We start from the raw sequence: 115,343 nt of genomic DNA on the forward strand, positions 1-115,343 counted from the left end.
GGTTGATAGGCCAGGTGTGGAAGACCGGTAACGGTTGGAGCTGACTGGTACTAATAGGCCGAGGGCTTGTCCTCAGTTGCTCGCGTCCACTGTGTAGGTTCTGAAGTAACGACCTGTGTACATGCCGGGTTGTATATCTTCATAGTGTTTCGGTGGTCATAGCGTTAGGGAAACGCCCGGTTACATTCCGAACCCGGAAGCTAAGCCTTTCAGCGCCGATGGTACTGCAGGGGGGACCCTGTGGGAGAGTAGGACGCCGCCGAACAATTATTCAAAAAAGCTCTGATGTGTGGACTTCGGTTCACGCGTCAGAGCTTTTTTGTTTTCACGATGAGCTGTGCGGCGTCATGTCGCGTTAACGTCGTGTGGGCAGCATCCGCGGCATGGGGACAGCAGAGCAGCTGGCGGCCGCCGGCGTGGGGTTCGGGGACGAGGTCGTCGTGCCGTCGTATGCGACTGCCGAGGCCGCCGAGGCCGTACGGAGCATCGGTGCGCTACCGCTTTTCGCGGACATCGATCCCGGCAGTTTCTGCCTCGACCCGGCCGCGGTGGCCCGCGCGGTGACGCCCCGTACCGCCGCCATCGTGCCCGTACATCTCTTCGGTCACCCGGCCGACCTGATGGCCCTGCGGCTTGTCGCCGCAGAACGTGGCCTGCTTCTCGTCGAGCATGTCGACCATACGGAGGAGCGCGGCGGTTCCTCCCCGCGGCAGGCCAACGCCGCGTACCTCACCTCCCGTCTCACCGGCGTCGTCACGCCCGTCACCGCACCCGGCGTCGTGCATCGCTACGACTCCTACGTCGTCCGCGTTCCCGGCAACGGCCGGCCCGACCGGGACGCCTTCGCCCGTGCCCTGCGTGCTCGCGGTGTGCGGTGCCGGGTGCCCGTTCAGACGCCCGTCCACCGAATGCCGTCGTTCCGGCGGGAGTTGTGGCTGCCCGAGACCGAGCGTGCCGCCGACGAATGCCTTGCTCTGCCCGTCGAAGAGGAAATGACGCGGCGGGAGCTGCAGCGGCTGGTGTCGGTGTGCAACGGGCTCGGCGGTCTGGTTCCGCTGGCCGCCGCCTAGCGGTCAAAAGCCCGTACGAACATGGGGTATGCTTTATCTCGTTGCCGGCCCCAATAGCTCAGTCGGCAGAGCGTCTCCATGGTAAGGAGAAGGTCAACGGTTCGATTCCGTTTTGGGGCTCCATAAAAAGAAGGCCCCCGCCATTCGGCGGGGGCCTTCTTGCTGTCGTCGCTCCTGCCGCTACTCCTGACGCTCCGGCACCCGCATCGCGAGGATGGCCATGTCGTCCGAGGCCGGCTCGGCGGCGAAACGTTCGACCGCGCGCAGGATCCTGGCTGCGACCGCGCCCGCCGTGAGGCCCGTACAGGTGGTCAGGACGTCCGTCAGGCCGTCGTCGCCGAGCATGCGGGTGCCCTCGCGGCGTTCGGTGACGCCGTCCGTGACGCACAGCAGCACATCACCCGGGTCGAGGGTGACCGTCTGCTCGTACAGCTCGAGGTCCTCCATGACACCCAGCAGCGGCTGGGGGTCGGCCGCCGGCTTCACCGTCCCGTCCTGGCGCAGGCGCAGGGGCAGGGGGTGGCCCGCGCAGACGACCTTCAGCTGTGCGCTGCCGTCGTGCTGCGGCCACAGCTCGCCGTAGAGGAGGGTGAGGAAGCGGCTGCGGGCGCCCTCGTCGAGGATGGCCGCGTTGAGCCGCTGCAGCACCGCGGGGCCGCCGAAGCCCTCGCGGGCCAGCAGGCGCAGGGCGTGCCGGGCGAGGCCGGTGACGGCGGCGGCTTCCGGGCCCGTGCCGCAGACGTCGCCGATGGCGAAGCCGTACGCGCCGTCGCGGATGGGGAAGAGGTCGTAGAAGTCGCCGCCGACCTCGTTGCCCTCGCCCGCCGCGCGGTAGATGACCTCGACCTCCACGCCGGGGACGTCCGGCAGCTCGGGCGGGAGGAGGCTGCGCTGGAGGCTCTGGCTGATGGCCGTGCGTTCGCTGTAGAGGCGCGCGTTGTCCAGTGCCAGCGCCGCCCGACGGGAGAGGTCCTCCGCGAGCTCGAGGATCTCCTGGCGGAAGTGGTCGTCGGTGGGCTTGCCGAGGGTGAGCATGCCGATGACGCGGTTGCGGGCGACGAGCGGCAGGACGACCGTCTCTCCGCCGACGGCCGCCGCCGTGGCCAGTGAGGTGCCGAGGCCCGGCAGGTGTCCGGTGGTGTCGGCGAGGCCGAGGCTGCGCAGGGAGGTGCGCAGGGCGGCGGAGTGGGCGGCTTCGGTGGGTGCGGACCAGACGCGTGCGCCGGGGGTGGGGACCGGGTCGGGCGGGGACACCTTGGACAGCAGGGCCTTGAGGCCGTCGATGCGGTCCTCGTCCTCGTGGAGGACGTAGGAGAGCTCGGGTTCGGAGGACTGGTCGGCGATGGTGTAGACGGCGCACCAGGCGGCGAGGGTGGGGACGGTCATCTGGGCCATCAGGGCCAGCGTCTGGTCGCGGTCGAGGGTGCCGGCGAGCAGGTCGGAGGCCTCGACCAGGAAGGAGAGGGAGCCGCGGCGCAGCCGTTCCAGTTCGCCGAGGCGGGCGGATTCGACGGCCAGGGCGATGCGGTCGGCGGCGAACTGCAGGCGCAGTGCCTCCTCGTTGCCGTAGCGCCGGGGGGCTTCGGCCGCGACGCCGAGGGAGCCGGTGAGGCGGCCCTCTACCTTGAGGGGGACGGTGACGACCGAGCGCATGCCGGTGTCGGTGAGGAGGGGGACGGCGCCGGGGACGGCGGCGAGGTCGTCGTGGACGGCCGGCATGCGGGCGGAACCGTAGCGGCCGGTGCCCGCCTCGACGGGCACGCGCGCGAAGCGCTGGCGGGTGGAGGGCAGGCCGGTGGAGGCGCGGACCTCCAGTTCGGTCTCGTCGTCGGTGGCGAGCAGCAGGTAGGCGGAATCGCCGTCCAGCATGTCGCGGGCGCGTTCGACGGTGCGCTGGAGCAGTCCGTCGAGGTCGTCGGGGGCGGGGGAACCGATGAAGACCTCGAAGGGGTCGGTGGCGGTGCCCCGCTCGCCGGTGGCCGTGTCGCCGGCCGCGGAGCGCGGCGGGCTCTGCAGGACGGCGCGCTCCTCGTCGCGCACCAGCAGGCAGACGGTCGAGGGGGCGCCGGCGTTGTCGCGGACGCGCAGGTGGGAGGCGTAGACGGGGAGGACGCGGCCGTCGGCGCCCCTTATGCCGTAGGAGCCCTCCCAGCGGGACAGGCGCAGGGCCTCGGCGATGCCGGTGGAGGTGCCGGGGGTGTGGGGCCAGGCGGCGAGGTCGGTGAGCGGCTTGCCGAGGATCTTGTCGGCGGTGAAGCCGAAGAGTTCGTGGGCGTCGTCGTTCCAGGCGGTGATGGCGCCGGTGCGGTCGATCTGGACGACGGCGACGCGGACGCGGGCGTCGGCGACCGGCAGGGCCTCGGCGGGCAGGGCGGGGCCCGCGGAGCGGGTGCCGGCGGGGCGGTCGGGCAGGTCGAGGCGGAACCACACGGTCTTGGCGGTGGCGCTGTACTCGACGCCCCAGCGGGAGGCGATCGCGGCGCACAGCAGCAGGCCGCGGCCGCCCTCGCGGTCGAGGCCGCCGAACTGGCGGGCGGGGTCCTGGAGCGGAACTTCACGCTCGGGGTAGCGGTCCGCAACCTCCACGCGTACGCCGGTGTTCATACGTACGCACAGCACGTCTGCATGAGTGCCCGCGTGGACGACGGCATTGGTGACGAGCTCGCTGGTCAGGACGACGGCATCGTCGATGATGTCGGGGAAGCCCCAGCCCTGGAGGGTGTCCCGGACGAAGGTCCGGGCGGCGGCGACCGAGCGTCCGACCGGCTCGAAGGTGGCGGCTGCCCGCGCGGTGATCACAGGTCTCCTCGTGTACGTCTCGGCGATCTGCTCACCCATGTGCAGCGCCCCTCCATTGCCCCGGACGGATGCCAGGTTACTTACCTCCGCCGTGAACGCGGATGGCGGTGCACAGGGATTCCACCTTGCGGGGTGCCGGTGGACCGTGTGCGATGCTGCCGACTGTTATGGCCTGGTTGGGCCGGGGTGAAACACTGGGAAAGCTCGAAGCGGAAGCCCGACGAGGATGATCGACCCAGCGGGAGGGACACGGTGGAGTCTGGCGCAGCGGCGCGGGGCGCAAGCACGCGCGCGAAGGGCGGACGGTCCCGGCCCAACGGCACGACCGAGGTGGACACGGCGGCCCTGCACCGGTTGCTGTCGGCCCTCGAGGCGATGCGGGACGGGAACTTCCGCAAGCGGCTGACGGTCTCCGGTGACGGGGTGATGGCCGAGGTCGCCGCCGTCTTCAACGAGGTGGCGGACCGCAATCTGCAGCTCACCGGTGAGCTGGCCAGGGTGCGGCGGGTCGTGGGCCGTGAGGGCAAGCTCACGGAGCGCCTGGAGCTCGGGGCCTGCGAGGGTGCCTGGGCGGCGGCGATCGACGCGTCGAACGCGCTGGTGGACGACCTGGTGCGGCCCGTCTCCGAGGTGGGCCGGGTGCTGTCGGCGGTGGCCGAGGGCGACCTGGAGCAGCGGATGGACCTGCGCTCGCAGGGCGCGGACGGCGCGGCGCATCCGCTGCGGGGCGAGTTCCTGAAGGTCGGGCGGACCGTCAACGGTCTGGTGGACCAGCTGTCGGCGTTCACCGACGAGGTGACGCGGGTGGCCAGCGAGGTGGGTACCGAGGGCAAGCTCGGCGGCCAGGCCCGGGTGCGCGGAATGTCCGGTTCCTGGAAGGACCTCACGGACTCCGTCAACACGATGGCGTCCCGGCTGACCGCCCAGGTGCGTGATATCGCCCTGGTGACGACGGCAGTCGCCAAGGGCGACCTCTCCCGCAAGGTCACCGTTCATGTGGCCGGGGAGATGCTGGAGCTGAAGAACACCGTCAATACGATGGTGGACCAGCTCTCCTCCTTCGCCTCCGAGGTCACCCGGGTGGCGCGTGAGGTGGGTACGGAGGGCGAGCTGGGCGGCCAGGCGCAGGTGCCGGGGGTCGCCGGGGTCTGGAAGGACCTCACCGATTCGGTGAACCTGATGGCCGGCAACCTGACGGCCCAGGTGCGCGGCATCGCGCAGGTGACGACGGCCGTCGCGAACGGTGACCTGTCGCAGAAGGTGACGGTGACCGCGCGCGGCGAGGTCGCGCAGCTCGCCGAAACCATCAACCAGATGACGGAGACGCTGCGTACCTTCGCCGACGAGGTCACCAGGGTGGCCAATGAGGTGGGTGCCGAGGGGCTGCTGGGCGGTCAGGCGGCGGTGCCGGGTGCGGCGGGTACGTGGAAGGACCTCACCGATTCGGTGAACACCGCCTTCCGCAACCTCACCGGTCAGGTGCGGGACATCGCTCAGGTGACGACGGCCGTCGCGAACGGCGATCTGGGCCAGAAGGTCACGGTCGATGTGTCCGGCGAGATGCTGGAGTTGAAGAACACCGTCAACGGGATGGTGGACCAGCTCCAGTCCTTCGGCGCCGAAGTGACGCGTGTGGCACGGGAGATCGGTGTCGAGGGTGAGCTCGGCGGTCAGGCGGCGGTGCCGGGTGCGGCGGGTACGTGGAAGGACCTCACCGATTCGGTGAACACCGCCTTCCGCAACCTCACCGGCCAGGTCCGCAACATCGCCCAGGTGACGACGGCGGTCGCCAACGGCGACCTCTCGCAGAAGGTCACGGTCGATGTGTCCGGCGAGATGCTGCAGTTGAAGAACACCGTCAACACGATGGTGGACCAGCTGTCCTCGTTCGCCGACCAGGTGACGCGGATGGCGCGGGACGTGGGCACGGAGGGCCGGCTCGGCGGCCAGGCCCGGGTGGACGGCGTCAGCGGCACCTGGAAGGAGCTGACCGACTCCGTCAACTTCATGGCCGGCAACCTCACGTCGCAGGTGCGGCAGATCGCCCAGGTGACCACGGCGGTGGCTCGTGGTGACCTCTCGCAGAAGATCGACGTCGACGCGCGGGGCGAGATCCTGGAGCTGAAGAACACCATCAACACGATGGTCGACCAGCTGTCCGCCTTCGCCGAGCAGGTCACCCGCGTGGCCCGCGAGGTCGGCACCGACGGCCGGCTCGGCGGCCAGGCCCAGGTGCCGGGTGTGGCGGGCGTGTGGCGTGACCTCACCGACTCGGTCAACGGCATGGCGGGCAACCTGACCGCTCAGGTCCGCAACATCGCCCAGGTCGCCACGGCGGTGGCGCGCGGTGACCTCTCGCAGAAGATCGACGTCGATGCGCGGGGCGAGATCCTGGAGCTGAAGAACACCATCAACACGATGGTCGACCAGCTGTCGTCGTTCGCCGACCAGGTCACGCGGGTGGCCCGTGAGGTGGGCACGGAGGGCCAGCTGGGCGGCCAGGCGGAGGTCCAGGGCGTCTCCGGCACCTGGAAGGACCTCACCCAGTCGGTCAACTTCATGGCCAACAACCTGACGTCGCAGGTGCGCAACATTGCCGAGGTGACGACGGCGGTCGCCAAGGGCGACCTCTCCAAGAAGATCACCGTCGATGCCAAGGGCGAGATCCTCGAGCTCGTCACCACGGTGAACACGATGGTCGACCAGCTGTCGGACTTCGCCGAGCAGGTCACCCGGGTCGCCCGTGAGGTGGGCACCGAGGGCCAGCTGGGCGGCCAGGCGCGGGTACGGGACGTCACCGGCATCTGGAAGGACCTCAGCGACAACGTCAACCTGATGGCCAACAACCTGACCAGTCAGGTCCGTAACATCTCGCAGGTGGCGGGCGCGGTGGCCAACGGCGACCTGACCAAGAAGGTCACCGTCGAGGCGCGCGGCGAGGTCGCGCAGCTCGCCGACACCGTCAACACCATGGTGACGACGCTGTCCTCCTTCGCCGACGAGGTCACGCGCGTGGCCCGCGAGGTGGGCACCGACGGCATCCTGGGCGGCCAGGCGCGGGTGCCGGGCGTGAGCGGCACCTGGAAGGACCTCACCGAGTCGGTGAACTCGATGGCGTCCAACCTGACGGGCCAGGTGCGCAACATCGCGATGGTGACCACCGCCATCGCGCAGGGCGACCTCACCAAGAAGATCGACATCGATGCCCGCGGCGAGATCCTGCAGCTGAAGACCACCATCAACACGATGGTCGACCAGCTGTCCTCCTTCGCCGACCAGGTCACCCGCGTCGCCCGCGAGGTGGGCACCGAGGGCCAGCTCGGCGGCCAGGCGCGCGTGCGCGACGTGGACGGCACCTGGCGCGACCTGACCGAGTCCGTCAACGAGATGGCGGGCAATCTGACCCGCCAGGTGCGGGCCATTGCCGAGGTCGCCACGGCCGTGACCCGCGGCGACCTCAACCTCAAGATCGATGTGGACGCGGCCGGCGAGATCCTGGAGCTCCAGGACAACATCAACACGATGATCGCCAACCTGCGCGAGACCACGCTGGCCAACAAGGAGCAGGACTGGCTCAAGGGCAATCTCGCCCGCATCTCCGGCCTGATGCAGGGCCGCCGCGACCTGCAGGACGTCGCCGGGCTCATCATGAGCGAGCTCACTCCGGTCGTCTCCGCCCAGCACGGCGCGTTCTTCCTGGCGATGCCGGTGGGCCCGCAGGAGGGCGAGAGCGACGAGGACGCGTACGAGCTGCGGATGCTCGGCTCCTACGGCTACTCCATGGGCGCGATGCCCACCTCGTTCCGTCCCGGTGAGTCACTCATCGGCACGGCGGCCAAGGAGAAGCGCACGATCCTGGTGGAGAACGTCCCACCGGGCTATCTGAAGATCGCCTCCGGGCTCGGGGAGGCCCCGCCGGCCCATGTCATCGTGCTGCCCGTGCTGTTCGAGGGGCAGGTGCTGGGCGTGATCGAGCTGGCGTCCTTCCAGCCGTTCGCGCAGATCCAGAAGGACTTCCTCAGCCAGATCGCCGAGATGATCGGCACCAGCGTCAACACCATCAGCGTCAACACCAAGACCGAGGTCCTGCTCAAGCAGTCGCAGGAGCTGACCGAGCAACTGCGCGAGCGCTCCGCCGAGTTGGAGAACCGGCAGAAGGCGCTGGAGATCTCCAACGCGGAGCTGGAGGAGAAGTCCGACCGGCTGGCCCGGCAGAACCGCGACATCGAGGTCAAGAACACCGAGATCGAGGAGGCGCGGCAGGTCCTGGAGGAGCGCGCCGAGCAGCTCGCGGTCTCGATGCGCTACAAGTCCGAGTTCCTGGCGAACATGTCGCACGAGCTGCGCACCCCGCTCAACTCGCTGCTGATCCTGGCCAAGCTGCTCGCCGACAACGCGGAGGGCAACCTCTCCCCGAAGCAGGTGGAGTTCGCCGACACGATCCACGGCGCGGGTTCGGACCTGCTGCAGCTGATCAACGACATCCTGGACCTGTCGAAGGTCGAGGCGGGCAAGATGGACGTCAGCCCCAGCAGGATCGCGCTCGTCCAGCTCGTCGACTACGTCGAGGCCACCTTCCGTCCGCTGACCGCGGAGAAGGGCCTGGACTTCTCGGTACGGGTCTCGCCGGAGCTGCCGGCCACCCTGCACACCGACGAGCAGCGGCTGCTGCAGGTGCTGCGCAACCTGCTGTCGAACGCGGTGAAGTTCACCGACACCGGAGCCGTCGAGCTGGTCATCCGTCCGGCGGGCGCCGATGTGCCCGACAGCATCCGGGAGCAGCTGCTGGAGGCCGGCTCGCTGCGTGACGCGGACGGCGACATGATCGCCTTCTCCGTCACGGACACCGGCATCGGCATCGCGGCCAGCAAGATGCGGGTCATCTTCGAGGCCTTCAAGCAGGCCGACGGCACCACCAGCCGCAAGTACGGCGGCACGGGCCTGGGGCTGTCCATCAGCCGGGAGATCGCCCGGCTGCTGGGCGGCGAGATCGACGCGGCGAGCGAGCCCGGCCGCGGCTCGACGTTCACCCTCTATCTGCCGCTCAACCCCGGTGAGCTGCCGCCTCAGGGGTACCCGCAGCCGGAGTCGGAGGGCGCGGGGAGCCTGCCGCACGGGGCGGGCGCGCCGGAGGGCGAGAGCTCGCCGGCGCGGCAGGCGGCCGGGCTGTTCCTGCGGCGCCGCCGGGCCGCCCAGGCGGCCGGGCAGGCGGCGGCTCAGGCGTCGTCCGCCGTGCCGGGGTCCGCGCACGGGGAGACGGGGGTGCCGGGCGCGCGGACGGCCCGTCCGGCCGCCGCGCCGCACGAGCCCTGGCTCACCGGTGCGCACACCGGTGCGGGGGAGGCCGCAGGGGTCGGCTTCAGCGGTGGGTTCCACGGTGAGAAGGTGCTGATCGTCGACGACGACATCCGCAACGTCTTCGCCCTCACCAGCGTCCTGGAGCAGCACGGCCTCTCGGTGCTCTACGCGGAGAACGGGCGCGAGGGGATCGAGGTGCTGGAGCAGCACGACGACGTGGTGGTGGTCCTGATGGACATCATGATGCCGGAGATGGACGGCTACGCCACGACGGCCGCGATCCGCAGGATGCCGCAGTTCGCGGGGCTGCCGATCATCGCGCTGACGGCGAAGGCGATGAAGGGCGACAGGGAGAAGAGCATCGATGCGGGCGCTTCCGACTATGTCACCAAACCAGTCGATACAGACCATCTTCTGACGGTGATGGAGCAGTGGATGCGCGCAGAGTGACGGAATCTCGTTCACTATTTGACGGTCTGCTGACTGAGTGTGGCCGTCGACGTGTGGGAGCGCGGTATTCGGGGAACCTTCTGGTCCCCCACCGCGTTTCTGCTACGTGCACAGTGACATCGCGGTGACAGGGTGTGGCGACGGGCGGGGTGCGGCTACCATGACCGGCACAAGGACGGGCGGCGCAAGGGAGTCGTCCCCTGGGGCGGCGCCCGGTACTTCCCCCGGCTCTTCGAGCTGGGGAGACCCCAAGCCGGGACGAGGAGGACGGGGCATGGTGCAGAAGGCCAAGATCCTCCTGGTCGATGACCGGCCGGAAAATCTGCTGGCGCTGGAGGCCATCCTCTCGGCGCTCGATCAGACACTGGTGCGGGCATCGTCAGGGGAGGAAGCGCTCAAGGCGCTGCTGACGGACGACTTCGCGGTGATCCTGCTGGACGTTCAGATGCCCGGCATGGACGGCTTCGAGACCGCCGCGCACATCAAGCGGCGGGAGCGGACCCGGGACATCCCGATCATCTTCCTCACCGCCATCAACCACGGTCCGCACCACACCTTCCGCGGCTACGCGGCGGGCGCGGTGGACTACATCTCCAAGCCCTTCGACCCGTGGGTGCTGCGCGCCAAGGTCTCGGTCTTCGTCGAGCTGTACATGAAGAACTGCCAGCTGCGCGAGCAGGCCTCCCTGTTGCGGCTGCAGCTGGAGAGCGGCCAGACCGGCCGGAGCGGGGCGATAGAACCGCAGGAGCCCGCGAGCCTGCTCGCGGAGCTCTCGGCACGGCTCGCCGCCGTCGAGGAACAGGCCGAGGCGCTCTCCAAGCAGCTCGACGAGTCCGCCGACGCCGCCGCGGTCGCCACCGCCGCCCATCTGGAGCGCAAGCTCACCGGGCTGCGGCGCGCCCTGGACGCCCTGGAGCCCGGCACCGGCAGCGCCGCCGGCCCGCTCCCCGCGCCGAACTGACCGGCCGTTCCGGCCGCGCGCTTTGACGTCGTGTCACCCTTGCCACCACGGCATCACGACACGAACGGGTGAACGCCCGGCCGCACGTGTACCGCACGACCGACACCGGTAACCTCGGCATCATGGCCTCACGTACGTCCGGCAAGGGTTCCCAGAGCACGGCGGGCAACTCGAAGCAGCGCGCCGGACGTCCCGGGGGCGCTGCCAAGAAGGCGTCGCCCGCCCGGGTGCCCGCCAAGAAGGCGGCCGCCAAGCCCGCGGGCCGCCCGCCCGCGCGCAAGGCACCCGCCAGGAAGCCCGCCGCGAAGGCGGCGCCCCAGCGCGCCCCCGGCGGCGCGCGCCGCGTGGGAGCGGGCCTGGCACACGGTGCCGGGGCGTTGTTCCGCGGCGTCGGCCGCGGGGCCAAGGGCCTGGACCCGGCGCACCGCAAGGACGGACTCGCCCTGCTGCTGCTCGGCGCCGCGCTCGTCGTCGCCGCCGGCACCTGGTCCACCCTCGACGGCCCCGTGGGCGACCTCATAAGACTGCTGGTCACCGGCGCCTTCGGCCGCCTCGACCTGGTCGTGCCGATACTGCTCGGCATCATCGCGATCCGGCTGTTCCGCCATCCCGAGCGGCCCGAGGCCAACGGACGCATCGTCATCGGCCTGTCGGCGCTGGTCATCGGCGTCCTCGGACAGGTCCACGTGGCCTGCGGATCGCCCGGCCGCGACGACGGATCCCAGGCACTGCAGGACGCGGGCGGGCTGATCGGCTGGGCCGCCTCCAAGCCGCTGCTGTACGCGGTCGGCGAGGTGCTGGCCGTACCGCTGCTGGCGCTGCTCACCGTCTTCGGGCTGCTGGTGGTCACCGCCACGCCCGTCAACGCCATCCCCCGGCGGCTCCGGCAGGCCGGTGAGCGACTGGGCGTCATCGAACCGCGCCCCGAGGAGTACGACCCGCGGGCCGAGGAGGCCTACGCCGACTACGACGACGAGTGGCGCGACGCGGCACCCGCCCGGCGTCCCCGGCGGGCCTCCGCGTCGGCCGGTCCCGAGCAGGCCGAGGAGCAGGAGCTCGGCAGGCGGCGCGCGCCCCGCCGTGCGCCCGTGGAGCCGCCGGCCGCCCGGGAGCCCGACGCGGTGGACCTGGCGGCCGCCGCCGCGGCCTCGCTGGACGGCGCCGTGCTGCACGGCGTCCAGCCCTCGCCGCTCGTGGCCGACCTCAGCAGCGGCGTCTCCGCGGACAGCGGGCGCACGACCGTCCCGGCGGGCGCCCGGGGCGCCGGCCGGAAGTCCCCGGCCGCGGCGGAGCGTACCCCCGGGGCCGTTCCCGACCTCACCAAGCCCGCGCCCGAACCGCCCGCCGGGCTGCCCGCGCGGGCCGAGCAGCTCCAGCTCTCCGGCGACATCACCTACGCGCTGCCCTCGCTCGACCTGCTCGAGCGCGGCGGTCCGGGCAAGGCCCGCAGCGCCGCCAACGACGCCATAGTGGCCGCGCTGACCAACGTCTTCGCGGAGTTCAAGGTCGACGCGGCCGTCACCGGCTTCACCCGGGGCCCGACCGTCACGCGCTACGAGGTCGAGCTGGGCCCGGCCGTCAAGGTCGAGCGGATCACCGCGCTCACCAAGAACATCGCCTACGCCGTCGCCAGCCCGGACGTACGCATCATCAGCCCCATCCCGGGCAAGTCGGCCGTCGGCATCGAGATCCCCAACACCGACCGGGAGATGGTCAACCTCGGCGACGTGCTGCGACTGGCGGACGCCGCCGGTGACGAGCACCCCATGCTCGTCGCGCTCGGCAAGGACGTCGAGGGCGGCTATGTGATGGCCAACCTGACGAAGATGCCGCACATCCTGGTGGCCGGCGCCACCGGTTCCGGCAAGTCGTCGTGCATCAACTGCCTGATCACCTCGCTGATGGTGCGTGCCACCCCCGAGGACGTGCGGATGGTGCTGGTCGACCCCAAGCGCGTCGAGCTGACCGCCTACGAGGGCATCCCGCACCTGATCACGCCGATCATCACCAACCCCAAGCGGGCCGCCGAGGCCCTGCAGTGGGTCGTGCGCGAGATGGACCTGCGCTACGACGACCTGGCCGCCTACGGCTTCCGGCACATCGACGACTTCAACGCCGCCGTGCGCGCCGGGAAGGTCACGCCGCCTGAGGGCAGCGGGCGCGAGCTGACGCCGTACCCGTACCTGCTGGTCATCGTGGACGAGCTCGCCGACCTGATGATGGTGGCGCCGCGCGACGTCGAGGACTCGATCGTGCGCATCACCCAGCTCGCCCGTGCCGCCGGCATCCACCTGGTGCTCGCCACCCAGCGGCCGTCCGTCGACGTCGTCACCGGTCTCATCAAGGCGAACGTGCCCTCCCGGCTCGCCTTCGCCACCTCCTCGCTCGCCGACAGCCGGGTCATCCTCGACCAGCCGGGCGCCGAGAAGCTCATCGGCAAGGGCGACGGGCTCTTCCTGCCGATGGGGGCGAACAAGCCCGTCCGGATGCAGGGCGCGTTCGTCACGGAGGCCGAGGTCGCGGCCGTCGTCCAGCACTGCAAGGACCAGATGGCGCCGGTCTTCCGCGACGACGTCACCGTGGGCACGGCGAAGAAGAAGGAGATCGACGAGGACATCGGGGACGACCTCGACCTGCTGTGCCAGGCCGCCGAGCTGGTCGTCTCCACGCAGTTCGGCTCCACCTCGATGTTGCAGCGGAAATTGCGTGTGGGATTCGCCAAGGCGGGCAGGCTCATGGATCTGATGGAGTCGCGCGGCATCGTGGGGCCCAGCGAGGGCTCCAAGGCTCGTGACGTGCTGGTCAAGCCCGACGAACTGGACGGGGTTCTGGCGGTCATCCGTGGGGACGCTTCGTAGCCACCGCAAAAGATCCCTGACCAACCGTTTCTCTCGGGCATGAGCAGAGTTGAAGCGAGGGGGGAGGGGCGATGTGCCACTGCCGTTACGCCAGAGCATTCTGATGGCCTACAAAGTCCGGCTTCCCGCTTGCCCGACCGTTTCGCATCCCCCCTAGACTGAATCTCCAGCAGGTGGCTGCACGCTCGAAAGGCGCCCACGTGTCCATCGGCAACTCTCCAGAGCCAGAGGATGTCGGCAGCTCTTCGGAACTCCCTTCGGAAGAGGATGACCGGGCCTCCGTCGGACGATCCCTCCAGCAAGCCCGTATCAATGCCGGACTGACCGTGGACGAGGTCAGTTCGACCACTCGTGTACGCGTTCCGATCGTTCACGCGATCGAACAGGACGATTTCACCCGCTGCGGTGGACGCGTCTACGCCAGAGGACATATCCGTACGCTGGCGCGGGCCGTCGGCGTCGATCCCGCCCCGCTCGTCGCGCAGTACGACGCCGAGCACGGAGGCCGCCCCTCGCCCACCCCGGCGGCGCCGATCTTCGAGGCCGAACGGATCCGCCCCGAGCCCCGGCGGCCCAACTGGACGGCCGCGATGGTCGCCGCCATCGTCGCCGTCGTCGGGTTCGTGGGGTTCACGCTCTTCAACGGCGGGGCCCAGAGCGGATCCGTCTCGGCCGACCCGGCCTCCAGCAAGCCGTCCGCGGCGCCCAGCGCCAAGAGCGGCTCGGGGAAGGGGAAGGCCGACCCCAAGGCGGAGCCCAAGGCCGACCCCAAGGCGGAGGCGTCCGCCAGCGCCATCGCCGGCGTCCCGGCCAACAAGGTCACTGTCAAGCTCACCGCCGAGAACGGCCAGACCTGGATGTCGGCCAAGGACCACAACGGCAAGCTGATCGAGGAGGGGGTGCTCAAGCGGGGCGCCTCCAAGACCTTCACCGACAGCAAGCGGATCGACCTGGTGCTGGGCAACGCCGGGGCCGTACAGCTGTTCGTGAACGGCAAGGAGGTCAAGAACCTGGGCGACGACGGGCAGGTTCAGCGGCTGAGCTACACCCGGGGCGACCCCTCGGCGGGCTGACCGCGGGCGGACCGCGGGCCGGTGGCGGGCCGGTCGCGGCACATACCGGGGCGCCGACGGGCGCGGAGAGCCAGTGGGTGATCAGGCTCTCCGCGCCCGTCGGCCACTCGGCAGCGGATGCGGCGCCGGGACAAAGTAGGCTGAGCCCTATGCCCGAACGCCGTACCGTCGCTCTTGTCACACTTGGCTGCGCCCGTAACGAGGTGGACTCGGAGGAGCTGGCAGGCCGCTTGGCGGCGGACGGCTGGGACCTCGTCGAGGACGCCGCCGACGCCGATGTGGCCGTCGTCAACACCTGTGGCTTCGTCGAAGCCGCGAAGAAGGACTCCGTCGACGCCCTCCTCGAGGCCAACGACCTCAAGGACCATGGCCGCACCCAGGCCGTCGTGGCCGTCGGCTGCATGGCCGAGCGCTACGGCAAGGAGCTCGCCGAGGCGCTGCCCGAGGCCGACGGCGTGCTCGGCTTCGACGACTACGCGAACATCTCCGACCGCCTGCAGACCATCCTCTCCGGCGGCGTCCACGCCTCCCACACCCCGCGCGACCGGCGCAAGCTGCTGCCGATCAGCCCCGCCGAGCGGCAGGGCGCGGGGGACGCCGGCACGGTCGCCCTGCCCGGCCACGCGCAGACCGCCCCCGAGGAGCCCGCGGCCCCTCCGGCGGACCTGCCCGAGGGTGTGGCCCCGGCCTCCGGGCCGCGGGCGCCGCTGCGCCGCAGGCTCGAGTCCAGCCCCGTCGCCTCCGTGAAGCTCGCCTCCGGCTGCGACCGGCGCTGCTCCTTCTGCGCCATCCCCTCCTTCCGCGGCTCCTTCATCTCCCGCCGCCCCTCCGACGTGCTGGGCGAGACGCGCTGGCTCGCCGAGCAGGGCGTCAAGGAGATCATGCTGGTCTCCGAGAACAACACCTCCTACGGCAAGGACCTCGGCGACATCCGGCTGCTGGAGACGCTGCTGCCGGAGCTGGCGGCGGTCGACGGCCTGGAGCGCATCCGGGTCAGCTACCTGCAGCCCGCCGAGATGCGGCCCGGCCTCATCGACGTCCTGACCTCGACGGACAAGGTCGCCCCCTACTTCGACCTGTCCTTCCAGCACTCCGCGCCCGGCGTGCTGCGGGCGATGCGCCGCTTCGGTGACACCGACCGGTTCCTGGAGCTCCTGGAGACCATCCGCGGCAAGGCGCCGCAGGCCGGCGCCCGCTCCAACTTCATCGTCGGCTTCCCCGGAGAGACCGAGGAGGACCTCGCCGAGCTGGAGCGATTCCTGGTGGGAGCGCGCCTGGACGCCATCGGCGTCTTCGGCTACTCCGACGAGGACGGCACCGAGGCGGCTACCTACGAGGACAAGCTCGCCCCCGAGGTCGTCGCCGAGCGGCTGGCGCACATCTCCCGGCTGGCCGAGGAGCTCACCGCGCAGCGCGCGGAGGAGCGGATCGGTGAGACGATCGAAGTACTCGTCGACCGGGTGGACGACGAGGACGGAGTCATCGGCCGCGCGGCACACCAGGCGCCCGAGACCGACGGCCAGGTGCTGCTCACCATGGACGACGAGCCCGCTCCCGGCCGCATGGTCGTGGCCAAGGTGGTGGCGAGCGAGGGCGTGGACCTCATCGCCGAGCCGCTCGGGATCGAGGGCGGGTGTACCGAGGAGGCGGGCAGATGAGCGGACTCCCGGCCTCCGCCGCAGGAGGCCCGGCACCCACGACGGGCGTGCGGCCGGCCGGGTTGTGGAACATCGCCAACATCCTCACCATGGTGCGCCTGCTCCTTGTGCCCGGGTTCGTCTTGTTGATGATGCACAACGGCGGCGACGACCCGGCCTGGCGCTCCTTCGCCTGGGCCGCCTTCGCCGTCGCCATGATCACCGATCTCTTCGACGGTCATCTGGCGCGGGCGTACAACCTGGTCACGGACTTCGGCAAGATCGCCGACCCGATCGCGGACAAGGCGATCATGGGGGCGGCGCTGATCTGCCTCTCCGTCCTGGACGACCTCCCGTGGTGGGTCACCGGCGTGATCCTGCTGCGCGAGATCGGCATCACGCTGATGCGGTTCTGGGTCATCCGGCACGGCGTCATCCCGGCCAGCCGGGGCGGCAAGATGAAGACGCTCGCCCAGGGCGTCGGCGTGGGCATGTACATCCTCGCGCTGACCGGGCCGCTGGCCACGCTGCGCTTCTGGGTGATGGCCGTGGCTGTCGCGTTGACGGTCGTCACTGGCCTCGACTACATCAAGCAGGCCGTCGTGCTGCGCCGGGCCGGGCGCAGGACCGGAGGGCCGGCACGGTGAGTGCGGCGGACGGCGGCGGTGCCGCGGAGGTGCTCGCGGTGCTGGTGGCGCACGGCCAGACCGTGGCGGCCGCGGAATCGCTGACGGGCGGCCTGGTGGCCGCGGAACTGACCGCGGTGCCGGGAGCCTCCCGCAGCGTGCGCGGATCGGTCACGGCCTACGCCGGCGAGGTCAAGCGCGATGTGCTGGGCGTGGACGGGACGCTGCTCGCCGAGCGCGGGGCCGTCGACGCCGAGGTGGCCCGGCAGATGGCGCGGGGCGTACGGGCCCTGCTGGGCGCGGACTGGGGCGTCGCGACGACCGGGGTCGCCGGGCCGGAACCCCAGGACGGCAAGGACGTCGGCACGGTCTTCGTCGCGGTGGCGGGCCCGCAAGGGCCCGGCGCGGTACGGCAGCTGTCGCTGGACGGCGGCCGCGCGGAGATCCGGGCGGAGAGCGTACGCGCGGTCCTCGTGCTGCTGCTGCGGGAACTCGCAGGGGGACGCGTGGGGAACGCGGGGGCAAAGGATACGGAACACAACGGGGGGAATTGATGTTTGCAGCCCTGAGTGAACACGACATAGCTCCCCGCACGGCCGCACCCCGAGGCGGTACGGTGGGGCTTGAAGGAACCGGATTCGCGGTCCAAGGAGGGAGCCACCGATGATTCTGCTCCGTCGCCTGCTGGGTGACGTGCTGCGTCGGCAGCGCCAACGCCAGGGCCGCACTCTGCGCGAGGTCTCCTCGTCCGCCCGGGTCTCGCTCGGATATCTCTCCGAGGTCGAGCGCGGGCAGAAAGAGGCGTCCTCCGAGCTTCTCTCCGCAATCTGCGACGCTCTGGACGTACGGATGTCCGAGGTCATGCGCGAGGTGAGTGACGAGCTGTCGCTCGCCGAGCTGGCGCAGTCGGCGGCGGCGAGCGAGCCGGTACCCGCGCCGATGCGGCCGATGTTCAATTCGGTGTCCGTGACGTCCGTGACGGGCGTTCCGGGGGAGCGCGTGACCATCAAGGCCCCCGCGGAGGCCGTGGACGTGGTCGCGGCCTGATCCGGGCGAGAGCCTGGACGGCATCTGTTTCACGTGTGAGGCCCCGGCCGGAGGATTCCGGCCGGGGCTTTCGCGTATCCGGCCACTCGCCGGTCCAGTCGGCAGCCTTCGTCTGTCCGGCCATCAGCCTTCGGGCGTTCGTCGTTCGCCGTGCCGCGCGGCGAACGTCGCTGTGCCGTGCGGCGAAAACTGGGTCATGGTGAAAGAACCGGGTCTCCACACGCCTGGCCGGCCGAAAAGGAGGAAGCGATGTCCGTCGTCAAGAGCCCCCTGTCCGATCAGGACCGCAAGGTCGTCGGCGATGCCCTGCAGGGCGCGCTCGTCGACCTCGTCGACCTCGCGCTCGTGGCCAAACAGGTCCACTGGAACATCGTGGGCCCCCGCTTCCGCTCGGTGCACCTGCAGCTCGACGAGGTCGTCGCGAGTGCGCGCCTGCACGGGGACACCGTCGCCGAGCGGGCCTCGGCCCTGGGCATCGCCCCGGACGGGCGGGCCGAGACCGTGGCGAAGACCAGCGGCATCGACCCCGTCGGGGGCGGGTGGATCAAGGACACCGAGGCGGTGCGGACCCTCGTGGCGGCACTGGGTGCCGTGATCACGCGGATGCGCGAGCGGATCCAGGCCACCGCCGAGCCGGACCCCGTCACCCAGGACATCCTCATCGGCCTCACCGGCGACCTCGAGAAACACCACTGGATGTTCCAGGCCGAGAACGCCTGAGCGGCACACTCATGAGCGAGCACCCGGTGATCCGCTTCACGCGTGAGCTGATGGTGGTCTCCGAACTCGACCAGGCGACCGCGGGAGCCTTCGTGCGGACGGTCTACCAGGAGGGCGTGCGGGACGGTGAGCAGCGCGTGGTCGTCGAGCTGCACCGGCGCGACCGTGCCATCGACGAGCTGGAGCGGGAACTGGTCCGGCTGCGCGGGGAACCGGGCGGCTGAGGAGGCGACGTCATGGTCCGGCGGAACGTCCGGCGTCACCGAAGGCCCTCCCGCGGGCCGGGCTTCTGGCTGCTCGGGGTCGCTCTGGGCGGCCTGTGGTGCTGGGCCGTCTTCCGGCTGCTGACGCAGCCGGGACGGACAGGGCTGGCCGAGGCTCTGATCGCGACCGGAGGGTGGGGGCTGAGCCTGCTGCCGGTGCACTGCACACCCCGCAGGGAGCGCCGGCGGCCGGGCCCGCGCGGCGGGGGGCCGGGGGCCGGGGAGCCCTGAGGGGCCAGGCGGCGCGCGGGCGGACGTCCGGACGGGCGCGCGCCTGGGCGGGCGCTCACCTGTTCGGCCCAGCGGAGGCGGGCCGGTCAGGTGGCGGGCGGCGTGGGGCCCGTCTGGCAGTGGGGGCACCAGTAGGTCGTGCGCTCCTGCCCGGCCGGACCCTGGTCGGCGACGAGGACGGGGGTGCCGCAGCGGCGGCAGGGGCGCTCGGCGCGCCCGTACACCCACAGCCTGCGGTCGGGACGGACGTCGGCGGTGGTGATCCGGGCCGGGCGTGACTTGTTGACCTCCAGGAGCTTCTTGGCGAGGGTCACCAGGCGCGCGGGATCGGGGAGCGAGGCGACCGGCAGCCAGGGGGTGACGCGCAGCAGGAAGCACAGCTCGGACTTGTAGACATTGCCGATCCCGGCGAGGTTGCGCTGGTCCAGGACGGCCTCGCCGATGGTGCGGCCGGGGTCGGCGAGCAGACGGCGCACGGCCTTGTGCGCGTCCCAGTCGGGGCCCAGCAGGTCGGGGCCGAGGTGGCCGACGACGGTGGCCTCGTCGGTGGTGCGCAGCAGGTCCAGGGCCAGGAGGCGGTAGCCGACGGCGGTGTGGCCGGTGTTGGCGAGGACGGCACGGACCTGGTGGTCCGGGCCCTGGCCGCCCCGCCGTAGCCCGCCGGGGGCGTCGATGCGCCAGGAACCGTCCATACCGAGATGGGAGTGGAGGGTCAGGCCGCCCTCGACGCGGGTGAGCAGGTGCTTGCCGCGCGGGATCACCTCGGTCACCGTGCGGCCGCTGAGGTCGGCGGTGGCGAGCTTGGGAACGCGCAGGTCGCAGCGGGTCAGCGGCTCGCCTGCCAGGGCCTGGTGCAGATCCCGCGCGGTGCGCCAGACGGTGTCTCCTTCGGGCATGGGGTCTTCTCCTTCGGCCTGAGACCCGATTCGGCCTGTGACCCATGATGCGCTTCCGCTCAGGCGGCGCGCAGGCGCAGGCCCCGGGGAGTGGCGTGGAAGCCCACGGACTCCAGCAGGGCGCCCAGGGGGGACGTCAGGGCCGCCGCGCCGTTGACGCGCTCGACGGTGACGGTGCCCAGGGCGCCCGCGCGGGCCGCCTCCGCCAGGGCCGCCGCCGCTTCGCGCAGGCCGGGGTCGTCGCCGTCGGGCCCGTCGCCCGGCTGTTGGGGCCAGGCCAGCAGGGTCTTGCCGCCGCGCTCCACGTAGAGCGCCAGGGCGCCGTCGAGGAGGACGACCAGGGAGCCCGCCTTGCGCCCCGGCTTGTGGCCGGCGCCCTCGGGGGGCTCCGGCCAGGGCAGTGCCGCGCCGTAGGCGTTGGCCGGGTCGGCGGCGGCGAGCACGACCGCGCGGGACCGGGCGGGCCGGTCGGCCGGCGGCCGGGCGCCCCAGGGGGCCTCGGGGGCGCCGGCGGACCGTTCGCGGGCGGTTCCCGCTGCGCGCAGCCGGTCGATGGCGCCGTCCATGGCGAACTGGGCGGCGCCCAGGCCCTCGACGACGTAGCCGCGGCGGGCCTGTCCGCTCTCCTCGAAGGCGGACAGCACCCGGTAGGCGGCGGAGAAGCCGCCCTCGACGCCCTCGGCGGCGACCGCGCCGCGCGTCACCACGCCGTGCCGGTCCAGGAGCGTACGGGCCAGGGCGTGCGCCCGGTGGGTGGCGTCCGGCTCGCGGTCGGGCAGCAGCGACCAGCGGCCCGCGACCGTCGGCGGCCCGCCGCGGGAGGCGGTGGCCCGGCCCGCCGGGGCGAGCGTGCCGGTGCGGCCGACCAGGGCGCCGTAGCGGCCGCGCGGGACCGCGCGCCGGGCGCGGTGGGCGGTGGAGCCCGCGGTGCGGCCGGAGCCGAGGAGCGAACGCAGCGGCGCGAGGGTGTCGTTGGTGAGCCGGCCGGACCAGGCCAGATCCCAGACGGCCTCGGCGATCCGGGCGTCCGTGCCGGCCGAGTCGCCGAAATCGGGGGCGGCGGCGCGTACCTGGTCGGCGATCTGACGGAAGAACAGGCCGTAGCCGCCGGACAGCGCGTCGAGCACCGCCTGGTGCACCGGCGAGAGCTCCAGCGGGTGCGGGGCGGGCAGCAGCAGCGGGGCGGCGTCGGCGAGCAGCAGGGAGACCCAGCCGTCCTTACCGGGCAGCGCGCCGGAGCCGGCCCAGACGATCTCGCCCGCCGCCGTGAGCTCGTCGAGCATGGCCGGGGAGTAGTCCGTCACCCGCGAGGGCAGGACCAGCTTCTCCAGGGCGGAGGCGGGCACCGGCGCGCCCTGCAACTGCTCGACGGCGCGCACCAGTCCGTCGATGCCGCGCAGGCCGTGGGAGCCGATGTGCTGCCACTGGGGGAGGAACGCGGCGAGCGTGGTGGGCGGCACCGGCTCCAGCTCGTGCCGCAGCGCCGCCAGGGAGCGGCGGCGCAGTCTGCGCAGGACGGCCGCGTCGCACCACTCCTGGCCGATGCCGGATGGGTGGAACTCGCCCTGGACGATGCGTCCGTCGGCCGCCAGACGGTGCAGCGCGCCGTCGGTGACGGCCGTGCCCAGCCCGAAGCGGCCGGCGGCCTCGGCCGAGGTGAACGGGCCGTGGGTGCGGGCGAAGCGGGCGAGGAGGTCGCCGAGCGGATCCCTGACGGGCTCGGTGAAGGCCTCCGGCACGCCCACGGGCAGGGCCGTGCCCAGGGCGTCGCGGAGCCGTCCGGCGTCCTCGACGGCCGCCCAGTGCTCCCGCCCGGCGATGCGCACACGCAGGGCGCGCCGGGCGTCCGAGAGCTCCCTGGCCCAGCCCGGCTCAGCGCCGCGCTCGGCCAGCTCGGCGTCGGTGAGCGGCCCCAGCAGACGCATCAGGTCGGCCACGCTCTCGCGGTCCTTCGCGCGGCGGTCCTCGGTCAGCCACTGCAGCTCGCGCTCCAGTTCGGTGAGCACCTCGGGGTCCAGCAGCTCGCGCAGCTCGGCCTGGCCCAGCAGCTCGGCCAGCAGCCGGGAGTCGAGGGAGAGGGCCGCCGCGCGGCGCTCGGCGAGCGGGGAATCGCCCTCGTAGAGGAACTGGGCGACATAGCCGAAGAGCAGCGAGCGGGCGAACGGGGAGGGCTCGGTGGTGGTCACCTCGACCAGCCGGACCCGGCGGGCCTCGATGTCGCCCATCAGCTCGGTCAGGCCGGGGACGTCGAAGACGTCCTGGAGGCACTCGCGGACGGCCTCCAGGATGATCGGGAACGAGCCGAACTCGCTCGCCACCTGCAGCAGCTGGGAGGCGCGCTGGCGCTGCTGCCACAGCGGGGTGCGCTTGGTCGGATCGCGCCGCGGCAGCAGCAGGGCGCGGGCGGCACACTCGCGGAAGCGGGCGGCGAACAGGGCCGAGGAGCCGACCTGGTCGGTGACGATCCGGTCGACCTCGGCCCGGTCGAAGGTGACGTCGGCCGCCCCCACGGGGGACTGCTCGCTGTCGTACTCGGTGCCCTGCCGCGCGGGGTCGGCGTCGAGCAGGTCCAAGCCCATGACGTCCGCGTCGGGCAGGCGCAGCACGATGCCGTCGTCGGCGTGCATCACCTGGGTGTCCATGCCGTAGCGCTCGGCGAGCCGGGCGCCGAGGGCCAGCGCCCAGGGGGCGTGCACCTGTGCGCCGAAGGGGGAGTGGACGACGACCCGCCAGTCGCCCAGCTCGTCGCGGAACCGCTCGACGACGATCGTCCGGTCGTCGGGTACGTGCCCGCAGGCGCGGTGCTGTTCGTCCAGGTAGGACAGGACGTTGTCCGCCGCCCACCGGTCGAGGCCGGCGGCGGTCAGCCGCTCGCGGGCCGCGTCGGGCGCCAGGCCGCGGATCTCCCGCAGAAAGGCGCCGAGGGCGCGGCCGAGCTCGAGCGGGCGGCCCAGCTGGTCGCCCTTCCAGAACGGCAGTCGGCCGGGCGTGCCGGGGGCGGGGGTGACCAGGACGCGGTCGCGGGTGATGTCCTCGATCCGCCAGGACGTGGTGCCGAGGGTGAACACGTCGCCGACCCGCGACTCGTAGACCATCTCCTCGTCCAGCTCGCCGACCCGTCCGCCGCCCTTCTTGGGGTCCGCGCCGGCCAGGAAGACCCCGAAGAGGCCGCGGTCGGGGATGGTGCCCCCGGAGGTGACGGCCAGCCGCTGCGCTCCAGGGCGGCCCGTGACCGTGCCGGCCACGCGGTCCCAGACCAGGCGGGGCCGCAGTTCGGCGAAGGCGTCGGACGGATAGCGCCCGGCGAGCATGTCGAGCACCCCGGAGTAGGCGGACTCCGGCAGCGACGCGAAGGGCGCCGCCCGCCGCACCACGGCCAGCAGCTCCTCCACGTCCCAGGTGTCCATGGAGACCATGGCGACGATCTGCTGGGCCAGCACGTCCAGAGGGTTGGCGGGCACACGCAGCGACTCGATGGCCCCCTGCCGCATCCGCTCCGTCACCACGGCCGCCTGCACCAGGTCGCCGCGGTACTTGGGGAAGACGACGCCGGTGGAGACCGCGCCTACCTGGTGCCCGGCGCGGCCGACGCGCTGCAGGCCGGAGGCGACGGACGGAGGCGACTCGACCTGGACGACCAGGTCGACCGCGCCCATGTCGATGCCCAGCTCGAGGCTGGAGGTGGCGACGACCGCGGGCAGCCGGCCCGCCTTGAGGTCCTCCTCGACCAAGGCGCGCTGCTCCTTGGAGACCGAGCCGTGGTGCGCGCGGGCGAGGACCGGCGGCGCGCCCTTGGCCGCGCCCGATTCGGCCATCAGCTCGGCGGGCGAGTGATGCTCGGGCAGTGGCTCGCCGGTGGCCCGCTCGTAGGCGATCTCGTTGAGCCGGTTGCACAGCCGCTCCGCCAGACGGCGCGAGTTGGCGAAGACGATCGTGGAGCGGTGGGACTGGACGAGGTCGGCGATGCGCTCCTCCACATGGGGCCAGATCGACGGCCTCTCCTTGCCGTCGCCGCCCTCCTGGACGGGCGAGCCGCCCAGCTCGCCCAGGTCCTCGACCGGCACGACCACCGACAGGTCGAACTCCTTGCCGGACGGCGGCTGGACGATCTCCACCCTGCGCCGCGGCGACAGGTAGCGCGCCACCTCGTCCACGGGCCGGACCGTCGCGGACAGGCCGATGCGCCGGGCGGGGCGGGCGAGCAGGGTGTCGAGGCGCTCCAGGGACAGCGCCAGATGGGCGCCGCGCTTGGTGCCGGCGACGGCGTGCACCTCGTCGAGGATCACCGTCTCCACGCCCGTGAGCGCCTCCCGGGCGGCGGAGGTGAGCATCAGGAACAGCGACTCGGGCGTGGTGATCAGGATGTCCGGCGGCCGGGTGACCAGCGCCCGGCGCTCGGTGGCCGGGGTGTCGCCGGAACGGATGCCGACGCGGATCTCCGGCTCGGGCAGCCCCAGGCGCACCGACTCCTGGCGGATGCCGGTGAGCGGGCTGCGCAGGTTGCGTTCGACGTCGACGGCGAGGGCCTTGAGCGGCGAGACGTACAGCACCCGGCAGCGCTTGGCCCGCTCGGCCGGGGGCGGGGTGCTCGCCAGCCGGTCCAGGGAGGCGAGGAAGGCGGCCAGCGTCTTGCCGGAGCCCGTGGGGGCGACGACCAGGACGTCCGATCCCTCGTCGATCGCCCGCCACGCCCCGGCCTGGGCGGCCGTGGGCGCGGTGAAGGCCCCCGTGAACCAGGCGCGGGTCGCGGGGGAGAACGCGGCGAGGGCCGCGGCCGGGTCCACCGCCGGAACTGCCTTGTCGTTCACCATGCCCCCCATCGTGCACCGCACCACTGACAATGCCCCGGACACGCAGGTCGGGGGCCGGAAGGGGCGGGGAAGGGGCGCGGGGAGCCCGCTACACCGGGCGGCCGTAGGCGCGCAGGGTCAGCAGCGCGTCGATGGTCACCATCGGCCGGCACTCGAGCAGCGTGCCCGGTGCCCAGGCCCGCCACCGGACCGGCCAGCCGCCGTCGGCCTCCTGCCCGGCGGCGAGGAAGTCCAGCGAGCGCGCCAGCTCCGCGTCGGTGAACCAGGAGCGGGCCGACGAGGCGGGCGTCCGCGCGAAGTCGTGCGGGAAGTGGTACTCGCCGGGCGCGTACCCCTCGGGCAGCGGGTGGCCGTCCGTGTGCTCCGGCTCCAGGACGACCAGACGCTGCTCCCGCACGGTCCGGCCCAGCCGCTCGGCCGCCGCCTCGGCGCGGGCCCGGTCCGGTGCCCCGTCGAGGAAGGCGACGGCCGCCTGCACCTCGTACGGATGGGTCCTCGCCCCCTTGCCCAGGGCGTCGACCGCGGCCCAGCAGAAGTCCGTGGCCCGGAACAGCCAGGCGTGCCACACCTCGTTGCGGTGCAGCAGCCCCACCACGGGCCCGGTGGCGAGCAGATCGCTCGGCGGGTTGTCCACCACCGGGATCCAGGGAGCCGACGGGTAGCCGCGCAGCGAGGGGTGCAGGGCGGGCAGCGCGCCGTCCGCCGTGGAGACCGCCGTCAGGTAGCGGCACACGCGCTCGACCCGCCGGTCGCGGCAGCGGCCGATCTCGTCCAGCACGCGCAGCGCGTGCGCGGTGTGCAGCGGCTGGCTCACCGGGCCGCGCAGATCGGGCTCCAGAGCGTGCCCGAAGCCCCCGTCGTCGCCCGCGTAGGCGGTCAGGGCGGCCTCGACGGCGTCGGGGCCCCCGCCCAGGAAGTGGTACGCGAATCTGCGCTGTTCCAGGACGCGGGCGGTGAGCCAGACGAAGTGTTCTGCACGGGCGACGGCGGATGCTCCGGATGGGGCCATGGACAAGACCGTAGGGTGCCCGGCGCCCCCGGTCACCGGCTCGTGCGCGGCTGCACTCTCAGGAGCGGGATACTTGGCCCATGCGGTTGACGGTCTTCTGGCAGCGAATGGCGGACTATTTCGGCGCGGCGTACGCCGACTCCTTCGCGCGCGATCACGTGATGTCCGAGCTCGGCGGAAGGACCGTGCACCAGGCGCTGGAGGCGGGCTGGAACGCCAAGGACGTCTGGCGCGGGGTGTGCAGGGCGATGGAGATCCCGGAGGACAAGCGCTGATCCGGTAGGCCGGACGCGTCGAGTGCGTCCGGACGCGCGGAACGGCGTCCGGGCGACGTACCGGCCGATCGTTTCGTCTGATAGTCCACACTTGCTGCGTGGCAGCGACAGACGACACCTCCCCGGACGACCACTCCCCGCGGCCCCGGCCCGCCGACGGCACGCGACTGCCGCGCTGGCTGCCCCGCGCGGTGGTGGTCACCCTCGCCCTGTTCGCCTGCTTCCAGCTCGCGAGCTGGGCCTTCCATCAGCTCATCGGCCTTCTCATCAACATCCTGATCGCGTTCTTCCTCGCGCTGGCCATCGAGCCCGCCGTGGACCGGATGGCCGCGCGCGGCATGCGCCGCGGACTGGCGACGGGCCTGGTCTTCCTCGGCGTGACCGTCGCCGTCCTGGGCTTCTTCACGATCCTGGGCTCGATGCTCGCCGGGCAGATCCAGACCATGGTGGAGAACTTCCCCTCCTACCTGGACTCGGTGATCCGGTGGACCAACCGGACCTTCCGCACCACCCTGTCCCGGGTGGAGATACAGGAGAGCGTGCTGCACTCCGACTGGCTGCAGAAGTACGTGCGCAACAGTGCCAGCGGGGTGCTGGACATCTCGGCCACCGTCCTCGGCGGGCTCTTCCAGCTGCTGACCGTGCTGCTGTTCTCGTTCTACTTCGCGGCCGACGGGCCCCGGCTGCGCCGTGCCCTGTGCTCGGTGCTGCCGCCCCAGCGGCAGGCGGAGGTGCTGCGCGCCTGGGAGATCGCGGTCGCCAAGACCGGCGGGTACATCTACTCGCGCGCCCTGATGGCGCTGATCTCCGGTCTCGCGCACTACGTGCTGCTGGAGGTGCTGGGCGTGCCCTACGCCCCGGCGCTGGCGGTCTGGGTCGGCCTGGTCTCGCAGTTCATCCCGACCATCGGCACCTACCTCGCCGGGGCGCTGCCGGTCCTGCTCGCCTTCTCGGTGAACCCCTGGTACGCGGTGTGGGTGCTGTGCTTCGTCGTGGTCTACCAGCAGTTCGAGAACTACCTGCTGCAGCCGCGCATCACCGCCAGGACCGTGGACATCCACCCGGCCGTGGCGTTCGGCTCGGTGATCGCGGGCGCCGCGCTGCTGGGCCCGGTGGGAGCGCTGGTCGCCATCCCGGCGACGGCGACGCTGCAGGCGTTCCTGGGGGCGTACGTCAAGCGCTACGAGGTGACGGCGGACGCCCCCGGCCCGGACGTGCCCGGACGGCGGCGCGCGGGTGCGCGCCCCTCGGTCCTCGCCCGGCTGGTCAGGGCGCTGCGGAGGCGTTGACCGGGCGCCGGCCGGGTATCGGCCGGGCGCTGTCCGAGGCCCGTCCCGTCCCCGTTCGGGCGCCGTCGGGCCCCCAACCGGGCACGTCCTTACGGGGCTCGGGCGGCCGGAGTGGCGCGCTTGACAGCAAAATCGAACATCCATTCTTATGGGGCTTCCCGGGGTCGGCGGAGGCGAGGAATCCGCCGGGTTATCCACAGGCCGGGGCGACGTCGGGGCGCATTGTCAGTGGCAGGCGTTAGCGTCGTGGACGTGAAGCGATCGACTCAAGCAAACCGGGTGGAACCCATGGCAGGCACCGACCGCGAGAAGGCGCTGGACGCCGCGCTCGCACAGATTGAACGGCAATTCGGCAAGGGCGCCGTGATGCGCCTGGGCGACCGGGCGAACGAGCCGATCGAGGTCATCCCCACCGGGTCGACCGCTCTCGACGTCGCCCTCGGCGTCGGCGGCCTTCCCCGCGGCCGTGTGGTGGAGATCTACGGACCGGAGTCCTCCGGTAAGACCACCCTCACCCTGCACGCGGTGGCCAACGCGCAGAAGGCGGGCGGCACGGTCGCCTTCGTCGACGCCGAGCACGCCCTCGACCCCGAGTACGCACGGGCGCTGGGCGTCGACACCGACAACCTCATCCTCTCCCAGCCGGACACCGGCGAGCAGGCGCTGGAGATCGTGGACATGCTGGTCCGCTCCGGCGCCCTGGACCTGATCGTCATCGACTCCGTCGCCGCCCTGGTGCCGCGCGCGGAGATCGAGGGCGAGATGGGCGACTCGCACGTCGGCCTCCAGGCCCGCCTGATGAGCCAGGCGCTGCGCAAGATCACCAGCGCGCTCAACCAGTCCAAGACCACCGCGATCTTCATCAACCAGCTCCGCGAGAAGATCGGCGTCATGTTCGGCTCCCCGGAGACGACGACCGGTGGCCGGGCGCTGAAGTTCTACGCCTCGGTGCGTCTGGACATCCGCCGCATCGAGACCCTCAAGGACGGCACGGAGGCGGTCGGTAACCGCACCCGCGTCAAGGTCGTCAAGAACAAGGTCTCGCCGCCGTTCAAGCAGGCCGAGTTCGACATCCTCTACGGCCAGGGCATCAGCCGTGAGGGCGGCCTGATCGACATGGGCGTGGAGCACGGCTTCATCCGCAAGGCCGGTGCCTGGTACACGTACGAGGGCGACCAGCTCGGCCAGGGCAAGGAGAACGCCCGCAACTTCCTCAAGGACAACCCCGACCTCGCCAACGAGATCGAGAAGAAGATCAAGGAGAAGCTGGGCGTGGGCGGCAAGCCCGAGTCCCCGGCGGCCGAGGCCACCGCGGACGCCGCGGGATCCGCCGCGGGAGAGCCGGCCAAGTCCGTGCCCGCCCCGGCCGCCAAGTCCGCGGGGAAGGCCGCCAAGGCCGCCGCCAAGAGCTAGCGGGCGGCAGTGACTCAGCGAAGCGAGTGGCCCGAGCCCGGCGAGCCGCGCGTGGACGACCGTACGGGCGGTGGCGCCCGCAACCCGTCGAGGGCCGGGGGAGGAGCGCCACCGTCGCCGGAGGAGCAGGCGCGGGCGATCTGCCTGCGCCTGCTCACCGGATCGCCGCGGACGCGCAAACAGCTCGCGGACGCGCTGGCCAAGCGGGGCATACCGGGCGAGGCGGCGGAAGCGGTGCTGTCCCGGTTCGAGGACGTGGGCCTGATCGACGACGCCGCGTTCGCCGGCGCGTGGGTGGAGTCCCGGCACCACGGCCGGGGCCTGGCCCGCCGCGCCCTGGCGCGCGAACTGCGCACCAAGGGCGTGGACTCCGCGGTGATCGACGAGGCCGTCGGTCAGCTCGACGCCGATCAGGAGGAGCGCACGGCCCGCGAGCTGGTCGAGCGCAAGCTGCGCTCGACCCGTGGCCTGGACCGCGAGAAGCGGCTGCGCCGCCTCGCCGGAATGCTGGCCCGCAAGGGCTACCCCGAAGGCCTCGCCCTGCGCGTGGTGCGCCGGGCCCTGGAGGAGGAGGGCGACGACCCCGAGCTGCTGGAGGCCTACCTTCCGCAGGGCTGAGGCGTGCCCGGCGGGCACGTGCCCCTAAGGCGTGCCCGCGTGGTCCCGGCGGGCCGGGGCCACCGGAAGTCCCGCCGCGCGCCAGGCCTGGAAGCCGCCCACCACATCGGTGGCCCGGCGCAGGCCCAGCCGGTGCAGGGAGACGGCCGCCAGCGACGAGGCGTAGCCCTCGTCGCAGATCACCACCACCCGCAGGCCGTGACCGGTCGCCTCCATCGCGCGGTGGTCGCAGAGCGGGTCCAGCCGCCACTCCAGTTCGTTGCGCTCCACCACCAGCGCCCCGGGAATCGTCCCGTCGCGTTCCCGCAGCGCGGCATAGCGGATGTCGACCAGCAGCCCTCCGGCGGCCTGGGCGGCGGCGGCCTCGGCCGGGCCGAGGCGGTCGAGCCGCCTGCGCGCCGCGGCCAGCAGTTCCTCGACCCTCATGCCCACTCCTCGGCCCACTCCACCTGCTCGAGCCGCAGCACCTGGCCGCTGCGGCTGTAGCGCCGCATCATCGGCAGCGGTGGGTAGTAGGCGTGCACGGACACCGCGTGCAGCTCGCTGGAGGCATTGAACACCTGGTGCACATGGTGCGGGCCGAAGGCCCGGCCGGTGCCGCCGGAGAGCAGGCGCTCACGGTCGACGCCGTCCGCCAGCTCCAGCGACTTCCAGCCCTCGGTGGGCAGCTGAGCGGCCAGCGACTGCTCGGTCAGCCGCCCGGCCGCCGTGGCGAAGGCACCGTGCGAGCCGCCGTGGTCGTGCCAGCCGGTGCCGCTGCCCGGCGGCCAGCCGATGAGCCAGGCCTCACTGCCACCAGGCCCCTCCAGCCGGATCCACGTCCGGCCCTCGGGGTCGAGCGGAAGCGAGGTCACGAGGCCGGCGTCGGCCGCCGTCCGGCGCACGAAGGCGAGCAGATCGGCCTCGGTGGGCCTGCCCGGGGAGGCGGCAGCGGGCGGCGAGGCGGACACGCGGGAAGCGGGAGAGGCAGGGGAAGCAGCGGAAGCCACGGGTGAACCGTCCTGAGTGATCACGAAGGAAGCGCGCGGCGTCGCTCGGCGCACGCCCGCGCGGGAAAGGAAGCGGATCAACAGGACGGACGACAGACACAGCCCGCGTAGCGGACCAGGTCCAGATGGACCCTCCGCCAGAAACGCGCGCCGTCGTCAGTCACGCCGCGGAGTCAACCACGGTGGTTCGGAGCCGGTCAACGATTGGCCGTAGCCTCACTGGCGGCCTCGTCCTGCTTCCCCTCGCCGCCCTCCGCCGCCCGTGCCGGGCCCGTCGCCCCGCCCCGGGCCGCGTCGGCGCACGCGTACAGCTCCGCCGGCCGCACCCCCGCCAGGGCCGCCACCAGGTGCCCGTCCGGCCGTACCACCAGGACCGTGTGGGCCGCCGCCCCGGGATAGCCCTCGGCGACCAGCAGTTCGGCCCGCATCGGCAGCGCCGAGACGGCCGCCGCCAGCCGGGGCATCAGGCCCGCGCCCAGCCAGTGCCGCCGCTCCCACACCCCCGTTCCGGGGGCGACGAGCACCACCAGCAGGTCACCGCCCAGCCGGTCCCGCAGCCAGATCTCCGAGCCGTCCGGCGCGGTCACCGGTACGTCCGCCACCGGCGCGCCCACCGCCGTCCCGACCACCACCGAGCTCGCCGGCGGCGCGGCGGGCACCAGGGGCGTACGGGCGTACACGGGCGCCGCGGCCGTCGGCCCGCGCCCCAGATGGCCATCGGTGAGCAGCGCGTCGTGCGCGCGGACGGCGCCCGGCACGACCGTGCGCCGTACGGTGCGCCAGCCGCCCTCGCCGCGCACCGCGGGCAGCGTCCGGTCGGCAGTCCGCAGCCGGGCGGCCACCGCCGTGCGGCGCTCCGTCTGGTAGCTGTCGAGCAGCGCGTCCGAGGCGCCGTGGTGCCAGGCGTGGGCGAGCTTCCAGGCGAGGTTCCCGGCGTCCCGCAGACCCTCGTCCAGGCCCTGTGCGCCGAGCGCCCCCAGCAGGTGCGCGGCGTCCCCGGCCAGGAAGGCGCGCCCGCTGCGCCAGCGGCGCGCGAGGCGGTGGTGCACGGCGTGCACACCGGTGTCCAGCAGGTCGTACGCCGGTACCTCGCCGCACCAGACGGACAGCGCGTCGCCGACATGGGCGAGCAGGCTGTCAGGGGTGACCAGTTCGCCGTCCGGTGGCAGCAGCCAGTCGAGCCGCCAGACACCGTCCGGCAGCGGACGGGCCGTCACCTCGCGGCCGCGCGGCGGCGACCGGTGCAGGACGGCCTCGCCCGGCCAGGGCAGCTCCACCCGCAGCGCCGCCACCGCGTGCCGCTCGACGGCCGTGCGCCCGGCGAAGCGCGCGCCCAGCAGCTTGCGCACGACCGAGCGGGCACCGTCGCAGCCGACGAGGTAGCCGGCCCGCCAGACGGTGCCGTTGTCACCGCTGGTGTGCACGGTGACGCCGGAGGAGTCCTGCTTGAGGATGGTCAGCCGGCTGTCGCGGACGATCCGCACGTCCGCCTCCTTGCCGAGCGCGGCACACAGCTCGCGTGTCAGCGCGTGCTGGGGCAGGTGCAGCGGAGACGGTTCTGCTGCGCCACCCGTGTCCTCGTGGCCCTCGGCCGCCCCGGCGTCACCGGGTTCCCCGAAGGGCTCCCCGAACGCGTCGAGGTCTTCACGCTCCTCGGTCTTCGCCGTCGCCCCCGGTGCCGCGAACGGCACCCGTGTGACCAGCGACCGCCGGCGCATCGTGCGCCAGGCCGACCAGCGGGCGCCCTCCGTCGTGGCGCACCCCAGGCGCTCCAGCATCGCCGCGGTCTCCGGCCGCAGCACGGCCGTACGGGCCAGGCGCCGGTCCTCCTGCCCCAGGGCCTCGGCCGGGGCCTCGTCCAGGACGGTGACGGGCACCTCGTACCGGGCCAGGGACAGGGCCAGCGTGAGCCCGACCGGCCCGGCCCCGACGACGATCACCGGATCCACGGCACGGCCCCCCGGCCCCTGGTGCGGACGACGCCCTCACCGTGCGCGTGGTGCGTACGGGACGTACGGGGACTGGCAGGGGGAAATCGGTGCGCGATCACAGAACGTATGCAACCCATTGCCGCTGCTTGCGTCAAGCGATCAGCGGCCCCGCCACGGCGCGCCGGACGCGTGCGCCCCGTCGGCCCGAAGGGGCCGACGGGGCGTCATCCGCGCGCGGGCGGACCGTACTCGGTGCCGGCTGCGCCGGAGCCGCCGGGGCTCAGGCCCCGCCCTGCCCGCCCTCGCCGGTGAGCGCGGCGACGCGAGCAGCCGGCGCCGGCGGCTTGCCCTTGCGCGAGCGCTGTGTGCGCCGTTCGACCCAGGTGGCGACGGACGACAGCGCCAGGCACAGCAGGATGTAGATCGAACCGAAGACGATCACCATCGGGATGAAGGCGTAGACGCCGTTCACCGGCGGGGTCTGCTGGGCGAAGGCCTTGCCGACGAACAGCAGTTCCTCGTACAGGATGATGAATCCGAGGGAGGTGTCCTTCAGGGTCACCACCAGCTGGCTGATGATCGACGGCAGCATCGAGCGGACGGCCTGCGGGACGAGGACGCTCGTCATCACCTGCGTCTTGCGCAGCCCGATCGCGTACGCGGCCTCGCTCTGCCCCCGGGGCACCGCGTTGATGCCGGACCGGAAGATCTCCGCCTGCACCGAGCCGTTGTACAGCACCAGCCCGATGACCAGTGCCCACATCGGGTCCGCCGTGAACACCGCCGCGTACAGCAGGAAGATCATGATGAGCAGCGGCATGGCCCGGAAGAACTCCACGACCACGGTGGCCGCCCAGCGCACGGGCTTGTGGTCGGAGAGCCGGGCGACGGCCAGCACCGCGCCCAGCACCAGGGAGAGCACCGCGGCGATCGCGAAGGTCTTGACCGTGGTCAGCAGGCCGTCGAGGATGCGCTGCTGGGTCTCGGCGTACTCGTAGTCGTCCCACAGCCCGGCCTGGAACTGCCCGGTGTCGTCCAGCCGGTACAGGACGAAGCCGAGCAGGGCGACGATGGCGACCGTGGAGAGCGCGCCGTAGAGGCGGTTGCGGACCCGGGCCTTGGGGCCGGGGACGTCGTACAGGACGCTGCCGCTCATCGGGCCACCGCCAGCCGGTTCTCCAGCAGCCGGAAGAGGCCGCTGATCGTGAATGTGATGATGATGTAGCAGACCGCGATCCACAGGAAGATCACGTAAATGTTGTAGCCCGAGGCCGCGTTGAGCGTCTTCTGCACCGAGCCGAGCTCGGTGACGTTGAAGCCCGACGCGATCGCCGTGTTCTTGGCGAGGGCGATCAGCAGGCTGCCGATGGGCGGGATCGCCGTCCGGGCGGCCTGCGGCAGCACGATCTGGCCGAGCGTCTGGGTGAAGGTCATCCCGAGCGAACGGGCGGCCTCCGCCTGGCCCACCGGCACCGTGTTGATGCCGGACCTGATGGCCTCGCAGATGAACGCCGAGGTGTAGCACCCCAGGGCCATCACCGCGAGCCAGAAGGAGTCCCACCCCTTCAGGCCCAGCGCGGGCAGGCCCAGGGTCACGGCCAGGAAGAGCAGCACCAGGGGGGTGTTGCGCAGCAGCGTCACCCAGGCGGTGCCGAATATTCGCAGCGCGGGCACCGGAGAGACGCGGAACGCCGCGATCAGGGTGCCCAGCACCAGCGCGAGCAGTGCGCTGAGCGCCGTCAGCTCGACGGTGCCGACGAAGCCTTCGCGGAACATCGCGAAGTTGTCCGACAGAACGTTCACGTCACTTCTCCGGGTATCGCGTGGCGGTCATCCGGCACCGGTCCGCCGGATCAGTAACGCTCGACGGCGGGCGGGTTCGGGGCGGCGGCCCCGGACCTGCCCAGCGTGGCGTCGTACGCCTTCTTCCAGTCGCCGTTCTTGACGTGGGCCTCGATCGCCTTGTTCACCGCCTCGCGCAGCGCGGTGTCCTCCTTCTTCAGGCCGACGCCGTACGGCTCCTTGGAGAAGGTGTTGCCGACGACCTTCAGCGCGCCCTTGTTCTCGGCCGCGTAGCCCTTGAGGATCGAGTCGTCCGTGGTGACCGCGTCGACCGAGCCGTTGACCAGGTCCTGCACACAGAGCTGGTAGCCCTGCTGCGCCTTGGCCTCGGCGACGCCGTACTTCTCCTCCTTGATCCGCTTGAGCGGGGTGGAGCCGGTCGCCGAGCAGACCTTCTTGCCCTTGAGGTCGTCCGGCCCCTTGATGCTGCTGTCCGCCTTGACCAGCAGGTCCTGGCCGGCGATGTAGTAGGGACCGCCGAAGCCGACCTGCTTCTTGCGCTCGTCGTTGATCGTGTACGTGCCGACGTACAGATCGACGCCACCGCTGGCGATCTGCGTCTCGCGCGCCTCGGAGGGGACCGTCACGAACTTGATGTGGTCCTGGTCGAAGCCGAGGTCGGCCGCGATCATGCGGGCGATCTCGACGTCGAAGCCGGAGCGCTTCTTGGTGCCGGGGTTCTCGTAGCCGAGTCCGGGCTGGTCGGCCTTGGTGCCGATCGTGATCGTCTTGCCCTTGATCTTGGAGAAGACGGGCGAGTCCTGGACGTCGGCCGAGGTGTTGACCTTGTACGTCAGGTCCGCCGGCGCGGAGGCGCCGCCGGAGGCCTTGTCCTCGTTGTCCTGGGGGCTGCCCGACTTGCCGCAGGCGGTCGCGGTCGCGGTGAGTGCCAGCACCACGGCGGCCGCTGCGGCGGTGTTGCGGAGCTTCATGGAGAACATCCTTTGCGTCTGCCGGTGTTGGCGTTGGTGACGAGGGAAAATGCGGCGGGGAAAAGGTTTGGGACGAACCCGCCCGCAAAGGGTGCGCGGGGCCGGGAAGAGCCGGAGAGCGCCCGCGGGGACGGGCACGGCGCGACCCCGCGTGTGCCGGTTGTCAGTGATGCAGGATCTTCGACAGGAAGTCCTTCGCCCGGTCGCTGCGCGGGTTGCTGAAGAACTGGTCCGGCCGCGCCTCCTCGACGATGCGGCCGTCGGCCATGAAGACCACGCGGTTGGCCGCCGAGCGGGCGAAGCCCATCTCGTGCGTGACGACGACCATCGTCATGCCGTCCCGGGCGAGCTGCTGCATGACCTCCAGCACCTCATTGATCATCTCCGGGTCCAGCGCCGACGTCGGCTCGTCGAACAGCATCACCTTCGGGTCCATGGCCAGCGCGCGGGCGATCGCCACGCGCTGCTGCTGACCGCCGGAGAGCTGCGCGGGGTACTTGTCCGCCTGCGCGCCCACCCCGACCCGGTCCAGCAGCGTCCGGGCCTTCTCCTCGGCCGCCCTGCGGTCCTTCCTGCGGACCTTGACCTGCCCCAGCGTCACGTTCTCCAGCACCGTCTTGTGCGCGAAGAGGTTGAACGACTGGAAGACCATGCCCACGTCCGCGCGCAGCCGCGCCAGCTCCCTGCCCTCCTGGGGCAGCGGTTTGCCGTCGATGCTGATCGAACCGGAATCCGTCGTCTCCAGCCGGTTGATCGTGCGGCACAGCGTGGACTTACCGGACCCCGACGGCCCGATGACGACCACGACCTCGCCACGCGCGATGGTCAGGTCGATGTCCTGGAGCACATGCAGCGCGCCGAAGTGCTTGTTGACCTTGTTCAGGACGACCAGTGCGTCCGCGGCGGGTGCCGCGTCCTTGGTCACCGATACCTCGCTCATCGGCGTTCCTCGCTCCGTCCTCCTCGATTGGGGAGGACCCTAATGAGCCGCAACGACCAGCGTCATTACATCTGAGCTGAAATTGAGCATAACGATCCGGCCTCAAACGGACACTGTGCGTCAACGTGACGCCTCGGGCGCACGTGCGTACCGGCTGCATAACGGAAGCCCTCGTGAGGGCAGGAACCCCTTGACGCACCGGCCATCCATCGGAGTGGATGCGGTGTTGCCCGCACCACACCCGCCGGAGGAGGCCGATGAGACTGCTGCTCGTGGAGGACGACGACCACGTCGCCGCCGCACTGTCGGCCGTCCTGGCGCGGCACGGCTTCGACGTGACCCACGTGCGCAGTGGTGAGGAGGCCCTGCGGGCGCTGCTGCCGGGCGGGGGAGTGCCCTTCGGCGTCGTGCTGCTCGACCTCGGGCTGCCCGACCAGGACGGGTTCGAGGTCTGTGGCAAGATCCGCAAGCGCACCAGCACGCCCGTGATCATGGTGACCGCCCGCTCCGACACCCGCTCGAAGATCCACGGGCTCAATCTCGGCGCCGACGACTACGTGGTCAAGCCCTACGACACCGGCGAACTGCTGGCCCGCATCCACGCCGTCGCCCGGCGCACCCCGCCCGCCGAGGGCACGCAGCCGCCCGACCCCGCGGGGCCGGACGCCCTGCGCCTGGGCCCCCTGACCATCGAACTGCCCAACCGCCGCGTCAGCGTGGACGGCGAGCCCGTCCCCCTGACCCGCAAGGAGTTCGACCTGCTGGCGCTGCTCGCCCAGCGCCCCGGAGTCGTCTTCCGCCGCGAACAGATCATCAGCGAGGTGTGGCGGACCAGTTGGGAGGGCACCGGCCGCACCCTCGAGGTGCACATCGCCTCGCTCCGCTCCAAGCTGCGCATGCCCGCCCTGATCGAGACGGTCCGGGGCGTCGGCTACAAGATCGTCACTCCGGCGCAGGGACTGTAACGACCCCGTGCGCACCCGACTCCTCCCTCTGCTCATCGTCCTCATGGCCGGCGTCTTACTGGCCCTCGGCTTCCCGCTCGCCGCCGGCATGGCCGCCGTCCAGCAGCAGGACGTCGTCGTCGACCGCATCGACGACACCGCCCGCTTCGCCGCACTCGCCCAGTACGTCGCCGCCGAACCGTCCCAGCCGTCCCGGCGCCCCGGCGACGACGCCGAACGGCTCGCCCTGCTGCGCTCCGAACTCGAGCGCTACGAGGAGCTGTACGACATCTGGGTCGGGGTCTTCCACCGCGACGGCACCCCCATGGCCGTCGCCCCCGCCCAGTGGGCCCTGCCCCCCGAGGGCGAGGCCCGCCGGGCCTTCCAGGAGGCCCTGGCGGGCCGGCGCAGCCGCGACCCCGGACAGATCTGGCCCTGGCGCCAGGGCCGCCTCACCGTCGCCTCGCCCGTCATCCGCGACGGCGACGTCGTCGCGGTCGTCGTCACGCACTCGCCCACCGGACAGCTGCGCTCGCGGATCCTGCACGACTGGCTGGTGCTCGCGGCCGGCGAGACGGCCGCCATGCTGCTCGCGGTGGCGGCCGCCTTCCGGCTCACCGGGTGGGTGCTCAAGCCCGTACGGACCCTCGACGCCGCCGCCCACGGCATAGCGACGGGCCGGATGAACTCCCGGGTCGCGGCCGACAGCGGACCGCCGGAGCTGCGCCGCCTGGCCCGCTCGTTCAACGAGATGGCCGACAACGTCGAGGACGTCCTGGAACAGCAGCGCGCCTTCGTCGCCGACGCCTCGCACCAGCTGCGCAACCCCCTCTCGGCCCTCCTGCTGCGCATCGACCTGGTGGCCCTGGACCTCCCCGAGGGCCACGAGGAGATCCTCTCGGTGCGCGCCGAGGGCAAGCGGCTCGCCCGGGTCCTGGACGACCTGCTGGACCTGGCGCTGGCCGAGCACGCCGCCAGCGACCCCCAGCTCACCGACATCGCCGAGATCGTCACCGACCGGGTGGGCGCCTGGTCGCCCGTCGCGGACCGCGAGCGGGTGGCCCTGGCCTACAGCGGCCCGGCCGCCGTGACCGGCTGGGCCGATCCGATCGCCCTCTCCAGCGCCCTCGACGCGGTCGTGGACAACGCGCTCAAGTTCACGCCCGCCCACGCGCGCGTGGACGTCGGCGTCGAGGTCGTCGGCGAACGCGTCCACATCACGATCACCGACGGCGGGCCGGGCCTCACCGAGGAGGAGCTCACCCGCATCGGCGACCGCTTCTGGCGCAGCGGGCGCCACCAGAACGTCTCCGGCTCGGGCCTCGGCCTGTCCATATCCCGCGCCCTGCTCGCCGCGGGCGGGGCCACGCTCTCCTACGAACCGAACGAGCCGCAGGGGCTGCGCGCGACGATCGCGGTGCCGCGCGACGGCCACGACCACTGACCCCGCCGACGGCGGACGCGCTCAGGGCTTGACCGAGACGTAGTACCGGCGGGCACCCTCGTGCAGCGGCAGCGGGTTGGTGTAGATCGCCGTGCGGAGGTCCACCTTCTGCGCGGCGTGCACCCGGGTGCCGATCCGGTCCCGGCTCCTGATCACCGAGCGGGTGATGCTCTCGGTGAGCCCGGGATCCTCTTCCTCCGTCGTGATCAGCAGGTTCGCCACCGCGATCGTCTTCACCCCCTGCGTGGCGTCGAGCTCCGGATAGGCGTCCTGCGGCATCACCGCCGCCCGGTAGAAGCGCGTCTGCCGCCCCTGGGCGTGCAGCGCCCCGATCAGGTCGCCGAGCTGCACCAGCCGTATCGGCAGCCGTCCGCCCAGGGTCTCGACGGCATTGGTGGGCAGCCCCCCGGACCAGAAGAACGCGTCCAGCTCGCCCTTCTCCAGCAGCCCCGGCATCCGGTCGATGCCCACCCGCACCGGCGTGATGTCCTCTGTGAAACGGAGGCCCGCCGCCTTCAGCAGACGGCGGGTGATCAGCTGCACGCCGGACGCGTCGGTGCCCACGCCCACCCGCAGCCCCTTGAGGTCCCGCGTGGAGCGCACGGGGGAGTCCTTGCGCACCACCAGCTGCATGTAGTCGTCGTACAGCCGGGCACAGGCCCGCAGCCGTCCGGCGCCAGGCCGCCGCTCGTCCCGGTAGGTGGCCACCGCGTCCGCGGTGGCCAGAGTGAAATCGGCCTGTCCGCTCGTGAGCCGGCGCAGATTGTCCAGCGACCCCTCGCTGGACCGCAGCCGCACGTCCAGGGCGGGCAGGTCGTGCGCCAGATCCTCCTTGAGGAGATCGCCGTACTTGGCGTACACCCCGGTCGGCACCCCGGTCGCCACCGAGATCCGTCCGCTCGGCCTGGGGTCCGCGTCCGGCGGCAGCAGCCACCACATCAGCAGCGCGAGCACGGCGGCGGCCACGACGCCCGTGTGGACGGCGCGGCGCCTGCCCGGCAGCGGGAGTCGTGGGGCCATGGGCGGATCCTGCCAGCCCTTCCCGCCGTGGACCAGGCTTCGGGACGTGAGCTTCGCCGGGCACCGCCTACCCTTGTTCCATGACCAGCAGCGACCGGAGCCAGACAGTGGACGTCAAGGGAACATACGAGGTACGCACCTACGGGTGCCAGATGAACGTCCACGACTCCGAAAGGTTGTCCGGCCTGCTGGAGGACGCGGGCTATGTGCGCGCCCCCGAGGGCACCGCCGAGGGCGACGCGGACGTCGTCGTCTTCAACACCTGCGCGGTGCGCGAGAACGCCGACAACAAGCTGTACGGCAACCTCGGCCGGCTCGCCCCGATGAAGACCAAGCGCCCCGGCATGCGGATCGCCGTCGGCGGCTGCCTCGCGCAGAAGGACCGCGACACCATCGTCAAGCGCGCCCCCTGGGTCGACGTCGTCTTCGGCACGCACAACATCGGCAAGCTGCCCGTGCTGCTCGAGCGCGCCCGCGTCCAGGAGGAGGCGCAGGTCGAGATCGCCGAGTCGCTGGAGGCCTTCCCCTCGACCCTGCCGACGCGCCGCGAGAGCGCGTACGCGGCCTGGGTCTCCATCTCCGTCGGCTGCAACAACACCTGTACGTTCTGCATCGTCCCGGCGCTGCGCGGCAAGGAGAAGGACCGCCGCCCCGGTGACATCCTCGCCGAGGTCGAGGCGCTCGTCGCCGAGGGCGTCAGCGAGATCACCCTGCTCGGCCAGAACGTCAACGCCTATGGCTCCGACATCGGCGACCGCGAGGCCTTCTCCAAGCTGCTGCGCGCCTGCGGAAGGATCGAGGGCCTGGAGCGCGTCCGCTTCACCTCCCCGCACCCGCGCGACTTCACCGACGACGTGATCGCCGCGATGGCCGAGACCCCGAACGTGATGCACCAGCTGCACATGCCGCTGCAGTCCGGCTCGGACACCGTCCTGAAGGCCATGCGCCGCTCGTACCGCCAGGAGCGCTTCCTGGGCATCATCGAGAAGGTGCGCGCCGCCATGCCGGACGCCGCCATCTCCACCGACATCATCGTGGGCTTCCCCGGCGAGACCGAGGAGGACTTCGAGCAGACCATGCACGTGGTGCGCGAGGCGCGCTTCGCGCAGGCCTTCACCTTCCAGTACTCCAAGCGCCCCGGCACCCCGGCCGCCGAGATGGAGGGGCAGATCCCCAAGGAGGTCGTCCAGGCCCGCTACGAGCGCCTGGTGGCCCTCCAGGAGGAGATCTCCTGGGAGGAGAACAAGAAGCAGGTCGGCCGGACGCTCGAGGTCATGGTGGCCGAGGGCGAAGGCCGTAAGGACGACGCGACGCAGCGCCTGTCCGGCCGCGCCCCCGACAACCGCCTGGTCCACTTCACCAAGCCGGACGAGCCGGTCCGGCCGGGCGACATGGTGACCGTCGAGATCACCTACGCCGCCCCGCACCACCTGCTGGCCGAGGGCCCCGCCAAGGGCGTGCGCCGCACGCGCTCGGGCGACGCCTGGGAGAAGCGCACCGCCGCCGCGGCCGAGAAGCCCAAGGGCGTGATGCTGGGCATCCCGACCATCGGCGCGCCCGCGCCGACGCCCGCCCCGGCCGCCGCGGGCTGCGGTTTCACCGGCTGATTTCCGCCGCGTGCCGCGGGCCTGCCCGAGCGGCGGGCCCGCGGTGGGGCTATCGTTCCGGCCATGCTCGTCGCCGCCGCCGTATGCCCCTGCCCGCCGCTTCTCGTCCCCGAGGTGGCCGCCGGGGCCGCACCCGAACTGGACACCCTGCGGGCCGCCTGCCTGGACGCCGTGGCCGTGCTGGCGGCCGCCCGGCCGGACCGGCTGGTCGTCGTCGGGCCCGCCCCCGAGGACGGCCGCGGAACGCACCCGCAGGGCACCGCCGGCTCCTTCCGGAGCCTGGGCGTGGACCTCGACGTGCGGCTGGGCCAGGACGGCTCCCGGGACCGCGAGGAAGGTCGCCGGCTGCCGCAGTCCCTCGCCGTCGCGGCCTGGCTGCTGGAACGGACGCGCTGGGCGACCTCCCCGGTCGAGGGCCTGGGCGTCGGCGAGCCGCTGGAGGCCGCGCGCTGCCTGGAGGACGGCCGGCGACTGGCGGACGGAGCCGACCGGGTCGCGCTGCTGGTGATGGGCGACGGCAGTGCCTGCCGGACGGTGAAGGCGCCCGGCTACCTGGACGAGCGCGCCGAACCCTTCGACGCTGCAGTGGCCGAGGCCCTGGGGGCCGCCGACACCGGGGCCCTGGCGGCGCTGGACGCGGAACTGGCGGCGGAGCTGAAGGCCGCCGGACGCGCGCCCTGGCAGGTGCTGGCGGGCGCGGGGGAGAGCGCCGGACTGAGCGGGCAGCTGCTGTACGGGGAGGCGCCGTACGGCGTCGGGTACTTCGTGGCGAGCTGGTCCTAGCCGGAGCGGTCCGGCCCCAAGCGGGCTCGTTCTGACCGGGCTGTGGTCACCACACGGGTCTCGTCCTGGCCGGAGGGCCGGCTTCCGGCCGGAAGGCCGAGGGGGGCGGGCCCGGCACGGCGACGGCCGCGGAGCGCGCTCCACGGCCGGCCGCCGACGAGGGGTCAGGGGTTCCGGGAGTCCGTACCGCCGCCCTTGCGCTCCTTCTCGGCGAGATGGCCGAGGGCGTCCTTGGCCTTGCTCGTGCCGGTCCGGATCTGGCTGCTGTACTTGCCCTTGGTCTTCTCGTCGACCACCTGCGCGGCCTTCTCCAGCCCTCGTTCGATCTTGTCCTCGTGCTGCTGCGCGAGGTCGCCGACCTTGCCCTTCAGCGGGCCGAGCTTGGCCTTGAGATTGTCCATCAGGCCCATGGTGACCGCCCCTCGTCTTTCCTTGCCAAAACTACTTGCGGGCGCCCTCACCGGCCTCGCTGTCGGCCGCCTTCTCCGCGGACTGCTGCTTGGGGATCTCCACTCCCTCCGCCGCCTCGTCCGCGGTGTCCTCGGTCTTGGCCTCGGCGGCCGCCTCCTCCGGCTTCGCCTCGGCCGTCTCCGCGGCTTCGGCGGATTCCGCCGTCCGGGTGGCAGCCTCGGCCTCTTCCGTTGACGCCGAGGACTTCCTGCCGAGAAGCCTTGCAAACACGCCCATATCTACTCCATTACCTTACTGGTGTGAGCGAAATCCCGTGTCGTCCGGGGCGTCCCACGGCCCCCTCCGGGGGCACCGGACCGCGAACCGGCTCTCGGAACCTCGCAACAGGCAACGAACCCGTCGGCGTCGCGTCACGTCGCTCGTTCGTGGGGCGGCCGTGAGGTTTGGGACACTGATGCGGTGAGAAACGCAGTCCCCGCACCCCGGGTCATCGCCGTCGTCGGTCCCACGGCGGCCGGCAAGTCCGATCTCGGCGTCGCCCTCGCCCAGCACCTGGGCGGGGAGGTCGTCAACGCCGACTCCATGCAGCTCTACCGCGGCATGGACATCGGCACAGCCAAGCTGACCATGGAGGAACGCCAGGGCGTGCCGCACCATCTCCTCGACATCTGGGACGTCAAGGAGGCCGCCAGCGTCGCCGAGTACCAGCGGCTGGCCCGCGCGGAGATCGACCGGCTGCTCGCGGCGGGCCGCACCCCGGTGCTCGTCGGGGGCTCCGGGCTCTACATCAAGGGGGCCATCGACGCCATGGACTTCCCCGGCACCGACCCCGCCGTGCGGGCCCGGCTGGAGGCGGAGCTCGCCGAGCAGGGCCCCGGCGCCCTGCACGCCCGCCTGGCCGCCGCCGACCCCGACGCCGCCCGCGCGATCCTGCCGGGCAACGGCCGGCGCATCGTGCGCGCCCTGGAGGTCATCGAGCTCACCGGCCGGCCCTTCACGGCGAACCTGCCGGGCGAGGAGCCCGTGTACGACGCCCTGCAGATCGGCGTCGACGTCGAGCGCCCCGAGCTGGACGAGCGGATCACCGTGCGCGTGGACCGCATGTGGGAGGCGGGGCTCGTCGACGAGGTGCGCGCCTTGGAGCGTGAGGGACTGCGCGAGGGGCGTACGGCGTCCCGCGCGCTCGGCTACCAGCAGGTGCTCGACTTCCTCGCCGGGGAGTGCACGGAGGAGGCCGCGCGCGCCGAGACCGTGCGCGCCACCAAGCGGTTCGCCCGTCGGCAGGACTCGTGGTTCCGGCGCGATTCCCGCGTCCACTGGCTGAGCGGCGCGGCCGACCGGCGCGCGGAACTCCCCGAGCGAGCGCTGGCGTTGGTCGAACGGGCGGTTACAGCCTGATCACGTGATGGCATCGGGACGCTCCGCACGCCGTGCGGGCGTCGCCGGGCGTGCCATCATCGAGGCTCGATCGAGCCGTGAAGTCCGAGTTGGGAGGGCGCGTGGCGATGGAGGCCGGCCCTCGTGACAGACCGCAACAGCCGCCGCGCGGCGGGCATCTCCCGGCCGTGGCCGGGGGAGAAGCGGAAGCACTGACTCCGGACGGTCCGGACGACGCCGAAGGCGGCGACGGGTCGCAGAGCACGGCGCCCGCGGCGTTCCGCGAGCTGCGTCCGCCGCGCAAACTGCGCGTCTGGCAGCTCGCGCCCATCGTGATGCTCGCGGCGACCGGCTCGCTGATGTTCGCCTTCCCGCTCGCCTTCGAGTTCGGCGACGGCGGCCCCGTCGTCGCCATGCTCGGCCTGCTCATCAGCTGCTGCGCCGCGGGCTGGGGCGTCATGGCGGCCCGCCGGGTCGGTTACACCTGGCCCGGCCTGCCGCCGCGCGGCTCCGGGCGCCGCCCGGACTGGCGCTATGTGGGTTCGTACACGGCCGTGGTGATCGTGGTGGTCGTGCTCGCCGTCTGGCGCGTGGCGCGGCTGCGCTGAGCGCCCGCGCCGCCTGCCCGAGGGGCCAGCGGAAGGCGTTGTCACAGGTCACCCGTACCATCGAAGGGTGAGCACCGCGCAGATCGCCTTCCTCAAGGGTCACGGCACCGAGAACGACTTCGTGATCATCCCCGACTACGACGGCCTGATCGAGCTGTCCCCGGCTGCGGTTGCGCGGCTGTGCGACCGGCGGGCCGGGATCGGCGCGGACGGCGTGCTGCGGGTCGTGCGCTCCACCGCCCACCCCGAGGCGCGGGCGATGGCCGGCGAGGCCGAGTGGTTCATGGACTACCGCAACAGCGACGGCAGCATCGCCGAGATGTGCGGCAACGGCCTCCGCGTCTTCGCCCGCTACCTCCAGTGGTCCGGTCTCGTCGAGGCGGGCGACCTGGCGATCGCCACGCGCGCGGGGATCCGCGGCGCGCACATCGCCAAGGCGGGCCCCGACGGCGAGCCGGGCGACATCACCACCAGCATGGGCCGGGCCGTGCTCCCCGAGGGCGAGGTCACCGTCACCGTCGACGGCCGCACCCGCCCCGCCCGCAACGTGAACATGGGCAACCCCCACGCCGTCACCTTCGTGGACGACCTGGCCGACGCCGGCCACCTGCTCACGGCGCCGGTCGTCGCCCCGGCCGCCGCCTACCCCGACGGCACCAACGTCGAGTTCGTCGTCGACCGGGGGCCGCGCCACGTCGCCCTGCGCGTCCACGAGCGCGGCTCCGGCGAGACCCGCTCCTGCGGCACGGGCGCCTGCGCGGTGATGGTCGCCACCGCCCGCCGGGACGGCGCCGACCCGGCCGTCCTCGGCCACCCGGTTACCTACACCGTGGACGTCCCCGGCGGCCGGCTGCTCATCAGCGAGCACCCCGACGGCACCGTCGAGATGACCGGCCCCGCCGTGATCGTCGCGGAAGGCGTCCTGGACGCCGACTGGTTCGCCCCGGTCGCCGCCTGACGCTCCGGGGGCGAGCGCCCGGCCGTTCACGGCCGAGGGTCGGAATCATCGATTCCGAGGGGGCGGGCTCCCTCGAATGGGTGATCCGGTTCACTCTGGGCGAGAGCGGGTGAGCGGTGCGTGATGGGCTCGGTAGCATCAAGCACCGGTCTGGAGGCGTGAGCCGACCGCCGGTCGACGCTGCCGGAGGTGCCCATGAGCGCAGAGGCCACGAACGAAGGTCCTCCCGGCCGCAAGCGCGGCCGCCGCATCGACCTGAGACGGCTCGGGCGTGCGGCCCTCAGCGGCTCGGGCGCCCGCGGCCGGCTCCCTGATGCCATCGACCACGTCGCCAAGGTCCACCGCACCCACCACCCCGGCGCCGACCTGAGCACCCTCGGCCGCGCCTACGCCCTCGCCGAGTCCTCCCACCGCGGCCAGATGCGCAAGAGCGGCGAGCCGTACATCACCCACCCCCTGGCCGTCACCCTGATCCTCGCCGAACTGGGCGCCGAGACCACCACCTTGACCGCCTCCCTCCTCCACGACACCGTCGAGGACACCGAGGTGACGCTCGATCAGGTGCGGGAGCAGTTCGGTGAGGAGGTGCGCTTCCTGGTCGACGGCGTCACCAAACTGGAGAAGGTCGACTACGGCGCCGCCGCCGAGCCCGAGACCTTCCGCAAGATGCTCGTGGCCACCGGCAATGACGTGCGCGTGATGTCCATCAAACTCGCCGACCGGCTGCACAACATGCGCACCCTCGGGGTGATGCGCCCCGAGAAACAGGCCCGCATCGCCAAGGTCACCCGCGACGTGCTGATCCCGCTCGCCGAACGGCTCGGCGTGCAGGCCCTCAAGACCGAGCTGGAGGACCTGGTCTTCGCCGTCCTCCACCCCGACGAGTACGCCCGCACCCGCGACCTCGTCCTCGCCCACGCCGCCCGCCCCGACCCGCTGGAGGCCACCGCCACGCGCGTACGGGCCGTCCTGCGCGAGGCGGGCATCGCCGGTGAAGTCCTCGTGCGCCGCCGCCACTTCGTCTCCGTCCACCGGGTGCGCCTCAAGCGCGGCGAGCTCACCGGATCCGACCTGGGCCGCTTGCTGGTGCTCGTCGCGGAGGACGCCGACTGCTACGCGGTGCTCGGCGAGCTGCACACCTGCTTCACCCCGTTCATCTCGGAGTTCAAGGACTTCATCGCCGTACCGAAGTTCAACCTCTACCAGTCGCTGCACACCGCCGTCGCCGGCGAGGACGGTCACGCGGCCGAAGTGCTCATCCGCACGCACCAGATGCACCGGGTCGCCGAGGCCGGCGTCGTCGCCCTGGGCAATCCCTACGCCGCCCCCGAGACCCCCGACACGGCCGACGGCGAACGCGCCGACCCCACCCGCCCCGGCTGGCTGTCCCGGCTGCTGGAGTGGCAGCGCGCCACCCCCGACCCCGACACCTTCTGGACCTCCCTGCGCGACGAGCTCGCCCAGGACCGCGAGGTCACCGTCTTCCGCGCCGACGGCGGAACGATCGGGCTGCCGGCCGGCTCCAGCTGTGTCGACGCCGCGTACGCGCAGCACGGCGACGGCGCGCACCACTGCATCGGCGCCCGCGTCAACGGCCGGCTGGCCACGCTCAGCACGGTGCTGCGCGACGGCGACACCCTGCAGCTGCTGATGTCCCCCGACACCGCCTCCGGGCCGTCCCCCGACTGGCTCGAGCACGCGCGCACCCCGGCCGCCCGGATCGCCATCGACCGCTGGCTGGCCACCCACCCCGTGCCGGACCCCGTCGCCCCTGCGGCGCCGCCCGCGCCGCCTGCCCCGGGGCCGCCCCGGGCGGCCCAGCGGTCCGCCGTGCCCGCCGGCCGCGGCCCCGTCGCCGTCGTCGACGAAGGCGAGGGGCCGCCGGCCGGCAGCGTGCGGCTCGCGGGCTGCTGCACCCCCGTTCCGCCGGACGAGGTCACCGGGTTCGCCGTGCGCGGCGGGGCGGTGACCGTCCACCGGGCGCACTGCCCCGTGGTGGACCGGATGGTCGCCTCCGGGCGGCGGCCGGTACGCGTGCGCTGGAGCAGCCCCGAGGTGGCGGGCACCGGCGACTACCGCGTCACCCTGCGTGCCGAATCGTTCAGCAGACCGCATCTGCTCGCCGATCTGACGGAGGTCATCGCGGCGGAGGGCGCGGCCGTCATCTCGGCCGCCGTGGAGCCGCCGCACGAACAGCGCGTGCGGCACACCTACACCCTCCAGCTGCCGGACGCCGCACAGCTGCCGGAGCTGATGCGCGCGATGCGGCGCGTGCCGGGCGTCTACGACGTCGAGCGTGCCGGACGGGCGGTGGCCGCGGCGCCGCTGTAGCCGGGCAGCGGGCCCGCCGCCGGGCAACCGGCGTCCCCTGCCCAGGGAAGGGCGGTACGACACTCGTACCACCATCCGAAACGCTCGTACGGGTGGGCCGGCGTCGCGCCGCCGCCTGCGGGCCGCCGCGCGCTGGTAGCGGTGGACGCATGCAGCACTCACCCGGGGGCCGCGCCCCTCAGCGCCGACAGTCCCTGCGCCGCCGTGCCGCCCTGGTGGCCGCCGCGGCCACCCTGGTCCTGGGAGCCGCAGCGCCGCCCGCCCCGGTCGCCGTGGGAATCGGCGACCGGCTCTTCCCGCACCTGGGCAATCCCGGCTTCGACATCGCCTCCTACGACATCTCCTTCACCTACCGGGCCAACAACCAGCCGCTCGACGCGGTGACCAGATTCGCCGCCCGCGCCACCAGCCGGCTCGAGCGCTTCAACCTGGACTTCACCCACGGCACCATCGGCTCGGTCGAGGTCAACGGGGCGCGCGCCGAATTCGCGGCCGCCGGCGAGGACGTGGTCGTCACCCCCGCGCAGGCGCTGCCCGCCGGCGGATCGTTCTCCGTGACCGTCCACCACACCAGCGACCCGCGCGGCGAGGGCGAGGGCGGCTGGGTGCCCACCACCGACGGCCTGGTCATGGCCAACCAGGCGGACGCCGGCCACCGGGTATTCCCCGGCAACGACCACCCCTCCGACAAGGCGCTGTTCACCTTCCGCGTCACCGCGCCCAAGGAGCTGACCGTCGTCGCCAACGGACGGCCCGCCGGACGCAGCACCGAGGGGGCCAACACCACCTGGGTCTACCGCACGCTCCACCCCATGGCCACCGAGCTCGCCCAGGTCGCCATCGGCCGGTCCACCGTGCCCCAGCGCTCCGGGCCGCACGGCCTGCAGCTGCGCGACGTCGTGCCCGCCGACGACCACAAGGCGCTGGACCCCTGGACGGCCAAGACGCCCTCCCACATCTCCTGGATGGAGGGAAAGGTGGGCCAGTACCCGTTCGAGAACTACGGGGTGCTCATCGCCGGCGCCTCCACGGGCTTCGAGCTGGAGACCCAGACCCTCTCCCTCTTCGAACGCGACCTGTTCGTCAAGCCCGGCTTCCCTGCCTGGTACATCGAGTCGGTCATGGTCCACGAACTCGCCCACCAGTGGTTCGGCGACAGCGTCAGCCCCCGTGTGTGGTCCGACCTCTGGCTCAACGAGGGCCACGCCACCTGGTACGAGGCGCTGTACGCGGACGAGAAGGCCGGCCGCAAGCTGGCCGACCGGATGCGTGCCGCCTACGGCCTCTCCGACCAGTGGCGCGCCGACGGCGGGCCGCCCGCCGCCCCCAAGGGCCCCGTCCCGGGCAAGAAGATCAGCATCTTCCGTCCGATCGTCTACGACGGCAGCGCGCTGGTCCTCTACGCGCTGCGCCAGCGGATCGGCACCGCGGCCTTCGAGCGCCTGGAGCGCGCCTGGGTCGAGCGCCACCGCGACTCCGTCGCCACCACCGCCGACTTCGTCGCCCTGGCCTCCGAGGTGTCCGGCCGGGACCAGTCGGCCTTCCTGCGGCCCTGGCTCTACGGCCAGAAGACGCCGCCCATGCCCGGCCACCCCGACTGGAAGACCACCGCGAAGGGCGCCGGGAAACCCGCGTGACGGCCCGGCGGCGGCGTGGGACCATCGACGGGTCGGCGAGGCGATGGGCCCCGGGAATCTCCGGGGGCCTCCGGGCGTTGCCGACGATGGAAGCCCCCACGACGCGGGGGCGGCACGCACCGACGACGTAAGGATCAAATGACCTCCTCTTCTTCCCTTCCGCAGGACCGGCAGAACCTCCCGGAGAGCCTTCGGGCCGACGCCCTGATGGAAGAGGACGTCGCCTGGAGCCACGAGATCGACGGGGAGCGCGACGGCGACCAGTACGACCGTTCCGAGCGCGCGGCCCTGCGCCGCGTGGCGGGCCTCTCCACCGAGCTGGAGGACGTCACCGAGGTCGAGTACCGGCAGCTGCGCCTGGAGCGCGTGGTGCTGGTCGGCGTCTGGACGTCCGGCACGGTCCAGGACGCCGAGAACTCCCTCGCGGAGCTGGCCGCGCTGGCCGAGACCGCGGGCGCGCTCGTCCTCGACGGCGTCGTCCAGCGCCGCGACAAGCCGGACCCGGCCACCTACATCGGCTCCGGCAAGGCCCAGGAGCTGCGGGACATCGTCCTGGAGACCGGCGCCGACACCGTGGTGTGCGACGGTGAGCTCAGCCCCGGCCAGCTCATCCACCTCGAGGACGTCGTCAAGGTCAAGGTGGTCGACCGCACCGCCCTGATCCTCGACATCTTCGCCCAGCACGCCAAGTCCCGAGAGGGCAAGGCCCAGGTCTCCCTGGCCCAGATGCAGTACATGCTGCCCAGGCTGCGCGGCTGGGGTCAGTCGCTGTCCCGGCAGATGGGTGGTGGTGGCTCCGGTTCGTCCGGTGGCGGCATGGCCACCCGTGGTCCCGGTGAGACCAAGATCGAGACGGACCGGCGGCGGATCCGCGAGAAGATGGCGAAGATGCGCCGGGAGATCGCGGAGATGAAGACCGGCCGCGACATCAAGCGCCAGGAGCGCCGGCGGAACAAGGTCCCCTCGGTCGCCATCGCCGGGTACACCAACGCCGGCAAGTCCTCGCTGCTCAACCGCCTCACCGGCGCGGGCGTGCTGGTGGAGAACGCCCTGTTCGCCACCCTCGACCCGACCGTGCGCCGGGCCGAGACGCCCTCCGGGCGGCTCTACACCCTCGCCGACACGGTCGGATTCGTCCGGCACCTGCCGCACCACCTGGTCGAGGCGTTCCGCTCCACCATGGAGGAGGTCGGCGACTCCGACCTGATCCTCCACGTGGTCGACGGCTCGCACCCCGCCCCGGAGGAGCAGCTGGCCGCCGTCCGCGAGGTGATCCGCGACGTCGGCGCGGTGGACGTGCCCGAGATCGTCGTGATCAACAAGGCGGATGCCGCCGACCCGCTCGTCCTGCAGCGGCTGCTGCGCATCGAGAAGCACTCGATCGCGGTGTCGGCGCGCACCGGCCAGGGCATCCCGGAGCTGCTCGCGCTGATCGACTCCGAGCTGCCGCGGCCCGCCGTGGAGATCGAGGCGCTCGTGCCGTACACGCACGGTTCGCTGATCGCGCGGGCCCACGCCGACGGTGAGGTGATCTCCGAGGAGCACACCCCGGAGGGCACCCTGATCAAGGCCCGGGTGCACGCGGAGCTCGCCGCCGAGTTCCAGCGGTACGTACCGGCCGCGCGCGCCTGACCGTACGACGGCGAACGGCGGAAGGCCCGCCCCGGCGACTGCCGGGGCGGGCCTTCCGTCTGTCAGCCGCTACCGCTTGTTCGCGAACTTCCGGCTCAGGGCGTCGTAGACGCCCTTCGCCTCGGTGCCCAGGCGAGGCCCGGCGAGCCAGGTGCTGTTGGACGGGCCGATCGAGGTGTTGGAGACCAGCACCGCCTTGCCGTCCGGGCCCGGGGCGAACCAGCCGCCGCCGGAGGAACCACCGGTCATCGTGCAGCCGATGCGGTACATCGTCGGCTGCGAGGAGTCGATGGTCAGACGGCCCGGCTTGTCGATGCAGTCGTACATCTTCTGGCCGTCGAAGGGCCGGGCGGCCGGGTAGCCCCAGGCGCCCATGCTGCGGATGGACTTCACCTGCGGGGTGCTGAAGTCAACGGTCAGGGCGTTGCCGACCGTCTCCTCCAGGGACTTGCCGTTGCCCTTCTCCGACCGCACGTGCAGGACGGCGAAGTCGTAGGGGGCTCCGGCGCCACCGGTCTCCGCGCCCTGCGAGATCCACTGGCTGGACGTCTGCGCCCAGTCCGCCCACCAGACGCCGTACGGGGCGACGTCCGTCACCGGGGCGCTGTTGACCTGGGAGGCCGGCAGACCCTTGTCGTTGTAGGACGGCACGAAGGCGATGTTGCGGTACCAGCCGCCCTTCTTGCCGGCGTGCACGCAGTGGCCCGCCGTCCAGACCATGTTGGACTTGCCCGGGTGTGCCGGGTCCTTGACGACCGTCGCCGAGCAGACCATGTGGCCCTGCGGGCTGTCGAAGAACACCTTGCCCACCGGCGCGGCGTTGTTGTGGTACGGCGTGGCGACGGCCTTGGCCTCGACCGGACGCGGCTCCGGGTCGGTGACGCCCTGGTCGCTCGCGCTGCCTCCGCCCGGCACGGTGCCCGGGGCGCCCTGGGTGGCGAGCGTCTTGTCGCTGGGACGCGCGTCCTTCATCTTGTCGGGTTTCCAGTGGCCCTCGATGACCGGGTTGATGAAGTCGCGGGCCTCACGGAGCCACTGCTCCTTGTCCCAGTTCTTCCAGGCCCCGTCCTTCCACTTCTGCTTCCACTTCTCCAGGTCCTGGCTCGGGATGCCCTTCGGCAGGCTGGGGAGCTCGTCGCCCTTCTGGCTCGCGGCGGCACTCGGCTTGGTGTCGCCGCCCGAGGCCTTGTCGTCGGACGGACCGCACGCGGTGGCGGTCAGCGCCAACGCGGCGGTGAGTGCGGCGGCGGCCAGGGCCGGCCGTCGTGTCGATGGCATGGAGTGGACTCCCCCTGTGATCTGTACGGGTTGTGGACGAATGCCCGCTGTGGGCGCGGAATGTTGTGAACTTGTCATGCACCGCCCCGGGGAGGGGCAGGGCCACACTATGCCGGTGCCGACAGAGACGGGCAGGAGCGGGTGGTCGGTTCCTGCGTGAAGGATCTTGCGTTCCGGCCGTGATCCGCAGCCCCCGGCGTCGTTGGTACGTACGGGGGACACCCTCGTTCAGCGGCAGGAGGAGGTATCCGAGCCGTGGCCCTGACCCAACTACCGCCGCCGGTGCCGTCCGAGGGCGCCCCGGCCGGCCATGAGGGGATCCTGCGGCGGCAGTCGGCGCGCGAATCCGCGGCTCGTACGTACGCCCGCTCGCTGCCCATCGTGCCCGTCCGCGCCCGGGGCCTGACGATCGAGGGGGCCGACGGCCGCCGCTACCTCGACTGTCTCTCCGGCGCCGGAACGCTCGCGCTGGGCCACAACCACCCCGTGGTGCTCGAGGCCATCCGTTCCGTTCTCGATTCCGGAGCACCGCTGCACGTCCTGGACCTCGCCACCCCCGTGAAGGACGACTTCACCAGCGAGCTGTTCGCCACGCTCCCGCCCGGCCTCGCCGAGTCGGCGCGCGTACAGTTCTGCGGACCGGCCGGCACCGACGCCGTGGAGGCCGCGCTCAAGCTCGTACGGACCGCCACCGGGCGCGAAGGCCTGGTGGCCTTCTCCGGCGCCTACCACGGGATGACCTCCGGGGCTCTGGCCGTCTCCGGGGGAGCGCCGAGCGTGAGTGTGACCAGGCTGCCGTTCCCGCAGGACTACCGCTGCCCCTTCGGGGTCGGCGGCGAGACCGGCGAGCGCCTGGCCGCCCGCTGGGCGGAGAGCCTGCTCGACGACCCCGGCAGCGGCGTCAGGGACCCGGCCGGAATGATCGTCGAGCCCGTGCAGGGCGAGGGCGGGGTGCTCCCCGCCCCGGACGGCTGGCTGCGCCGGATGCGCGAGATCACCGCGGCCCGCGGCATCCCCCTGATCGCCGACGAGGTACAGACGGGCGTCGGCCGCACCGGCGCCTTCTGGGCCGTCGAGCACAGCGGCGTCGTCCCCGACGTGATGGTCCTGTCCAAGGCCATCGGCGGCAGCCTCCCGCTCGCCGTCGTCGTCTACCGGGAGGAGCTCGACGCCTGGCAGCCCGGCGACCACGCGGGCACCTTCCGGGGCAACCAGCTCGCCATGGCCGCGGGCACCGCGACCCTGCGCTACGTCCGGCGGAACGCGCTGGCCGAACGCGCCGCCGTGTTGGGCGAGCGCATGCTGGACCGGTTGCGCGCCGCGGTCGGCGCCTACGACTGCGTCGGCGAGGTGCGCGGGCGGGGGCTGATGATCGGCGTCGAGATGGTCGACCCGGAGGCCACCGAGCCCGCCGCGGCCGGCACGCCCGACGCGTGCGGTACGCCGGCCGCGTGCGGTACGCCCGACGCCCGCGCGGCGCGCCCCCTGCCCGCCGCGCCCGCCCTGGCCGCCGCCGTGCGGCAGGAGTGCCTGCGGCGCGGCCTGATCGTCGAGCTGGGCGGCCGCCACGCGTGCGTGGTGCGACTGTTGCCGCCCCTGACCATCACCGACGAACAGGCGGAGGCCGTCCTCGAGCGGCTCTCCGACGCCATCGCCGCGGTCTCCCGCACGAGCCGCCGGATCCCCACCCCGCGATCGCCGAAGGAGGAAGGCGCCGCGCACCCGGCCGGAACGCCGTGAGCCGAGCGCCGCACACCGCATGAACGCACCCCGCCATGCCGATGCGTCCCCGGTCGGCCAGGGGCTGTCCCCCGTGGCGCCCCGGCCGGGCGGCCACCGCGCCGGACCGCCGGAGGCCGGCCCGTACGGCGCTGCCGACCCGCTGGACCACGCCGACCCACGAGCGGCCGCCGACGCCGCCGCGGTGGAGAACCTGTTGCGGTGCTGGGTGCGCGAGAACGACATCCCCCCGCCCCACGGCGACACCCTGTACCTGCCGCTCAACGCGAGCGGCATCCCGCTGAGCGTCGCGGTCCACTACTGGTCGCGCACCGGCTGGCACCGCTTCGGGCGGGTCACCCTCACCGGAGGCCCGGACGACGCCCCCGCCTTCGACGCCGTCACCCTGGCCGCCCTGCTCGGCCGCGAAGCCGCCCACCGCGCCGCCCAGGCGGGCCACGCCCCCGTCGTCGACGGCGCCGGGCTCGTCGCCAGGGTCGCCGACTCCGCCGGGCGCACGGCCGTCTTCCTCGCCGACCGGCGCGAGCGGCCCGCCGACCCCGACGGCGGCGACCTCTTCCTCTACGGCGAGCAGTCCCTGCTGCTCGGCCACCCCCTGCACCCCGCGCCCAAGAGCCGCGAAGGCCTCTCGGACGCCGAGGCGTTCGCCTGCTCGCCCGAACTGCGGGGCGGCTTCCCCCTGCACTGGCTCGCCGTCCACCGGTCCGTACTGGCCGACGACTCGGCGTGGACCGAACGCGGCCGCGCGGTCGACGCCGCCGCCCTCGCCGCCCGCATCGCCGGGCCGAGCCTGGAGCGCGACCTCCCGCCGGACACCGTCGCGCTGCCCGTGCACCCCTGGCAGGCGCGCGACATCCGCCACCGCCCCGACGTCGTGGCGCTGTTCGACGCCGGACTGCTGCGCGACCTCGGCGCCCACGGCGAGCCCTGGTACCCCACCTCCTCCGTGCGGACCGCGCACCGGCCCGGCGCACCGGCCATGCTCAAGTTCTCCCTCGGCCTGCGCATCACCAACTCGCGCCGCGAGAACCTCCGCAAGGAACTGCGGCGGGGCGTCGAGGTGCACCGGCTGTTGCGCAGCGGGCTCGCCGAGCGCTGGCGGGCCGCCTGCCCCGGCGGGCTCGGTTTCGACATCGTCCGCGACCCCGCCTGGCTCGCCGTCGACGCGCCCGGCGGCACACCGCTGCCAGGCGTCGACGTCGTCATCCGCCACAACCCCTTCGGGCCCGGTGACGACGCCGTGTGCGTCGCCGGGCTCACCGCGCCCCGTCCCTGGCCCGGAAGGACGTCCCCCGCCGGCCATCCGGCCATGTGCTCCCGGCTCGCCGACATCATCGGCCGGCTCGCCTACCGGACCGGGCGACCCACCGGGGCCGTCGCCGCCGAGTGGTTCCTGCGCTACCTGGAGGCGGTGGTGCGGCCCGTCCTGTGGTTCGACGGCGAGGCCGGCATCGCCCTGGAGGCCCACCAGCAGAACACCCTCGTCCTGCTCGACACCGACGGCTGGCCGGTCGGCGGTCGCTTCCGCGACAACCAGGGCTACTACTACCGCGAGTCCCACCGCGCCGCACTCGAGGCGCAACTGCCCGGCATCGGCCGGGAGAGCAACACGTTCGTGCCGGACGGGGTGGCGGACGAACGATTCCTCTACTACCTCGGCATCAACAACATCCTGGGCATGATCGGGGCGTTCGGCTCCCAGCGCCTGGCCGACGAGGAGGTCCTGCTGGCGGCCCTCCGGCGGTTCCTCAAGGACGCTCTCTCCGGGCCCCGGGCGACGCGTTCGTCCCTGCCCGGACAGCTCCTCGAGGCGCCCACCCTGCGATGCAAGGCCAACATGCTCACCAGGCTGCGCGGACTCGATGAGCTCGTCGGGCCGGTGGACACCCAGTCCGCGTACGTCACCGTCGCCAACCCGCTCGTCGCGTCGGCCGGGTGAGCGCGGATGACCGAGAGGAACGACGGCGGCATCGCGCCCCTCTTCGACCCGCTGACGGACCCGCTGCCCGTCCTCGACGGCGTGCGGCACGGCGAGCGGTCCCCGGGGCCGGGGAACGACGACTGCGCCGATACGGTCGAACTGCCGCCGGTGGGCGCGCTCGTCGGGTTCATGGCCCACGACCGGCCGGAGGCCTCCGGGTCGCCGCCCGGCCCCGACCTCCTGGGCGGGGTCGCCGGCTGGGGAGCCGTCGGCACCGACGGGGGGCCGTTCCAGCTCGTACCCGTCCGCGCCGAGCGGGACCTTCCGCTGGTCACCCAGTGGATGAACGATCCGGCAGTCGCCGCCTTCTGGGGCCTGGCCGGCTCCGGCACCGCGACCGCCGACCACCTGCGCGCCCAGCTCGACGGCGACGGGCGCAGCGTCCCCTGCCTCGGCGTGCTCGCCGGGGTTCCCATGAGCTACTGGGAGCTCTACCGCGCCGACCTCGACCCCATCGCCCGGCACTATCCCGCCCGGCCGCACGACACCGGAATCCACTTCCTCCTGGGCAACGTGGCCGACCGGGGCAGGGGGCTGGGCACCCTGCTGCTGCGGACCGTCGCCGATCTGGTGCTGGACCGCCGGCCGGCCTGCGGCAGGGTCGTCGGCGAGCCGGACCTGCGCAACACCCCGTCGCTGGCGGCCTTCCTCGGCGCGGGGTTCCGGCTGTCGGGCGAGGTGGACCTGCCCGACAAGCGGGCTGCCGTGATGATCCGCGACCGCGCGCTGCGCGCGCTTCTGTGATCGTGCCGTTGGTGATCGGGGGAGGGAGGGCCGTCCGGGCCCCCGATGTCAGTGCCGCCCCGTAGGCTGAAAGCGCTATGACTGCCACCTCTGCGCCTACACTCACCGACCTGCTGCACGCCGCCGTCTCCGCCGTCGGGGGCACCGAGCGGCCCGGCCAGGTCGCGATGGCCGAAGCCGTCGCCGCGGCCATCGACGGCAATTCGCACCTGCTCGTCCAGGCGGGCACCGGCACCGGCAAGTCCCTCGGCTACCTCGTGCCGGCCCTCGCGCACGGCGAGCGCGTGGTCGTGGCGACCGCGACGCTCGCGCTGCAGCGGCAGCTCGTCGAGCGCGACCTGCCGCGCACGGTCGACGCGCTGCACCCGCTGCTGCGCCGCCGCCCGGAGTTCGCCATGCTCAAGGGCCGCTCCAACTACCTGTGTCTGCACCGGCTGCACGAAGGCGTCCCGCAGGACGAGGAGGAGGGCCTCTTCGACCCGTTCGAGGCGGCGGCCCCGTCCAGCAAGCTGGGCAAGGACCTGCTGCGGCTGCGCGACTGGTCGGACGAGACCGAGACCGGCGACCGGGACGACCTGACGCCGGGCGTGTCCGACCGGGCGTGGGCGCAGGTCTCCGTCACCTCCCGCGAGTGCCTGGGCGCCTCCAAGTGCGCGTACGGCGCCGAGTGCTTCGCCGAGGCGGCCCGGGAGCGGGCCAAGCTGGCGGAGGTCGTGGTCACCAACCACGCCCTGCTCGCCATCGACGCCATCGAGGGCGCGCCGGTGCTGCCGGGCCACGAGGTGCTGATCGTCGACGAGGCGCATGAGCTGGTCTCCCGGGTCACGGGTGTGGCGACCGGCGAGCTCACCCCGGGCCAGGTGAACCGGGCGGTGCGGCGAGCGGCGAAGCTGGTCGACGAGAAGGCGGCCGATGCCCTGCAGACCGCGTCCGAGAGCTTCGAGCGGCTGATGGAGCTGGCCCTGCCCGGCCGGCTCGAGGAGATCCCCGAGGACCTCGGCTACTGCCTGATGGCGCTGCGTGACGCCGCGCGCACGGTCATCACGGCGCTCGGCAACACCCGGGACAAGTCCGTCCAGGACGAGGACGCCGTCCGCAAGCAGGCCCTGGCCTCGGTGGAGAACATCCACGCCGTGGCCGAGCGCATCGTCGAGGGCTCCGAGTACGACGTGGTCTGGTACGAGCGGCACGACCGCTTCGGCGCCTCGCTGCGGGTCGCGCCGCTGTCGGTCTCCGGGCTGCTGCGCGAGAAGCTCTTCAACGAGCGGTCCGTGGTGCTCACCTCGGCGACGCTCAAGCTCGGCGGGGACTTCAACGGCGTCGGCGCCTCCCTGGGCCTCGCACCCGAGGGCGTGGCGGGGGACGACCTCCCGGAATGGAAGGGCGTCGACGTCGGCTCGCCGTTCGACTACCCCAAGCAGGGCATCCTCTACGTCGCCAGGCACCTGGCGCAGCCGGGCCGCGAGGGCACCCGGAACGACATGCTCGACGAGCTGGCGGAGCTGGTGGAGGCCGCGGGCGGGCGGACGCTCGGGCTGTTCTCGTCGATGCGAGCCGCACAGGCGGCCGCCGAGGAGCTGCGCGGCCGACTGGACGTGCCGATCCTGCTGCAGGGCGAGGAGACGCTGGGCGAGCTCATCCGGAACTTCGCGGCCGACCCCCGTACGTGCCTGTTCGGCACGCTGTCGCTGTGGCAGGGAGTGGATGTGCCGGGGCCGAGCTGCCAGCTGGTCGTCATGGACCGGGTGCCGTTCCCGCGGCCGGACGACCCGCTGATGAGCGCCCGGCAGCGGGCCGTGGAGGAGAGCGGCGGCAACGGCTTCATGGCCGTGGCCGCGACGCACGCGGCGCTGCTGATGGCACAGGGCGCGGGCCGGCTCGTACGGGCCTCGGGCGACCGGGGCGTGGTCGCGGTGCTGGACCCCCGGCTGGCGACGGCCCGCTACGGCTCGTTCCTGCGGTCCTCGCTGCCGGACTTCTGGTACACCACGGACCGTAACCAGGCGCGCCGCTCACTGGCCGCCATCGACGCCGCGGCGAAGGCGGAGGGCCGCTAGGGGGTGTCCGATGGGTCAGCACGGGCCCTGCGGCGCCCGGCACGGCGGCTCGCCGCGTTGTCGCATCAGCCAAGGACGCCCAGTCCGAGGCCGATGCTCCGCCTTGCGATCCACCGCACCGGACACCGCAGGACCCGCGCCGACCCATCGGACACCCCCTAGGGCCTGTCGTCGGCGGCCGCGGGCGAGGGCCCGCCGGGCACAAGAGAGCCCCGGAACCGGCGCAGTGGTTCCGGGGCCCGGCCTTTCGGCGGGTGGGCTCATACCCGCCGCAGCACCGCCACGACCTTGCCCAGGATCGTGGCCTCGTCGCCGGGGATCGGCTGGTAGGCGGCGTTGTGCGGGAGCAGCCAGACATGGCCGTCCTCGCGCTTGAAGCGCTTGACCGTGGCCTCCCCGTCCAGCATGGCGGCCACGATGTCGCCGTTCTCCGCGACCGGCTGGCGGCGTACCGTCACCCAGTCGCCGTCACAGATGGCGGCCTCGATCATGGAGTCGCCGACGACCTTCAGGACGAAGAGCTCGCCGTCACCCACCAGCTGGCGGGGGAGAGGGAAGACGTCCTCGACGGACTCCTCGGCGAGGATCGGCCCACCGGCGGCGATGCGGCCGACCAGGGGAACGTAGGAGGCGGCGGGCTTGCCCGAGGTGTCGGTGGGCTGGGTGCTCGGCTGATCGGAGCCGCGTACCTCATAGGCGCGGGGGCGGTGCGGATCCCGGCGGAGGAAGCCCTTGCGCTCCAGCGCCATCAGCTGGTGGGCGACGGAGGAGGTGCTGGACAGGCCCACCGCCTGGCCGATCTCGCGCATGGATGGTGGGTATCCGCGGCGCTGGACGGAGTCCCGGATGACCTCGATCACGCGGCGCTGCCGGTCGGTGAGACCGGAGCTGTCGGCCCGGATGCCCGGCGGCCGCCCGGGGAGCGAGCGGGCGGGCTTCTGCCCCTCGGCGTTCATGGCTGCGTCATTCATCGGGTGTGCCTGGTCGAGTCGGTTCTGGGAGCGGTCCTGGGCGGTGATGGTGGCGCTGTCTGCGGTGGTGGTCACGTCGGCCCCTCTCGAGATGTTCTCCCTAGCTGGACAACGGTAGTTGCTTTCGAAAGGTTGCGCCAAACACACGTTCGAGTGAAATATCGAGGATCCGCTGACGTGATCACGGGAGAGGGTGTACGAGCGGAGATCAATTCGCCCTATTACGGTAACCTTCGGTGCGAAGCCAGGCGGAACGGCACGGGGCTCACCCGGCCGGACAGGAGTCGGGCAGTGGTCGCTCCCGCGGTCGCGTCCGGTGCCGCGCGGAGGCGCCGCACCGTGTCCCCAGTGTGTCATCCGCGGCCCCTCGGCCTGCCCCAGGGCCCGCCCGCGTAGGGTCGTGTCCGGCCTCCGCGGCGCGACACGCGACGGGGGAGCTTGGCCGCTCGCCACCAGATCTAGTGCTTTGATGGCGGAGGCTACCCACAAGTTGTGGTCGATGCCCCCTCCTGGTCATGACCGGCGGTGGGCATCGCCTATGCTGGGGGCTGCTCGGCGAGAGCCCCGGCGGGGCCACCGCAGCGCAGACGTGCACAGGGTTTTTCTCGAGGTTTCTCGAGACTCAGAGGCTTACTCGAGGGTGAAGGAGGGTGGAGAGCGATGTACTGCCCCTTCTGCAGGCACCCCGACAGTCGAGTCGTCGACAGCCGGACCACCGATGACGGCTGTTCGATCCGCAGACGCCGCCAGTGCCCCGACTGCTCCCGTCGGTTCACGACCGTGGAGACCGCGTCACTCATGGTGATCAAGCGCAGTGGGGTCACCGAGCCCTTCAGCCGCACCAAGGTGATCTCCGGAGTGCGCAAGGCCTGCCAGGGCCGCCCGGTCACCGAGGACGCCCTGGCCCAGCTCGGCCAGCGGGTCGAGGAGGCGGTGCGCGCCTCGGGCAGCGCCGAGCTCTCCACGCACGACGTCGGGCTCGCCATACTCGGGCCGCTCAAGGACCTGGACCTCGTCGCGTACCTGCGGTTCGCGTCCGTCTATCAGGCGTTCGACTCGCTCGAGGACTTCGAGGCCGCCGTCGCGGAGCTCCGCGAGGGACTGCGTCGCGCCGAGGCCGAGGCCGGCCCCGCGGCGGTAGCGGGCGGGGGCGCCGACGTCCCCGCGCCCGCCGTGGCCGCCGACTGACGGCGACCCATCACAGACCTGCCCGGCGCGCTGAGCGCAGCCGGGTGACAGAACACATCGCGCCCCGGAAGAATTAGGCGCATTAGGGCGTTTTGCCCGTAGAGGGAGGCGGCATGACCGAGACGACGAGCGGCTCTGCGCGAGGTTCCCGCTCCAAGGGAAACAAGGGTGGCAAGGGCCTGCGCATCGAGCGCATCCACACCACCCCTGGCGTGCATCCGTACGACGAGGTCGTCTGGGAACGTCGTGACGTCGTCATGACCAACTGGCGCGACGGCTCGATCAACTTCGAGCAGCGCGGCGTCGAGTTCCCCGACTTCTGGTCGGTGAACGCGGTCAACATCGTCACCAGCAAGTACTTCCGCGGCGCGACCGGCTCCCCCGAGCGCGAGTCCAGCCTGCGCCAGCTGATCGACCGCGTGGTGCTCACCTACCGCAAGGCCGGTGAGGAGCACGGGTACTTCGCCTCCCCGGCGGACGCCGAGATCTTCGAGCACGAGCTGACCCACGCCCTGCTGCACCAGGTCTTCAGCTTCAACTCGCCGGTGTGGTTCAACGTCGGCACCAAGCAGCCGCAGCAGGTCTCCGCCTGCTTCATCCTCTCCGTCGACGACTCCATGGAGTCCATCCTCGACTGGTACAAGGAAGAGGGGATGATCTTCAAGGGCGGTTCCGGCGCCGGCCTGAACCTCTCCCGCATCCGCTCCTCCAAGGAACTGCTCTCCTCCGGCGGCAACGCCTCCGGTCCCGTCTCCTTCATGCGCGGCGCCGACGCCTCCGCCGGAACGATCAAGTCGGGCGGCGCCACCCGCCGCGCGGCCAAGATGGTCGTCCTCGACGTCGATCACCCCGACGTCGAGGCCTTCATCGAGACCAAGGTGAAGGAGGAGGAGAAGGTCCGCGCCCTGCGCGACGCCGGCTTCGACATGGACCTGGGCGGCGAGGACATCACCTCCGTCCAGTACCAGAACGCCAACAACTCCGTCCGCGTCAACGACGAGTTCATGAAGGCCGTCGAGACCGGCTCGAAGTTCGGGCTGCGCGCCCGGATGACCGGCGAGGTCATCGAGGAGATCGACGCCAAGGGCCTCTTCCGCAAGATGGCCGAGGCCGCCTGGGCCTGCGCCGACCCCGGCATCCAGTACGACGACACCATCAACCACTGGCACACCTCGCCGGAGTCGGGCCGGATCACCGCGTCCAACCCGTGCAGCGAGTACATGCACCTGGACAACTCCTCGTGCAACCTCGCCTCCCTCAACCTCATGAAGTTCCTCCGCGACGACGACCAGGGGAACCAGTCGTTCGACGCCGAGCGCTTCGCCAAGGTCGTCGAGCTGGTCATCACGGCGATGGACATCTCCATCTGCTTCGCCGACTTCCCGACCCAGAAGATCGGCGAGACCACCCGCGCCTTCCGCCAGCTGGGCATCGGCTACGCCAACCTCGGCGCCCTGCTGATGGCCACCGGTCACGCCTACGACAGCGACGGCGGCCGCGCGCTCGCCGGTGCCATCACCTCGCTGATGACCGGCACCTCCTACAAGCGCTCCGCCGAGCTGGCCGCGGTCGTCGGCCCGTACGACGGCTACGCCCGCAACGCCGACGCCCACAAGCGCGTCATGAAGCAGCACTCCGACGCCAACGCCGCCGCCCGGCGCATGGACGACCTGGACACCCCCGTCTGGGCCGCGGCGACCGAGGCCTGGCAGGACGTTCTCCGCCTCGGCGAGAAGGACGGCTTCCGCAACGCCCAGGCGTCCGTGCTGGCCCCCACCGGCACCATCGGCCTGATGATGGACTGCGACACCACGGGCGTCGAGCCGGACCTGGCCCTGGTGAAGTTCAAGAAGCTCGTCGGCGGCGGCTCCATGCAGATCGTGAACAACACGGTCCCCAAGGCGCTCAAGCGGCTCGGCTACCAGCCGGAGCAGATCGAGGCGATCGTCGCCTACATCGCCGAGCACGGCAATGTGATCGACGCCCCGGGCCTCAAGCCCGAGCACTACGAGGTCTTCGACTGCGCCATGGGCGAGCGCGCGATCTCCGCCATGGGCCACGTGCGCATGATGGCCGCCGCGCAGCCGTTCCTGTCGGGCGCGATCTCCAAGACCGTCAACCTGCCCGAGTCGGCCACCGTCGAGGAGGTCGAGGAGGTCTACTTCGAGGGCTGGAAGCTCGGCCTGAAGGCGCTCGCGATCTACCGCGACAACTGCAAGGTCGGCCAGCCGCTCTCCGCCAAGAAGAAGGAGGAGGCCAAGGCCCCCGAGGCCGCAGCCCCCGCCGCCGCGGAGAAGGTCGTCGAGTACCGCCCGGTCCGCAAGCGCCTGCCCAAGGGCCGTCCGGGCATCACCACCTCCTTCACGGTGGGCGGTGCCGAGGGCTACATGACCGCCAACTCCTACCCGGACGACGGTCTGGGTGAGGTCTTCCTGAAGATGTCCAAGCAGGGCTCGACCCTCGCGGGCATGATGGACGCCTTCTCGATCGCCGTCTCGGTCGGCCTGCAGTACGGCGTGCCGCTGGAGACCTACGTCTCGAAGTTCACCAACATGCGCTTCGAGCCGGCCGGCATGACGGACGACCCGGACGTGCGGATGGCGCAGTCGATCGTCGACTACATCTTCCGCCGCCTGGCGCTGGACTTCCTGCCCTTCGAGACCCGCTCCGCCCTGGGCATCCACTCCGCCGAGGAGCGCCAGCGGCACCTGGACACCGGTTCGTACGAGCCGGCCGACGAAGAGGTCGACGTCGAGGGCCTGGCCCAGTCCGCGCCGCGCCACGTGGAGCCTGCCAAGCCCGAGCTCCCGGCCCAGCCGGCGGCCGCGGCACCGGCCCCGAAGCAGGTCCACAGCTCCACCGAGCTGGTCGAGATGCAGCTGGGCCTGAACGCCGACGCGCCGCTGTGCTTCTCCTGCGGCACCAAGATGCGCCGCGCGGGCAGCTGCTACCTCTGCGAGGGCTGCGGCTCGACCAGCGGCTGCAGCTGAGCGCCTGACGGGGACAACCGCATAACGTAGAGAGCGGTGGCCGGAGTTTTCTCCGGCCACCGCTTTTGCCGTTTGTGGAAGTTTGCCGATTGCGGAGGGGAGCTGTGACGGAATGAGTGAGTCCATATGGGGTGGCGGCGAGGTCGACCTGGACGCGTATCTGGCGCGCGTCGGCGTCGAGGGGCCGGTCCGGGCGGACCTGGCGACGCTGCGTGCCGTGCACCGCGGACACGTCGACGCGTTCACGTTCGAGAACCTTGAGGTACTGCTGGGCCGTCCCGTCCTGCTGGACGTCAAGGCGCTCCAGGACAAGATGGTGGCCGGCCGGCGCGGCGGCTACTGCTTCGAACAGAACCTGCTGCTTGCCGCCGTCCTCGAGCACATCGGCTTCCGGGTGGCCGGGCTCGGGGCGCGCGTCCGCATGGGCGGCGAAGGATTGCGGCCCGCCACGCACATGGCGCTCAGGGTCGAGGCCGACGGCGAGCAGTGGCTGTGCGACGTCGGGTTCGGTGGCGAGGGGCTGCTGGAACCACTGGCCCTGCGGGACGGAGTGCGGGAGCGGCAGGGGGAATGGACGTTTGGAATCGAGCGTGAGCAGAAGGACGTACGGGTTCTGCGCTCGCTGCGCCCGGATGGCTGGTTCGACGTGTATTCCTTCGGACCGGAAGAGCGCTTCCCGGTCGACTACGGCGTGATGAACTACTACATCTCGACGCACCCGCGTTCACCGTTCGTCTCCCGGGCGATCGTCCAGCGGACGGAGCCGGACATACGGCGGATGCTGGTCGGCCCGGTGTTCGCGACCATGCGTCCCGACGGCTCGGAGGAACACCGTGTGATTCCCGTTGAGGAATGGACCGGGGTGCTGTCCCGGGAGTTCCGGATCGAGCTGAGCGACGAGGACGCGGAGGCGCTCGCCCGCGTGTACTCCTCGGGTACGTGACCCACGCCACTGCCGGCGCCGTACGATGGCCCGGTGCTGGTCAAGTGGATTCGCTGCACCGTGGTGGACCGCCGGGGCTTCGAGCGGGGGCAGCGGAAATGGGCGGGGTTGCCGGGCGAGCCCGGCTTCCGGGGGCAGGGCGGCGGCTGGAGCAGGGCGCGTCCTGACGTCGTGCACCTCTTCGGCTTCTGGGAGAGCCGGGCGTTCTACGACTCCTTCATGGCGCGCTCGCACGACAGGCTGGCGGCCGCGCAGGCCGGCACGTACAAGGAGATCCAGGTGCGGCTGTTCGAGCACCGCTTCGATGTGAAGGTCGGTTTTCAGCCACAGTTCACCGATGCCGATGTGGTGCGCTTCGCTCACTGCCGCATCCGCGAGGACCGGGTAGAGCATTTCACGCTCATGCAGGAGAAGGTGTGGAATCCGGCGATGGCCGGCTCCCCGGGGATGCTGCGAGGCGTCTTCGGGGAGGCTCCGGGCCATGAGTTCCTGGTGCTGTCGATGTGGAACTCCGAGGCCGAGCACGGCAAGTACCGCGCGGACCGGGTGGAACGCCTCGGGCTGCGGGCGCAGACCGAGGCGGACGTCGCCGCGATCACGGGCGATGTCGTGAAGATAGAGCCCTCCTGGACGGTCTGACGGACTCGGCTCCCGCCTCTGTCCGCATGTCTGATCAGGCCGGTGGCGCGTAGGCCCCGGCCCGGACGGCGGCGAGCGTGGCGTCGGCGGCCTGGTCCGCGACGGCCGTGTCCACGGGCTCGCGGGTGACGAAGAGCCGGAAGAAGAGCGGCGCAGAGACGGCACGAACGACGGCGCCCGCGTCGGTGCCGGGCGGGGCCTCGCCGCGCCCGACGGCCCGCTCGATCAACGGTGCGCAGCGCGCGAAGCGTTCGGCGTAGAAGCCGCGCAGCGCCTCCGCGGCGCGTTCGGACTGGAAGGCGGCGGCGATGAAGGCGGTCGGGGCCGCCGCGCCCCCCGGGTCGGTGAAGGTCTCGAGGATCTCCTGGGCGAGGGCCCGTAGGTCGCCGTGGAGCGTGCCGGTGTCCGGCGGGCTCCAACTGTCCTCGCCGGCGAGGTCGAGCGCGTCCGCCACCAGTCCTTCGACGCCGCCCCAGCGCCGGTAGAGCGTGGTCTTGTGCACGCCCGAGTGCTCGGCGACGTACTCGATGGTGAGCCCGGGGTAGCCGTGCTCGACCAGGCCGGTGAGGACGGCGTCGCGTACGGCGGCGCGGGTGCGGGCGGTGCGCCCGCCGGGGCGGACCGTGCCCGGTGCGCTGGGGGTGGGGGTATCCGAAGGCAATTGCAACTCCCGTTGCGTTAGTGGACGGAGTCTGCCATGCTGAGCGTAACGCAACTTAGGTTGCGTTTGACGGCTGGTCTCGAGGTCTCGAGGTCTTGCGGCCTTGTCGTCGGCCCTGTGTCCTGCCGGTCCCGGTCCTGGAGGTCTGGTCATGCCTGCTCAGCTTTCGATGCGCGATGTGTCCGTCACCCGGGGGGACCGGCGGCTCCTCGAAGGGGTGTCCCTCTCGGTGCGGCCGGGCGAACGGGTCGGTGTCGTGGGTGAGAACGGCGCGGGGAAGTCCACGCTGCTGAAGCTGCTCGCCGGCGTCGGGCGGCCGACGGACGGCACGGTCGTGACCTCGGCCGAAGGGGGCGTCGGGTACCTGGGGCAGACGCCCGCCCTGCCCCCGGGCAGCACGGTAGGCCAGGTGATCGACGCGGCGCTCGCCGAGTTGCGTGCCATGGAACGGCGGCTGCGCGCGCTGGAGGCCGGGCTCGGTGACGCCGGGCCCGGGACACTCGCCGAGTACGGGGACCTGCTCACCGCCTTCGAGGCCCGGGGTGGTTACGAGGCCGACGCCCGCGTGGACAAGGCCCTGCACGGCCTCAAGCTCGCGCACATCGGCCGGGAGCGGCACCTGGGGAGCCTGTCCGGCGGCGAACAGGCCCGCCTCGGACTGGCCTGCCTCGTCGCCGCGGCGCCCGAGGTCATGCTGCTGGACGAGCCGACCAACCACCTGGACGGCGCGGCCCTGACCTGGCTCGAGGACAGCCTGCTGGCGCATCGCGGCACGGTCGTGACGGTCTCCCACGACCGGGACTTCCTCGAGCGCGTCGCCACCGCCGTGATCGAGGTCGACGCCGACCGGAGGACCCTCGTCCGCTACGGCGGCGGATACGCCGGGTACCTGGCGGAACGTGCCTCGGCCCGCCGCCGGTGGGAGCAGGCCTACGAGCGCTGGCGCGCGGAGACCGAGTCGCTCGCCGAGGCGGCCGAGACCACCGCCCGCGGCGTCGCCGTGGGCCGGGCCATGAAGGACGGCAACAAGATGGCGTACGACCGGAACCGGGGACGCGTCCAGTCCTCCGTCTCGAGCCGGGTGCGCAACGCGCGCGAGCGCCTGCGCAGACTCCGGGAAGAGCCGGTGCCCCGCCCGCCGGACCTCTTGCGCTTCGCGGCCCGGCCCGGGGTGGGCGCGCCCGAGGGGGAGCTGGTCTCGCTCGCCGGCGTGCGGGCCGGCGACCGGCTCACCGTTGACGCCCTCACCGTGCGCGCGGGTGAGCGGCTGCTGGTGCACGGCCCCAACGGGGCCGGGAAGTCCACTCTGCTGCGGCTGATGGCCGGCGTCGACCGGCCCGACGCCGGAACCGTCCGCCGCGCGGGCAGCGTCGGCCACCTGGCCCAGGAGATCCCCGTGGACCGGCCGGCGGAGCGGCTGCTGGACGCCTTCCGGCGCGGACTGCCGGGGGATGCCGCCGAACAGCGGGACCTGCTGTTGTCCTACGGCCTCTTCCGGGAGCGCGACCTGCACGTTCCGGTCGGTTCCCTCTCGGTCGGGCAGCGCCGCCGTCTCGGGCTCGCCCGGCTGCTGTCCCGTCCCGTGGACCTGTTGCTGCTCGACGAGCCCACCAACCATCTCGCCCTCGGCCTGGTCGAGGAGCTTGAGCGGGCCCTGGCCGAGTGGCCGGGCGCGCTGGTGATCGTCTCCCACGACAGGGCGCTGAGCAGACGCTTCGAGGGCAACAGGTGCGAGATACGCGAGGGCCGGGCGCTGTTGGCGCCGGAGGGGATGGCGGCGTGAGGCGTTCGTCGCCCGTTCGAATTAGGGTGGCGGCATGTCACGGCCCCGGCGCATCGTCCTCATCCGCCACGGCGAGTCGGAAGGCAATGTCGACGACACGGTCTACGAGCGGGAGCCCGACCATGCCCTGAGCCTGACGGAGACCGGCCGTCGGCAGGCAGAGAAGGCGGGCATCGCGCTGCGGGAGCTCTTCGGGGACGAGCGGGTCTCCGTCTATGTCTCGCCCTACCGGCGTACCCACCAGACGCTGCACGCGCTGGGGCTCGACCCGCGCCGCGTCCGGGTCCGGGAGGAACCGCGGCTGCGCGAGCAGGACTGGGGGAACTGGCAGGACCGCGAGGACGTCCGCCGCCAGAAGGCCTACCGGGACGCCTACGGGCACTTCTTCTACCGCTTCGCCCAGGGGGAGTCGGGTGCCGATGTGTACGACCGGGTGGGTGCCTTTCTGGAGAGTCTGTGGCGCAGCTTCGAGGATCCCGGCCATCCGCCGAACGTCCTCCTGGTCACCCACGGTCTGACCATGCGGCTGTTCTGCATGCGGTGGCTGCACTGGACCGTCGGCGAGTTCGAGTCCCTGTCGAACCCGGGCAACGCCGAGACGCGGATGCTCCTGCTCGGACCGGACGGGCGCTATCACCTCGACCGGCCGTTCGAGCGCTGGTGCACCCCTGAATCGTACGGCTTCACCGGTTAGAGTTCGCTGCGATGACCGCTGACCGATTCCACCGAGCCCTGGCGAGTCTGCGAGGACTGGCCGTGGGTGACGCCCTCGGCTCCCAGTTCTTCGTCCCCGCCAACTATCCGTCACTCAAGCGCCGCGAGCTGCCGCCCGCCCCCTGGCAGTGGACGGACGACACCGAGATGGCCTGCTCCGTGCTGGCCGTCCTGGCCGAGCACGGCCGCATCGACCAGGACGCCCTCGCGCGCTCCTTCGCCGAGCGGCACGACTTCGACCGCGGCTACGGTCCGGCGGTCAACCGGATGCTGCGTCTGATCAGGGAGGGCGGCGACTGGCGGGAGCTGGCCGCGGCCCTGTTCAAGGGGCAGGGGTCCTGGGGCAACGGCGCCGCCATGCGCATCGCCCCGCTGGGCGCCTGGTACGCGGACGACCCCGAGCAGGCCACCCACCAGGCCGAGATCTCCGCCTACACCACACACCAGCATCGCGAGGCCGTGGCCGGAGCGATGGCGGTGGCCGCGGCGGCGGCCCTCGCCGGTGATCCGGCCGGGGCCGTCGCGCCGGAGGCGCTGCTGGACGGGGTGATCGCTCTGGTGCCGCGCAGCGCGGTGCAGCAGGGGCTGCGCCGCGCCCGCGACATGCTCGACTACGGGGACGCCACCACCGTGGCGGCCGTGCTGGGCTGCGGGCGCCGCACCAGCGCGCATGACACCGTGCCGTTCGCGCTCTGGGCGGCGGCCCGCCATCTGGGCTCGTTCGAGGCGGCGTTCTGGACGACGGCGCAGGCCGGCGGTGATGTGGACACCACCTCCGCGATCGCGGGCGGCGTGGTCGCATCGGCGGAACGGGGTGCTCCGCCCGAGGACTGGCTGCGGCGGACCGAGGCGCTTCCCGGCTGGCTCCCGCAAGCCGCGCGCTGAGCGGAGACCGTCCGCAGAACGAGGAGTGGGGGCGGGGCGGGACAGTCCGGCGCCAGGGGCGTAACCTTACTGGCGCCATGCCCTACCAACCGCCTACCCACAGCGTCGAGCGCTCGCTCCGAGCGACGACCGGAGCAAAGATCGTCGCCGGTGTGGACGAGGTCGGCCGAGGGGCCTGGGCCGGTCCGGTCACCGTGTGCGCGGCCGTCACCGGACTGCGCCGCCCGCCGGAGGGCCTCACCGACTCCAAGCTGCTGACCCTCAAGCGGCGCGCCGCGCTCGCCGAGGTGCTGGAGGGCTGGGTCACCGCCTACGCCCTCGGTCACTGCTCCCCGCGGGAGATCGACGAGCTGGGCATGACGGCGGCGCTGCGGCTGGCCGCCACCCGGGCCCTGGAGGCCCTTCCGGTTCGGCCCGACGCGGTGATCCTCGACGGCAAGCACGACTACCTCGGGGATCCCTGGAGGGTTCGCACGGTCATCAAGGGTGACCAGTCGTGCGTGGCCGTGGCCGCGGCCTCGGTGATCGCCAAGGTGCGGCGGGACGCGATGATGGCCGAACTGGGTGCCGTCCACGCCGATTTCGGGTTCGGCGACAACGCCGGATACCCCTCGCCGGTGCATCGCGCCGCGCTGGAGGAGCTGGGCCCGACCCCGCACCACCGGCTGTCCTGGGCCTATTTGGACGCGCTGCCGAAGTGGCAGCACCTCAAGCGGCCCCGCATCACCCCCGACAACATGGCTTTGGAGGCCGGTGGCCAGCTCGGCTTCGACTTCTGAGTGGCCCAAAATGCCACCCGCCGACGCGACTCGCACCGGCGTTTGATAAATATCGACTCATGCCTCTCATCCCCGAGGAGCCTCAGATTCACGAGAGTGTCCCGGGTCCTCGCGCAGTTCCGGCCGCAGGCCGTACCGCGCCGACCCCCCGCCCTGTTCCTGGTCCCCGCCCGGCCCCGATGCGGTCCGCTCCCGGCGCGCCGCGCGGCCCGGTCCCGGCCCCGCCCCGGCGCGCCGCGCGCGAGGCAGCGGTGGACGCCCCGGCGGCCACCCCCCAGATCCAGCTGATACCCGCCTCCCCCGAGGGCGCGCTCGACGCCGCGGACGAGGCCGTCGACCTGCTGCTCGACAGCGGCCGGGCACCCGGCGAGGTCCTCGTCCTCACCACCGGCGACCCGCACCCCTGGGCGGCGCACGAGCTGTCCTTCGGTGAGGCGTCCTACTGGGCGCAGCACGACGCCGGTGACGACGTCTTCTACGCGGCCGCCGACGCGGACCGGGCCCTGGCACGTCCCGTCGTGGTCGTCGTCGTCAACGGTGGTACCGACGCGGCGGTGGCCCGCTCGCTGCCCTCGGCGATGGCACGAGCCGGTGCGCTGCTGATCGTCTGCGGCGACCCGCAGCGGGTCAACGCCCTGCTCGCGGCAGGCGTCTGACGTGTGATCCCGGTGGCCGGCCGTCCTTTTCCGGGCTGCCCGGCCGCCGTGTCCCGCCCGCTCACCGGGCCGCCGCGCGACGCCCCGCCTCGGGAGCTCCGCCGCCGGAGCCGATGCGCAGGGCAGGACAGCTGGCCGAGCACGGCCGGCGGCCGCTGCGACCCTCGCCGAGAATCTGCCAGCCGGTGCCCGTGAGGGTGATGTACGCGCCGCAGCGCAGCCCGTGCAAGGTGCAGGCGTCGCGCAGCGCCCACATCCAGGCGCCGTCCTCCTCGGTCCAATGGGACTCGCCCTCACGGCAGTAGAGCAGCACGGCGGTGCGGACCGGGGCCCGTCTGCGCAGGTCGTGCGGGATCACCCGGCGCAGCTGGGAGAGCAGCGCGTTGCGCAGCTCCCAGCCGTCCGCGGCACCCGCCCTGCGCATGAGGAACGAGGCGCTGGCCGCCAGGCGTTCGTCCGGGTGCAGGACCGCGATGACGGCCGTGGACGGCGTCGGCAGATGGCGGGCGTGCAGTCCGGTGACGAGCTCCCGCGGATTGCGCAGCAGGGGAATTCCGCACGCGGCCCATTCGGCGGGCGCCAGCAGCCTGCCCAGACGGGAAGCGGAGTCGGCGGACGGCGGTGGGACGAAGCCGAGGGCCATGATTCTCCCTTCGTCTGCACGCCCATGGTCCGGGGCGGGGATATCAGGCGGGGGCGCGTACCGCGACAGCGGTCCCGGCGTGGTGCGCGGGGGCGCGAGCGGGGATGCGTTCCAATTCTCGCGGCCCCACCGGCCGTGCGGCAACGATCGATTGGCGCCAGTGACCGGTATCCGACGGTCCGCCGTGCCGGTTCCGCTTCGTCGCGGGAACGCCCCGCCCTGGCCTACCCCTGCACCGCCAGGACCAGGGGGAACACTTCCCGCGCCCCGGATCGGCGCAGCATCCGCGCGGCCACCGCGAGGGTCCAGCCGGTGTCCGCCTGGTCGTCCACCAGCAGCACGGGCCCGTCCGCCGATGCCAGCGCTTGCGCGAGCGCCGGGGGAACGGTGAGTGCGCCGTCCAAGGCCCGCAGGCGCTGGGCGCTGTTGGTACGCGGCAGCCGGGTGTCCGCCTCGGGATCGCGGTACTCGACCGTCCCCAGGAGCGGCATGCGCCCGACCGAGGCGATGTGCTCGCCGAGCGAGCGGATCAGCCGCGGACGGGTGCGGGAGGCGACGGTGACGACGCCCACCGGGCGTGCGGGAGCGTCCGGCGCCCCGGACGCCCAACCGCCGGGACCACGAGCCCAGTCGGCCAGAACGGTCACCACGGCCTTCGCCACATCATCCGGAACTTCCGCATCCGGTGTCTGCGGTGCGAGCAGCGGGCGCAGCCGGTTGCCCCAGCCGATGTCCGACAGCCGCCCGAGCGCCCGGCCGGGAGCGGCCTGCTCGCCGGCGGGGATACGGCCCTTGAGGTCCACGCCCACGGCCGGCAGCCCCGTCGGCCACATCCGCCGAGGCTCCACCTCCACGCCGGGACGCCCCAGTTCACCCCGTGATGCGTCCAGCGCACCGGAGGACACCTCGGCGGTGAACCGGGGGCCCGCGCAGTTGTCGCACCGGCCGCAGGGAACCGCCTGATCGTCGTCCAGCTGCCGCCGCAGGAACTCCATACGGCAGCCGGTGGTCGTGGCGTACTCGCGCATCGCCTGCTGCTCCGCCTCCCGCTGGCGCGCGACCCAGGCGTACCGCTCGGCGTCGTACACCCACGGCGCGCCCGTCGCCGTCCAGCCGCCGCGCACCCGGTGCACGGCCCCGTCGACGTCGAGGACCTTGAGCATGGTCTCCAGACGGGAGCGGCGCAGGTCCACCTGGGGCTCGAGGGCGGGCAGCGAGACGGGACGGTCCGAGGACGCCAGGACGTCCAGCGTGCGGCGGACCAGGTCCTCCGGAGGGAAGGCCAGCGAGGCGAAGTACTTCCAGATCGCCTCGTCCTCACGGCCGGGCAGCAGCAGCACCTCGGCGTGCCGCACGCCGCGCCCCGCGCGGCCCACCTGCTGGTAGTAGGCGATGGGGGAGGAGGGCGAGCCGAGGTGGACCACGAAGCCGAGGTCGGGCTTGTCGAAGCCCATGCCCAGCGCGGAGGTCGCCACCAGTGCCTTGACCCGGTTCGCGAGCAGGTCCTCCTCGGCCTGCTGGCGGTCGGCGTTCTCCGTCTTGCCCGTGTACGGGGCGACGACGTGCCCGCGGCGCCGCAGGAACGCCGTGACCTCCTCGGCGGCGGCGACGGTCAGGGTGTAGATGATGCCGGAGCCGGGCAGCTCGTCGAGGTGGTCGGCGAGCCAGGCCAGCCGGTGGGCCGCGTCCGGCAGGCTCAGCACGCCCAGGCTCAGGCTCTCCCGGTCCAGCGGACCGCGCAGGACCAGCGCCTCCTCCGTGCCCTCGCCCGTGCCCAGCTGCTCGGCGACGTCGGCGGTGACCCGGGCGTTGGCCGTGGCGGTCGTCGCGAGGACGGGCACGCCCGGCGGCAGGTCGGCCAGCATGGTGCGCAGCCGGCGGTAGTCCGGCCGGAAGTCGTGGCCCCAGTCGGAGATGCAGTGCGCCTCGTCCACGACCAGCAGCCCGGTGGCGGCGGCCAGCTTGGGCAGCACGTTGTCCCGGAAGTCGGGATTGTTGAGGCGTTCCGGCGATACGAGCAGCACGTCCACCGTGCCCGCGGCGACCTCGGCCTGGACGGTGTCCCACTCCTCGGTGTTGGAGGAGTTGATCGTGCGCGCGTGAATACCCGCCCGCGCGGCCGCCTCCACCTGGTTGCGCATCAGCGCCAGGAGCGGGGAGACGATCACGGTCGGCCCGCTGCCCCGCTCGCGCAGCAGCGCGGTCGCGACGAAGTACACCGCCGACTTTCCCCAGCCGGTGCGCTGCACGACCAGCGCGCGGCGGCGGTCGGCGACGAGGGCCTCGATCGCGCGCCACTGGTCCTCGCGCAGCTTCGCCGTGCCCGTGGTGTCTCCGACGAGACGGGAGAGGACGTGGTCCGCCGAGGTGCGGAGGGCTTCGTTGGTCATGCCCCCATGCAACACGAGGGCACCGACAATGCGCGAATGGGCGGCCGTGACCTGTGGAAAACCCGGCGCGCCCCCTTATCCACAGCACTGATCGGATCATCATTCCGGAGTTATCCACAGGCCTGGCGGACCCCGGCCGGTCCACGGGACTCTCGGGCCATGACCCAGCGCGACGAATCAGCCCGCCCGAACACGCCGCCCGCCGCCCCGTCCCCCGCGTGGGACGCCCGGCCCGAGACCCAGATCACCCTGCGCAGCCCGGCCGAACTGGCCGACGCCCTCCCGTACCTGATGGGCTTTCACCCCACCGACAGCGTCGTCCTTCTCGCGCTGCACGGCGAGCGCGGCCGCTTCGGCGGCCGGCTCAGGCTCGGCATTCCGCGGAACAGTGAGGAATGGGCCGACGTCAGCCACCAGCTCGCCGAGACCCTCGTCGCGGGATGCGCCAAGCGGGGTGCGCGGCCCGACGGCATCGTCCTGTTCCTGTGCCAGGACCCCGCGCGGGAGGAGACCGGAGGCGCGGTGATGGAACGCTTGCGTCCGCTCGCCCAGAGCCTGCGCCTGGCCTGCGGGGGACTGGACGTGCCCGTGTACGAGGCCCTGTGCCTGTCCGACGGCCGGTTCTGGTCCTACTGCTGCCCCGACGAACGCTGCTGCCCGGTGGAGGGGACGCCACTGGCCCTGCCCGGCACCTCGGTGATGGCCGCAGCCGCCGCCTACGCGGGCATCCAGGTGCGCGGCACGCTCCGCGAGATGGAGGCCCGGTACGCACCCCTGACAGGACAACGGGCCGAGCGACAGGAAACGGCCCTCGACGCGGCCGCCGCCGACCTCATTCCCCGGATCCTCACCGGCACCGGCGGCGAAGTCGTCCGCCAGGAGACGCTGGATCTCGCGAGCCTGGTGGTGGAGCGGTTCCACGCGTCGCCGCCGCCCGCGGGCCGCACCGAGGCCGACGCCAGGGACGACGAGCTCCTGTCGAACGACGAAGCGGCGGCCATCGTCCTCGGCCTGCAGGACCGCACCACACGCGACCGGGCGGCGGAATGGATGGAGGGCGACCGTGCGGGGGCGGTACTACGGGTCTGGCGTGCCCTGGCCCGCCGCTGTGTGCCGCCCTACACCGAACACGCCGCCGCGCCCCTCACCCTGGCCGGCTGGGTGGCCTGGTCGACCGGCGACCACCCCGAGGCGAGGGTCGCCCTGGGCCGGGCCCTGAGCGCCGACCCCGAATATCTCTTCGCCCAGCTGCTGCACCGCGCCTGCAACGACGGCATGGACCCCGAGCTGCTGCGCCGCTGTCTGCGCACGGAACGCGACGGCCGCGAGGCGGCCGCGATGGTGGTCGACCCGGCGGCGGTGCCCGCGCACATCGCCGCGGTCATCAAGGCAGCCGTCACCGGGGCGCGGGAGCCGGACGCCGACGGCACCGGGAACACCGAGAGCGCCGGAACCGCCGAGGGGCAGTCGGATGAGCCAGGATCCGCCCCCGCCCCCGCCCCGGCCGCCAAAGGCACAGTGAGCCGCGGCCCCGGCGGATCGGGGCGGGCCGGGGCGCCGAGCGGGCCCGGCGGCTCGGCCGGGCCCGCCGGGAAGGCGCGTACGCGGCGCCGCGCCGGGCAACGGGGCGTGCGGGGGCGGCAGTGAGCCGCCCCGGGCGTGACCTCGGTACGCCCGAGGACGTTCACCTGAGTGGCCCTCACTCGTTGTCGGTCGTCCAGGTTTGTGATGCCACAGGGAGCAGACAGGTGCGAGGCATTGCCCCCAACGGTCCTCCGGTCAGCGGTCCTCCGGTCAGCCGTCCCGTCCCTCCGCAGCGGACCGGCCCGGCGCGGGCCGGCGGGCCGCAGCCCGTGCACGAGGCGCTGATCTGCGTGGCCCTGCCCGCGCTCGCCATCTCCGGTGAGCACGGCCAGCTCACCGGGAACGGCCTGGACGGGTTCTATCGCGGCGGGCGCCGGCTGCTGTCCCGCCTGCGGCTGCGGGTGGGCGGCACCGAACCGGTGCCGGTGCAGGGGCGGATGCTGGCGGCGGACCGGGCCCGCTTCGTCGGCACGGTGCGCACCGCGGCCGACGCCGGGCCCGATCCGGCCGTCACCGTCGAACGGCTGCGGGAGGCGGACGGCACCGAGCGGATCACCCTGCGCAGCGCGGCCGTCCAGGAACTGCGGCTGCCCGTCGAGGTGTCCCTGGGCACCGACCTCGCCGAGCTGGGCGCGGTCGCCGTGGGCCGGGCCGGGCCCGAGATCGCGGCCGCCGTGCACGCCTCCGGGCTGCGCTGGTCGGCTCCCGGCCTGCGGGCGGTGGTCACCGCCGAGCCCGCGCCCGGGGACGTCCTCGCCTCCGCGGGGCTGCTGTGCTGGGAGATAAAGCTGCCGCCCGGGGGAGCCCGGAGCATCGAGCTGCGGGTCCGGGCGGAACTGCCCGGCAGGCCACGGCCGCCCGAGCCGGCAGGGAGGGGAGGTGCCGCCCCTCCCTGGGGCGACGCCCAGGCGGACGGCGACGACACGCGCCCGGCCGCGCTGCTGGCGGCCGGACTCGAGGACCTGCGGGCACTGCTCGTGCGCGACCCCGCCCACCCCGGCGACGTCCACCTCGCCGGCGGCATCCCCTGGCGGTGCGGTCACCTGGCCCCCGCCGAGGCGCTGTGGGCGGCACGCATGACGCTGCCGCTGGGAGTACGGCTGGCCGCCGGGACGCTGCGCACGCTGGCGCGCACGCAGATGCCCGGCCCCGGCCCCGACCAGGGCCTGATCCCGGGCGCGTTGCGGCACTCGGGAGCACATCTGCCGCCGGGGTGCACCGGAGTCGAGGCGACGCTGCTGTTCCCGGTGGTCCTCGCCGAGGCGCGGCGCTGGGGGCTTCCGGAGCAGGAGACGCTGGCCCTGCTGCCCGCGGCCGAGCGATGCCTGCAGTGGCTGCGGACGGCCGCGGGGGACGGCGAATACCTCGCGGACCCCGCCCCGGCCGGGCCGTACCGCTGCGAGGTGCAGGCGCACGCGCACCGAGCGGCCCTGCTCGGCGCGGACCTCCTCGAGGCGTACGGCCGCCCGGATCCGCAGGCCCTGCGGGAGTGGGCGGCAGCGCTGAGGCGCCGCTTCCGGGAGGACTTCTGGACCGAGGACGTATCGGGCGGCCGCCCCCTGGCCGCCCGTACCCCGGACGGCCGCCGGATACCTCACCTGGGCAGTGCGGCGGCGCACCTGCTCGACACGGGCCTGCTCGGGGCGGGGGAGCACGCCCCGGGGCTGCTCGACAGGGTCCGCACCGAACAGCTCGCCCGGCTGTTCGGCGGCCCCGCCCTGGACTCCGGCTGGGGGCTGCGCAGCCTGGGGGCCAAGGAGCCGGGTCACAATCCGTTCGGGCACCGCAGCGGAGCCGTGCGCGTCCACGAGACGGCCGTCGCGGTGGCCGGGCTCGTCGCGGCCGGCTACGAGAAGGAGGCGGGCGGGCTGCTGCGCGGAGTGCTCGACGCGGCCGAGGCCTTCGGCTACCGGCTGCCGGAGATGTACGCGGGCGAGCAGCGCACCGCGGGTGGCGCCCCGCTGCCGCACCCGGCTGCCTGCCGTCCCGCCGCCGTCGCCGCGGCGGGCGCGGTCCAGTTGCTGACCACGCTCGCAGGGATACGCCCCGACGTGCCCGCCGGGAGCGTGACGGTCCGGCCGCCGCGGACCGCGCCGCTCGGCGAGCTGCGCCTGACCGGGCTGCGCGTGGCCGAGCAGCCGTTCGCCGTGAGAATCAGCAGGCTCGGGCTCGGCATGGTCGAGGAGGCCGCCGACGGTCTGCAGTTGGGGGTGTGAGCTTCGTGTGCGCCAGGCTGTCCGAGGAGCCGCTGACCGGTGATGTCCAAGCTCCTGATTATCGTCAAGCAGACGACTATGATCGCGTCATGCCCTACGACCCGTCGGCCTTCCCGCCCTTCGCTGTCACCGTCGACCTGGTCGTGCTCACCGTGCGGCGCCACGCGCTGTGTGCGCTGGCGGTCCGTCGCGGCGAGCCTCCGTACCAGGGCCGCTGGGCGCTGCCGGGCGGGTTCGTACGGGGCGACGAGGACCTGGCGACCGCGGCGGCCCGGGAGCTGGCCGAGGAGACCGGGCTGCACGCCCACGACCCGGCCGGGCCGGTCGTCGCCGGGGGCGCGCACCTCGAGCAGCTGGCCACCTACGGCGACCCCAAGCGTGACCCGCGCATGCGCGTGGTGAGCGTCGCTCATCTCGCGCTCGCGCCGGATCTGCCCGCCCCGCGCCCCGGCGGGGACGCGCGCAGCGTGCGCTGGGCGCCGGTGGAGGATCTGCTGGACCAGGAGGTCGGGTACGGCCGGGACGACGAGCAGGCCGCGCCGCTCGCCTTCGATCACGCCCGCATCCTGGCGGACGGCGTGGAGCGCGCCCGCTCCAAGATCGAGTACTCCTCCCTGGCCACCGCGTTCTGCCCGCAGGAGTTCACCGTCGGCGAGCTGCGCCGGGTGTACGAGGCGGTGTGGGGCGTGGCCCTGGATCCGCGCAACTTCCACCGCAAGGTCACCGGCACGCCCGGCTTCCTGGTCCCGACGGGAGGGACGACGACACGCCAGGGCGGCCGTCCGGCGCAGCTCTTCCGTGCGGGCGGGGCCACGCTGCTCAACCCGCCGATGCTGCGGCCGGAGGCCTAGGGCGCCAGTGCCACCAGGGCCGGGCCTGGCGGTCACGGTGGGCGCGACGGTCAGGGCGGCGGTGTGACCCGTCACCGACGGATGGGACACGCGTGATGGAAGGTGCCTACGTTGCGTAGCAAATAGGACATATCGGGTTACGGTGCTGCGGTACGGTCCCGCCGTCCCGCGAGTGAAGCCATGATCCAGGCCATCGGACTCACCAGCGTCCCCCGCCGCAACCAGCCCCCCGCCGTCGACGACCTCACCTTCGAGGCCCGGCCGGGCCGGGTCACCGCCCTGCTCGGCGCCCCGGGCGCGGGCAAGACCGCCGCGCTGCGCCTCATCCTCCGCCTCGACCCAGGCCGCGGCGTCGCCCTCTTCCGCGGCCGCGCCCTGGACCGGATCCCGCACCCGACCCGCGAGATCGGCGTCCTCCTCGGCGACGTCCCCGGCCACCCCGCCCGCACCGCCCGCGGCCACCTGCGCATGCTCAGCGCCGCCGCCGGAGTGCCCGCCGAGCGTGCCGACGAGGTCCTCGACGTCGTCGGTCTCAGCGGCCTCGCCGACCAGCGGCTCGGGGACTTCTCGCTCGGCATGGACCGCCGGCTCGGCCTCGCCGCCGCCCTCCTCGGTGACCCGCACACCCTCGTCCTCGACGAGCCCGCCCACGACCTCTCCCCCCGCGAGACGGCCTGGCTGCACGGCCTCCTGCGCGGCTACGCGGCCCAGGGCGGCGCCGTCCTCGTCACCTCACGCGACCCCATCGAGGCGGCACGCCTCGCCGACCAGGTCGTCACCATCGACCACGGCCGCCTGATCGCCGACCAGGAGGCGGCGGTGTTCGCCGGCTCCCGGCTGCGGCCCCGCGTCGCCGTCCAGTCGCCGCTGGCCAACCGTCTCGCCCATGTCCTGGCCGCCGAGGCCGACACGGCGCGGGACGAGGTGGGCGCGCCCCCCGTCGAAGTGGTGCACGAGGGGGGCAGCCGGATCTGTGTCTACGGCAGCAGCTGCGCCGCCGTCGGGGAGGCCGCCTACCGCCACGGCATCCTGGTCCACCGCCTCGTGGAGGAGGTCGCCGACACCGGCCCCGTGATGCCGCTGCCGCGCGCCGACGGCCGTCGCGACACGCGTGGCACAACCCCTGGCCCCGAGGCCACCGGCGACGTCTCCGAAGCCCTTGAGTCGATGAACGATCCGTCGGCCGAGCCGCCGGCCGATCCGTCCGGCGAGCCGTCCACCGGCCCGGCCCCGTCCGCGCCCGACGCCGTCACCCGCCCCCGGCCTCCGCTCCCCGCCCCCGGCCCCGCCTGGCCCCTGCGCTACGAGCTGTACCGCGCCATGGGCGTGCGAACCGGCTGGACCGTGGCCGCCCTGGCCCTGACCGCCGCGCTCCTGACCTCCGTACTCCTCGCCCGTGCCGGCGCCCTGCCGGCGCTGCGCCTGCTCACCGGCTGGCCCGTGTGGCTGCCCCTGCCCCCGGCCGCCTTCGGGGCCGGACTGCTCGGGGCGCTGGCCTTCGGACAGGAGTTCCGCTACCCGGCCCTCGCCCCCGACCAGGGCACCGTGCCCCGCCGGCTGAGCCTGCTCGGCGCCAAGCTCGCCGTCACGGCCGCCGCCGCCCTCGTCCTCGCGCTCGCCTCCATCGCCCTCGACGCGGCCGTGCTGCGCCTGCTCTTCGGCGGCTCCGTCACGCCCCTCGCCGTCGGCTGGGCCGCCACGCTCGCCGGCGGGGCCGGGCTGACGCTCGGCTGCGCCTGGGCGGGGCTGCTCGCCGCCGGGCTGTTCCGGTCCACCGCGCTGGGGCTGGTGGCGGTGCTGGCGGTGCCCACGGTGGTGGTGCCCGTCCTGGGCGGGGTGCTCTCCCGCCCGGCCGCCCGTTCGCTCATCGGCCTCCCGGAGCGGCTGCGGTCGGCGGCCGTGGTGCAGTGGCCGTCCGGACTGGACCAGGGCGTCTCGGCGGCGCTGCGGCTGATGTCCCAGCCGATCGGCTGGGCGCTGGCACTGTGCCTGGCGGGGCTGCTCGGCGCCTATGTCCTGACCGTGTTCCGCGGCCGGCCGAGGTGAGCGTTGTGCTATTGCGCTGTCCTGGGCGGGAGCGAACGCAGAGTGACAATCGGCCCGGAGGTGACGCAGGAGAGAACCCATCGCCATTACGCTCCGCAATCAGCCCACCCGTTGACGTGCCCTTTCTGTCTGTTTAGGCGTCAATTGTGAGGTAATGGGCGATCACCCTTTCGTGTGCTTTTCACCAAAGACCTCAAGGGGTCCGGAGGTGTCGCCGACAAAGGAAGCGTGAGTACCCTTGCGCACACCATGATGACCGCGGCTCGCCCCGCCGACTCCGGCCTCGCCGGCCCGGGTGAGCTAGACCGTTACTCCTACGCGGAGGCCCCCGGGGCCGACCGCGGCGCCGTGCCCCCCTGGGACGGTGACGCGGAGCTCAGCCGGGCCGGCCGCCGTGCCGCCGGCAGCCGTGGCCGAGGGCTGCACGGCCAGCTCGTACAGCAGCTGGGCCAGATGATCGTCTCCGGGGACCTGGGCGCCGACCGCCCGCTGGTCCCGGAGGAGATCGGGCAGCGCTTCGAGGTCTCCCGCACCGTCGTCCGCGAATCCCTGCGCGTCCTCGAGGCCAAGGGCCTGGTCAGCGCCCGGCCCAACGTGGGCACCCGAGTGCGCCCCGTCAGCGACTGGAACCTGCTCGATCCCGACATCATCGAGTGGCGGGCCTTCGGGCCGCAGCGCGAGGATCAGCGTCGCGAGCTGTGCGAGCTGCGCTGGACCATCGAGCCGCTGGCCGCCCGGCTCGCCGCCGGGCACGGACGCGAGGACGTCCAGCAGCGGCTCGCCGACATGGCCGAGATCATGGGCCACGCCCTCGCCCAGGGCGACTCCCTCACCTTCACGCGCGCGGACGCCGAGTTCCACTCCCTGCTGCTGCAGGTCGCGGGCAACCGCATGCTCGAGCACCTGTCCGGGATCGTCTCCGCCGCCCTGCACGTCTCCGGCGCCTCGGCCGGTGGCTGCGACCGCCCCACCGAGGCGGGCGTCGGGCAGCACCTGCGGATCGTCGACGCCGTCGGCGCCGGCGACGCGGCCGCGGCGGAGGCGGCGATGCGCCAGCTGCTCGTCACCCACCCCGAGGTCGAGCGAGTGGTGCCCGCCCCGCGCGAGCACTGAGCGCGGGCGGAGTCCCGCGCACGGGAGCGGTACGTGCGGGACCGCCCGTCCAGCGCGCGCGTACGGCCGTACGCGCGAGCCGGATGGGCCGTTCCGCGCGGCCGCGCAGGACGGCCGCCCCGGCGATCTGTCCGCTTGGACGGCATTGGCTCCGTTATGCGGTGTGACTCGGGCCACGGGGATTGGGCGTAACGCTCCTTGAGGCAGCGCGATGACTAAAGAGGTGGTAGCCGCGGAGGGAATACAAGCCTCACTCGAGGCGCTGTGTTGCTCTGCACTACTGCCCGCGCCGTCGGTTCATCCATGCCGGCGGTCGTCGGAGCCGGTCACCCGCCCAAGGGGACGCCGGATCCGGAAGCCGTTTCCATCGTTCCGAGAGGTTGTTCGTGTCGGCCAGCACATCCCGTACGCTCCCGCCGGAGATCGCCGAATCCGAGTCTCTGATGGCGCTCATCGAGCAGGGAAAGGCCGAGGGGCAGATCGCCGGCGACGACGTGCGTCGGGCCTTCGAGGCTGACCAGATTCCGCCAACCCAGTGGAAGAACGTTCTGCGCAGCCTCAACCAGGTCCTCGACGAGGAGGGTGTGACGCTGATGGTCAGTGCCGCAGAGGCGCCCAAGCGCACCCGCAAGAGCGTCGCAGCGAAGAGCCCGGCGAAGCGCACCGCCACCAAGGCCGTCTCCTCCAAGACGGTCACGGCGCGGCAGTCGTCTTCCTCGGCATCCGCCACGTCCGCCCCGGGCGGGTACGACGGCGAGGCCGACGAGGCCGTGGCGCCCGCCAAGAAGACCGCCGCCAAGAAGGCCGCGGCCAAGAAGACGGTGGCCAAGAAGACCACCGCGAAGAAGACGGCGGCCAAGAAGACCGCCGCCAAGAAGGACGCCGACGAGCTCCTCGAGGACGAGCTCCTCGACGAGACCCCGACCCCCGGCAAGGGCGACGACGAGGACGAGAGCGGCGAGACCAAGGGCTTCGTCCTGTCCGACGAGGACGAGGACGACGCTCCCGCGCAGCAGGTCGCGGTCGCCGGTGCCACTGCCGACCCGGTCAAGGACTACCTCAAGCAGATCGGCAAGGTCCCGCTGCTCAACGCCGAGCAGGAGGTCGAGCTCGCCAAGCGCATCGAGGCCGGTCTGTTCGCCGAGGACAAGCTGGCGAACTCCGACAAGCTGGCCCCGAAGCTCAAGCGCGAGCTGGAGATCATCGCCGAGGACGGCCGGCGCGCCAAGAACCACCTCCTGGAGGCCAACCTCCGTCTGGTGGTCTCCCTGGCCAAGCGCTACACCGGTCGCGGCATGCTCTTCCTGGACCTGATCCAGGAGGGCAACCTCGGTCTGATCCGCGCGGTGGAGAAGTTCGACTACACCAAGGGTTACAAGTTCTCCACCTACGCGACCTGGTGGATCCGCCAGGCGATCACGCGCGCGATGGCCGACCAGGCCCGCACCATCCGTATCCCGGTGCACATGGTCGAGGTCATCAACAAGCTCGCGCGCGTCCAGCGCCAGATGCTCCAGGACCTGGGCCGCGAGCCCACCCCGGAGGAGCTGGCCAAGGAGCTCGACATGACCCCCGAGAAGGTCATCGAGGTCCAGAAGTACGGCCGTGAGCCGATCTCCCTCCACACCCCCCTGGGTGAGGACGGCGACAGCGAGTTCGGTGACCTCATCGAGGACTCCGAGGCGGTCGTGCCGGCCGACGCGGTCAGCTTCACGCTGCTGCAGGAGCAGCTGCACTCGGTCCTGGACACGCTCAGCGAGCGCGAGGCGGGCGTGGTCTCCATGCGCTTCGGCCTCACCGACGGCCAGCCGAAGACCCTCGACGAGATCGGCAAGGTCTACGGCGTGACGCGTGAGCGCATCCGCCAGATCGAGTCCAAGACCATGTCCAAGCTGCGTCACCCGTCGCGCTCCCAGGTGCTGCGCGACTACCTGGACTAGTCCGGACGTCCGGGCAGCCCCGGACCACCGGCACAGCCGCACAGGGCCCGGTTCCTCCTCCGAGGAGCCGGGCCCTTTTGTCTGATGTTCCGCCTTGTCTGTGTTTTCGCTGTTCCGCCGTGTTCCGGATGCGGGCGCGGCCGGGTGGGGTGACGCTGGGTAGGCACAGAACTCCATTGCGTCGGGAGGCCGGATGCGCGCCCTGAGGTACCTGCTCGCCGGAGCGGTCGTGCTGCTGCTGGCGGCGCCCGCACCGGTGCGGGCCGGGGACCGCAGGGTGGTCGGGGGAGTGGCCGTGAAGGTCTCCGACGTGCCCTGGATGGTGGCACTGGCGAGCCGGGAGCGCTTCGGTGACGTGCGCTCGGGGCAGTTCTGCGGCGGGGTCGTGGTGGGGCGCAGGACGATCGTCACGGCGGCGCACTGCCTGAGCCGCGAGGTGCTGGGGGTGGATCCCTCGGAGGCCAAGGACCTGAGGGTGATCGCCGGCCGCGCCGACATGCGGGGATCCGCGGGCAAGGAGGTGCCGGTCAAGGGAACCTGGGTCAACCCCGAGTTCAACATGGAGACCAACGCCGGGGACGTCGCCGTGCTCACCCTGGCGGAGCAGCTGCCGGGCGCCCGTCCGATCGCGATGGCGCAGCGCGGCGACGCAGCCTATGAGCCCGGCACGGCGGCCGGGGTCTACGGCTGGGGCGACGTCACCGGCAACGGCACCTATGCGGAGTCGCTGCGGGCGGCACGGGTGCTCGTCCTGGAGGACGCGCTGTGCGCGCGGGCCTATCCGGGCGGGCCGGAGGGCACGTTCAGCTCGGCGACGATGCTCTGCGCGGGGCTGCCGCTGGGGGGCCGGGACGGGTGCCAGGGGGACAGCGGAGGGCCTCTGGTGGCACGGGGACGGCTGGTGGGCCTGGTGTCCTGGGGGAGCGGCTGCGCCCAGCCGGGCCATCCGGGGGTCTATACGCGGATCTCCGCCGTTTCCGGGCTGGTCCGGGCCCACAGCTCCGAACCCCTGCCGGAGAACGCTCCTCCGGCGAAACTGCCGCCTCCGGGTCCGCCGGCCTCCGCCCCGCCGCCGCAGCAGGGCGGCCCGGCGCCGACGCCCGCCGCGCGGCCGGGACGGGTGTCACGGTGAGTGCGGCGGCCGCAACCCAAGTGGATGCCGCCGCGGGGACGAGACGTGGGAGCGGTCGTGGGTACGAGAGCGGGCGACCTCCCCCGGCAGGGGTGGCCGCCCGCGGCTGCCCCGCCCTGGATGGCGGGACCTCGCTCGTCGTCGGATGCGATGTGTCAGCGCTTGACTGCGGACTCAGCGGTCCTCGTCGGACGCGGACGCCGGGACGGCGGTGAGCCGCTCCGTCTCGTCCTGTATTTCCGCGGCGATCTTCTTGAGTTCTGGCTCGAACTTGCGACCGTGGTGGGCGCAGAAGAGCAGTTCACCGCCGCTCATGAGAACGACGCGCAGGTAAGCCTGAGCGCCGCACCGGTCGCAGCGGTCTGCGGCCGTCAGCGGGCTCGCGGGGGTCAGAACAGTAGTCACGTCGCCTCTTCTCTAGCTCGACGAGCTGTCGTACCAGGGTCAACATCCAACCAGGCCGAAAACGTTCCCGCTCGTGGCTTTTCCTCGAAACTTCCTTCCGAGTCAGCCGGATCTTGACGTTTGGCGGCGAATGAGCCGTATTGCGTAGGCCTACGGTTTCACGTCGCTGGGGGCTGCCGTCCTCCCGGCTGGCTTGCCGGGTTGTTCTTGAGGACGTGCCCGGAGCCTAAATGGTTCATGCCTCGAAGGGAACGTGATGTGCATGTCACTCCATCGGGGGATCGAACGTTTGAGCGACGCTCGATTAGCATGGTTGTTCTCAAGGGTGGCGGCACAAAGGCTCTACCAGGCCTCGGTACCCTCTGAACGGCGACCGAGCCACCCATGTGCCCGCCTGTGGGCCAGACAGAAATTCAGCGAGGAGCGAACCGCGTGACCGCCGAGACGTCCGTGCCGTCCACTGCGTTGCTGACCGGGGCAGACCGGGACGGATCCAACTACACCGCGCGGCACCTGCTCGTCCTCGAGGGCCTCGAAGCCGTCCGCAAACGACCCGGCATGTACATCGGCTCGACGGACAGCCGCGGCCTGATGCACTGCCTCTGGGAGATCATCGACAACTCGGTCGACGAGGCCCTGGGCGGCTTCTGTGACCGCATCGAGGTGATCCTCCACGACGACGGGTCGGTGGAGGTGCGCGACAACGGCCGTGGCATCCCCGTGGACGTGGAGCCCAAGACCGGGCTGTCGGGCGTCGAGGTCGTCATGACCAAGCTGCACGCCGGCGGCAAGTTCGGCGGCGGCTCGTACGCCGCCTCCGGCGGTCTGCACGGCGTCGGCGCCTCCGTCGTCAACGCCCTGTCCGCGCGGCTGGACGTCGAGGTCGACCGGAACAGCCGGACCCACTCGATCAGCTTCCGCCGGGGCGTGCCCGGCATCTTCACCGAGTCCGGCCCGGACGCGCCCTTCGACCCGGCCAACGGCCTGCTCAAGGGCAAGAAGGTGCCCAAGGCCCGCACCGGCACCCGCGTCCGCTACTGGGCGGACCGCCAGATCTTCCTCAAGGACGCCAAGCTTTCCCTGGAGACCCTCTACGGCAGGGCCCGGCAGACGGCCTTCCTGGTGCCGGGGCTGACGATCGTCGTCCGCGACGAGCGCGGCCTCGACGGCGAGGCCGCCACCGAGGAGACCTTCCACTACGACGGCGGCATCAGCGAGTTCTGCGAGTATCTCGCCCAGGACAAGGCCGTCTGCGACATCCTGCGGCTGAGTGGCCAGGGCACCTTCAAGGAGACGGTGCCGGTCCTCGACGACCGCGGGCACATGACGCCCACCGAGGTCACCCGCGAGCTCGGCGTGGACATCGCGCTGCGCTGGGGCACCGGCTACGACAGCACGGTGAAGTCCTTCGTCAACATCATCGCCACCCCCAAGGGCGGCACGCACGTGGCCGGATTCGAGCGGTCGATCACCAAGACCGTCAACGAGGCGCTGCGCTCGTCCAAGCTGCTCCGGGTCGCCGAGGACGACGTCGTCAAGGACGACGCCATGGAGGGCCTCACCGCGGTGGTGACCGTCCGGCTGGCGGAGCCGCAGTTCGAGGGGCAGACCAAGGAGGTCCTGGGCACCTCCGCCGCCTCGAGGATCGTGGCCAATGTGGTGGCCAAGGAGCTCAAGGCGTTCCTGACCTCCACCAAGCGCGACGCGAAGCAGCAGGCCAGGGCCGTGCTGGAGAAGGTCGTGGCGGCCGCCCGGACCCGCATCGCGGCCCGCCAGCACAAGGAGGCCCAGCGTCGCAAGACGGCTCTGGAGTCCTCCTCCCTGCCCGCCAAGCTCGCCGACTGCCGCAGCGACGACGTCGAGCGCAGCGAGCTGTTCATCGTCGAGGGCGACTCGGCGCTCGGCACCGCCAAGCTCGCCCGGAACTCCGAATTCCAGGCGCTGCTGCCGATTCGCGGCAAGATCCTCAATGTCCAGAAGTCGTCGGTCTCGGACATGCTCAAGAACGCCGAGTGCGGCGCGATCATCCAGGTGATAGGAGCCGGGTCCGGCCGGACCTTCGACATCGACGCCGCGCGCTACGGGAAGGTCATCTTCCTGGCCGACGCCGATGTGGACGGCGCCCACATCCGCTGCCTGCTGCTCACGCTCTTCCAGCGCTACATGCGGCCGATGGTGGAGGAGGGCCGGGTCTTCTCGGCGGTGCCCCCGCTGCACCGGGTGGAGCTCACCCACCCGAAGAAGGGGCAGGACAAGTACATCTACACCTACTCCGACAGCGAGCTGCGGCAGACGCTGCTGGAGCTGGAGCGCAAGGGCGTGCGCTACAAGGAGGGCATCCAGCGCTACAAGGGCCTCGGTGAGATGGACGCCGACCAGCTCGCGGAGACCACGATGGACCCGCGCCACCGCACCCTGCGGCGGATCAACATCAGCGACCTGGAGGCGGCGGAGCGCGCTTTCGACCTGCTGATGGGCAACGAGGTCGCCCCCCGCAAGGAGTTCATCACCAACTCCGCGGCCACCCTGGACCGCTCGCGCATCGACGCCTGACCGCCGCCCGTTCCCGCGGTCTCCCGGCCCCGCGCCACAGTGGCGCACCCCATCACCCGATGGGGTGAACGTCCGCTCGTGCGCGGGGCTGGATCCTTCCGGTCTGTCCATTCTTGGGCACGCGGCCCAGGGGGGTCGGCGACCAAGGAGAGTTCTGTGAGACACAGCGACGGGCGCGGTGCCGTAACGGTTCAGCGGACGGCCGGGGCGGAGCCCGCGCGGGACGCGGCCGCGATCTACCGGGAGGTCCAGCGCAGCCAGGCGTTCCGTCAGGTGCGCCGCCGCTACCGCCGGTTCGTCTTCCCCGCGACCGCCGCGTTCCTCGGCTGGTATCTGCTCTATGTGCTGGCGGCGACGGCGGCGCCGGGAATGATGGCCACTCCCGTGGCCGGCGCGATCAATGTGGCGATGCTCGCCGGTCTCGCCCAGTTCGCCACGACCTTCCTGCTGACCTGGGCCTACGCCCGTCACGCGCGGCTGCGCCGCGACCCGGTGGCGATGGAGCTGCGCTGGGCGGTCACCCTGCGGACGCTGCGGGACGGCAACCAACCGGAGCGGCTCGCGCTCCCGGCCGGGCGCCAGCGCGAGGCGGGCGCGGCGCGGGACGGGAGCGGGAGCCGTTGACCGGGGCCCATCAGGGCCTGGCGCTCGCCCTGTTCAGCGCCTTCGTCGTGGTCACCCTCGCCATCGCCACCTGGGTCGCACGGCGGCGGCAGGGCTCACCGGAGGAGTTCTACGCGGGCGGCCGGCTGTTCTCGCCCATGGAGAACGGTTTCGCCATCGCCGGCGACTACATGTCCGCCGCCTCCTTCCTCGGCATCTCCGGCCTCATCGCCCTCTACGGCTACGACGGCATGCTCTACTCCGTGGGCTTCCTGGTGGCCTGGCTGGTCGTGCTCTTCCTGGTCGCCGAACTCGTCCGTAACTGCGGGCGGTTCACCCTCGCCGACGTCCTCGCCGCCCGGCTGCACGAGCGCCCCGTCCGGATCGCCTCCGGCATCTCCTCCGTCACCGTCTCCGTGCTCTACCTCGTCGCCCAGATGGTCGGCGCGGGCAGCCTGATGGCCCTGCTGCTCGGCGGCACCGGCGAACGGGCACGCGGCTGGACGGTGATCGGCGTGGGGGCGCTGATGGTCCTGTACGTCACGCTGGGCGGGATGCGCGCCACCACGTGGATCCAGATCGTCAAGGCCGCGCTGCTGACGGCCGGCACCCTCACGCTGACGGTGCTGGTCCTCGCCCGCTTCCACGGCGACCTCTCCGCCCTCCTCGCCACCGCCGCCGAGCGCAGCGGCCACGGGCGGGACTTCCTTGCGCCCGGCCTCAAGTACGGCCGCGACCCGACCTCCCGGCTGGACTTCATCAGCCTCGGCCTCGCCCTCGTCCTGGGCACCGCGGGGCTGCCGCACATCCTCGCGCGCTTCTACACCGTGCCCACCGCCCGTGCCGCCCGCCGCTCGGTCGTCTGGTCCATCGGGCTCATCGGCGGCTTCTACCTGATGACCATCGTGCTCGGCTTCGGGGCGGCGGCCGTGCTCGGCAGCGACGCGGTACGGGCCTCGAGCTCCGCCGGCAACACGGCCGTCCCCCTGCTCGCCCTCGAGCTGGGCGGCGGCGCGGGATCCACCGGGGGAACGATCCTGTTCGCCGTGGTGGCGGCCGTCGCCTTCGCCACCATCCTCGCCGTCGTCGCAGGGGTCACCCTGGCCGCATCCGCCTCCGTGGCCCACGACCTGTACGTCACGATCGGCCGCCGGCGCGGGCCCCGTGACGAGGTACGGGTGGCCCGCGCCGCGGCGGCGGTCACCGGAGCTGCCGCCATCGGCCTCGGGCTGCTCGCGCAGAACCTCAACGTCGCCTTCCTGGTGGGCCTCGCCTTCGCCGTCGCCGCTTCCGCGAACCTCCCGGTGCTGCTCTACACCCTCTTCTGGCGCCGGTTCACCACGCGCGGCGCCGTCTGGTCGGTCTACGGCGGGCTGATCCCGGCCGTCGCCCTGGTCGTCCTCTCGCCGGTCGTCTCCGGCGCCCCCGGCGCGATCTTCCCCGGCGCCGACTTCGCGGTCTTCCCCCTGGAGAACCCGGGCCTGGTCTCCGTCCCGGCCGGCTTCCTCGCCGGCTGGCTGGGCACCCGCACGTCCCGCGAGGGCGCCGACGAGGCCGCCCACGCGCAGACCGAGGTCCGCGCGCTGACGGGCGCCGGGGCCGCCTGACGTCCCCCGGCCGACCCCGGCTACCGCCCGGACCAGGCGTAACGGTGCTCCGGGCGGCCCGTCTCGCCGTACCGCAGGGTGAGGCTGAGCCTGCCCGACTCCTCCAGCCGCTTGAGGTACCGCTGGGCCGTGGAACGGCTCAGCCCCGACCGCTCGGCCACCTCGTACGCCGACAGCGGGCGCGCCGCGTCCGAGAGGACCCGGCGGATCAGGTCGGCGGTCGGCGCGGAGTGGCCCTTGGGCAGGGGAGCGGTGGTGGAGGCGGTGCGCAGGGTGCCGAAGATGCGGTCGACCTGGTCCTGCCCCGCCTCCTCCGCACCCTCGAGGGTGCGGCGCAGCTGCGCGTAGGCCTCGAGCTTGACCCGCAGTCCCGGAAAGGTGAACGGCTTGACCAGGTACTGCAGCGCCCCGTAGCGCATCGCCGTCTGCACGGTCGCCACGTCCCGGGCGGCGGTGACCATGATGACGTCCGTGTGGTGGCCCAGCTGGCGGATGCGGCGCACCAGCGACAGGCCCGTCTCGTCGGGCAGGTAGTGGTCGAGCAGCACCAGGTCGACGCCCCCGCCCTCGAGGACCGCCAGCGCCTGCGCGGCGTTGTGGGCCGTCGCCCGGACCTGGAAGCCCGCCACCCTGGCGACGTACGCCGCGTTGATCTCGGCGACGCGGAAGTCGTCGTCCACGACCAGCACCTGGATCACCTGCTCACTCCTTCGGGCGTGCGCGACGCCTGCCGTTCCGGTGCCGGGGGCCGCAGTGCCTCCGGCAGCTCCACCGTGAACACCGCCCCGCCGCCCTCGCGTTCGCCCACCCGCGCCGAGCCGCCGTACCGCTCGGCCAGCCGCCGGACGAGCGCCAGGCCGAGCCCCCGCGGCCGGTTGGCCGCCGCCTCCTTGGTGGACCAGCCGTCGGCGAACACCAGTTCCCTGGCGTCCGCCGGCACACCGGGGCCGTTGTCCGTCACGCTCAGGACGACCGTGGCCTCCACCGCCCGCAGCTCGACCTCGACGAAGCCCTCCGCCCGGTGCCCGGCCACCGCGTCCAGCGCGTTGTCGACGAGGTTGCCCAGCACCGTGACCAGGTCCCTGGGGTCCACCACCCGCTCCGGCAGCCGCGTGGCCGCGCTGATTCGCAGCGTCACGCCGCGCTCCGCGGCGACCGCGCCCTTGCCCACCAGCAGGGCACCGACCAGTGGCTCGTGCACCCGCTCGGCGACCTGCTCGGCGGTGGCCCGGTGCGCCCCGGTCACCTCGGCCACGAACTCGACCGCCTCCGCGTACAGTTCCAGCTCCAGCAGCCCGACGACGGTGTGCATCCGGTTGGCGTGCTCGTGGTCCTGGGCGCGCAGCGCCTCGGTCAGGCCCCGGGTGGCGTCCAGCTCGCGGCCGAGCTGTTCCAGCTCCGTACGGTCGCGCAGCGTGGCGACGGTGCCGCCGTCGGCGGTGTCCATGCGGTTGGCGACCAGGATCCGCCCGTCGCGGACGGTCAGCAGGTCCGTGCCGCGCACCCGCCCCGCCAGCACATCGGTGGTCCGGCCGGGCGGCAGGACGGCGTCGAGCGGACGGCCGATGGCGTCCGGGCCCAGGCCCAGCAGGCGCTGCGCCTCGTCGTTGACCAGCCGCAGCCTGCCCCGCCGGTCGAGGGCGACCACGCCCTCGCGGATGCCGTGCAGGATGGCCTCGCGCTCGTTCAGCAGCGCGGAGATCTCCGACAGTTCGATGCCGTGGGTGCGTTTGCGCAGCCGCCACGAGAGCGCGAACGCGGCCAGCGCGCCGACACCGAGCGCCGCTCCGGCGTACACGAGGATGCCGGGCAGGGCATGCAGCAGGACGTCGCGCACGTCGTCGTAGGCGATGCCGACGGAGACGGCGCCCACGATGGCGCCCTCCGTGTCGCGCAGCGGTACCTTGCCGCGGGCCGAGCGGCCCAGGGTGCCGTTCTCGATGCCCGTCCACTCGTGCCCGGTCAGCGCCGGGCCCGGGTCGGTGCTCACGTGCCGGCCGATCTCGGCGGGGGTGGTGTGGGAGAAGCGGATGCCCCGGGTGTCGACCACGACGACGTAACTGGCGTCCGTGGCCAGGCGGATGCGTTCGGCGGCGGTCTGGACCGGACCGTCCGGGTCCGGTCGTCCCGCCAGCACGGCGCGGGCGATGCCGGGCTGGGCGGCGGTGGACTGGGCGATGGCGAGCGCCCGCCGCTCCGCCTGCTCGTCGAGCTGCGCGCCCAGAGGCGCGAGGAAGAGCCCCGTGGTGAGCGCGGTGACGCCGGTGGTGATCAGCAACTGGACGGACAGGACGTGGGCGAAGACACGACGGGGCCACCGTGGGCGCATGGGGGGCACCTTTCGTCCTTCTGATGTCGCTGTTGCCGCTGTTGCCGCTGTCGTCGTTCGCTTCTCGACGCGCACTGACCGTAGCCGGGAGATGGCCGCTTGTGTCGCCCCCGTGTCACTTTTGTTGTTCTATCGCGAGCAAAACGAGCAGAACAGACTTCGCGCGCTCAAGTCGCACAGCGCTCACAAGCCTGCCCTGTGGCGCTCGCCACTCCTAACGTCCACCACCGGTCGCCCCGCACGCGGAGCGGGGCCCAGGCACACCGGAAGACGGCCGGCAGCGGAGGCGGACGGATGAACAGCGGCAACCAGAACGTCGATCCACCGGGCGTCCCCCCGGCGGGCGGCGTCCCGGCCATCGAGCTGCGTGGTGCGAGCAAGGTGTTCCGAACGCCCTCGGGCGCGGCGCACACGGCCGTACGCGATCTCGATCTCACCGTCGGACAGGGCGAGTTCGTGGCGGTGGTCGGCCCGACCGGGTGCGGCAAGTCGACCACGCTCACCCTGGTGAGCGGCCTGGAGGAGCCCACCGAGGGCGAGGTGCTGGTCGGCGGCGAGACGGTGACCGGGATCAGGCCGGAGGTCGGGTTCGTCTTCCAGCAGGACGCGGTCTTCCCCTGGCGCACGGTGCTCTCCAACGTCATGGCCGGTCCGCGCTTCCGCGGCGTGGCGAAGGCGGAGGCCCGCGAGCGAGCCCGCGACTGGCTGGGCCGGGTGGGCCTCGCGGCGTTCGAGGACCGCTATCCGCACCAGCTCTCCGGCGGCCAGCGCAAGCGCGTGGCACTCGCCCAGACCTTCGTCAACGATCCCGCGATCCTGCTGATGGACGAGCCGTTCTCGGCGCTGGACGTGCAGACCCGGGCGCTGATGTCGGACGAACTGCTGGAGCTCTGGGGCGGTTCGCGCGCGGGCGGACGGCGGGCCTCCGTCGTCTTCGTCACCCACGACCTGGAGGAGGCCATCGCCCTCGCCGACAAGGTCGTGGTCATGACGGCCGGTCCCGCCACCGTCAAGCAGGTCTTCCCCATCGGCCTGCCCCGGCCGCGCAAGGTCGAATCGGTGCGCCTGGAGCCGGAGTTCATCGAGATCTACCGCGAGATCTGGTCCTCCCTCGGCGAGGAAGTCCGCATCACCCGTGAGAGGGGCGCCTCCCGTGTCGCCTGAGTCCATCACGCCCGTCGCCGCAACGGCTGTCACGACCAAGCGCGTTCAGGGGCGCGCGCAGGCGCGCGAGCGCGCCGCCCGCAACCGCAGGCTCCTCGTCCTCGGCACGCGGGTGCTGCTGCTGGTCGTCCTGCTGGCCGCCTGGGAGATCGCGTCCCGCACCAAGGCCATCGACCCCTTCAACTTCTCGATGCCGTCGAAGATCTGGGACCAGATCGTGCAGTGGACCCTGCACGGCACCGCCCAGGGCTCGCTCGGCGAGCAGATCTGGACCACGCTCTACGAGGCCCTGCTCGGCTGGGTCGCCGGCGTGACGGCCGGTGTGGTGCTCGGCATCGCGCTGGGCCGCGTCCGCTTCCTCGCCGACGTCCTCGGCCCGTACATCAAGGTCCTCAACGCGCTGCCGCGCATCGTGCTCGCGCCGATCTTCCTCATCTGGTTCGGCCTCGGGCCCGCCTCCAAGGTCGCCTCGGCCGTGGTGCTGGTCTTCTTCCCCGTGTTCTTCAACGCCTTCCAGGGCGCGCGCGAGGTGGACCGCAACCTGATCGCCAACGCGCGCATCCTGGGCGCGAGCAACCGCCGTGTGACCCTCCAGGTCGTCATCCCCTCCGCCACCACCTGGATCTTCACCAGCCTGCACATCAGCTTCGGCTTCGCCCTCATCGGCGCCATCGTCGGCGAGTACATCGGCGCGACCAAGGGCATCGGGCTGCTCGTCGCACAGTCGCAGGGCACCTTCAACTCGGCCGGTGTGTACGCGGCGATGGTCATCCTCGCCGTCGTCGCGCTCCTCGCCGAGGGGCTGCTGACCTTCGCCGAGCGGCGGCTCTTCCGCTGGAAGCCGGGCGGCTCGCACGGCGCGGGGGGCAGCGTCGAGTGACCGCTCGCCGACAACTCCCGTTCGTTCCCGACCGATGTTCCCGACCCGATCAATGTTCCCGACCGACACTGACCACAAGGAACCGATGATGCATACGTTCGGCACCCTCGCCAAGGCCTCCGCGACCGTCCTCGCGGGGGTGATGTGTCTGGCCCTCTCCGGCTGCGCCGACGAGTCCTCCACCGGAGGCAAGAGCTCCGCGGCCAAGGGCCCGGCCTCCGGCGAGACCGTGAGGATCATGGTCGGCGGCCTGGACAAGGTCATCTACCTGCCCGCGGTGCTCACCCAGAGACTGGGCTACTTCAAGGACGAGGGGGTGACCGTCAAGCTGCTCTCCGAGCCCGCCGGTGTGCAGGCCACCACCTCCCTGGTCTCCGGGGACGTCCAGGGCGTCGTCGGCTTCTACGACCACACCCTCGACCTGCAGGTCAAGGGCAAGAACGTGCAGTCGGTGGTGCAACTGGCGCAGACGCCGGGGGAGGTGGAGATCGTCTCCAAGCAGGCCGCGGCCGGCATCGCCTCGCCCAAGGACTTCAAGGGCAAGAAGCTCGGGGTGACCGGACTCGGCTCCTCCACCGACTTCCTGACGAAGTATCTGGCCGTGAAGAACGGCGTCAAGGTCAGCGACTTCACCCCGGTGGCCGTCGGCGCCGGCCAGACCTTCATCTCCGCGCTGGAGAAGGGCGCCATCGACGGCGGCATGACCACCGACCCGACCGTGGCCCAGATCCTCGCCAAGGACTCGGGCAAGGTGCTCGTCGACATGCGCACCCCCGAGGGCTCCAGGGCCGCGCTCGGCGGGCTCTACCCCGCCTCGAGCCTCTACATGAGCACCGACTGGGTCAACAGCCACAAGGACACCGTCCAGAAGCTCGCCAACGCCATGGTCAAGACCCTCAAGTGGATGTCGGAGCACTCGCCCGAGGAGATCGCGGCCGAGATGCCCGCCGACTACGCGCAGGGCGGCAAGGAGCTCTACATCAAGGCGATCAAGAACACGCTGCCGATGTTCACCAAGGACGGAGTGATGCCCGCCGACGGGCCGAAGACCGTCCACGAGGTCCTCAAGTCCTTCAACCCCAACCTCAAGAACGCCTCGGTGGACCTGAAGAAGACCTACACCACCGAGTTCGTGGAGAAGGCTGCCGCGCGCTGACGGACGGGTTCGGCCGGGGGCGGTCGGCCCGGCGGCTCAGGCCGCCGACGGGACGGCCGGCAGGACGGCCACGACGTCCATCCGGCCCGGCCTGCCGGGCACCATCCCGCAGGTCTCCGGGCGCGGCGGCTCCGCCGCGCCCTGCTCGACCTCGACCCGCCAGGCGCGCCCGTCGCGATGGGTGACGGTCACGGTCCAGCGCGAGCCCGTGCTCTCGGCCGCGGTCACGTCGAGGGCGTCCGCGCTCCGCTCGCCGGTCAGTTCGCGCACGGCCAGCTCGGCGGCCTGGCCGGGGCGTTCGAAGGCCGAGCGGCCCCGGCAGTTCGCGGTGTCGACCAGGCCGGTGCGCGCCGCCTCGAGCGCCTCCTTGACGTCCTGTGCGGTGGCCCGCCCGTACGTGTAGCCGTACGGCAGGACGAACAGAGTCGGCGAAAAGCGGTGACCGCCGATGTGGGTGACCTCCCAGACCTCGGTGCCGGCCGCGGCCAGCTCCGTGGCCAGCGGGCGGCCCAGCAGCGCGCAGCAGCGGTCCCGCTTGCCGTTCGTGCAGACGAAGACCAGGGGATCACCCTCGTACGCCTCCCACAGCCCGCCGTGCTCACCCGCCCCGAGTGCGGCGAAGTCGAGCTCCAGCAGCGCGGCGGGGTCGTCGACGCGGGTCGTGCGGATCCAGGAGCGACCGGGTGCGGTGTGGGCGACGAAGACCCGCTGGGAGGCGGGCTCGTGGCAGTCGGCGTGCCGGCCGGGGCGGCGGATGAGCTGGACGCGCACGCCGGTGTCCTTGGCGGCCAGGTCCAGGGCGCTGCCCACGGCGGGGTCGAGGTGGCTGGACGCGAGCGCGTCGGCGCCCCAGGGGCCGGGTTGCTCGATCAGCAGCCACGTCCGCGCCGGGGCGGCGGTGCCGGCCAGCGGCTCGGCCAGCAGTCGGGAAGCGGTCGCGCACGTGCTCACATAGGTGAGCCTAACCTGACCTGAGGCCGGTGCGACACTTGACCGGTCGATTGATACGACCGGATGGACCCACCGGGTCGACGACCGGACGGGCGACCGGACGGACGAGACGGACGAGACGAAGGAGACGCCCACGTGGCCAAGCGACAGATCCCCGTCATCGTGCTCGCGGGCTTCCTGGGTTCCGGCAAGACGACCCTGCTCAACCACCTGCTGAGCAGGAGCGGGGGCAGCAGGATCGGGGCGGTCGTCAACGACTTCGGCAGCATCGAGATCGACGCCATGAGCATCGCCGGGCAGGTCGACTCCATGGTCTCGCTCGGCAACGGCTGCCTGTGCTGCGCCGTGGACACCAGCGAGCTGGACGTCTTCCTCGACCGGCTGGCCCGCCCGGCCGCCCGCATCGACGTCATCGTCATCGAGGCCAGCGGACTGGCCGAGCCCCAGGAACTCATCCGCATGATCCTGGCCAGCGAGAACAGGAACATCGTCTACGGCGGGCTGGTCGAGGTGATCGACGCGGCGGAGTTCTCGGCCACCCGCGCCCGGCACCCCGAGCTCGACCGCCACGTGGGCATCGCCGACCTCGTGGTGCTCAACAAGGCCGACCGTATCGGGGACGAGGCGCGCGAGAGCCTGCTGGCCACGCTCGCCGGCCTCGCGCCCGGCACGCCCGTCGTCACCGCCTCCTACGGGCGGGTCGACCCGGAGTTCCTCTTCGACCGCAAGCCCCGGGAGGACCGGAACGAGGCGATCCGGCAGCTGTCCTTCGAGGACCTATGTGCGGGGGAGGACGAGCACGGGCACGACGGCCACGGGCACGACGGCCACGACGGCCATCTGCACGCGGCCTACGAGAGCGTCGAATTCACCTCCGAGGACCCCCTGCACCCGCGTCGGCTGATGGACTTCCTCGACGCCAGACCGAGGGGGCTCTACCGCATCAAGGGCTTCGTCCACTTCGGCGTCAGCGGGCACCGGAACAAGTTCTCGCTGCACGCGGTCGGCGATTTCCTCCGCTTCTACCCGTCGCCGTGGGCGCGCTCCGAGAAGCGCGCCACCCAGCTCGTCATGATCGGCAGCGGGATCGACGCCGGTGCCCTGCGCGAGGGGCTCGAGGCCTGCCGGGACACCGCGGGAGAAGCCGACGACACCGGCATGTGGGGCGTCCTGCGCTACGCGCAGACCTGAACCGACAGACCTGAACCGACAGACCTGAACCGGCGAGCCGACGGGCCGGGCCCGCCCCCTGCGGGGCGGACCCGGGGGAGGGCCCGACCTACACCGGGCCCGCCACCACGGCCACCGGCTTGGGCAGGGGCGCCCCCGAACCGTCACGGCGCGGGTCGGGCTCCGGCAGGAGTGCCGGGGTGCCGTTGGCCGTCGCGGCGAGGGCCGGGCCGGCCCCCGCCCAGGCCAGGACCAGGCAGTCCTCGCCCTTGAGGAAGCGCTGGCAGCGCACGCCGCCCGTCGCCCGGCCCTTGCGCGGGTACTGGTCGAACGGCGTGAGCTTGGCCGTCGCCTCCGAGGCCGCGCCCGGCAGACCGCCCCGGGCACCGGCGACCGTGAACACCACCCCGTCCTCGGCGGGATCGACGGCCGTGAACGAGATGACCTTGGCACCGGCCGACAGCTTGATGCCCGCCATGCCGCCCGCCGGGCGGCCCTGCGGCCGCACCTGCGCGGCCTGGTAGCGCAGCAGCTGTGCGTCGTCGGTGATGAAGACCAGGTCCTCCTCGCCCGTGCGCAGCTCCACCGCGCCCACGATGCGGTCGCCGTCCTTGAGCGCGATGACCTCCAGCTCGTCCTTGTTGGCCGGGTAGTCGGGGACCACGCGCTTGACGACGCCCTGCTCCGTGCCGATGGCCAGGCCCGGCGAGGACTCGTCGAGCGTGGTCAGACAGACCACGCGCTCGTCCTCCGTCAGGGACAGGAACTCCGACACCGGGGCGCCGCCCGCCAGGTTCGGCGCCGCCGCCGTCTCCGGCAGCTGCGGCAGGTCGATCACCCGCAGCCGCAGCAGCCGACCGGCCGACGTCACCGCGCCCACCTCGCCCAGGGCCGTCGCCGGGACCGCCGAGACGATCACGTCGTGCTTGACGCGCTTGGTCTCGGCCGCGCCGTCGAACGGCTCGCCCGTGGCCGTACGGGCCATCAGGCCCGTGGAGGACAGCAGCACCCGGCACGGGTCGTCCGCGACCTGCAGCGGCATCGCCGCCGCGGGCACGCCCGCCGACTCCAGCAGCACGGTGCGCCGGTCGGTGCCGAACTTCTTCGCCACGTCCGCCAGTTCCGAGGAGACCAGCTTGCGCAGCTCCGCGTCGGACTCGAGGATCCGGGTCAGGTCCGCGATCTCGGAGTTCAGCCTGTCGCGCTCCGACTCCAGCTCGATGCGGTCGAACTTCGTCAGGCGGCGCAGCGGGGTGTCGAGGATGTACTGGGTCTGCACCTCGGAGAGCGAGAACCGCTCCACGAGTGACGCCTTGGCCTCCGCCGCGTTCTCACTCGATCGAATGATTCGGATGACCTCGTCGATGTCGACGAGCGCCACCAGCAGACCCTCGACCAGGTGCAGCCGGTCGCGCCGCTTGCCGCGCCGGAACTCGCTGCGCCGGCGGACCACCTCGAAGCGGTGGTCGACGTAGACCTCCAGCAGCTCCTTCAGGCCCAGCGTGAGCGGCTGCCCGTCGACCAGCGCCACGTTGTTGATGCCGAAGGACTCCTCCATCGGCGTGAGCTTGTACAGCTGCTCCAGCACGGCCTCGGGGTTGAAGCCGTTCTTGATCTCGATGACCAGGCGCAGGCCGTGGGCGCGGTCGGTGAGGTCCTTCACATCGGCGATGCCCTGCAGCTTCTTGGAGCCGACCAGGTCCTTGATCTTGGAGACGACCTTCTCCGGGCCCACCGTGAAGGGCAGCTCCGTGACGACCAGGCCCTTGCGGCGGGCGGTGACGTTCTCCACGGAGACGGTGGCGCGGATCTTGAAGGTGCCGCGGCCGGTCTCGTACGCGTCCCGGACGCCGCTCAGGCCCACGATCCGGCCGCCCGTGGGCAGGTCCGGGCCGGGGATGTACTTCATCAGGGTGTCCAGATCGGCGCCCGGGTGCCTGATCAGGTGCCGGGCGGCGGCGATGACCTCGCCCAGGTTGTGCGGCGGCATGTTCGTCGCCATGCCGACCGCGATCCCGGAAGCGCCGTTGACCAGCAGGTTCGGGTAGGCGGCGGGAAGCGCGACCGGCTCCTGCTCGCTGCCGTCGTAGTTCGGCGCGAAATCGACCGTGTCCTCGTCGATCGACTCGGTCATCAGCGAGGTCGCCGACGCCATCCGGGCCTCGGTGTAGCGCATCGCCGCGGGCGGGTCGTCGTTGCCCAGCGAGCCGAAGTTGCCGTGGCCGTCGACCAGCGGCAGCCGCATCGAGAACGGCTGCGCCATGCGCACCAGGGCGTCGTAGATCGAGGCGTCGCCGTGCGGGTGGAGCTTGCCCATCACCTCGCCGACGACGCGGGCGCACTTGACGTACGAGCGCTCGGGGCGCAGCCCCATCTCGTTCATCTGGAACAGGATGCGGCGGTGGACCGGCTTGAGGCCGTCCCGGGCGTCGGGCAGGGCGCGGGAGTAGATGACCGAGTAGGCGTACTCGAGGAAGGAGCCCTGCATCTCGTCGACGACGTCGATGTCGAGGATGCGCTCCTCGAAGTCTTCCGGCGGCGGGGTCTTCGTGCTGCGGCGGGCCATCGCGGCTGCTGCTCCTTCGATCGATTGCCGAGGCGGGACTGACGCCGACCATTGTGGACCGCTCCACTGACAACCCCGACCGCGACCCGTCCGGGAAGGGTGCGCGGGCCGGGGAACTTCTCCGGATGTCAGCGCGCTTGCATACAGTGACAGCACTGTTCATCACGCGAGTCGTCGCGAGGCACCGCGGGATCTTAAAGAGATCGAAGGGACGTACATGCCCATGGGTCACACGGCCACGCAACAGGCCGCCTCCGGCGGTCTGACAGCGACCGAGCACCGCCTGGCCAACGGCCTGCGGGTGGTCCTCTCCGAGGACCACCTCACGCCGGTGGCCGCGGTCTGCCTCTGGTACGACGTCGGCTCGCGCCACGAGGTCAAGGGCCGCACCGGCCTCGCCCACCTCTTCGAGCACCTGATGTTCCAGGGCTCGGCCCAGGTCAAGGGCAACGGCCACTTCGAGCTGGTGCAGGGCGCCGGCGGTTCGCTCAACGGCACCACCAGCTTCGAGCGCACCAACTACTTCGAGACCATGCCCGCCCACCAGGTCGAGCTGGCCCTGTGGCTCGAGGCCGACCGGATGGGCTCGCTGCTGACCGCCCTCGACGACGAGTCGATGGAGAACCAGCGCGACGTCGTCAAGAACGAGCGCCGCCAGCGCTACGACAACGTGCCCTACGGCACCGCCTTCGAGAAGCTGACGGCGATGGCCTACCCCGACGGCCACCCCTACCACCACACCCCGATCGGCTCGATGGCCGACCTGGACGCCGCCTCCCTGGAGGACGCGCGCGCCTTCTTCCGCACGTACTACGCGCCCGGCAACGCCGTCCTCGCGGTCGTCGGCGACATCGACCCCGAGCAGACGCTCGCCTGGATCGAGAAGTACTTCGGCTCCATCCCCGCCCACGACGGCAAGCAGCCCCCGCGCGACGGCTCCCTGCCCGACACCATCGGCGGGGAGCTGCGCGAGGTCGTCCGCGAGGAGGTGCCCTCCCGCGCCCTGATGGCCGCCTACCGCCTGCCGAACGACGGCACCCGCGAGGCCGACGCCGCCGACCTGGCCCTGACCGTCCTCGGCGGCGGCGAGTCCTCCCGCCTGCACAACCGCCTGGTGCGCCACGACCGCTCCGCCGTCGCCGCCGGCTTCGGCCTGCTGCGCCTGGCCGGCGCGCCCTCCCTCGGCTGGCTGGACGTCAAGGCGTCCGGCGGCTTCGAGGTGGAGGCGATCGAGGCCGCCGTCGACGAGGAGCTCGCCCGCTTCGCCGTCGAGGGCCCCACCCCGCAGGAGATGGAGCGCGCCCAGGCCCAGCTCGAGCGCGAGTGGCTGGACCGGCTCGCCACCGTCAGCGGCCGGGCCGACGAGCTGTGCCGCTTCGCGGTGCTCTTCGGCGACCCGCAGCTGGCGCTGACCGCCGTGCAGCGGGTGCTGGACATCACCCCCGAGGAGGTGCAGGAGGTCGCCAAGGCCCGGCTGCACCCCGACAACCGCGCGGTGCTGGTGTACGAGCCGACCGCCCCGCAGACCGACGCTGACGCCGAAGCCGGCGAGAACCAGGAAGAGGAGACGGCTCAGTGAGCGACGCCGCTGCCGCGAGCACCACGCAGACCGCCGGCCCGTCGATGGTGTTCCACCCCCAGCCCAAGGCGGGACAGGCCACCCCCTGGGCCTTCCCGGCCCCCCTGCGCGACCGGCTGCCCAACGGGCTGACCGTGCTGCGCTGCCACCGCCCCGGCCAGCAGGTCGTCGCCGTCGAGATCTGCCTCGACGCGCCCCTGGACGCCGAGCCCGAGGGCCTCGACGGCGTGTCCACGATCATGGCCCGCGCCTTCTCCGAGGGCACCGACAAGCTCAGCGCCGAGGACTTCACCGCGGAGCTCGAGCGCTGCGGGGCCACCCTCGACGCCCACGCCGACCACCCGGGCGTGCGCCTCTCCCTGGAGGTCCCCGCCTCCCGGCTGGCCAAGGCCCTCGGCCTGCTGGCCGACGCCCTGCGCGCCCCGGCCTTCCCCGACAACGAGGTCGAGCGCCTGGTGGGCAACCGCCTGGACGAGATCCCGCACGAGCTCGCCAACCCCGCCCGCCGGGCGGCCATGGCGCTGTCCGCCGAGCTCTTCCCCGCCGGATCCCGGATGTCGCGGCCCCGCCAGGGCAGCCAGGAGACCGTCGAGCGCATCGACGCCGCCTCCGTGCGCGCCTTCTACGAGGCCCACGTCCGCCCGGCCACCGCCACGGCCGTGGTCGTCGGCGACTTCACCGGCATCGACCTCGACCAGGCCCTCGCCGAGTCCCTGGGCGCCTGGACCGGCGCTCCCGCCGAGCCCCGGCCCGTGCCGCCGGTCACCGCCGACGACGCCGGCCGCGTGGTGATCGTGGACCGCCCCGGCGCGGTCCAGACCCAGCTTCTGCTGGGCCGGGTGGGCCCCGACCGGCACGACAGCGTCTGGCCCGCCCAGGTGCTCGGCACCTACTGCCTCGGCGGCACCCTCACCTCCCGCCTGGACCGCGTCCTGCGCGAGGAGAAGGGCTACACCTACGGCGTCCGCTCCTTCGGCCAGGTGCTGCGCTCGGCCCCCGACGGCACCGGCACCGCCCTGCTGGCCATCAGCGGTTCCGTGGACACCGCCAACACCGGCCCGGCCCTCGAGGACCTGTGGGCGGTGCTGCGCACCCTCGCGGCCGAGGGGCTGACCGAGGCCGAGCGCGACGTCGCCGTGCAGAACCTGGTCGGCGTCGCGCCGCTGAAGTACGAGACGGCGGCCGCCGTCGCCGGCACGCTCGCCGACCAGGTCGAGCAGCACCTGCCGGACGACTTCCAGGCGCGGCTGTACGAACGCCTCGCGGAGACGGGCACCGTGGAGGCCACCGCGGCGGTCGTGAGCGCCTTCCCGGCCGACCGTCTGGTCGCCGTGCTCGTCGGCGACGCGTCCGAGATCACCGAGCCCGTCAAGGCGCTGGGCATCGGCGAGGTGACGGTCGTCCCGGCCTGACAGGGGCTCAATCCCCCTGGTCCGCCGCCGACCTGCGGCGGACATTGCGGGACAAGCGTGGCGCGTGGGCCCGGCGAGGCCCACGCGCCGCCTTTATGCCCGATTTCGCGCAGTGGTTGCATGTTGGTCGTGTGGCGTACGTCATAAAAGCCCGGTTCTGTTTGCCGTTCGAATCTGACGCCGATTAGCGTCAGGGCGGCAGTCCGTCAGATCGGAGCCGCAACCGCGGTCCCGGGCAGCCATCGCCGAGTTCCCGAGGCGCGAGCCGAGGGGAGCCGGGGACCCAAACGTCCCTGGGGTGAATCGGTTCCCTTTCACGAGGGAGCCGTAGGAGACCTTCCTGCTCCGAACCCGTCAGCTAACCCGGTAGGCGAGAAGGAAGGAAAGGATCGCCCAGCCATGGGTAAGCACCGTCGTCCGAGCCGAGCCGCACGCGTCAGCGCCAATGTGGCGGGCATAGCCACCCTGACCGCCGCCGGCGTGGTCGCCGGCGTCGCCGCTCCGGCCTTCGCCGCCGGGGACGACTCCCGCGGTCCCGAGGACACCGGACTGACCCAGGCCGTCGTCATCGGCGACGTCATGGCCGAGAACGTCGACGCCCAGGCCGAGACCCAGCGCAGCGCCGCCGACGAGGCCTCGGCCCGTCTGCAGGCCGAGGAGACCGCCAAGCAGAAGGCGGCCGAGGCCAAGGAGCGCCACGCGGAGGCCGAGCGCAAGCTCAAGGAGGAGCGCGAGGCCAAGGAGCGCGCGGCCCGCGACGAGGAGCGCAAGCGCCTCAACACCTTCGTGAGCCCCATCGACGGCTCCTACGTCTCCACCTCCTACAAGGCCTCCAGCGGCCTGTGGTCCTCCGGCAGCCACACCGGCATCGACATCCACGCCGCGACGGGCACCTCCGTCCAGGCCGTGGGCGCCGGCACCATCGTCGAGGCCGGCTGGGGCGGCGCGTACGGCAACAACGTCGTCATCAAGCACAACGACGGCACCTACACCCAGTACGCCCACCTGTCCTCGCTGGACGTCTCCGTCGGCCAGACGGTCGCCCCGGGCCAGCAGATCGGCCTGTCCGGCGCCACGGGCAACGTCACCGGCCCGCACCTGCACTTCGAGGCCCGCACGGGTGCCACCTACGGCTCCGACATCGACCCCGTCGCCTACCTGAGCGCGCACGGCGTCAACATGTGACACCCGCCGAGCGATCGGCGCGGCTTCCGTCAAGGCCCCGGCCCCCGGCCGGGGCCTTCGCGTTGGCCAAAAAATATCCATGATTCCCCGGCACCATCGGAAATCGCGGGGGATTGCAATAGAGTCGCTGAACGGATGTCAATCGACCGCGAATCGCGGAGGATTAAGCCTTAGGCGGAGGTACAGCCATGCGGGGCCGTACGTGAACGGCGGTGGTGAAGCGGCGCACGAGGGCCGCCGCATTTCCGCGCACGCCGTGTGCACGGCGATCCGCGACGACATCGTCTCGGGCGCTTTCCCGCCCGGCAGCCGGCTCATCGAAGAACTCCTCGCCCGCCGCTACGGGGTCTCCCGGGTGCCGGTGCGCGAGGCGCTGCGCACCCTCGCCTCCGAGGGGTTCGTCACCACCCGCCGGCACGCCGGGGCCTGTGTCGCCGAGCCCACCGAGCAGGAGGCGGCGGATCTCCTGGACGTCCGCGCCCTGCTCGAGCCGCTGGGCGCCGCCCGCGCCGCGCAACGGCGCGGCGAGGCGCATCTGAAGGTCCTGCGCGGCCTGGTCCGCCTCGGCCAGGAGCGGGCCCGTGCGGGCCGCACGGCCGAGCTGCGGCCGCTGGGCGAGTGGTTCGACGAGACCCTGGCCCAGGCCTCCGGCAGCCCCAGCCTGGCCGCCCTGCTCACCCAGCTGCGCCGCAAGATCGCCTGGGTCTACCTGGCCGAGCCGCCCGCCCGGCCGCTGGAGGCCTGGGAGGCCTGCGGGGCGCTCGTGGACGCGGTGGCCCGCGGTGACGCCGAGCGGGCCCGCGCGCTCGCCGCCGCGCGCGCCGAGCGGTGGCCCGGCGAATTCCGGCTGCGCCGCCCGCCCGCGCCCCAGCGGGTGCGCCCGCCGAAACAATCCGTAAACACGGCGGGCGCGCGTTCTTAACAACCCGCCGCTATTCATGGAGGAATAGCGGCCGGGAATTGGTGGCGGTCCCCGGCCCCGGCGCCGTACGCGGTGCGGCAGGCACGCGCCGCGTACGGCGTGCAAATAACGGACGTCGGCCCCGGGCATTGACGGCCGCCGGGTACGACAACGGGGCCGCGGTTGCGCCCGGTCGGCGCCGCGGCCCCGTCGCATGTCCGCCGCGCGGCGGCGGACCGGAGGGCTCCGGTGGATCAGACGGTCTCCGGGAGCTCCTCGAGCCCCTCGGCGACCAGCTTGGCCAGACGGTCGAGCGCGGCCTCGGCGCCCTCGGCCTCCGTGGCGAGCACGATCTCCTCGCCGCCCTGGGCGCCCAGGCCCAGCACGGCCAGCATGGAGGCGGCGTTGACGGGGTTGCCGTCCGCCTTCGCGATCGTCACGGGGACGCCGGCGGCGGTCGCCGCACGGACGAAGATCGACGCGGGCCGGGCGTGCAGGCCCTCGGCCCAGCCGACGTTTACGCGGCGCTCAACCATGGTGTTGCCCTTCAAGTCGATATTGGTTGTCTAGACCATTGTCGCACGGGGTGCGCGGTGCCCCGTGCGCCCGCCCGCGTCAGGGCCGTCCGGCCCTGCCCCCGGGGCCACTCGCCGCCTCCGGCTGTCGGTGCCCGGCCTTACGCTGGCCCCATGCACACGCCGCCACCGCACGCGTACCCGGCCCACTGGGAAGCCGATGTCGTACTGCGCGACGGCGGCACCGCGCGGATCCGCCCCATCACCCCCGACGACGCCCAGCGGCTGGTCAGCTTCTACGAGCAGGTCTCGGACGAGTCCAAGTACTACCGCTTCTTCGCGCCCTACCCGCGCCTGTCCGACCGGGACGTGCACCGCTTCACCCACCACGACTACGTCGACCGGGTGGGCCTGGCGGCCACCGTCGGCGGCGAGTTCATCGCCACCGTCCGCTACGACCGCATCGACAGCCACGGCATGCCGTCCTCCGCCCCGGCGGACGAGGCCGAGGTCGCCTTCCTGGTCCAGGACGCCCACCAGGGCCGCGGCGTCGCCTCCGCGCTCCTCGAGCACATCGCGGCCGTCGCCCGCGAGCGCTCCATCAGGCGCTTCGCCGCCGAGGTGCTGCCCGCCAACACCAAGATGATCAAGGTCTTCACGGACGCGGGCTACACCCAGAAGCGCAGCTTCGAGGACGGCGTCGTCCGCCTGGAGTTCGACCTCGAGCCCACCGACAGATCCCTGGCCGTCCAGCGCGCCCGCGAGCGGCTCGCCGAGGCCCGCTCCGTCCAGCGCCTGCTCGCCCCCGGCTCCGTCGCCGTCGTCGGCACCGGCCGCGAACCCGGCGGCGTGGGCCGCACCGTCCTGCGCAACCTGCTGGCCGGCGGCTTCACCGGGCGCGTCCACGCCGTCAACAAGGCCTTTCCCGAGGACCTTTCGGTCCTGCGGCCCGAAGGCGTCCCCGCCCACCGGTCCGTCCTCGGCATCGGTGAACCCGTCGACCTCGCCGTCATCGCCGTGCCCGCCGAGCACGTGCCCGCGGTCGTCGCCGACTGCGGCGAGCACGGCGTCCAGGGGCTCGTCGTGCTGTCCGCCGGATACGCCGAGAGCAGCCCCGCCGGCCGCGACCGCCAGCGCGAGCTCGTCCGCCAGGCCCGCTCCCACGGCATGCGCGTCATCGGCCCCAACTCCTTCGGCCTCATCAACACCGCCGACGGCGTTCGGCTCAACGCCTCCCTCGCACCCGAGCTGCCCGCCGCAGGACGCGTCGGGCTGTTCAGCCAGTCCGGCGCCATCGGCATCGCCCTGCTCTCCGGACTCCACCGGCGCGCCGCCGGGCTGGTGGGCATCTCCACCTTCGTCTCCGCCGGCAACCGCGCCGACCTCTCCGGCAACGACTTCCTCCAGTACTGGCACGACGACCCCGACACCGACGTCGCCCTGATGTACCTGGAGTCGATCGGCAACCCGCGCAAGTTCGCCCGCCTGGCCCGGCGCACCTCCGCCCGCAAGCCGCTCGTCGTGGTCAAGGGCGCCCGGCACGGCGCCGCCGCCCCCGCCGGGCACGCCGTGCGCACCACCCGCATCCCCGACGCCACCGTCTCCGACCTGCTGCGGCAGGCCGGCGTCATCCGCGTCGACACGGTCACCGAGCTGGCCGACACCGGGCTGCTCCTCGCCTCCCAGCCGCTGCCCCCCGGCCCCCGCGTGGCCATCCTCGGCAATTCCCAGTCGCTGTCCCTGCTGACCTACGACGCCTGCCTCACCGAGGGCCTGCGCCCGCTGCTGCCCCGCGACCTGACCACGGCCGCCGCCCCCGCCGACTTCCGCACCGCCCTGGCCGAGGCCCTGGCCGACCGCGCCTGCGACGCCGTCGTCGTCACCACCATCCCCTGGGTCGGCGACCCCTCCGCCGCCGACCTCGCGGGCGCCCTGCGCGAGGCCGTCGACCGGGCCGCGCCGGACGCCGCCGCCAAGCCCGTCGCCGTCGTCCACCTGGAGACCCCCGGCCTCGCCGAAGCCCTCGCGGCGCCGCCCGCGCCCACCGCGGACGACGGCACGCGCGAGGGCCCCGCGCCCGCCGTCCGCATCCCCGCCTACCCCGCCGCCGAACGGGCCGTACGGGCGCTCGCCGAAGCCGTGCGGTACGCGCGATGGCGCCGCCAGGCCGCCACCCCGGGACGTGTCCCCGAGTACGAGGACATCGACGAGACCGGAGCCGCCGCCGACATCGACGTCCTGCTCGAGGCCCACGACGCCAAGGGGCCGCGCGCCGTGACGCTGTCCGCCGCCGACATCGACGTCCTGCTCGAGGCCCACGACGCCAAGGGGCCGCGCGCCGTGACGCTGTCCGCCGCCGACACCCAGCGCCTGCTCGCCCGCTACGGCATCGCCGTCCTGCCCGCGCTGCCCGCCCCCGACCCCGACAGCGCCGTCCACGCGGCACAGCGGCTGGGCTACCCCGTGGCGCTCAAGCCCACCGCACCCCACCTGCGCCACCGCGCCGACCTCGGGGGCGTCCGCCTCGACCTCGGCGGCGAGGCGGAACTGCGCCGGGCCTACACCGAGTTGAGCGACCTGCTCGGCAGCCCGCGCGAGCTGCGGCTCGTCGTGCAGTCCATGGCGCCGCGCGGCGTCGACACCGTCGTACGGGCCGCCATCGACCCGGCGGCCGGAGCCGTGCTCTCCTTCGGGCTGGCCGGCGCCCCCTTCCTGCTCCTCGGCGACACCGCCCACCGCCTCGTCCCGGCCACCGACCGGGACGCCGCCGAGCTCATCCGCTCGATCCGCACCGCACCCCTGCTGTTCGGCTGGCGCGGCTCCACGCCCGTCGACACCCCGGCCCTGGAGGAACTGCTGCTGCGCGTGTCGCGGCTCGTCGACGATCACCCCGAGGTCGTGGGCGCCGACCTCGAGCCCGTGATCGTCGCGCCGCACGGTGTTCATGTGCTCGGTGCGTCCATACGCCTGGCCCCGCCGCCCGCCCGCACCGACCTGGGCCCGCGCAGCCTGCCGTCCTACTGAGCCGGCGGACCCGGTCCGCCGGCTCCCGCCGGGACGGGCCCCGGCAGCCGGGCCCCGTACGCCCCGTAGGATGGGACGTATGGCGAAGACCGGTACGACGACCCAGGGGCTGCGCGCAGCTATCGAGCGCAGCGGCTATTACCCGGCTCTCGTGGCCGAGGCGGTGGAGGCCGCCGTGGGCGGGGAGCCGGTCGTGTCGTACCTGGTCCACCAGGAGACGACCTTCGACTCCAACGAGGTCCGCCGCCACGTCACGGTGCTCGTCCTGACCGGTACCCGATTCATCGTCAGCCACACCGACGAGCAGGCCGCCGACGGCACGTCGCCCTCCCCGTACGCCACCACCTCCACCGAGTCGGTCAAGCTCGAGCGCATCTCCTCGGTCGTGCTCAGCCGCGTCGTGGCCAACCCCGAGGCGTACACCCCGGGCACCCTGCCCCGCGAGGTCGTGCTGACCATCGGCTGGGGCGCGGTCTCCCGCATCGACCTGGAGCCCGCCGCCTGCGGCGACCCCAACTGCGACGCCGACCACGGCTACACCGGCTCCTCCACGGCCGACGACCTGAGCCTGCGGGTCAGCGAGGCGGGCGACGGCCCGGACACCGTCCGCCAGACCCTCGCCTTCGCCCAGGCACTCTCCGAGGCCACCGCGGCGACCACCCGCTGATGTCCTACCCGACCGTCGCGGGCGACCCCTGGCACGAGCCGGCCCTGCTCGACCCCCGCCACGCCCCGCTGCCCCGCTACGGCACCGGCTCGCTCGCCGACCTGCTGCCCACCGTCGCGGCGGGCCTGGGCGTACCCGGGATGGCCGGCGGCCTGGCGCTGGAGCCCGCCGACCGGGTCTGCGTCTTCCTCATCGACGGCCTGGGCTGGGAGCTGCTGCGCGCCCACCCCGCCGAGGCGCCGTTCCTGCACTCGCTGCTGCACACCTCCATGAACGGCACCGGCGAGCCCATGACCGCCGGCTTCCCGTCCACCACCGCGACCTCCCTCGCCTCGGTGGGCACCGGCCTGCCGCCCGGCGCGCACGGCCTGCCCGGCTACACCGTCGCCGACCCGGCCACCGGCGAGCTGATGAACCAGCTGCGCTGGCGTCCCTGGACCGACCCGCACGCCTGGCAGCCGTACCCCACCGTCTTCCAGCTCGCGGACGCCGCCGGGATCGCCACCTGCCAGGTCTCGGCGCCCGACTTCGAGCACACCCCGCTCACGAAGATCGCCCTGAGCGGCGGCACCTTCCACGGCCGTCTCTCCGGCGAGGAGCGGATGGACTTCGCCGCCGACCGGCTCGCCGCCGCCGACCGCTCGCTGGTCTACACCTACTACAGCGAGGTGGACGGCAAGGGGCACCGCTTCGGCGTCGACTCCGAGGAGTGGCGCGGCCAGTTGATGTACGTGGACCTGCTCGCCCAGCGCCTGGCCGAGCAGCTGCCGCCGCGCTCCGCGCTCTACGTCACCGCCGACCACGGCATGATCGACATCCCCTTCGACCCGGAGTCGCGCATCGACTTCGACGAGGACTGGGAGCTGCGCGCGGGAGTGGCCCTGCTGGGCGGCGAGGCCCGCGCCCGCCACGTCTACGCCGTGCCGGGCGCGGCCGACGACGTGCTGGCCGTGTGGCGCGAGGTCCTCGGCGAGCAGATGTGGGTCGCCGGACGCGACGAGGCGATCGAGGCCGGCTGGTTCGGCCCGCCCGGCGCGGGCGTCGACGACCGGGTGTACGGACGGATCGGGGACGTCGTCGCCGCCGCCCGCGACGACATCGCGATCGTCGCCACGGAGACCGAGCCCAACGAGTCGAAGATGGTCGGCCTGCACGGTTCCATGACGCCCGTCGAACAGCTCGTACCGCTGCTCGAAGTCCGTTCCTGAACCCCGAGCCTTCTCCCCCCACCCCCCACGACAAACGAAAGGCATTGGCCTTCCCATGCCCGAGCTGGTGTTCTTCTCCGGAACGATGGACTGCGGAAAGAGCACTCTCGCTCTGCAAATCGAGCACAACCGGTCGGCCCGCGGCCTGGAAGGCATGATCTTCACCCGTAACGACCGCGCGGGCGAGGGGAAGCTGTCCTCCCGGCTCGGCCTGGTGACCGACTCCGTCGAGGCCGGCGAGGGCTTCGATTTCTACGCGCACCTCGTCGCGCACCTCTCGGCGGGCGGCCGCGCCGACTATGTGATCGCGGACGAGGCGCAGTTCATGGAGCCCGAGCAGATCGACCAGCTGGCCCGGATCGTCGACGACCTCGAGCTCGACGTGTTCGCCTTCGGCATCACCACCGACTTCCGCACCAAGCTCTTCCCCGGCTCCCAGCGGCTGATCGAACTCGCCGACCGGGTGGAGGTGCTGCAGGTCGAGGCGCTGTGCTGGTGCGGGGCGCGGGCCACGCACAACGCCCGTACGATCGGCGGACAGATGGTCGTGGAGGGCGCGCAGGTCGTCGTCGGCGACGTCAACCAGCCCGAGACCGTGGTGGGTTACGAGGTGCTGTGCCGGCGCCACCACCGCCGCCGGCTGACGGCCGCCGCGGCGCGCGCCGCAGCGCTGTCGCCCGACGTGCTGCCGGTGGACCCCGAAGGGACCGACTGACGGGCCGGGCGGACTCCCTCGGCAGGACCGTTTTGGCTCAGGCGGCCCAGGGGGTCAGGATGCCGACCGCCTCAGCGCGAGGACCGCGCCCTGCGGATCCTCGACCGTCGCCACCGGGCCCGCCGGGCCCGGTGCCGGGCCCTGAAGCACCCGCCCGCCCAGCTCGGTGACCCGCCGGGCCGCGGCGTCCACGTCCGCCACCTCGAAGTACGTCAGCCAGTGCGGGCGCTGCGACGTATCTCCCTTGCCACGGATCGCCGCCACGGGGCGGCCGTCCGCGTGCAGGGTGATCGTGTCGGAGTCCACCGACCCCGCCGCCTTGGTCTCGTACCCGAACAGCGCGCGGTAGAACTTCAGCATCACGGGGGCCTCGTAGGTCACCAGTTCGTGCCAGACGGGGGTGCCCGGCACCCCCGTCAGCTGCGGGCCCGCCGGCTTCTGCCCCTGCCACACCCCGAAGGAGGCGCCCGCCGGGTCCGCCGCCAGCACCAGCCGGCCCGCGTCCTCGGCGGCCAGCGGGCCCACGCCCACGGTGCCGCCGCAGCAGTGGATCCACTCGGCGGTGACGTCCGCGTCGTCGCTCGCCAGATAGGTGGTCCAGGCGCCCGCGAGTTGACGGCCCGGCGGGAGCTCGCCGATTCCGGCGACGTCGTGGCCGTCCAGCGCGGCCCGTACGTAGGGGCCCAGTTGGCGCGGACCGGGGTCGTAGTACGTCCAGCCGAACAATCCGCCGTAGAACTCCTGGGTCGCCTCTAGGTCGTGCACCAGGAGGCTGGTCCAGCAGGGGGTGCCCGGTGGCTGGCGCCGGGGCTCCCCCTCGCCGGTTGGGTAGGACCCCGATACCTCGGTCATCGTCAGTCGCTCCTCGGACCGTCGTGGTGGCCGCGCGTCCCGCTCCGGTCGCGGGCTTCACGTGTTCCCGCAGGAGAATGCCCGAATTCGCGTCCCGCTACTGTGCCCGCGCCGTCGCCGTTCAGTATCGATCAGCATCGCGGCGTCTGGCCAGGGGGCCGTCCGGCGCAACGCCGGGTACGCCAGGATGGGGGCATGGACGCCATCATCACCGCGACGGAATGGGCGAGCGAGTCGGCCGGGGAGCGGCCGCCGACGCTCCTGGACATCCGCTACCGGCCCGGGGGCCCGCCCGGCCGGCCCGAGTACGACGCCGGGCACCTGCCCGGCGCGGTCTACGTGGACCTCGACGCCGAGCTGGCCGGGGCGCCGGGCCCGAGGGGCCGTCACCCGCTGCCGGACACCGAGGTGTTCGGCGCGGCGATGCGGCGCGCCGGGGTGCGGGCCGGCCACCCGGTCGTGGTCTACGACGGGGGCCTGGGCTGGGCCGCCGCCCGTGCCTGGTGGCTGCTGCGCTGGGCCGGTCATCCGTCCGTCCGGTTCCTGGACGGCGGGCTCCCGGCGTGGACGGCCGCGGGCGGGCAGCTGACGCGGGAGGTTCCGGCCGTGGACGAGGGCGACTTCGTGCCACGGCCGGGGGCGCTGCCGGTGCTCGACGCGGACGGCGCGGCGGCGCTGGCGCGCCGCGGGCTGCTGCTGGACGCGCGGGCGGGGGAGCGGTACCGGGGCGAGGTCGAGCCGCTGGACGCCGTCGCCGGGCACATTCCCGGCGCCGTCTCGGCCCCCACGACGGAGAATGTGGCCGGGGACGGCCGCTTCCACCCCGCGAAGACCCTGGCGGACCGGTTCGCGGAGCTCGGGGCCGAGCCGGGCGCCGAGGTCGGCGTCTACTGCGGCTCGGGCGTCTCGGCCGCCCATGAGGTGCTGGCGCTGGCGGTGGCGGGCGTCCCGGCGGCGCTGTACGTGGGCTCGTGGAGCGAGTGGTCCTCGGACCCGGACCGGCCCGTGGCGACGGGGGCCCAGCCGGGCTGAGCACCCGATGGAGCTGTCCCTGCCCGTGGCGTCCGCCGCGGGCAGGGACTAATCCTGCTTCTTGCGCCGGGTGCCGAAGACGATCTCGTCCCAGCTCGGCACCGCCGCGCGGCGGCCCGGACGGACACCGTCCGCCTCGGCCTGGCGGTCGGTGGTGCCGATCAGGCGCTCGCGGTGGCCGGCCACCGAGCGCGGCATGAGCACGTCCGCGTACGCGGACCCCGCGCTGGCCGCCGGGGCGGGCGGCTCCGCGGCCTCCGCCTCCTCCGGCGCGGGCTCGGGGGCGGCGGACGGCGGCGCGGAGGGGGGCTCCGGCACGACCATGTCGCCCCGGAAGCTGGGGACCGCCTCGAGCAGGCTCGTCAGTGAGTCGCGCTCCTTGGCCGGCTCCTCCCCGGCCTCGCCGGAGGAGGCCTCCGGCTCTGCCGGGGCGGGCACGCTGCCCTGACGCTCGCGGTCAAGGGAACGATCCAGCGGCCGGTCGCGCGGCAGGCGCGCGATGCGCGGCACGAACGGGAAGCTGGGCTCGGGCGTGTCGTCGGTCTCGCCGATGAGCGCGCGGGCCTCGTCGTCCAGCGCCTGAACGATCCGGCGCGGCGGGTCGTACGTCCAGCTCGCGGCGCGCGGCTCGCCGGAGGCGCGGTAGACGAGCAGCACTTCCCAGGTGCCGTCGTCGCGGCGCCAGGAGTCCCACTGGGCGGTGTCCTTGTCGGCGCCGCGCAGCACCAGCCGCTCGCCGACGGCCTCGCCCAGCGGCGGGCCGGTGTTCTCGCCGGGGCGGCGTACGGGCGTCTTGCGGGCACGCTCGGCCATGAACGCGCGCTCGGCGAGCACGGGGCCCTCGAAGCGGCGGACGCGCTCCACGGGGATGCCGGCGAGCTGGGCGACCTCCTCGGCGGAGGCGCCGGCCCGGATGCGGGCCTGGATGTCGCGGGGGCGGAGGTGGCTCTCCACCTCGATCTCGATCTGCCCGAGGCGCGCACGGTCGTTGCGCACGGCGGCACGCAGCCGCTCGTCGATGGGCAGCGTGTACTCCGTGCTGTCCGCAGCCTTGAGCACCAGCCGTGTGCCGTCGTTGGAGACTGCCACGACACGCAGTTCGGGCATGGGGACCTCCCGGGTGGTGCCTGCCGACGTCACCTGCGTCGCTGCTTCCGCTAGTCGAGTGTGGCCTGCCCGGGTAGCAGCCTGCCACAACATTGCCGAGTTGACGGGGCCAGAGCCGCCCGGGCCCCCGTCCCGTTGGTTCCGGGCAGCCGGACGGGATATTGGGGCCAGGGCTCGTCACAGTACTCCATTCGGGCCACTGGGCGTGGATCGGCGCGCCAGCGAAGTTCACCTGCGACAAGGGAGTTGGAATGCGCCCCTTGAGCGGGCGGCTTGCGCGTGGTGCCCGAGGTGGTGTCGAGGTTCACACAATCGCCCGATTCGGAACTGTTCGTTAGGCTCGAATGTCTCTTCTGGCTACAAGAGGTGCGGAAAGGACCGACAGGGGCTGGAGATGGACGACAAAGCCGAAAGCGAGGCAAAAACCAAGGGCAGGCGCCTGGACCTGAGCGTCGCGCAGGTGGCCGGCAGCGCGCTGGCGGCGGTGGTCGCCGCCCTGCTCGCGGGCAAACTCGGTGTATACGGCACGGTCATTGGTGCCGGTGTCGTCAGCGTCGTGGCCACCACAGGTGGCACAGTCTTTCAGCACGTGTTCAAACGTACGGGCGAGCAGATCCGCGAGGCGGCCACCGTCCAGCCGGAGCCGAGGCTCCGCCGGGTACCGGTGGACCGGGCGGGACGGGCCGTGGACCGGGCGCGCTCGGCCGAGGCCGCGACCGGGGAGCTGCCGGCGGCAACAGACCGTACGCAACTCATGCCTCAGGCGTCACTTCCCGGTGCGGACCCGGCGCGATCCGAGGCGCACGCCGGTGCGTACACCGGCGCGCATGACGAAACGTACTTCCACGGCTACTCCGAGGAATTCAATGGGGGCACCACCCACGGCACCCGGCTGCGCGGGTGGAAGCGCCCGGCGCTGGCCGCCGCGGCCGTCTTCGCCCTGGCGATGGGCACCGTGACCGCCTGGGAGCTGGTCTCCGGCTCCAGCGCGGACGGCGGGGACGGCGTGACCGTCACCCGGCTCTTCCAGCCGGAGAAGAAGGACCACCACAAGCCGGACCCCGGCCCCGAGCGGACGCCGGACCCGGGTCACTCGCGGGGCGGCGAG

General features: G+C 72.6%; 91 protein-coding genes, 1 tRNA gene, 1 rRNA gene and 1 riboswitch (1 of these 94 running past the window's edge). Of the genes, 65 read left to right on the top strand and 28 right to left on the bottom strand.

Translation table 11 applies throughout. From position 1 onward, the window contains the following. The first annotated feature begins 148 nt into the window (after positions 1–148). From rrf to ACIG36_RS08370, 3 genes are all read left to right on the top strand, one after another. Positions 149–265, top strand: a 5S ribosomal RNA gene (rrf, locus tag ACIG36_RS08360). 118 nt (positions 266–383) lie between these two features. Further along, positions 384–1,070 carry a DegT/DnrJ/EryC1/StrS family aminotransferase gene (locus ACIG36_RS08365; protein ID WP_399924047.1) on the top strand — a complete coding sequence of 229 codons (687 nt, stop codon included), beginning with the start codon at positions 384–386 and terminating at the stop codon, positions 1,068–1,070. A gap of 47 nt (positions 1,071–1,117) precedes the next feature. Next, positions 1,118–1,193: transfer RNA gene (locus tag ACIG36_RS08370), tRNA-Thr, on the top strand. Between the two features lie 57 nt (positions 1,194–1,250). Here the strand turns inward: ACIG36_RS08370 and ACIG36_RS08375 are convergent. Continuing rightward, positions 1,251–3,869, bottom strand: a complete 2,619-nt coding sequence (locus ACIG36_RS08375; protein ID WP_399925365.1) for a SpoIIE family protein phosphatase — start codon at positions 3,867–3,869, stop codon at positions 1,251–1,253. Positions 3,870–4,121: 252 nt separating this feature from the next. Between ACIG36_RS08375 and ACIG36_RS08380 the strand changes: the two genes are divergently transcribed. The 11 genes from ACIG36_RS08380 (at position 4,122) to ACIG36_RS08430 (ending at position 19,033) form a co-directional block, all read left to right on the top strand. Next, positions 4,122–9,617, top strand: coding sequence for a HAMP domain-containing protein (locus tag ACIG36_RS08380; RefSeq protein WP_399924050.1), 5,496 nt, complete (start codon positions 4,122–4,124; stop codon positions 9,615–9,617). Positions 9,618–9,891: 274 nt separating this feature from the next. Continuing rightward, positions 9,892–10,578: a two-component system response regulator gene (locus ACIG36_RS08385; RefSeq protein WP_399924053.1), complete on the top strand. Its 687-nt coding sequence runs from the start codon at positions 9,892–9,894 to the stop codon at positions 10,576–10,578. Between the two features lie 122 nt (positions 10,579–10,700). After that, complete coding sequence (locus ACIG36_RS08390) at positions 10,701–13,436, top strand: DNA translocase FtsK (protein WP_399924056.1); 2,736 nt, start codon at positions 10,701–10,703, stop codon at positions 13,434–13,436. A 200-nt stretch (positions 13,437–13,636) separates the two neighbouring features. Continuing rightward, a complete protein-coding gene (locus ACIG36_RS08395; RefSeq protein WP_399924058.1) occupies positions 13,637–14,509 on the top strand; it encodes a helix-turn-helix domain-containing protein in 873 nt (290 codons plus the stop codon). 149 nt (positions 14,510–14,658) lie between these two features. After that, a complete protein-coding gene (gene rimO, locus ACIG36_RS08400) occupies positions 14,659–16,167 on the top strand; it encodes a 30S ribosomal protein S12 methylthiotransferase RimO (RefSeq protein WP_399924061.1) in 1,509 nt (502 codons plus the stop codon). Beyond that, a complete protein-coding gene (gene pgsA, locus ACIG36_RS08405; protein ID WP_399924064.1) occupies positions 16,164–16,793 on the top strand; it encodes a CDP-diacylglycerol--glycerol-3-phosphate 3-phosphatidyltransferase in 630 nt (209 codons plus the stop codon). The genes rimO and pgsA overlap by 4 nt, the downstream gene beginning before the upstream one ends. Next, complete coding sequence (locus tag ACIG36_RS08410; RefSeq protein WP_399924067.1) at positions 16,790–17,326, top strand: CinA family protein; 537 nt, start codon at positions 16,790–16,792, stop codon at positions 17,324–17,326. Before pgsA ends, ACIG36_RS08410 begins: the two co-directional genes overlap by 4 nt. A gap of 109 nt (positions 17,327–17,435) precedes the next feature. Beyond that, positions 17,436–17,819, top strand: coding sequence for a helix-turn-helix domain-containing protein (locus tag ACIG36_RS08415; protein WP_086566431.1), 384 nt, complete (start codon positions 17,436–17,438; stop codon positions 17,817–17,819). 249 nt (positions 17,820–18,068) lie between these two features. Further along, entirely contained in the window at positions 18,069–18,539 is a 471-nt protein-coding gene (locus tag ACIG36_RS08420; RefSeq protein ID WP_399924070.1) for a Dps family protein, read from the top strand. A gap of 11 nt (positions 18,540–18,550) precedes the next feature. Beyond that, entirely contained in the window at positions 18,551–18,763 is a 213-nt protein-coding gene (locus tag ACIG36_RS08425; RefSeq protein ID WP_399924073.1) for a hypothetical protein, read from the top strand. Between the two features lie 12 nt (positions 18,764–18,775). Further along, on the top strand, positions 18,776–19,033 hold the full coding sequence (locus tag ACIG36_RS08430; RefSeq protein WP_399924076.1) for a hypothetical protein: 258 nt from the start codon (positions 18,776–18,778) through the stop codon (positions 19,031–19,033). An 86-nt stretch (positions 19,034–19,119) separates the two neighbouring features. Here the strand turns inward: ACIG36_RS08430 and ACIG36_RS08435 are convergent, their stop codons facing one another. The 3 genes from ACIG36_RS08435 to ACIG36_RS08445 form a co-directional block, all read right to left on the bottom strand. Further along, entirely contained in the window at positions 19,120–19,929 is an 810-nt protein-coding gene (locus tag ACIG36_RS08435) for a DNA-formamidopyrimidine glycosylase family protein (RefSeq protein ID WP_399924079.1), read from the bottom strand. Positions 19,930–19,988: 59 nt separating this feature from the next. Beyond that, a complete protein-coding gene (locus ACIG36_RS08440; RefSeq protein WP_399924082.1) occupies positions 19,989–24,740 on the bottom strand; it encodes an ATP-dependent helicase in 4,752 nt (1,583 codons plus the stop codon). Between the two features lie 88 nt (positions 24,741–24,828). Continuing rightward, complete coding sequence (locus tag ACIG36_RS08445; RefSeq protein ID WP_399924084.1) at positions 24,829–25,749, bottom strand: hypothetical protein; 921 nt, start codon at positions 25,747–25,749, stop codon at positions 24,829–24,831. Positions 25,750–25,829: 80 nt separating this feature from the next. Between ACIG36_RS08445 and ACIG36_RS08450 the strand changes: the two genes are divergently transcribed. The 4 genes from ACIG36_RS08450 to recX all read left to right on the top strand — a co-directional run bounded on the left by ACIG36_RS08450 (position 25,830) and on the right by recX (position 29,344). Further along, entirely contained in the window at positions 25,830–26,024 is a 195-nt protein-coding gene (locus ACIG36_RS08450; RefSeq protein WP_399924087.1) for a DUF3046 domain-containing protein, read from the top strand. 98 nt (positions 26,025–26,122) lie between these two features. Continuing rightward, a complete protein-coding gene (locus ACIG36_RS08455; RefSeq protein WP_399924090.1) occupies positions 26,123–27,313 on the top strand; it encodes an AI-2E family transporter in 1,191 nt (396 codons plus the stop codon). 288 nt (positions 27,314–27,601) lie between these two features. Then, positions 27,602–28,726: a recombinase RecA gene (recA, locus tag ACIG36_RS08460; protein ID WP_399924093.1), complete on the top strand. Its 1,125-nt coding sequence runs from the start codon at positions 27,602–27,604 to the stop codon at positions 28,724–28,726. A 9-nt stretch (positions 28,727–28,735) separates the two neighbouring features. Further along, on the top strand, positions 28,736–29,344 hold the full coding sequence (gene recX / locus ACIG36_RS08465; protein ID WP_399924096.1) for a recombination regulator RecX: 609 nt from the start codon (positions 28,736–28,738) through the stop codon (positions 29,342–29,344). Between the two features lie 24 nt (positions 29,345–29,368). On the opposite strand, the gene ACIG36_RS08470 is transcribed toward recX, so the two are convergent. From ACIG36_RS08470 to ACIG36_RS08505, 8 genes are all read right to left on the bottom strand, one after another. Further along, a complete protein-coding gene (locus tag ACIG36_RS08470; RefSeq protein ID WP_399924098.1) occupies positions 29,369–29,770 on the bottom strand; it encodes a rhodanese-like domain-containing protein in 402 nt (133 codons plus the stop codon). Next, positions 29,767–30,294 carry a cysteine dioxygenase gene (locus tag ACIG36_RS08475; RefSeq protein WP_399924101.1) on the bottom strand — a complete coding sequence of 176 codons (528 nt, stop codon included), beginning with the start codon at positions 30,292–30,294 and terminating at the stop codon, positions 29,767–29,769. Before ACIG36_RS08475 ends, ACIG36_RS08470 begins: the two co-directional genes overlap by 4 nt. A 116-nt stretch (positions 30,295–30,410) precedes the next feature. Further along, positions 30,411–30,497 carry a putative leader peptide gene (locus tag ACIG36_RS08480; RefSeq protein WP_372478799.1) on the bottom strand — a complete coding sequence of 29 codons (87 nt, stop codon included), beginning with the start codon at positions 30,495–30,497 and terminating at the stop codon, positions 30,411–30,413. A 33-nt stretch (positions 30,498–30,530) separates the two neighbouring features. Then, a complete protein-coding gene (locus ACIG36_RS08485; protein WP_399924104.1) occupies positions 30,531–32,282 on the bottom strand; it encodes an FAD-dependent oxidoreductase in 1,752 nt (583 codons plus the stop codon). Positions 32,283–32,544: 262 nt separating this feature from the next. After that, positions 32,545–33,420, bottom strand: a complete 876-nt coding sequence (locus ACIG36_RS08490; RefSeq protein ID WP_399924108.1) for an amino acid ABC transporter permease — start codon at positions 33,418–33,420, stop codon at positions 32,545–32,547. Continuing rightward, complete coding sequence (locus ACIG36_RS08495; RefSeq protein ID WP_399924111.1) at positions 33,417–34,067, bottom strand: amino acid ABC transporter permease; 651 nt, start codon at positions 34,065–34,067, stop codon at positions 33,417–33,419. The genes ACIG36_RS08490 and ACIG36_RS08495 overlap by 4 nt, the downstream gene beginning before the upstream one ends. A gap of 50 nt (positions 34,068–34,117) precedes the next feature. Then, positions 34,118–35,038, bottom strand: a complete 921-nt coding sequence (locus ACIG36_RS08500) for a glutamate ABC transporter substrate-binding protein (protein ID WP_399924114.1) — start codon at positions 35,036–35,038, stop codon at positions 34,118–34,120. 163 nt (positions 35,039–35,201) lie between these two features. Then, the gene (locus ACIG36_RS08505) at positions 35,202–35,978 is read right to left on the bottom strand and encodes an amino acid ABC transporter ATP-binding protein (protein ID WP_399924117.1); all 777 of its coding nucleotides are present in this window, start codon (positions 35,976–35,978) and stop codon (positions 35,202–35,204) included. A gap of 257 nt (positions 35,979–36,235) precedes the next feature. On the opposite strand from ACIG36_RS08505, the gene ACIG36_RS08510 reads away from it, so the two are divergent. Both ACIG36_RS08510 and ACIG36_RS08515 read left to right on the top strand, forming a co-directional pair. Next, positions 36,236–36,943, top strand: a complete 708-nt coding sequence (locus ACIG36_RS08510; protein ID WP_399924120.1) for a response regulator transcription factor — start codon at positions 36,236–36,238, stop codon at positions 36,941–36,943. Positions 36,944–36,950: 7 nt separating this feature from the next. Then, the gene (locus ACIG36_RS08515) at positions 36,951–38,366 is read left to right on the top strand and encodes an ATP-binding protein (RefSeq protein WP_399924124.1); all 1,416 of its coding nucleotides are present in this window, start codon (positions 36,951–36,953) and stop codon (positions 38,364–38,366) included. A 21-nt stretch (positions 38,367–38,387) separates the two neighbouring features. Here the strand turns inward: ACIG36_RS08515 and ACIG36_RS08520 are convergent, their stop codons facing one another. Beyond that, a complete protein-coding gene (locus tag ACIG36_RS08520; RefSeq protein WP_399924127.1) occupies positions 38,388–39,386 on the bottom strand; it encodes a TAXI family TRAP transporter solute-binding subunit in 999 nt (332 codons plus the stop codon). 80 nt (positions 39,387–39,466) lie between these two features. Between ACIG36_RS08520 and miaB the strand changes: the two genes are divergently transcribed. Continuing rightward, positions 39,467–40,993 carry a tRNA (N6-isopentenyl adenosine(37)-C2)-methylthiotransferase MiaB gene (miaB, locus tag ACIG36_RS08525; protein ID WP_399924130.1) on the top strand — a complete coding sequence of 509 codons (1,527 nt, stop codon included), beginning with the start codon at positions 39,467–39,469 and terminating at the stop codon, positions 40,991–40,993. A 63-nt stretch (positions 40,994–41,056) separates the two neighbouring features. Beyond that, positions 41,057–41,776 carry a class III extradiol dioxygenase subunit B-like domain-containing protein gene (locus ACIG36_RS08530; RefSeq protein ID WP_399924133.1) on the top strand — a complete coding sequence of 240 codons (720 nt, stop codon included), beginning with the start codon at positions 41,057–41,059 and terminating at the stop codon, positions 41,774–41,776. A 164-nt stretch (positions 41,777–41,940) separates the two neighbouring features. Here the strand turns inward: ACIG36_RS08530 and ACIG36_RS08535 are convergent, their stop codons facing one another. Beyond that, on the bottom strand, positions 41,941–42,177 hold the full coding sequence (locus ACIG36_RS08535; RefSeq protein WP_399924136.1) for an antitoxin: 237 nt from the start codon (positions 42,175–42,177) through the stop codon (positions 41,941–41,943). A 40-nt stretch (positions 42,178–42,217) separates the two neighbouring features. Further along, entirely contained in the window at positions 42,218–42,463 is a 246-nt protein-coding gene (locus ACIG36_RS08540) for a hypothetical protein (RefSeq protein WP_399924138.1), read from the bottom strand. A gap of 183 nt (positions 42,464–42,646) precedes the next feature. Between ACIG36_RS08540 and miaA the strand changes: the two genes are divergently transcribed. The 6 genes from miaA to hflX all read left to right on the top strand — a co-directional run bounded on the left by miaA (position 42,647) and on the right by hflX (position 50,730). Beyond that, positions 42,647–43,585 (top strand): tRNA (adenosine(37)-N6)-dimethylallyltransferase MiaA, encoded by a 939-nt coding sequence (miaA, locus tag ACIG36_RS08545; RefSeq protein ID WP_399924142.1) that lies wholly within the window; start codon positions 42,647–42,649, stop codon positions 43,583–43,585. Positions 43,586–43,692: 107 nt separating this feature from the next. Beyond that, on the top strand, positions 43,693–44,172 hold the full coding sequence (locus ACIG36_RS08550) for a hypothetical protein (RefSeq protein WP_399925367.1): 480 nt from the start codon (positions 43,693–43,695) through the stop codon (positions 44,170–44,172). A 67-nt stretch (positions 44,173–44,239) separates the two neighbouring features. Further along, positions 44,240–45,130 carry a diaminopimelate epimerase gene (gene dapF / locus ACIG36_RS08555; RefSeq protein ID WP_399924145.1) on the top strand — a complete coding sequence of 297 codons (891 nt, stop codon included), beginning with the start codon at positions 44,240–44,242 and terminating at the stop codon, positions 45,128–45,130. Positions 45,131–45,325: 195 nt separating this feature from the next. Beyond that, complete coding sequence (locus tag ACIG36_RS08560) at positions 45,326–47,461, top strand: RelA/SpoT family protein (RefSeq protein WP_399924148.1); 2,136 nt, start codon at positions 45,326–45,328, stop codon at positions 47,459–47,461. Positions 47,462–47,610: 149 nt separating this feature from the next. Then, the gene (locus tag ACIG36_RS08565) at positions 47,611–49,098 is read left to right on the top strand and encodes a M1 family metallopeptidase (protein ID WP_399924151.1); all 1,488 of its coding nucleotides are present in this window, start codon (positions 47,611–47,613) and stop codon (positions 49,096–49,098) included. A gap of 138 nt (positions 49,099–49,236) precedes the next feature. Continuing rightward, complete coding sequence (gene hflX, locus ACIG36_RS08570) at positions 49,237–50,730, top strand: GTPase HflX (RefSeq protein ID WP_399924154.1); 1,494 nt, start codon at positions 49,237–49,239, stop codon at positions 50,728–50,730. 69 nt (positions 50,731–50,799) lie between these two features. On the opposite strand, the gene ACIG36_RS08575 is transcribed toward hflX, so the two are convergent. Next, positions 50,800–52,008 carry a trypsin-like serine peptidase gene (locus tag ACIG36_RS08575; protein ID WP_399924157.1) on the bottom strand — a complete coding sequence of 403 codons (1,209 nt, stop codon included), beginning with the start codon at positions 52,006–52,008 and terminating at the stop codon, positions 50,800–50,802. A gap of 255 nt (positions 52,009–52,263) precedes the next feature. Between ACIG36_RS08575 and ACIG36_RS08580 the strand changes: the two genes are divergently transcribed. The 4 genes from ACIG36_RS08580 to ACIG36_RS08595 all read left to right on the top strand — a co-directional run bounded on the left by ACIG36_RS08580 (position 52,264) and on the right by ACIG36_RS08595 (position 58,530). Continuing rightward, a complete protein-coding gene (locus tag ACIG36_RS08580; RefSeq protein ID WP_399924160.1) occupies positions 52,264–53,748 on the top strand; it encodes a diaminobutyrate--2-oxoglutarate transaminase family protein in 1,485 nt (494 codons plus the stop codon). Between the two features lie 19 nt (positions 53,749–53,767). After that, complete coding sequence (locus ACIG36_RS08585) at positions 53,768–55,687, top strand: IucA/IucC family protein (protein ID WP_399924163.1); 1,920 nt, start codon at positions 53,768–53,770, stop codon at positions 55,685–55,687. Positions 55,688–55,693: 6 nt separating this feature from the next. After that, positions 55,694–56,473 carry a GNAT family N-acetyltransferase gene (locus ACIG36_RS08590; protein ID WP_399924166.1) on the top strand — a complete coding sequence of 260 codons (780 nt, stop codon included), beginning with the start codon at positions 55,694–55,696 and terminating at the stop codon, positions 56,471–56,473. Positions 56,474–56,550: 77 nt separating this feature from the next. Further along, complete coding sequence (locus ACIG36_RS08595; RefSeq protein WP_399924169.1) at positions 56,551–58,530, top strand: ATP-dependent DNA helicase; 1,980 nt, start codon at positions 56,551–56,553, stop codon at positions 58,528–58,530. Positions 58,531–58,790: 260 nt separating this feature from the next. On the opposite strand, the gene lexA is transcribed toward ACIG36_RS08595, so the two are convergent. Continuing rightward, positions 58,791–59,576, bottom strand: coding sequence for a transcriptional repressor LexA (lexA, locus tag ACIG36_RS08600; RefSeq protein ID WP_399924172.1), 786 nt, complete (start codon positions 59,574–59,576; stop codon positions 58,791–58,793). A 585-nt stretch (positions 59,577–60,161) separates the two neighbouring features. On the opposite strand from lexA, the gene nrdR reads away from it, so the two are divergent. The 4 genes from nrdR to ACIG36_RS08620 all read left to right on the top strand — a co-directional run bounded on the left by nrdR (position 60,162) and on the right by ACIG36_RS08620 (position 65,261). Beyond that, positions 60,162–60,689: a transcriptional regulator NrdR gene (gene nrdR, locus ACIG36_RS08605; protein WP_399924175.1), complete on the top strand. Its 528-nt coding sequence runs from the start codon at positions 60,162–60,164 to the stop codon at positions 60,687–60,689. A 113-nt stretch (positions 60,690–60,802) separates the two neighbouring features. Next, a complete protein-coding gene (locus tag ACIG36_RS08610; protein WP_399924179.1) occupies positions 60,803–63,679 on the top strand; it encodes a vitamin B12-dependent ribonucleotide reductase in 2,877 nt (958 codons plus the stop codon). A 112-nt stretch (positions 63,680–63,791) separates the two neighbouring features. Continuing rightward, entirely contained in the window at positions 63,792–64,622 is an 831-nt protein-coding gene (locus ACIG36_RS08615; RefSeq protein ID WP_399924182.1) for an arylamine N-acetyltransferase, read from the top strand. A 33-nt stretch (positions 64,623–64,655) separates the two neighbouring features. Continuing rightward, the gene (locus ACIG36_RS08620; RefSeq protein WP_399924185.1) at positions 64,656–65,261 is read left to right on the top strand and encodes a YdbC family protein; all 606 of its coding nucleotides are present in this window, start codon (positions 64,656–64,658) and stop codon (positions 65,259–65,261) included. A gap of 34 nt (positions 65,262–65,295) precedes the next feature. Here the strand turns inward: ACIG36_RS08620 and ACIG36_RS08625 are convergent, their stop codons facing one another. Next, complete coding sequence (locus ACIG36_RS08625) at positions 65,296–65,922, bottom strand: TetR/AcrR family transcriptional regulator C-terminal ligand-binding domain-containing protein (protein WP_399924188.1); 627 nt, start codon at positions 65,920–65,922, stop codon at positions 65,296–65,298. A 151-nt stretch (positions 65,923–66,073) separates the two neighbouring features. Between ACIG36_RS08625 and ACIG36_RS08630 the strand changes: the two genes are divergently transcribed. The 5 genes from ACIG36_RS08630 (at position 66,074) to ACIG36_RS08650 (ending at position 70,739) form a co-directional block, all read left to right on the top strand. Continuing rightward, the gene (locus ACIG36_RS08630; protein WP_399924191.1) at positions 66,074–67,705 is read left to right on the top strand and encodes an ABC-F family ATP-binding cassette domain-containing protein; all 1,632 of its coding nucleotides are present in this window, start codon (positions 66,074–66,076) and stop codon (positions 67,703–67,705) included. A 34-nt stretch (positions 67,706–67,739) separates the two neighbouring features. Beyond that, positions 67,740–68,399 (top strand): phosphoglycerate mutase family protein, encoded by a 660-nt coding sequence (locus tag ACIG36_RS08635; RefSeq protein WP_399924194.1) that lies wholly within the window; start codon positions 67,740–67,742, stop codon positions 68,397–68,399. Between the two features lie 11 nt (positions 68,400–68,410). After that, entirely contained in the window at positions 68,411–69,304 is an 894-nt protein-coding gene (locus tag ACIG36_RS08640) for an ADP-ribosylglycohydrolase family protein (RefSeq protein WP_399924197.1), read from the top strand. 77 nt (positions 69,305–69,381) lie between these two features. Further along, a complete protein-coding gene (locus ACIG36_RS08645; RefSeq protein WP_399924200.1) occupies positions 69,382–70,083 on the top strand; it encodes a ribonuclease HII in 702 nt (233 codons plus the stop codon). Positions 70,084–70,142: 59 nt separating this feature from the next. Then, the gene (locus ACIG36_RS08650) at positions 70,143–70,739 is read left to right on the top strand and encodes a hypothetical protein (protein ID WP_399924203.1); all 597 of its coding nucleotides are present in this window, start codon (positions 70,143–70,145) and stop codon (positions 70,737–70,739) included. 61 nt (positions 70,740–70,800) lie between these two features. Here ACIG36_RS08650 and ACIG36_RS08655 read toward each other — a convergent pair whose 3' ends face one another. Together ACIG36_RS08655 and ACIG36_RS08660 are read right to left on the bottom strand one after the other, a co-directional pair. After that, on the bottom strand, positions 70,801–71,382 hold the full coding sequence (locus tag ACIG36_RS08655; RefSeq protein ID WP_399924206.1) for a hypothetical protein: 582 nt from the start codon (positions 71,380–71,382) through the stop codon (positions 70,801–70,803). Positions 71,383–71,606: 224 nt separating this feature from the next. Next, a complete protein-coding gene (locus ACIG36_RS08660; RefSeq protein ID WP_399924209.1) occupies positions 71,607–73,772 on the bottom strand; it encodes a RecQ family ATP-dependent DNA helicase in 2,166 nt (721 codons plus the stop codon). Between the two features lie 159 nt (positions 73,773–73,931). Between ACIG36_RS08660 and ACIG36_RS08665 the strand changes: the two genes are divergently transcribed. From ACIG36_RS08665 to ACIG36_RS08695, 7 genes are all read left to right on the top strand, one after another. After that, positions 73,932–75,419, top strand: coding sequence for a DUF4192 domain-containing protein (locus ACIG36_RS08665; protein ID WP_399924212.1), 1,488 nt, complete (start codon positions 73,932–73,934; stop codon positions 75,417–75,419). 110 nt (positions 75,420–75,529) lie between these two features. Beyond that, positions 75,530–77,572, top strand: a complete 2,043-nt coding sequence (locus tag ACIG36_RS08670; protein ID WP_399925369.1) for a glycogen debranching N-terminal domain-containing protein — start codon at positions 75,530–75,532, stop codon at positions 77,570–77,572. A gap of 89 nt (positions 77,573–77,661) precedes the next feature. Further along, positions 77,662–78,423 carry an NUDIX domain-containing protein gene (locus ACIG36_RS08675; RefSeq protein ID WP_399924215.1) on the top strand — a complete coding sequence of 254 codons (762 nt, stop codon included), beginning with the start codon at positions 77,662–77,664 and terminating at the stop codon, positions 78,421–78,423. Between the two features lie 180 nt (positions 78,424–78,603). Next, on the top strand, positions 78,604–80,469 hold the full coding sequence (locus ACIG36_RS08680; protein WP_399924218.1) for an ATP-binding cassette domain-containing protein: 1,866 nt from the start codon (positions 78,604–78,606) through the stop codon (positions 80,467–80,469). 174 nt (positions 80,470–80,643) lie between these two features. Next, on the top strand, positions 80,644–81,582 hold the full coding sequence (locus ACIG36_RS08685) for a FadR/GntR family transcriptional regulator (RefSeq protein WP_399924221.1): 939 nt from the start codon (positions 80,644–80,646) through the stop codon (positions 81,580–81,582). Positions 81,583–81,962: 380 nt separating this feature from the next. After that, entirely contained in the window at positions 81,963–83,522 is a 1,560-nt protein-coding gene (locus ACIG36_RS08690; protein WP_399924223.1) for an RNA polymerase sigma factor, read from the top strand. 193 nt (positions 83,523–83,715) lie between these two features. Continuing rightward, positions 83,716–84,654: a S1 family peptidase gene (locus tag ACIG36_RS08695; protein ID WP_399924226.1), complete on the top strand. Its 939-nt coding sequence runs from the start codon at positions 83,716–83,718 to the stop codon at positions 84,652–84,654. 174 nt (positions 84,655–84,828) lie between these two features. Here ACIG36_RS08695 and ACIG36_RS08700 read toward each other — a convergent pair whose 3' ends face one another. Then, positions 84,829–85,059: a hypothetical protein gene (locus ACIG36_RS08700; RefSeq protein WP_071961820.1), complete on the bottom strand. Its 231-nt coding sequence runs from the start codon at positions 85,057–85,059 to the stop codon at positions 84,829–84,831. Between the two features lie 432 nt (positions 85,060–85,491). Here ACIG36_RS08700 and ACIG36_RS08705 point away from each other — a divergent pair, with 432 nt between their 5' ends. From ACIG36_RS08705 to ACIG36_RS08715, 3 genes are all read left to right on the top strand, one after another. Next, complete coding sequence (locus tag ACIG36_RS08705) at positions 85,492–87,612, top strand: type IIA DNA topoisomerase subunit B (RefSeq protein WP_399924229.1); 2,121 nt, start codon at positions 85,492–85,494, stop codon at positions 87,610–87,612. A 156-nt stretch (positions 87,613–87,768) separates the two neighbouring features. Further along, positions 87,769–88,236 (top strand): DUF485 domain-containing protein, encoded by a 468-nt coding sequence (locus ACIG36_RS08710; RefSeq protein WP_399924232.1) that lies wholly within the window; start codon positions 87,769–87,771, stop codon positions 88,234–88,236. Then, entirely contained in the window at positions 88,233–89,822 is a 1,590-nt protein-coding gene (locus ACIG36_RS08715) for a cation acetate symporter (protein ID WP_399924234.1), read from the top strand. The genes ACIG36_RS08710 and ACIG36_RS08715 overlap by 4 nt, the downstream gene beginning before the upstream one ends. A gap of 20 nt (positions 89,823–89,842) precedes the next feature. Here the strand turns inward: ACIG36_RS08715 and ACIG36_RS08720 are convergent, their stop codons facing one another. Both ACIG36_RS08720 and ACIG36_RS08725 read right to left on the bottom strand, forming a co-directional pair. Continuing rightward, positions 89,843–90,520, bottom strand: coding sequence for a response regulator (locus ACIG36_RS08720; RefSeq protein ID WP_399924237.1), 678 nt, complete (start codon positions 90,518–90,520; stop codon positions 89,843–89,845). After that, positions 90,517–92,151, bottom strand: coding sequence for an ATP-binding protein (locus ACIG36_RS08725; protein ID WP_399924241.1), 1,635 nt, complete (start codon positions 92,149–92,151; stop codon positions 90,517–90,519). The genes ACIG36_RS08720 and ACIG36_RS08725 overlap by 4 nt, the downstream gene beginning before the upstream one ends. A 294-nt stretch (positions 92,152–92,445) precedes the next feature. Here ACIG36_RS08725 and ACIG36_RS08730 point away from each other — a divergent pair, with 294 nt between their 5' ends. The 3 genes from ACIG36_RS08730 to ACIG36_RS08740 all read left to right on the top strand — a co-directional run bounded on the left by ACIG36_RS08730 (position 92,446) and on the right by ACIG36_RS08740 (position 95,351). Continuing rightward, positions 92,446–93,315, top strand: coding sequence for an ABC transporter ATP-binding protein (locus ACIG36_RS08730; RefSeq protein ID WP_399924244.1), 870 nt, complete (start codon positions 92,446–92,448; stop codon positions 93,313–93,315). Next, positions 93,305–94,195 carry an ABC transporter permease gene (locus ACIG36_RS08735; RefSeq protein ID WP_399924247.1) on the top strand — a complete coding sequence of 297 codons (891 nt, stop codon included), beginning with the start codon at positions 93,305–93,307 and terminating at the stop codon, positions 94,193–94,195. The genes ACIG36_RS08730 and ACIG36_RS08735 overlap by 11 nt, the downstream gene beginning before the upstream one ends. 88 nt (positions 94,196–94,283) lie before the next feature. Then, a complete protein-coding gene (locus ACIG36_RS08740) occupies positions 94,284–95,351 on the top strand; it encodes an ABC transporter substrate-binding protein (RefSeq protein WP_399924250.1) in 1,068 nt (355 codons plus the stop codon). A gap of 36 nt (positions 95,352–95,387) precedes the next feature. Here the strand turns inward: ACIG36_RS08740 and ACIG36_RS08745 are convergent, their stop codons facing one another. Next, a complete protein-coding gene (locus tag ACIG36_RS08745; protein ID WP_399924253.1) occupies positions 95,388–96,302 on the bottom strand; it encodes a sucrase ferredoxin in 915 nt (304 codons plus the stop codon). Positions 96,303–96,437: 135 nt separating this feature from the next. Between ACIG36_RS08745 and ACIG36_RS08750 the strand changes: the two genes are divergently transcribed. Continuing rightward, positions 96,438–97,493, top strand: coding sequence for a CobW family GTP-binding protein (locus ACIG36_RS08750; RefSeq protein ID WP_399924256.1), 1,056 nt, complete (start codon positions 96,438–96,440; stop codon positions 97,491–97,493). An 88-nt stretch (positions 97,494–97,581) separates the two neighbouring features. Here ACIG36_RS08750 and ACIG36_RS08755 read toward each other — a convergent pair whose 3' ends face one another. Next, positions 97,582–100,038 (bottom strand): DNA topoisomerase (ATP-hydrolyzing) subunit A, encoded by a 2,457-nt coding sequence (locus tag ACIG36_RS08755; RefSeq protein WP_399924258.1) that lies wholly within the window; start codon positions 100,036–100,038, stop codon positions 97,582–97,584. Between the two features lie 223 nt (positions 100,039–100,261). Here ACIG36_RS08755 and ACIG36_RS08760 point away from each other — a divergent pair, with 223 nt between their 5' ends. The 4 genes from ACIG36_RS08760 (at position 100,262) to ACIG36_RS08775 (ending at position 105,136) form a co-directional block, all read left to right on the top strand. Continuing rightward, positions 100,262–101,617 carry a M16 family metallopeptidase gene (locus ACIG36_RS08760; protein ID WP_399925371.1) on the top strand — a complete coding sequence of 452 codons (1,356 nt, stop codon included), beginning with the start codon at positions 100,262–100,264 and terminating at the stop codon, positions 101,615–101,617. 44 nt (positions 101,618–101,661) lie between these two features. Continuing rightward, positions 101,662–103,029: a M16 family metallopeptidase gene (locus ACIG36_RS08765; protein WP_399925373.1), complete on the top strand. Its 1,368-nt coding sequence runs from the start codon at positions 101,662–101,664 to the stop codon at positions 103,027–103,029. A gap of 233 nt (positions 103,030–103,262) precedes the next feature. Continuing rightward, a riboswitch (cyclic di-AMP (ydaO/yuaA leader) is annotated at positions 103,263–103,417 on the top strand. Positions 103,418–103,428: 11 nt separating this feature from the next. Further along, complete coding sequence (locus tag ACIG36_RS08770) at positions 103,429–104,214, top strand: M23 family metallopeptidase (RefSeq protein WP_399924261.1); 786 nt, start codon at positions 103,429–103,431, stop codon at positions 104,212–104,214. Between the two features lie 202 nt (positions 104,215–104,416). Next, the gene (locus ACIG36_RS08775) at positions 104,417–105,136 is read left to right on the top strand and encodes a GntR family transcriptional regulator (RefSeq protein ID WP_399924264.1); all 720 of its coding nucleotides are present in this window, start codon (positions 104,417–104,419) and stop codon (positions 105,134–105,136) included. Between the two features lie 233 nt (positions 105,137–105,369). Here ACIG36_RS08775 and ACIG36_RS08780 read toward each other — a convergent pair whose 3' ends face one another. Continuing rightward, a complete protein-coding gene (locus ACIG36_RS08780) occupies positions 105,370–105,651 on the bottom strand; it encodes an HPr family phosphocarrier protein (RefSeq protein ID WP_225660929.1) in 282 nt (93 codons plus the stop codon). Positions 105,652–105,804: 153 nt separating this feature from the next. On the opposite strand from ACIG36_RS08780, the gene ACIG36_RS08785 reads away from it, so the two are divergent. The 4 genes from ACIG36_RS08785 (at position 105,805) to ACIG36_RS08800 (ending at position 111,244) form a co-directional block, all read left to right on the top strand. Then, positions 105,805–108,654, top strand: a complete 2,850-nt coding sequence (locus ACIG36_RS08785; RefSeq protein WP_399924266.1) for a GNAT family N-acetyltransferase — start codon at positions 105,805–105,807, stop codon at positions 108,652–108,654. Positions 108,655–108,733: 79 nt separating this feature from the next. Beyond that, complete coding sequence (locus ACIG36_RS08790) at positions 108,734–109,321, top strand: DUF5998 family protein (RefSeq protein ID WP_399924269.1); 588 nt, start codon at positions 108,734–108,736, stop codon at positions 109,319–109,321. Then, positions 109,321–110,529 (top strand): alkaline phosphatase family protein, encoded by a 1,209-nt coding sequence (locus tag ACIG36_RS08795; RefSeq protein WP_399924272.1) that lies wholly within the window; start codon positions 109,321–109,323, stop codon positions 110,527–110,529. The genes ACIG36_RS08790 and ACIG36_RS08795 overlap by 1 nt, the downstream gene beginning before the upstream one ends. A 55-nt stretch (positions 110,530–110,584) precedes the next feature. After that, a complete protein-coding gene (locus ACIG36_RS08800) occupies positions 110,585–111,244 on the top strand; it encodes a thymidine kinase (protein WP_399924275.1) in 660 nt (219 codons plus the stop codon). Positions 111,245–111,298: 54 nt separating this feature from the next. Here the strand turns inward: ACIG36_RS08800 and ACIG36_RS08805 are convergent, their stop codons facing one another. Next, positions 111,299–112,096 (bottom strand): VOC family protein, encoded by a 798-nt coding sequence (locus tag ACIG36_RS08805; protein ID WP_399924278.1) that lies wholly within the window; start codon positions 112,094–112,096, stop codon positions 111,299–111,301. Positions 112,097–112,291: 195 nt separating this feature from the next. Here ACIG36_RS08805 and ACIG36_RS08810 point away from each other — a divergent pair, with 195 nt between their 5' ends. Further along, the gene (locus ACIG36_RS08810) at positions 112,292–113,128 is read left to right on the top strand and encodes a sulfurtransferase (protein WP_399924280.1); all 837 of its coding nucleotides are present in this window, start codon (positions 112,292–112,294) and stop codon (positions 113,126–113,128) included. Positions 113,129–113,176: 48 nt separating this feature from the next. Here ACIG36_RS08810 and sepH read toward each other — a convergent pair whose 3' ends face one another. Next, on the bottom strand, positions 113,177–114,268 hold the full coding sequence (gene sepH / locus ACIG36_RS08815) for a septation protein SepH (RefSeq protein WP_399924283.1): 1,092 nt from the start codon (positions 114,266–114,268) through the stop codon (positions 113,177–113,179). Between the two features lie 361 nt (positions 114,269–114,629). Between sepH and ACIG36_RS08820 the strand changes: the two genes are divergently transcribed. Beyond that, positions 114,630–115,343: the 5' portion of a hypothetical protein gene (locus ACIG36_RS08820; protein ID WP_399924286.1), read on the top strand. It continues 297 nt past the right edge of the window; only the first 714 of its 1,011 coding nucleotides appear in the window; it begins with the start codon at positions 114,630–114,632; its stop codon lies off the right edge, out of view.

The organism is Streptomyces sp. NPDC053048, assembly GCF_044547045.1.
In the GTDB taxonomy this organism is placed as follows: domain Bacteria; phylum Actinomycetota; class Actinomycetes; order Streptomycetales; family Streptomycetaceae; genus Streptomyces.

Bases quoted from the DNA above. Each gene is read 5' to 3' on its own strand.
- ACIG36_RS08365 (WP_399924047.1), top strand. From the start codon at position 384: ATGGGGACAGCAGAGCAGCTGGCGGCCGCCGGCGTGGGGTTCGGGGAC.
- ACIG36_RS08385 (WP_399924053.1), top strand. From the start codon at position 9,892: ATGGTGCAGAAGGCCAAGATCCTCCTGGTCGATGACCGGCCGGAAAAT.
- ACIG36_RS08390 (WP_399924056.1), top strand. From the start codon at position 10,701: ATGGCCTCACGTACGTCCGGCAAGGGTTCCCAGAGCACGGCGGGCAAC.
- rimO (WP_399924061.1), top strand. From the start codon at position 14,659: ATGCCCGAACGCCGTACCGTCGCTCTTGTCACACTTGGCTGCGCCCGT.
- pgsA (WP_399924064.1), top strand. From the start codon at position 16,164: ATGAGCGGACTCCCGGCCTCCGCCGCAGGAGGCCCGGCACCCACGACG.
- ACIG36_RS08415 (WP_086566431.1), top strand. From the start codon at position 17,436: ATGATTCTGCTCCGTCGCCTGCTGGGTGACGTGCTGCGTCGGCAGCGC.
- ACIG36_RS08420 (WP_399924070.1), top strand. From the start codon at position 18,069: ATGTCCGTCGTCAAGAGCCCCCTGTCCGATCAGGACCGCAAGGTCGTC.
- ACIG36_RS08425 (WP_399924073.1), top strand. From the start codon at position 18,551: ATGAGCGAGCACCCGGTGATCCGCTTCACGCGTGAGCTGATGGTGGTC.
- ACIG36_RS08430 (WP_399924076.1), top strand. From the start codon at position 18,776: ATGGTCCGGCGGAACGTCCGGCGTCACCGAAGGCCCTCCCGCGGGCCG.
- ACIG36_RS08435 (WP_399924079.1), bottom strand. From the start codon at position 19,929: ATGCCCGAAGGAGACACCGTCTGGCGCACCGCGCGGGATCTGCACCAG.
- ACIG36_RS08440 (WP_399924082.1), bottom strand. From the start codon at position 24,740: ATGGTGAACGACAAGGCAGTTCCGGCGGTGGACCCGGCCGCGGCCCTC.
- ACIG36_RS08445 (WP_399924084.1), bottom strand. From the start codon at position 25,749: ATGGCCCCATCCGGAGCATCCGCCGTCGCCCGTGCAGAACACTTCGTC.
- ACIG36_RS08450 (WP_399924087.1), top strand. From the start codon at position 25,830: ATGCGGTTGACGGTCTTCTGGCAGCGAATGGCGGACTATTTCGGCGCG.
- recA (WP_399924093.1), top strand. From the start codon at position 27,602: ATGGCAGGCACCGACCGCGAGAAGGCGCTGGACGCCGCGCTCGCACAG.
- ACIG36_RS08470 (WP_399924098.1), bottom strand. From the start codon at position 29,770: ATGAGGGTCGAGGAACTGCTGGCCGCGGCGCGCAGGCGGCTCGACCGC.
- ACIG36_RS08490 (WP_399924108.1), bottom strand. From the start codon at position 33,420: ATGAGCGGCAGCGTCCTGTACGACGTCCCCGGCCCCAAGGCCCGGGTC.
- ACIG36_RS08500 (WP_399924114.1), bottom strand. From the start codon at position 35,038: ATGAAGCTCCGCAACACCGCCGCAGCGGCCGCCGTGGTGCTGGCACTC.
- ACIG36_RS08505 (WP_399924117.1), bottom strand. From the start codon at position 35,978: ATGAGCGAGGTATCGGTGACCAAGGACGCGGCACCCGCCGCGGACGCA.
- ACIG36_RS08510 (WP_399924120.1), top strand. From the start codon at position 36,236: ATGAGACTGCTGCTCGTGGAGGACGACGACCACGTCGCCGCCGCACTG.
- ACIG36_RS08520 (WP_399924127.1), bottom strand. From the start codon at position 39,386: ATGGCCCCACGACTCCCGCTGCCGGGCAGGCGCCGCGCCGTCCACACG.
- miaB (WP_399924130.1), top strand. From the start codon at position 39,467: ATGACCAGCAGCGACCGGAGCCAGACAGTGGACGTCAAGGGAACATAC.
- ACIG36_RS08530 (WP_399924133.1), top strand. From the start codon at position 41,057: ATGCTCGTCGCCGCCGCCGTATGCCCCTGCCCGCCGCTTCTCGTCCCC.
- ACIG36_RS08535 (WP_399924136.1), bottom strand. From the start codon at position 42,177: ATGGACAATCTCAAGGCCAAGCTCGGCCCGCTGAAGGGCAAGGTCGGC.
- ACIG36_RS08540 (WP_399924138.1), bottom strand. From the start codon at position 42,463: ATGGGCGTGTTTGCAAGGCTTCTCGGCAGGAAGTCCTCGGCGTCAACG.
- ACIG36_RS08550 (WP_399925367.1), top strand. From the start codon at position 43,693: ATGGAGGCCGGCCCTCGTGACAGACCGCAACAGCCGCCGCGCGGCGGG.
- ACIG36_RS08560 (WP_399924148.1), top strand. From the start codon at position 45,326: ATGAGCGCAGAGGCCACGAACGAAGGTCCTCCCGGCCGCAAGCGCGGC.
- ACIG36_RS08565 (WP_399924151.1), top strand. From the start codon at position 47,611: ATGCAGCACTCACCCGGGGGCCGCGCCCCTCAGCGCCGACAGTCCCTG.
- hflX (WP_399924154.1), top strand. From the start codon at position 49,237: ATGACCTCCTCTTCTTCCCTTCCGCAGGACCGGCAGAACCTCCCGGAG.
- ACIG36_RS08575 (WP_399924157.1), bottom strand. From the start codon at position 52,008: ATGCCATCGACACGACGGCCGGCCCTGGCCGCCGCCGCACTCACCGCC.
- ACIG36_RS08585 (WP_399924163.1), top strand. From the start codon at position 53,768: ATGAACGCACCCCGCCATGCCGATGCGTCCCCGGTCGGCCAGGGGCTG.
- ACIG36_RS08590 (WP_399924166.1), top strand. From the start codon at position 55,694: ATGACCGAGAGGAACGACGGCGGCATCGCGCCCCTCTTCGACCCGCTG.
- ACIG36_RS08595 (WP_399924169.1), top strand. From the start codon at position 56,551: ATGACTGCCACCTCTGCGCCTACACTCACCGACCTGCTGCACGCCGCC.
- nrdR (WP_399924175.1), top strand. From the start codon at position 60,162: ATGTACTGCCCCTTCTGCAGGCACCCCGACAGTCGAGTCGTCGACAGC.
- ACIG36_RS08610 (WP_399924179.1), top strand. From the start codon at position 60,803: ATGACCGAGACGACGAGCGGCTCTGCGCGAGGTTCCCGCTCCAAGGGA.
- ACIG36_RS08615 (WP_399924182.1), top strand. From the start codon at position 63,792: ATGAGTGAGTCCATATGGGGTGGCGGCGAGGTCGACCTGGACGCGTAT.
- ACIG36_RS08630 (WP_399924191.1), top strand. From the start codon at position 66,074: ATGCCTGCTCAGCTTTCGATGCGCGATGTGTCCGTCACCCGGGGGGAC.
- ACIG36_RS08635 (WP_399924194.1), top strand. From the start codon at position 67,740: ATGTCACGGCCCCGGCGCATCGTCCTCATCCGCCACGGCGAGTCGGAA.
- ACIG36_RS08640 (WP_399924197.1), top strand. From the start codon at position 68,411: ATGACCGCTGACCGATTCCACCGAGCCCTGGCGAGTCTGCGAGGACTG.
- ACIG36_RS08645 (WP_399924200.1), top strand. From the start codon at position 69,382: ATGCCCTACCAACCGCCTACCCACAGCGTCGAGCGCTCGCTCCGAGCG.
- ACIG36_RS08650 (WP_399924203.1), top strand. From the start codon at position 70,143: ATGCCTCTCATCCCCGAGGAGCCTCAGATTCACGAGAGTGTCCCGGGT.
- ACIG36_RS08655 (WP_399924206.1), bottom strand. From the start codon at position 71,382: ATGGCCCTCGGCTTCGTCCCACCGCCGTCCGCCGACTCCGCTTCCCGT.
- ACIG36_RS08660 (WP_399924209.1), bottom strand. From the start codon at position 73,772: ATGACCAACGAAGCCCTCCGCACCTCGGCGGACCACGTCCTCTCCCGT.
- ACIG36_RS08665 (WP_399924212.1), top strand. From the start codon at position 73,932: ATGACCCAGCGCGACGAATCAGCCCGCCCGAACACGCCGCCCGCCGCC.
- ACIG36_RS08675 (WP_399924215.1), top strand. From the start codon at position 77,662: ATGCCCTACGACCCGTCGGCCTTCCCGCCCTTCGCTGTCACCGTCGAC.
- ACIG36_RS08680 (WP_399924218.1), top strand. From the start codon at position 78,604: ATGATCCAGGCCATCGGACTCACCAGCGTCCCCCGCCGCAACCAGCCC.
- ACIG36_RS08695 (WP_399924226.1), top strand. From the start codon at position 83,716: ATGCGCGCCCTGAGGTACCTGCTCGCCGGAGCGGTCGTGCTGCTGCTG.
- ACIG36_RS08725 (WP_399924241.1), bottom strand. From the start codon at position 92,151: ATGCGCCCACGGTGGCCCCGTCGTGTCTTCGCCCACGTCCTGTCCGTC.
- ACIG36_RS08730 (WP_399924244.1), top strand. From the start codon at position 92,446: ATGAACAGCGGCAACCAGAACGTCGATCCACCGGGCGTCCCCCCGGCG.
- ACIG36_RS08740 (WP_399924250.1), top strand. From the start codon at position 94,284: ATGCATACGTTCGGCACCCTCGCCAAGGCCTCCGCGACCGTCCTCGCG.
- ACIG36_RS08755 (WP_399924258.1), bottom strand. From the start codon at position 100,038: ATGGCCCGCCGCAGCACGAAGACCCCGCCGCCGGAAGACTTCGAGGAG.
- ACIG36_RS08760 (WP_399925371.1), top strand. From the start codon at position 100,262: ATGGGTCACACGGCCACGCAACAGGCCGCCTCCGGCGGTCTGACAGCG.
- ACIG36_RS08765 (WP_399925373.1), top strand. From the start codon at position 101,662: ATGGTGTTCCACCCCCAGCCCAAGGCGGGACAGGCCACCCCCTGGGCC.
- ACIG36_RS08770 (WP_399924261.1), top strand. From the start codon at position 103,429: ATGGGTAAGCACCGTCGTCCGAGCCGAGCCGCACGCGTCAGCGCCAAT.
- ACIG36_RS08780 (WP_225660929.1), bottom strand. From the start codon at position 105,651: ATGGTTGAGCGCCGCGTAAACGTCGGCTGGGCCGAGGGCCTGCACGCC.
- ACIG36_RS08785 (WP_399924266.1), top strand. From the start codon at position 105,805: ATGCACACGCCGCCACCGCACGCGTACCCGGCCCACTGGGAAGCCGAT.
- ACIG36_RS08790 (WP_399924269.1), top strand. From the start codon at position 108,734: ATGGCGAAGACCGGTACGACGACCCAGGGGCTGCGCGCAGCTATCGAG.
- ACIG36_RS08795 (WP_399924272.1), top strand. From the start codon at position 109,321: ATGTCCTACCCGACCGTCGCGGGCGACCCCTGGCACGAGCCGGCCCTG.
- ACIG36_RS08800 (WP_399924275.1), top strand. From the start codon at position 110,585: ATGCCCGAGCTGGTGTTCTTCTCCGGAACGATGGACTGCGGAAAGAGC.
- ACIG36_RS08805 (WP_399924278.1), bottom strand. From the start codon at position 112,096: ATGACCGAGGTATCGGGGTCCTACCCAACCGGCGAGGGGGAGCCCCGG.
- ACIG36_RS08810 (WP_399924280.1), top strand. From the start codon at position 112,292: ATGGACGCCATCATCACCGCGACGGAATGGGCGAGCGAGTCGGCCGGG.